Source organism: Mesorhizobium sp. B2-5-7, from assembly GCF_006440875.1.
Taxonomy (GTDB): Bacteria; Pseudomonadota; Alphaproteobacteria; order Rhizobiales; family Rhizobiaceae; genus Mesorhizobium; species Mesorhizobium australicum.
Map to the genome: position 1 here is coordinate 1,014,147 of NZ_VFUO01000001.1, position 109,086 is coordinate 1,123,232.

A 109,086-nucleotide genomic window follows, 5' to 3' on the forward strand; every position below is an offset into this window, starting at 1 on the left:
CCTGGTTCAGGATGCGCTGGGCTTCGGCCTCGGTGATCGGCACCGGCTTGGAGTCGCCGAGAAAACCTGTGACCTTCGGCGTGTTCTTGACCAGCGAGAACACGGCGTCGGTCAAGTTGGCCTTCAAGAGCACGTAGCCCGGGAAGAACTTGCGCTCGGCGTCGACCTTGCGGCCGCGACGAACCTCGACGACCTTCTCGGTCGGCACCACGATCTGCTCGATATCGGCGGACAGGCCCTTCTGCTTGGCCTTGTTCTCGATGTCCTCGGCGACCTTCTTCTCGAAGTTCGAATAGGCGTGGACGATGTACCAGCGCGTAGCCATTTTTTCGACTTCTCCTAATCGCCGGACTTAGCGTCCAATGCCCAGAATCTGCTCGACCGCGAGGCCCATGAGCTGATCGGCGGTGAAGAAGAAGATCATCGCAATCACAGCAAAGGCCAGGACCATGACCGTCGAGATCATCGTCTCGCGGCGCGACGGCCAAGTCACCTTGGCTGTCTCCGCGCGCACCTGCTGGAGAAAGACGAAAGGATTTGTGGTTTTCGAAGCCATATGCCGCCTGTCTTCAAGACCCGTTGGCCGGGTCCCCTGGATGATCCCGCTGGCCGGGACGTGCCGCCTGAGCCCAATCTCGCGCCGAATCAGCGCAATCATTTCGCCCATGCAAATCAGACGCGTAAAGCCGGCTTCCCAGCTCCACGCGTCGCGTGTCTGTTTCGTCTACATAAAACCGATTCTTGATCCACGCAAGTGGCAAGTGCCCGCTTTATGACCAAACGCCGCCTCGGAACCATCCAGTCGTTCCGTCCCGGCTATGGCGCCCTTATGCCCCAATCGGGCTAATATGGCAAGCGGCTCGCCGATTTTCAAAGGCAGCCCGCGAAATATCGTTTTGATGCCATCTTAGGAAATGGCACGGGCAGCAGGGCTCGAACCTACGACCTGCGGTTTTGGAGACCGCCGCTCTACCAACTGAGCTATGCCCGTACACGCGCGCTTCGGCGCAGGCGCTTCCTAAAAGCTTCCGCGCGCTCTGTAAAGAGCGGTTTGCAGGCAAACGTGCTTAACCCCTGCGCCAGAAATCGAGATGGTCGGCGACCAGCCCCTCGGCATCGATCTCCAGCTCCCGCCTGAAGTCGCTGGCGCGCGATTCATAGAGGTATCGCCGGCAGCCGAAGCTATTTTGCGTCCGGCACCCGGTACGGACCGCCAGTCACGCCCCAGCCCCAGGCCGGCATCGGTTCGGTCTCGGGATCGCAGGTCTCGCCGAGATTGGAATTCATCTTGGCCAGCCGCGATCCCCATTCGACGTAGCCCATGAATGCTGAACGGAATTCCGGATCGTCCGGCAGACCGACCTCATCCGCCGCGTCGGCGAGAAGATTGATCCAGCGGCGGCGCTGCTCCTCGGTCAAATGCTTGCCCAGATGATGCATGACCATTTCGCGGTGGCCGCCAAAGGTTTCGCTGTAGGTTTTCGGTCCGCCGAAGACCTCGCCGATGAAGGCCGCGACATGGGCGGGGTGGTCCGGCGACATGTGCTTGAACACCGGGCCAACGACCGGATCTCGTGCCACCTTGTCGTAGAAGGTTTGCGTCAGCCGGTTCAGCGCCTCGCTGCCTCCGGCCCACTCGTAGAGTGTCGGAACGTCCTGGCTCATTCTCGATCCTTCGCCGGCCCCGCCGCCGCGACGATAGCGGAAATCGGATATGGCTCAACCTGCCTCGATGGGCAGTTCCCCTGACATCACCGTGCTCTACAGCCTGGCGGGCGCGTCGGCCTGTGCATTGGCGGCTGGCAGGCCCAGGCAATTGTCGGGCTTGGCAACAGCCTTGCAAATCGTGGAGCCGGTCAGCGCGTCGACCGATTGCGGTCCCGTTGTCAGTCCAAGCTTGAGCATGGTGTCTGGGTCAAGTTGCCCCTCGGTCGAGCGTCGTTCGATTGTTGCGAACAGAGCGGGACTGATCGCCATCTCGTCGAGGTAGGCCTTGACCACCAGCTTCTGTCCCATCGGATACAGGCTGAGCCGAGCCCGGGGACCGACAAGCCGTCTGGCACCGCCGGCGACCACTAACGCACAGGCGGAATCACACTCCACCCCCGCATCGATGCTCAATCCGGCATAGGCTCCTTCCGTAGCCAGGCAGTTCCACGCGTCGGGGTCACAGTCGACGAAATCGGTGCGGGCAACGGCGATGTCGAGCTTTCTTTCATGGATAAGCCGCCCCATTGCGAGAGCGCTGGGCAGGTCGCCTCCGCGTGAGCTGATGACGACAGGCAGCCGCCGATCGCCAAGCGTGGCCAGCAACTGCCGCAGCTTCCGCGGCGCCTGGTTCGTGATCGCGCCTTCGGCCGATATCCATTCCGGACAATCGGGATCGCACAGCGGATTGCTGCCGCGAACGACGACAAACCGCATGTCCCCGCCGGCCTTCGCGGTGTCCGGTTGAACGGCAGCCATGGGCCTGGCTGCGGCCAATGGCGTCGTCTTGCTTGCGGGTCCAGCTATTTGCCGGCAGTTCGTGGCCGGCTGGGCCAGGCCGCAGAGGCTTGCCGTGGTCAACAGATCCACTGCGTCCCGGCTGGTGACCAACTTCATCCTCACCATGTCGTCGAGGGGAATCTGACGAATCTCACTGGCCGGCGTGGCCTTCATGATTTCCAGTACGCCGTCTGCTATCCCCATTTCCTTCAGGTACGCCGAAAGCGTCTTCTCGACGGTCCTGCTCATTTCGTAGGTTTTGTAGCTGCCAGCGTTTTTGCGGCTGACCACCTTGGTGCTGATGATCTTCTTCCTGCCGTTCACGATCCGGTACGTGGTCCGGTAGAGCAGCTTCTCCCGCTGGTATGTGGTGGTGATCTGGTGGACGCCGAGATAGCCGAAATCTCCGACGAAGCGGCGAACACCGCCGGAAAACATTAGCGGACAGGCCGAATTGCACATGGCTCCGTCGTCATAGGCCGTACCGAAATAATCGGCACTTTTGCCCTTGTTGTCCCCGCAGTTTTTTGTTTCCGGTTGGCAATCGGAAAAAACCGTCACGCCGACGGCGATATCGAGCTTGTTCTTGCGGATCATACGGCCGAGTGCCAACGCGGCCTCGACGTTACCGCCGGGCGAATTGACGACGACCGGCAATTGCCTTCCCTTGAGCGCCTTGAGCGTGCGCTTGAAGAGAGACGGCGTGCCCGCGTCGATGGTGCCGTCCGCCGATATCCATTCAGGACAGTTGGGTTCGCATCCCGGAGCGTTGCTGCGCACGACGACGAAGCGCATGGGCGGGATGTCGAGAGGCCCATCCTCCGCTCGCGCTGTCAAAACGGGCAGAGCCATGGCGACGGCGAGGCAAACCAGTGCCCATAACCGCCATGCCTTCCCATCGAAACGGTGCCTTGGAACCACGGTCGGCAAAGCTCCCCTCAGCGCAACCTATACTAGTTGCAGCCATGGCGCTTGCAACAGCTTTGAAACAAACGCGCAATGCTTGCGTTGCGAGGCGTCTGAAACGAAAAAAGGCGGCCCGAAGACCGCCCTTTCGTTTTCGAGACCGGCAGCAGCCGGATCGATTACTCTTTGATGGTGACGACGATGCCGGCACCGACGGTGCGGCCGCCTTCACGGATGGCGAAGCGCAGCTTCTCTTCCATGGCGATCGGCACGATCAGCTCGACATCGACCGTGATGTTGTCGCCGGGCATCACCATCTCGGTGCCTTCCGGCAGCGACACGATGCCGGTCACGTCGGTCGTGCGGAAGTAGAACTGCGGACGGTAGTTGGTGAAGAACGGCGTGTGACGGCCACCTTCGTCCTTGGTCAGGATGTAGGCTTCGGCCACGAACTTCTTGTGCGGCTTCACCGTGCCCGGCTTGGCCAGAACCTGGCCGCGCTCGACACCTTCACGATCAACGCCGCGCAGCAGCGCGCCGATGTTGTCGCCAGCCTGGCCCTGGTCGAGCAGCTTGCGGAACATTTCCACGCCCGTGCAGGTCGTCTTGGTCGTCGGACGGATGCCGATGATCTCCAGTTCCTCGCCGACCTTGACCACGCCGCGCTCGACGCGGCCGGTGACGACCGTGCCGCGGCCCGAGATCGAGAACACGTCCTCGATCGGCATCAGGAACGGCTTGTCCAGCGGACGAACCGGCGTCGGGATGTAGGCGTCGACCGCAGCCATCAGCTCGCGGATCGCGTCCTCGCCGATCTTCTTGTCCGAATCTTCGAGTGCAGCCAGCGCCGAACCCTTGACGATCGGAATGTCGTCGCCGGGGAATTCGTTCTTCGACAGCAGTTCGCGAACCTCGAGCTCGACCAGTTCGAGCAGCTCGGCGTCGTCGACCTGGTCGACCTTGTTCAGGAACACAACGATCGACGGCACGCCGACCTGACGGGCAAGCAGGATATGCTCGCGGGTCTGCGGCATCGGGCCGTCGGCGGCCGACACGACCAGGATCGCGCCGTCCATCTGCGCGGCACCGGTGATCATGTTCTTCACATAGTCGGCGTGGCCGGGGCAGTCGACGTGGGCATAGTGGCGGTTGGCGGTCTCGTATTCGACGTGAGCCGTCGAGATCGTGATGCCGCGCGCCTTCTCTTCAGGCGCCGCGTCGATCTGGTCGTAGCGCTTGTATTCGCCAAAATACTTGGTGATCGCCGCCGTCAGCGACGTCTTGCCATGGTCGACGTGACCAATCGTGCCGATGTTCACATGAGGCTTGGTGCGCTCGAATTTACCTTTTGCCATAGTCTCTTTCCTTGGACGGCCTGGACCTTCAGTTCAGTCGAATGCGGGGCGATTAGCGATAAAGGCCAAAAAACACAAGCGTCTTTTGCCGGGGCGCCATCTCACTCGGCCAGAACCCTTGATCCGATTGCGGGGATGTGGCGCTGATATGGGGATCCGTCGTTGAAAATGGAATGGGCGAAAACCGAGGGAGCAAAGCGAGGATTGCTCGGGTCTCCACGTCAGTCGCTGTCGGATTTATCGGCGGTTCATGGCCCATTGCGGCAGCGATCCGCGTCTGATTTCCTGCGCCGATGTATTTCATCCCGACTGCCGTTCGCGGCCCGCTGTTCATGATCGTCTCGACCGGGTCGTATCTGGTCAACGACACGATGATGAAGCTCGCCACGTCGGGTTTGCCCTCCTACGAAGTGCTCTTCCTGCGTGGTGCCGCGGCAACGCTGTGGGGCCTTCCGCTGTTGTTTGCGCTCGGCTACGGCAAGCAGATCCCGCTGATCTTCGACAGGCGGGTGCTGCGCAGGAACCTCCTCGAACTGGCGGCGATCCTCTGTTACGTCGTCGCGCTCGCCAACATGCAGATCGCCGATTCCACCGCGTTGGGGCAGATCACGCCGCTGCTGATGCTGGTCGGCTCCTCGATCCTGTTTGGCGAGCGTATCGGCGGCCAACGCATGGCGCTGATCGGGCTGGGCTTCATCGGCGCGCTGATGGTGGCGCAGCCGACCATGCAAGGCATTTCGGTCTATGCCTTGCTGGCGCTCGGCAACGCGACGTTCGCCGCCGCGCGCGATCTGGCCGGCCGCAAGATCGCCGCCGAAGTGCCAGGAATGATCGTGGCGATCTCGGCGGTCGTCGTGGTCCTGATCGGCGCAGGCGCCGCGCATCTGGTTTCCGAGCGCTGGGTGGCGCCGGAGGCGCACCACCTGATGCTGATGGCGGGAGCCGGTTTCTTCCTGATCTTCGGCCACTTCTTCATCTTCATGGCCTATCGCGTCGGGCCGACCGGCGCGGTGGCGCCGTTCTATTACTGCTTCACGGTCTGGGCCGTCATTTCGGGCCTGCTGGTGTTCGGGCAATTCCCCAATGCACTGGCGGTCTGCGGCATCCTGCTGGTTGTCGCCAGTGGGCTGACCATCGTGTCGCTGGACCAGCGCAAGCGTCGGCTGGCCGTGGTTGCCTGATCCGCGGCTACGCACCGGCATAATAGTTTCCGATACCGTGAGCGCGGTCAGCACCGACGGCGGGTTAGCGCAATTCAGAATTCGGCAGCCGATAATCCGCCGATTGCGTCTAGATGGTCCGCTTGCCCGCGAACTGATGATAGGCCCACAACACCACGACGGCACCCACGACGGCGACGATCAGGCTATAGATGTTGAGGCCGGTCACACCCGAAGCACCGAAGGCGCTGAAGATCAGCCCGCCGACTATGGCGCCGACAATGCCGAGCACGATATCCATGATCATGCCCTGACCGGTCTTGTTGACGATCTTACTGCCAATGAACCCGGCAATGACGCCGAGAATGATCCAGCTGATGATACCCATTTTTTTCCTCTCCATTCCTCCGCCAACCGGACATTTTCATATGATTGTCAAAAGCTCAAGCCAGCTTGAAATTCCCCCCGAATGCGCCATTGTTGAAGACGGGCTGGGCTTGGTTGAAATGGAGGATCCATTATGGGACTTTTTGACAACGCCGTTCCCGGCGGCAATATCACCAAACCGCTGATGATCGCGCTCGGTGCGCTGCTGGTTGGTAAGATGCTGAGCGGCAGAAGCGCCGAACAGCCGGACCAGGCTCAAGCGCCGGCGCCCACCGATCCCACGCCCGTCGGAACCGCGTCCGGTGACGGTGGGCTGCTCGGCGGACTGGGCGGGCTGCTCGACAAGCTCAAGAACGCCGGCCATGGCAATGTCGCCGACTCCTGGGTCGGCACCGGGCAGAACCAGTCAATCGGGGCCAATGAGTTGGGCAACGCGATCGGACCGCAGGTCATTCGCGAGATAGCCCAAAGGACGGGGCTCGACGAGCAGGAGCTGCTCAAGCAGCTATCGGCCGCCTTGCCCGGCATCGTCGACAAGCTGACCCCGAACGGCCAGGTACCGCAACAGCACCAGGTCGCCTCCGCCTTCAACAGCTGACCCGGCGCACACCAATGCCTGAAGCGCTGCGCGCCTGCCGCGCAACGCTTCAGTTTGCCGGTTGTAAAGTTGAAGAATCTGGAGCGGGTAGCGGGAATCGAACCCGCATATTCAGCTTGGAAGGCTGCTGCTCTACCACTGAGCTATACCCGCGCCTTGCACTGAAGTATCGGATTTCCCGGAAAAGCGCCATGCGCTTTTCGCCTCCGATGCTTTCACGTTTCAGGGCTTCCGGCCGGCAGTGGTGGAGAGGGTTGGATTCGAACCAACGTAGGCTAAGCCAACGGATTTACAGTCCGTCCCCTTTAACCACTCGGGCACCTCTCCAGTCTGCCGCCGGAGCCATGCAACGAGGCATTCTTGCCGATCCGGACCCGAGATAGATGTCTTCTCCGAAACCAGCGAAGCGCCTTATGGCGGCAAGGCCATTGGGTGTCAACCGCGCGGCCACGGTTTTTCGCTGTTGTTCCCCGGCTGCGGCGACAGGGCATATCCTTGGCCGGAGGAGACGGCTATAGAAGCCGGCCATGAGCAACAATTCCAACACCCCCAAAGACACCCATTACGCCAAGCTGCGCCGCGCCTTTCGCGACGAGAAGAGCGGCGGCGCGCCGGCGTTCAAGCCACGGCAACCAGTGTCACCAGGCGAAAACGCAGCCGACGGGCTGGTGCGGCTCTATGGCCTGCATACGGTGCGCGCGGCACTCGACAATCCGCGCCGCCGGATCAAGAAAATGCTGGTGACGCGCAATGCGGCCGAGCGGCTCGAGATCACCGATCTCGCCGCCCTGCCCTTCAAGGCTGAACTGGTCGAACCCAGGGACATCGACAAGATTACCGGATCGGACGCTGTGCACCAGGGGGTGCTGATCGAGGCCGAGCCGCTGAAGCCCAAGCGCCTCGACGCACTTGGCGACACAAGGCTGGTGCTGGTGCTCGACCAGGTCACCGACCCGCACAATGTCGGCGCCATCCTGCGTTCGGCGGTCGCTTTCGGCGCTGGCGCGCTGATCACCACGGCGCGCCACAGCCCGCAGGAATCAGGCGTGCTGGCAAAATCCGCCTCCGGTGCGCTTGAGCATATCGACCAGGTCGAGGTGAAGAACCTCGCCGATGCGCTCGGCCAGTTGCACGAAGCGGGCTTCCAGACCATTGGGCTCGATTCGGACGGGCCGGCTGAGCTTGAAACCAGCTTTGCCGGCGACAGGATCGCTTTGGTGCTCGGCGCCGAGGGCAAGGGCCTGCGGCAGAAGACGCGCGAGACGGTGACGACGCTGGCCAGGCTCGACATGCCCGGCGCCATCCGCTCGCTCAATGTGTCGAACGCGGCGGCGGTGAGCCTTTATGCGGCGCGGGCATTTCTGAAGCGCGGCTGACTGGAAGCGGCAAGCCTCCCGCCAGAAATCAAAACGGGTCCCGGCGATGCTTGCCGGAACCCGTTGCTGGGTTAAGACGGAAGTTGACGGCCTGGGAACGTTACGCCGCCCTCTTCCGACCTATGCCGCTTTGATTTCCCTTGCCTCCTTGCCGATTTCGAAATTCGCCATCCGCTCCAGCGCCCTCACCAGCGCGGAATGATCTTCCTTCGCGCCGCCATTGGCGACGCAGGAATTGAACAGTTGCTGGGCGGTCGAGGTGTTGGGCAGCGACACACCAAGCGCCTTCGCACCCTCCAGCGCCAGGTTGAGATCCTTCTGGTGCAGTTCGATGCGAAAGCCCGGCGCGAAGGTGCGCTTGACCATGCGCTCGCCATGTACTTCGAGAATGCGCGAGGCGGCCAGCCCGCCCATCAGCGCCTGCCTGACCTTGGCTGGGTCGGCCCCAGCTTTTGAGGCAAAAACAAGCGCTTCGGCGACCGCTTCAATGGTCAGCGCGACGACGATCTGGTTGGCGACCTTGGTGGTCTGGCCGACACCATTGGGTCCGACCAAAGTGATGTTCTTGCCCATTTTCTCGAACACGGGTTTTGCGCGCTCGAAGGCCGGTTCCTCACCACCGACCATGATGGTGAGCGAAGCCGCCCTGGCGCCGACCTCGCCGCCGGAAACCGGCGCGTCGAGATAATCGCAACCGAGATCGTTGATCCTTTTCGCGAAGTCCTTTGTCTCGATCGGCGAGATCGAACTCATGTCGATCACCAGCTTGCCCTTGGCCAGGCCGGACGCGACTCCGTTGTCGCCGAACAGCACATCGGCCACCTGCGGTGTGTCGGGAACCATCAGGATGATGATCTCGGCGGCCCTCGCGACGGCGGCATGGCCGGCGACCGACTTCAGACCCTTGGCGACGAGATCGGCCGGCGGTTTTGAGCGGTGGTCGCTGGCGATGACGCTGTAGCCGGCCGCCAGCAGATGCCCCGCCATCGGCGCACCCATGATGCCCAGCCCGACAAAGCCTATGGTTTCCATTGTTTTTCTCCAGAGAATCTCGGCTCGAATTGTCGGAAGGTGGCGCTGCCCCTCATCTGCCTGCCAGCACCTTCTCCCCGTATAGAGACGGGGAGAAGGAAGCTCCTAGGCCGCCGCGCTCCCCTGCCCGGTCAGTTCCCTGAACCAGCCCAGACCGGCTTCCGTCCCTGCCTTCGGCTTGTACTCCGCGCCAATCCAGCCGGCGTAACCAATCCGGTCGATATGTTCGTAGAGGAAGGGATAGTTGATCTCGCCCGTCCCCGGCTCGTGACGGCCGGGATTGTCCGCAAGCTGGATATGCGCGATGCGGCCGAGGTTTGCCTCGATCTTACGGGCGAGATCCCCCTCCATGATCTGCATGTGGTAGATGTCATATTGCAGGAACAGGTTCTTCGAGCCGACGCGGTCGATCAGCGTCAGCGCCTGGTCGGAGTAGTTGAGGAAGAAGCCCGGGATATCGCGGGTGTTGATCGGCTCGATCAGCAGCTTGATGCCGGCTTGGTCGAGTTTCTCCGCCGCGAAAGCCAGGTTCTCGGCAAAGACATCCTCGAGCACCTTGCGGTCGACATTGGCTGGCGCGATGCCGGCCAGGCAGTTGACCTGCCCGCAGCCAAGTGCCTGCGCGTAGGCGATCGCCCTGGCAATGCCCTGGCGGAATTCCGGCACGCGGTCCGGCAGCACGGCGATGCCACGCTCGCCCTTGGCCCAGTCGCCCGCCGGCAGGTTGAACAGGACCTGCGTCAGGCCGTTCTTCTTCAGTCGGGCGGCGACCACCTCGGGCGCATGATCGTAAGGGCCGATATATTCGACCCCCTTGAAGCCGGCGCGGGCGGCGGCATCGAAACGGTCGAGGAAATCATGCTCGCCAAAGAGCATCGACAGATTGGCTGAAAAACGCGGCATTCTTTTTTCTCCTTTTCTTGCCTGGAACCAAAGCCGTGTTGAGATTCAGGTCAGGCCGAGTCGAAAATGGTGGTTTCCGAGAACCGGAGCGGAGCGTACTTTTCGTACGTAAGCACCGGAAGCGCAGGAAGCCGCCGTTTGCAGGCCGGCCTCACCTGAATATCAGCATGGCTTAGTCCAGCATCACGATCGCGGTGGGCGCGTCTTCCTGATGTTCGGCAAGGTCTTCGAATTCGGTGATCTTGTCGATCTCGGTCCCCATCGAGATGTTGGTGACCCGTTCGAGAATGAATTCGAGCACGACCGGAACCTGGTGTTCCTTCAGCAACCGCCGCGCTTGCTTGAAGGCGCCGGCGAATTCCTCCGGCTTGCGCACCCTGACTGCCTTGCAGCCCATTGCCTCGGCGACGGCGACATGGTCGACGCCATAGCCCGCCTCCGGATCGTCGGCCCGGTTGATGTTCTCGAAGGCAAGGCTGACTTCATAGTCCATAGAAAAGCCGCGCTGCGCCTGGCGGATGAGGCCGAGATAGGCATTGTTCACGACGACGTGGATATAGGGCAGCTTGTGCTGCGCACCGACCGCCAGTTCCTCGATCATGAACTGGAAGTCGTAGTCGCCCGACAGCGCCACGATGGTGCGCTCGGGATCGGCGGCGCGCACGCCGAGTGCGGCCGGCAAGGTCCAACCGAGCGGGCCGGCCTGGCCGCAATTGATCCAGTTGCGCGGCTTGTAGACATGCAGGAACTGCGCGCCGGCGATTTGCGACAGGCCGATGGTGGTGACATAGGTGACGTCACGGCCGAACGCCTTGTTCATCTCCTCGTAGACACGCTGCGGCTTCAGCGGCACCTGTTCGAAGTGGGTTTTGCGCTTCATCGTCTTCTTGCGGCCCTGGCATTCCCTGGCCCAGCCCGACCAATCGCGCAGCCTGCCCGCCGTCTTCCACTCGGTGGCGACGTCGAGCAGCATCTTCAGTGCAGCGCCGGCATCCGAAACGACGCCGAGATCGGGGGCGAAGACACGGCCGATCTGTGTGGGCTCGATGTCGACATGGATGAATTTCTTGCCCTTGGTGTAGACGTCCACCGAACCGGTGTGACGGTTGGCCCAGCGGTTGCCGATGCCGAAGACGAAATCGGCTTCCAGCATGGTGGCGTTGCCGTAGCGGTGCGAGGTCTGCAGCCCGCACATGCCGGCCATCAGCCGGTGATCGTCAGGAATCGCGCCCCAGCCCATCAGCGTCGGAATGACCGGAACGCCAGTGATCTCGGCAAACTCGATCAACAGGTCGGATGCGTCGGCATTGATGATGCCGCCGCCGGCAACGATCAGCGGCTTCTCGGCCGCGTTGAGCATCGCCAGCGCCTTTTCAGCCTGGGCGCGCGTCATCGCCGGCTTGAATGGCGTCAGCGGCTCATACGCATCGATGTCGAACTCGATCTCGGCCAGTTGGACGTCGACCGGCAGGTCGATCAGCACCGGACCCGGCCGCGACGAGCGCATCAAATGGAACGCTTTTTGCAGCGCCATCGGCACCAGATAGGGCTCCATCACCGTCACCGCCCATTTGGCGACGGGCGCAGCGATCGCGGCGATGTCGACAGCCTGGAAATCCTCCTTGTTCAGCCGCGCGCGCGGCGCCTGGCCGGTGATGCACAGGATCGGAATGGAATCGGCCGCGGCCGAATAGAGCCCGGTTATCATATCGGTGCCGGCCGGCCCCGACGTGCCGATGCAGAGGCCGATATTGCCCGCCTTGGCGCGGGTATAGCCTTCGGCCATATGCGAGGCGCCCTCGACGTGGCGGGCAAGGACATGGCGGATCGTGCCCCTCGCCTTCAATGCCGAGTACAGCGGATTGATCGCCGCACCCGGCACGCCGAAAGCACAGGACATGCCTTCCTTTTCGAGAACGAGAACAGCGGCATCGACAGCGCGCATCCTGGCCATTTCTAGCCTCCACGAGATGATGTTGGATGGCTAAGGATGACATCGGGCGGGCACTTTTTCAATTTTTTCAGAATATTTTTTCATTTATAGAAAATGGCTCTTACCAGCTGATTTTGTTCCCTTTTCCCTTTTCCAGGATTTGCACCGAGAATTTCATGAAAAACTTTTTCGTTGCATGTTGGGAGAAACGGGCGAGAATGCCAGCCCATGGAAACGAGCGAAAAACGTCAGCGTGGCCGCCCGCGCGCCTTCAATGGTCCGGCCGAAGCTGCCTCGGTGCAGTCGCTCGACCGGGCATTGCGTATCCTGGCCATTGTCGCGGAAGGCAGCGGCCTGTCGCTGAGCGAGATATCGGCGCAGAGCGGGCTTGCCGCCTCCACCGCCTACCGCATGCTGACGACACTCGAAAACCACGGCATGGTCGAGTTCGATACATCGGACCAGCTCTGGTCGATCGGCGTCGAGACCTACCGCATGGGCGCGGCGTTCCTGCGCCGCCGCAAGCTGGTCGACCGCGCCCGTATCGTCATGCAGGAACTGATGGAGAAGACCGGCGAGACCGCCAATCTCGGCGTCGCGGAAGACGATTGCGTGGTCTTCGTCAACCAGGTCGAGACGCACCAGGCGATCCGCGCCTTCTTCCGGCCGGGTACGCGCAGCCCTTTCCATGCCTCGGGAATCGGCAAGGCGGTGCTGGCGCATCTCGAACCGGAGCGCGTCGGAACCATCCTGCGCAAGGCGGGCCTGCAGCGCTATACGGACAAGACCCTTTCCGACATCTCCGCCCTCGCGCACGATCTGGCCGTCATCAAGCATCGCGGCTGGTCGGTCGACGACGAGGAGCGCCATCCCGGCATGCGATGCGTGGCCGCCGCCATCTTCAACGAGTATGGCGAGCCGATCGGCGGCGTTTCCGTGTCCGGGCCGACGGTGCGGGTCACGCCCGAGCGGCTGGCCGAGATCGGCCCGCTGGTGCGCGACGCGGCGGCCGAAGTGACGAAAATGATCGGCGGCTCGAAGGCAGGCTGATCAAGGGATAGACCAGACGCGCCGAAAATCGCTGCATGCCGCCGGCTGCATGGGATTTGACCGTCTTGCCGTCGCGTTCGAATGCATGCGAAAGGGCGCGCATGAGGAAAGTGGTTCAGCTTCTGCTTGCCGTTTCGCTGTGCGGATGCGTGGCGGCGGCACCACGACCCGATACCGGCGACCAGCGGGTCAATCCCATCCCGATCTCGCTCGCGCTGGAGGAGATCATCACGGCCGGTATCCGCCAGCGGCTGCCGGATTCAGCCTCCGCCAGGTTCGGAACCATGTTAGCAGGCGAGCGAATGCTTGATGGCCGCGAGGAGATCGTGGTTTGCGGCACCGTCAAGGCCTCGTCCGGCGTCGGCGACAAGCCATTCATCGCCAAGGTCTACCCGGACGCCGCAAGCCACTTCGAACTGGTCGCGATGGGCGACGAGACCGAGGCTGCCCGGCTTCAGATTGGCGGCACCTGCCGCGCGGCCGGTCTGCCGATCCTCGACCCGAAGATGCACCTCTAGAAAGACGGTCTTCAAACGACGAAGAGGGGCTGCCTCGCAACCCCTCTTTCCAGTCGCCCGCCGCCACTCAGAGCCGGCAGTAATGGCTGTAGCCGTCACGGCCGATATAGGTGTCGGAGTCCGGATCGTAGCTGGAGTAGCGATCGAAGCAGCGGCGGACGTGCCAGGAACCGCCATCTTCATCGACATAGACGGTGCGCGGCTGCTGCTGGGCAAGCAGGCTGCCGAGAACGAAACCGCCGACGCCGGCGGCGATGCCGATGCCGAGGCCGTGGTGATGCGAGTGGGCAGCAGAGGGCTGGACGGTGCCGACCAAAGCGGTGGCGGCGACGGTGGTGGCGATGAGGCCGGAAACGAGTGTGCGCTTGAACATGATGATCTCCTTGCTTCGTTTGGAGAGGCGAGCCATCCGCCTCTTGATGATCTGTCGTTGCGGCAAGGAAAAAGGTTCGACGGGGTTTTGATTTTTTTCGAAGAGCAGGAATTCGCTGGCTGAAAAGGCGTGGCGACCCTCGCCGGCGTTGATCATCCATTCCGGCACTTCAGGCACCTTGCGCCGATCGGTCATCGTCCGTGACGGCGACTGGAAGCGCCGCGTTCGATGAGAAAAGGGCGGCCGAAGCCGCCCTTTGCTGGATTGGTTTCAATCAAGCCGCCAGGCTGCGCTCAGTAGAGGATGATGTGGCGGTGGTGGTGATGACGATGATGGTGATGGCCATAGACCCACCAGTAATCCGGATAGTCCGGGTAATCCTGGTAGTACAGGTAGTCGTCGAAATGACGATGATGATGATGCATGCCGTGAGCCGACGAAGACTGAACGGTGCCGGCGAGCGCGCCGGTTGCAACGACGATGGCGACGATGCTGGAAACGAAACTGCGCTTGAACATGATGATCTCCTGGATCTCTGATCGAGGCGACCATTCGCCTCTGAGGATCAGTCGGCGCGCCGCGGCGAAAGGTTCGACAGATCTGGAGATTTTTTTGGCGCACTGTTGGCGAAACTGAGTAGGCAGCACCGGCTCGCGCCATGACCGGCAGCAATTGCTCACTACTCACTACTCACTACTCACTACTCCCCCACTCAGCCCATGCCGGTGACATGCCGAAGCCAGAAGGCGAGCGCGATAAAACCGATGATGGTGGTGACGCCTGTCCAGTCGACATTGGCCTTCTTCAAATCGCTGAAGAGCTTCACCAGCAGCATCCACGCCACGACGACGATAGGGAGAATGATGACAAGCCTGATCATGCGACACTCCGTTCAGCGCATTGCACTTACCCTGATGTAGGAAGCGCGTTCGCGGATTTCAGCATGCGGGCACGTGGGCATCCTCCACCACGGCTGATGCCCAAAAACGGAGTTTTGTCTTTACTGGCGCAACAAATATGCTAACCGGAGCGCCGTGCCCTTGTAGCTCAGCTGGTAGAGCAGCGGTTTTGTAAACCGAAGGTCGGCGGTTCGATTCCGTCCGGGGGCACCACCCTACGCTCTTCGAGCTCCGGGTGGCAGGCCACCCCAACCCCGTAGAGACGCAGGAGTGTCCTCCGAAAACCCCCTTGAAGGGCGATTACGTCGCCACCCCCCTTTACGAAGCGCTCGCGATTTGGGCCGACACGTTCGTCCTGGTGAACGTATTCCTCACCCTCACAGACTTATAGACATAAGCGGCCCAGATGCCGGTCACCACAAACGAAGCCATGGGTGCCGCCAGCGCGTCGCCTGCGAGCACCTTGTTTACCGGAACGCCCAGGATTGACGAAATCCAGATCGTATCCAGGATAAACACAACAGGAATCGCAAACCATTGGCAGAGAAACAATTGCGGGAATCGACGGCTTCGCCGCAGCATTGAAACCAGCACCACCAGCTGAAGCGCCAGAAATGCCAGATTGAGGGCAACCTCGCCATACACAGCCAGAGAGCCGTTTGGGAGGGTCATGAGTTGCTGGTAGCCGTCGGCGGAATTGCCGAAATCGGCGAGCGTGCGCAGCGGTGACAATGTCTGACCGATAGCCAGCAGCATCAGCCAGCCACCGAAGCCCACAAGTGACTCAGGATTCTGCGACGGCTTCGCGGCTGACCGGACAGCAAAGAAAACAGGCACGCCGATCAGCAGCAGCACGATCGCCCAATGCCAGATGGAAAACGTCCCCATTTACCCTTCCCCCTTTTTATACCCCTATAAGTTGTAGCAGATTTAAAACTCAACTCAAGAGCCAATCATCGCGTAAGACGCCGTCCGATGCCGAAGCGACAACTTCTCCTGCCTGCTCCTGACGCCCTCACACTCCGATCGCCGCCACCAATATCCGGTTCTGCCGCCGTATCGCGGCCCTCAACTCCGGTATCCTGGCTTCATCCCGCTTCACGAATTCGATGAACATCATGTTCATGTTGTTGAAGATCAATTCGCCGAGTGCCGTGCCGTCGATATCCTGCCGCACTAGGCCGATCTCCTGAAGGCGGGCGATCAGCGCGCGGATCTGTTCGGTGAGCGAGCGGTCGAGGCCAGTATAAGCCTGGCCGAACGGGCTGTCGGGCAGTTGCGTCGAGATCGCCATCGCCTGCCGCCACATCTCCTTGCTGAGATAGTGCAGCGAGTGCTCGATATAGATGCCGATCAGCGTGTCCAAGGCGTCGCCGACATTGGCGGGCGGCCGGGCGACCACGCCGCGCCCGGCATTGAGCACCTCGTCGACTTCCATCGAGACGATGGCGCCGAGAATATCGCCTTTGTTCTGGTAGTAATTGTAGATGGTGCCGATCGAGACTTCGGCTTGCGCGGCGATCGTCTCGATCTTGGCGCCCTCATACCCGGCCTCGCGAAAAAGCGCCGCCGCCGCCTCGATGATACGCCGGTGGCGATCCGCCTTTTGCCTTGCCCGCAATCCGCTCATATCAGCCTCTTGTCACAAAAACAGAATTGACTCAATTTTAGAATTGGTTCAGTTTTTTGCAAGAAGCCACAAAGGCAAGGGAGAACACTCGATGTCCGTCAAATCCGGCAATCCGCTTTCCGTCCTGAAGCGCCAGATGCACGCTGCATGTGCCGCCACGGCATTGCTGCTTGCGGCGGGCAGCCTCGCCGAAGCCGCCGATCTCAACGCGCTGATCTGGTGCGACCATTCCGATCCGGCGCTGCTGCAGCCTTTCGAGGAGGCCAACAACGTCAAGGTCAACGTCAAGGAATTCGAAGGCACCGGGGCTGGGCTGGCCATCGTCGAGCAGTCGCAGCCCGGCGACTGGGATGTGATGGTGATCGATAGCATCGACGTGCCGCGCGGCGTCGAGAAAGGCCTGTTCGAGCCGCTGCCGGAAGACAAGCTGCCGTTCGCCGATCTCTTCCCGCAGGTGAAGATGGACGGCGCGACCATTGTCGGCGGCAAGCGCTACGGCATCACCGAAAAGTTCGGTTACAACACGATCGGCTTCAACAAGACAAAGGTCGATCCGGCGGACATGCAATCCTTGGCGTCGCTGACATCAGACAAGTACAAGGGCAAGGTCGCCATCTACGATTATTATCTCCCCGTCATCGGCATGGCGGCATTGGCCATCGGCAAGAAGACGGCCGATATCACGGAAGCCGACCTGCCCGCGCTCAAGGAAGAGCTGCTCAAGATGAAGGCCAATGCCAAGCTGGTCGGTGAAGTCACCGCCAGCCAGACGGCGCTGGCGACCGGCGAGGTCGACATATTGGTCGGCGGCGGCGAATGGGTGACGGCAGGGCTGGCCAAGGAAAACCCGGCGCTGGACTTTTCCATTCCAAAAGAAGGTGCGGTGCTGTGGTCGCAGTCGCTCGCCATGTTCAAGGATTCCAGGAACAAGGACATGGCGCTGAAATTCATCCAGTACATACTGAGCCCCGAGGGCCAGGCACGGCTCGCCACCTCGTCCTGTTACTGGGGCATGCCGTCCAACACCAAGGCCGCATTGACCGACGACCAGAAAAAGGTCCTGCGCTTCGACGAGCAGCCCGGCTTCCTCGCCCGTGCGCAGGCCTATCCGGCGCCGAGCGCCGACCTCGACAAGAAGATGCAGGATATGTGGACCGAAATGCTGCAGGCCAAGTGAGCCGATACGCTGATGAGCGCCGCGGGAAACAGTGAGGGCGCGCGGACAGGCCGTGCCCTTCCCTGGGCGCTGGTCACACCGGCACTTGGCTGGACGCTTCTCTTCTTCGTGCTGCCCTTCGTCGCCATGGGACTTTCGAGCTTCACCGCGCAGGAGGGCGGCGGGGGCACCCTGTCCAACTACAGCCAATTCTTCACCAACCCCGCCTACTGGCAGGCGATGGTGAACTCGCTGCAGGTCACCGCCATCGTCACCGTGGTTTCCGTGCTGCTTGCCTATCCCTTCGCCTGGATTCTGGCCCAACAGATTCCTGAACGCTGGCAGCGGCTGGCGCTGATGCTGGCCGTGCTGCCGTTCTGGACCTCCTATGTCGTGCGCTCCTACTCCTGGCTGCTGGTGCTGGCGCAGAACGGCGTCATCAACCGGGCACTGACTGGCATTGGCGTGGTCTCCGAACCGCTGCAGCTCGCCAATACGCGCCTGGCCACCGTCACAGGCTTCGTGCATTTCTTCGTCATGCTTTTGACCCTGACCATCTTCGCCAATCTGAAGCAGCTCAGCCCCAGTTACCGCAAGGCCGCCGCCGATCTCGGCGCCGGACCGGTGCGCACCTTCCTGCATGTCATCCTGCCATTGACCTTGCCCGGCATCATGGTCGGCGCTTTTCTCACTTTCGTGCTGTGCATCGGCGACTACATCACGCCGCAGATCCTCGGCGGGAACAACGAGCTTCTGATGCCGCAGTTGGTGATGATGCAGATCGGCCGGCGCGGCGATTTTCCATTGGCCTCGGCGCTGTCGATCATCCTGATGGCGGTCGTGACCATCGCCTATCTCGCCTGCGCCCGCTGGCTAAAGATCGAGCGGACCTGATCATGCGCAGCATTGGCCGCATCGCTTCCTGGATTTACGCGCTTGCCGTCTACGGCTTCATCTTCCTGCCGGTCGTCGTGCTGGTGCTGTTCTCGCTGCAGTCGACGTCCTTCCCCATTCCCCCGTTCACAGGCCCATCGCTGCGCTGGTACGAGGCGGTACTTTCCGATAACCGGCTGACTTCGGCGCTGGCCAATTCGCTGCTGGTCGCGGTGCTTTCCTCGGCCGCAGCCGTCATGCTCGGCTTCCTGTCGGCCTGGGGGTTCGCGCGCTTCGTCCTGCCAGGCTCGGGCCTGCTGCGCGGTTTGATCACCTTGCCGCTCACCGTCAGCTATCTCATCATCGGCATGGGGCTGCTGGTGCTGTTCAACTGGGCCGGCGTGCCGAAATCTCTGCTTGCCGCCGGGATCGGCCATGTGGTTATCAACCTGCCGCTGTGCTTCGCCATCATCTACAGCCAGTTGGGCGACCACCAGATCAACATCGAGCGCGCAGCGCGCGACCTCGGCGCGCCGGAATGGAAGGTGCTGCTGTTGATCACGGTGCCAGTCATGGCGCCGGCCATTTTCGCCGGCTTCTTCCTGTCGATGACCTTCTCCTGGGACGAGTTCGTGATCTCCTTCCTGCTGACGCGCTTCGAGACCACGCTGCCGGTGGAAATCTGGAACCTGCTGCGCTCCGGCCTTAATCCCAAGACCAATGCGGTCGGTTCGCTGGTCTTTGCCGTCTCGATCGTGCTGGTGGTGTTCTTCGAACTGACCTTGCTGCGAAGGAAATCGGCATGAACGCGCCCCTGGTCGATATCCGCGACATCTCGCACCGCTTCGGGCAGCATCCCGTGCTGAAGAACGTCTCGCTGACGATAGCGGCCGGCAGCTATACGATCCTGCTTGGACCATCCGGTTCCGGCAAGACGACGCTGCTCTCCATTCTCGGCGGTTTCGTCAATCCGAGCGAAGGCAAGGTTCTCATCCGCGGCCAGGACTGCACCTCGGTGCCGCCGGCCAAACGCCCGACGACGACGGTGTTCCAGGACTATGCGCTATTCCCGCATATGAGCGTCGGCGGCAATGTCGGCTTCGGCCTGCGCATGCAAGGTGTCGACGGCGCGAAGCGGGCGGCAAAAGCGCGCGATGCATTGGCCCTGGTGGGTCTCGCCGCCGCCTTCGACAAGAAGCCGCACCAGCTTTCCGGCGGCCAGCGCCAACGCGTGGCGCTGGCGCGCGCCCTGGTGATCGAGCCGGCGGTGCTTCTGCTCGACGAGCCGCTCGGGGCGCTCGACCTGAAACTGCGCCGCCAGATGCAGGACGAACTGAAGGCGATCCAGAAGCGGGTCGGCACCGCCTTCATCCATGTCACTCACGACCAGGAAGAAGCGATGGCGCTGGCCGACCATTGCGTGGTGATGAATGACGGCCGCATCGAGGACGAGGGGCCGCCCGAGCGCGTCTATGCGAGGCCGGCGACGCGTTTTTCCGCGACCTTCATGGGCGAGAGCACGATCCTTGCCGGCACTGTCATCGAGACCGGGGACAGGACGAGCACCGTCACGACACCGGTCGGACCGGTTTCCTTATCCAGTGCCTTGCCGTTGGGGTCTACCGCCACACTGGCGATACGCCCTGAGCACCTTGTGCTTGGCGTTGCGTCGGCTGGCACGAAGCTCGGCGAGGCTGATGTGAGCGACGTCGTTTTCCAGGGCAGTTTCAAGCGCGTGCTGGCGACCTCCGTCGAAGAGCCTTCCCTGCGGTTCATCGCCAAGCTGCCGGCGACCGCCATCGTCCATGCGGGCGACAGGGTCGCGATTTCCTGTGATACCGACCAGATCATCCTGCTGACGGATTGAACATGAGCACGCTTGCGGTCATCGACGCACCGGACTGGTACGAAACAATCCGCATGGCCGACGGCATCACGCTGATTCACGAGCCATGGATAAAACCGTTCTTCCGCTGCAATATGTGGCATGCGCGCGGACGCGACCGCGATCTCCTGTTCGACACCGGCCTCGGTCATTTCAGCCTGCGCACCCATGTGTCCCTGGTGAGCGAGCGCAAGCTGACCTGCGTTGCCAGCCACACGCATTTCGACCATATCGGCTGCCACCATGAGTTTTCCGATCGCTGCGTGCATTCGGCCGAAGCGGCAATCCTGGCCGATCCGCGCAACGAATGGACCGCTGCCGGCACCTATGCGACAGAAGAGATGTTCGATGGCATGCCGCGGGGCTGGGACACGGCGCGCTATCGCATCCAGCCCGCGCCGGCCGACCGTATGCTCGCGCATGGCGACATCATCGATCTGGGCGACCGGGCCTTCGAGGTCGTCCACACGCCAGGCCATTCGCCGGGCGGCATTGCACTCTACGAGAAGAAGACCGGCATCCTGCTGTCCGGCGACATCATCTATGATGGCCCGCTGATCGATGATGTCTACCACTCGGACATACCAGATTACATGGCGACGCTGCTCGCCATGCGCGATCTCGACGTCTCGGTCGTCCATGGCGGCCATTTCTCGAGCTTCGGCAAGGTGCGCTACCGCCAGTTGATCGACGAATATCTCGAACAGAAACGTCAGGCCGGCTGCCATCTGCGGCAGCGCCCTTGAGGGCTGAGTTACGGCATCAAGTCGAAATGGCGTGGGAAGGCCTGGGCGGCACGAGCCCGTCACCACCCCTCGCAGTGCGCTGATGGTGACACAGTGGGCGACCGGCTCGCGACACGAACGGCCGGAGCCAGTGCGTCACTCGGGAATGGGTGCCGGAAGCGAGATTGTATAGCGCGGTGGCACCGATCCCCTGCGGCGTCTCCTCCATTGCCTCAGCTGCTCCCTCCAGCCGACTGGCGGTTTTTCGTAGACAGGGGGAGCCAGGCCGGCGAGCTCATAATAACCTTCGAGAATGTTGGTGCGCAGTAACTGGCGTTCCTGTGTATAGAAGCTGAAATGCGCGACGAGCAGGTCACCGAAAATCTTGCCCGGCCGGTCCAGCTTGGCCGGAAGCGTCGCCGACAACCACTCTTCCTCGTCGCCGCGCGGTTGAAAGTGCTCTCCGAGATCGACAATGTCCGATCCGAAAAAACCGATTGCGTTGATCGAAAAGCGTGACAGCCTGATCTCCCGGTCCGGCACGCGAAAATCCTGGAGCCGATTGGAGCGCACAGCTTCAATGAACACCGGGTGTAGGGCCTGCGGAAAGGTCGCATGCGCCCAGGAGAATTCGCATGACGCCTGACAGGTAAGCGGGCCATCCACCCGCACCCTGGAAAGCTGCTTGATCAGCGAATTGCAGATTGCGTTGTTGACGATCAACGGAGCGTACCAGATGGCCGATCCCCTTTCGGCCATGACCCTTGCCATGAATTTTCGAAAGAAGCCGTCCTCGACAAAAACTACATCGTCGTCGAGGCGTAGGTAGAAAGCACCGGGATCGTCGCAAAAGCGATAGAAATCGCCGATGACGTTGATCCCGCCATCGGCATGTGGAAGCCGCTTGATCTTGCAACGCGGATCGGAGGCCGCCAATCTTTGTAGATAGGCCCGGTCAGCCTCGTTGCGACAGTTGTCCCAGAGGTGCCACTCATGCACATCGAGGTTTTTCAAAACATGATGGCCAAGCAGACGCAGATATTTCTCACGACCGGCCGGGGTGACAACGATCAGTTTCATAGAATTCCTGGTTCCTGTAAAATCAGAGTCCCGTACATCAGCGAATCTTGATTATCAGAACGCTCGTTCGGGCAATAGCTGTTGACATGACAGGCCCCTGCCCCATTGGATTCGCCTCAAAACACGACGAATCGTCATGACGTTTAAATACACCCGCTATGCCGGCAAGACATCGTGCTCAGGTAACGCCAGGAGATCTTCCTCATGCCCTTCGCATTCAACTTGCTTTCGTGTAGGGCTCGCCGAGGACCCGGATTGAGGGTATGAGTGTCGGAAGCAGGACTTTGACGAACACCACACACCGCAATCTCGTGATAGTCAGGGCAGGCGACAAATCTCTCCATCGTGGATGGGGGGCGGACGATCCCAATTGTGAATTTGATTTGATCGTCAGCTACTTCGGAAGTGATCCATCTGCGTTTCGGCTGCCGCTTGAAAACCGAGTCGACTACAAGGGCGGCAAATGGGATGGCATCCATGCTCTGCTGAGCCAACAGCCCGAACTTCTTGACCGCTACCAGTATGTCTGGCTGCCGGACGACGATCTGGAAGCAGACCGGGCGACCATCGAGGCGATGTTCGCCAACATGCGCCGGCTTGGCCTCCATATCGGCCAGCCGTCACTGACGCTGGACAGCTATTATTCCCACCTCCCGTTCCTCCGCTGCAAGAGCTTCGAGTTTCGCCTGGTAGACACGATCGAGATCATGGCCCCCTGCCTGAGAGCCGATGTAGCGGCCAAGATGCTGCCTCTGTTCAAACACTCCATGAGCGGTTTTGGTCTGGACTTGTTGTGGACCAGGCTTGCCGAAGAAAACCGTGGAACATCTGCCGTGTTCGACGCCTTGCCGGTCCGCCACACCCGGCCGGTGGGAGCTCACCTGAAAACAGCGATGCTCGAGTCAGGAAGAACGCCCGACAAGGAATATCGCCAATTGGCGTCGCAATATGGATTTGGCGAGCTTTTTCCATTGTCCTATGAGGCCGTCGATCGAAAAGGCCGGCGCTGGCGGTCGAAGTCCATGATCGGCCTGCGCATGGTGGCCGACTATCTCTTGGACAGGAAAGCCTTTCGCCAGGCGAATCGATTGATTGAATTGTTATGGCGCCTTCTGCGCAGGCAGTATTCCAAGTCCGTCGACCTGTCCCAAATAATTCTCAAGCCCTAAGGTTCGGATACGCGAATGGACAGGACCCTGCTGGGCAAGGCCGAAATCCTCATTGTCGGCGCTGGTTTTTACGGTGCAACGCTTGCCGAGCGCATCGCCACGCAACTCGGGCGACGCGTGCTGGTAATCGACCGGCGCCGGCACATCGGCGGCAATGCCTACACCGAACAAGATCCTGTCACCGGTGTGGAGATCCATCGCTACGGGCCGCATCTGTTCCATACATCCAACGAGGAGGTCTGGAATTACCTGCGTGCCTTCACCGGTTTTACCGCCTATCGCCATCGTGCATTCTCGACATATCGCGACAAGGTCTATCCGCTGCCGATCAACCTTGCCACGATGTCCCAGTTCTTCGGCAGGCGGCTAAGTCCGGACGAGGCACGCGACATGATTGCCGAGCAGGCGACGGAAGTTGGCGACCGTCCGCCGGCCAATCTTGAGGAGAAGGCGATCTCCCTGGTCGGCCGCCCTCTCTACGAGGCCTTGATCAAGGGTTACACCGCCAAGCAATGGCAGACGGATCCGCGCGAACTGCCGGCGCAGATCATCGCGCGCCTGCCGGTTCGCTACACATTCGAGGACGGCTATTTCAACGACCGGTTCCAGGGCCAGCCTGTGGACGGCTACACGGCGATCTTCGAAAAGATGCTGGCGCAGGAGCTTATCGAAACACGGCTTGGCATCGACTTCTTCGACATCAAGTCCTTGCTGCCGAAGGACCTGCCGGTCGTCTACACCGGGCCGATCGACCGCTACTTCGACTATAGCGAAGGCGAACTCGGCTGGCGAACCATTGATATCGATCTGGAGGTCATGGACACGCCGGACCATCAGGGCACGGCGATCATGAACTACGCGGACGAGGCCGTGCCTTATACCCGCGTGGTCGAATTCCGGCATTTCAACCCGGAGCGCCAGCACGGGAGCGCCAAGACGCTCATCGGCCGTGAGTATTCCCGTTTCGCAGGCCGCGCCGACGAGCCTTATTATCCGATCGACACGCGCAAGGATCAGGCGGTCTATCGCCGCTATCTCGACCGGGCGGGTGCGGAGAAAAACCTGCACCTCGGGGGACGGTTGGGAACCTACCGCTATCTCGATATGCATCAGGCGATCGGCGCCGCCCTTAAGGTCTTCGAAACCGTGCTCGAGCCCTATTTCGCCGGTCGGCTCGATTCCGTCTCGCGTTCGACATGACGGGCCAGGTTCTGAAGCCGCAAATCTCCGGTTTTCAGGTCGTCGCCGCCGATTTGCCATCGGCGGCTATCCGCTTCCTGAACCATTCGAAAGTACGCCGGATCCCCTGGTGCGGATCGATGCGGTGTTTGACCTATAGCGCCCTTTGCGGGCAAGGCATGCCGGCGGCATCGCCGCAACGCGACGCCGTGGGGATCGGCCTAGCGCTCGTTTCTTCCGACTGGCGCACCAGTTCTGCGAAGACAAGCGCGAAACTTCCCAACATGAGAAAGACGATGATCAGGCGTGCTACCGGCAATATGTCGGCCTCGTCTGGCTGGCGCATATCCCCTGGCATCGAGAACCGCGGGTTCATGCACGCATATCTGAACTGCCGCAGCGTCCTTTGCGTCCCGAAGTGGCAAGGTAGTGCTGCGGGCGCCCCACGCCACCCCATGCCGGCTAACATGATCGACCCGGCTTTACGAGAGCTTAAGCCCTGCCTTAACCATCACATTCGCTCGCGCCGTGACATCAACCGCGACCGGCTGGTGCGGCGGCACTGCCGCACCCTCGTCTCATGGGCTGACAGAGGCTCTCTTTGCAGACCTGCCTGCCCCATGCTACCCCGGCGCTGGCGCGCCAGAACCTGCCGGCGCCAATCGGTCGCGATCGGGGAGCCATGAGCACAGCCACCAACAGCATCGCCTTCGTCTCGTCCGACACAGCAGACGCCAAGGCGGCGCTGGATAGCCTGTCGGCGCGCTATGGCCAATGTTCGGTCGCCGAGGCGACCGTCGTGGTGGCGCTGGGCGGCGACGGCTTTCTGCTGCAAACATTGCGCGACACGATGGGTACGGGAAAAAAGGTCTACGGCATGAACCGTGGCACCATCGGCTTCCTGATGAACGAATACCGGTCCGGGGGGCTCACCGAGCGCATCGCGGCGGCGGTCGCCGAAACGATCCGCCCGCTGGAGATGCTGGCAACCACCTCGGATGGCGAACACGTCACGGCACTGGCGATCAACGAAGTGGCGCTGTGGCGCCAATCCTACCAGACGGCCAAGATCCGCATCAGCATCGATGACCAAATACGGCTCGAGGAACTGAACTGCGACGGCGTCATGATCGCGACGCCGGCCGGATCGACCGCGTATAATCTTTCCGCGCACGGCCCGATCCTGCCTCTCGACGCGCCGCTTTTGGCGCTCACGCCGGTCAGCCCGTTTCGTCCGCGACGCTGGCGCGGCGCATTGCTTTCCAACAAGGCGACCGTGCGCTTCGACATTCTGGAGTCGGAAAAGCGGCCGGTGAACGCGGCCGCCGACCACACGGAGGTCAAGGCGGTGACCTCGGTCACGGTGCGGGAATCGCCAACGGCCACCGCGACTTTGCTGTTCGATCCCAACCACTCCTGGAACGAACGCATCCTGGCCGAACAGTTCCGTTACTGAGCCGGCACAGTGACAGGAGGCCGGATTAAGCATCGCGATTAAGGTTACAACTTCACAATCGCGCCAATCCTACCCGTTTCTGTTGACAAATCGCGGGCTTGCGCCTAATCGCAATACCAATCTTGCAGGCGCGTGGCGCTTGCCGCGACGAATGACGTTGCGCTTCCCCGAACCAGCCAAAGACAGCAACACTTGTCCTCAGACACGACGATCGCTCAAGAAGCGTTGACCTTTTCAGACCTCGGCCTGTCGCCGAAGGTGCTTTCCGCAGTCACCGATGCCGGCTATCTCCAGCCGACGCCGATCCAGGCTGGTGCGATCCCGCACGCCTTGCTCGGCAAGGACGTGCTGGGCATTGCCCAGACCGGCACCGGCAAGACCGCGTCCTTCGTGCTGCCGATGCTGACCCGGCTGGAAAAGGGCCGTGCCCGCGCCCGCATGCCGCGCACGCTGATCCTGGAGCCGACGCGTGAGCTTGCCGCGCAGGTCGAGGAAAACTTCGTCAAATACGGCAAGAACCACAAGCTCAACATCGCGCTGCTGATCGGCGGGGTGTCGTTCGACGAACAGGACAAAAAGCTGGAGCGCGGCGCCGATGTGCTGATCGCTACGCCTGGCCGTCTTCTCGACCATCGCGAGCGCGGCAAGCTGCTGCTCAACGGCGTCGAGATCCTCGTCATCGACGAGGCGGACCGTATGCTCGACATGGGTTTCATTCCCGATATCGAGCGTATCTGCGAGATGATCCCGTTCACCCGGCAGACGCTGTTCTTCTCGGCGACCATGCCGCCAGAGATCACCAAGCTGACGGAAAAATTCCTGCATGCGCCGGTGCGTGTCGAGGTCTCCAAGGCTGCTTCGGCGGCCACCAACATCATTCAGCGGTTGGTCAAATCGGGCTCGAAGCCTTGGGACAAGCGTGAAACGCTGCGCAACCTGATCAAGGCCGAGGATGCGGAGCTGAAGAACGCGATCATCTTCTGCAACCGCAAGATCGAGGTTTCGGAGCTGTTCCGCTCGCTGCTGAAATATGATTTCGATGCCGGTGCGCTGCATGGCGACATGGACCAGCGCGCGCGCATGCAGATGCTGGCCAATTTCCGTGACGGCAAGCTGCGCTATCTCGTCGCCTCGGATGTCGCCGCGCGCGGCCTCGACATTCCCGATGTCAGCCATGTCTTCAACTACGACGTGCCGATCCATGCCGAGGACTATGTCCACCGCATCGGCCGCACCGGCCGTGCCGGACGCTCCGGCAAGTCCTTCACCATCGCGACCAAGTCCGACACCAAATATATCGACGCCATCGAACGGCTGATCGGGACCAAGATCGAGTGGCATGACGGCGACCTGTCGACGGTGGTTGCCAGCGAAGGCGAGGACGATGCTCCGCGCCGCGGCAAAGGCGCTCCGCGCCGCGCCGGCCGCAAGGACGAGGACCGCAACGACAGGGGCGGGCGCAAGAAGGGCGGCGAGCGTCGCGGCAGACACAGCGATGAAGATGCCTCGGCCGTGGTTGCTCAGCCGCAGGAGCAGCCCGATGTGGCCGAGACGGCCGATATTGTCGAACGGCGCGCCCGCAAGGATGCAATCCGCTCGGAAAACACCGAGCGCAAATCGTCCGACCGCAATGAGCCGCGCGCCCCTGAGCGCGGCGACACCAGGCCGCAGCGCAGCAACAACCGCCCTGCCCGCCACCATCAGGAAGACAACGACGCCACAGTCGGCTTCGGCGACGACATGCCGGCCTTCATGCGCATCGTCGCCAAGGTCTGATTCCAGCGAGCAAGCCGCCTAGGGCCGGCTTGCCTTCTTTTTTGCCCTGCAGCCGACAGCAATTCGAGGAAAAGCCGCGTAGCGCTCTTCCGTCGCGAATTGCGTGGAAACAAACAGGTGGCGCGATTAAGGCGAACGCTGGTCCGCTCCAGTTCACATCGGCCCGGGCATCATCTTGGTCGGTTTTTCCAGCATCGGAAACTCGGCCTTGTTGCATTTCACCCTTGGGTTCGTCGGACTGAACATGCCGTTCGGATTGTCATCGAGCCAGGCGTGAAGATCGTAGTGGACGAACTCCTTCGGGATGAGCGGATAGTGTCCCTCCATCGGGCCCATGAAGGTTTGACCGAACAGCTTCGGCGGCGCCTTGATGTCCGGGGTTAGCGGCACCAGCCATTCCACGCCGACCAACTTCAGGCCTTTCTTAGTCGGCTCGTAGATCAGGACGTTTGGCTTCATCGGGTCGAGTTTCTGGCCGACGCTTGGAACATTGACGAAATGGATGCCCATGGCGCCTTTCGGATAGTCCATGGAGCCGGGTATCTTTTCTCCGCTGTAGTAGACGCAGCCGACCGTCGAGAGATAGAGATCGCGGACGGCGGCGGTGTAGTCCTGATATTTGACGAGCGATTTTTTCAACGCGTCCATGTCGGCCTTGTTGGCGTCCTCGGCATGAGCCGTGGCGAGGCCCAACCATGCACCTACAATACCTGTCAAAGCGAGGACGCCGCAGCGCCCAAGGCTGGCTGTTCTTGTCATGCATTCCTCCCAGATTTCATGATCTGGCCGTGCAAGACCGAGGCGGCGGCAAAGTCGTTGATTGCGCGGCCGATTAAACCGCCCCATCCCCTTTGGAACGCGGCAATGCTAATCCTTTCCACGGCTGCGGAAAAGAACTTATTAGATATTGCTAATTTTATTTGACTGCTGTCACGAAACTGGCACCGCCAGTATACGCCTGGATGAAAACGGCCCCCATTGGGGGCCGTTTAGCGTGACAAACACGGCCCTGCTCAGGTGAGCGGCGAAAGCTGAATCTCGACGCGTCGGTTCTGGGCCCGGCCCTCGGCCGTGGCGTTGGAGGCGACGGGCCTCGTCTTGCCAAATCCGGTGACGGCGAAGCGGCGCTGGTCAACGCCCTGGCCGGACAGATAATTGGCGACCGCCAGGGCACGGCGCTGCGACAGGTCGAAATTGTGCTGGTCGCCACCGGTCGAATCGGTGTGGCCGAAAACGTCGACCGTGGTCTGCTTGAACTTCTTCAGCACCAGCGCCACCGAATTCAGCACCTGGTAGAAGCCGGGCTTCACCGCGTCCTGGTCGGTGTTGAAGGTGATGTCGGACGGCATGTTGAGGATGATCTGGTCGCCGCTGCGGGTGACGCTGACGCCGGTGCCCTCGAGCTGCCGGCGCAGTTCCGCCTCGTTCTGGTCCATAGTGGCGCCAATGGCGCCGCCGGCCAGCGCGCCGATGCCGGCGCCGATCAGCGCATTGCGACGATCATTGCCGCCGGCAAGCAGACCAAGGCTGGCACCGGCCAGAGCGCCAAGGCCCGCGCCCGCCGCCGTGTTCGAAATCTTCTGGTCGCCCGTATACGGATCGGTGGTGGTGCACGCGGTCACGAGCAGAGCCGTCGCCATAACGACGAGCACGGTCTTCTTCATAGGATGGTCCCTCTCCAAGTCACGCCTTACGATGGCGCCAAATCAGCCCTTGCCGCGACTTGTAGCATGAAATGCGGCGAAAAACGGAACGGGAAAAGCGCCTGCCGATTATCCAGTTGGCCGCCCGGTGTGGCTACCAGAGATTCTTGCCGTCAATGACCACCACTTCGACCTTATCGAGATCGAAATCATCGAACAGCCGCGCGTTCACGCTGATCTTCGGATTGTCGAAATCCGGCTCGCCGGTCGACCAGTCCGGCGTTTCGGTGAAGGTGCCGCAGCCGCAGGTTGCGCAAAAACCATGCTTTACGGTTTTTGAGCCCCACTGATAAAAGGAAACATTCTTCAGCGGCGTGACGAGCTTGAACTGCGATGGGGTATAGTAGGCCCAAAGCGAGCCGCGTTTCGAGCAGAACGAACAGGTGCATTGCGTCACCGTCTGCGGCGCTTCCGACACCTCGAACATCGTCGCCTTGCAGTGGCAGCTTCCCTTAATGGCCATGAATATCACCTCTCCATTGTCCGCCGCCCAAGCGGCAAGGCACCATAAAGAAGCGATCCTGACAACTGGCCGTCAGCAGCCTTTGCGCCAATGCACTTCAACTGTCGGCGCGTCTCAAAATGAGCGCGGCGGCACGAACAGGCATATAGTCTTGCCGGCATCGAGACCGGCCTGATGCGCGCACCAGTGAAATTCGCCGTCAGGGCTGTCCTTGACGCGCTTGTCCGTCATCGGAACGACTTCGCCGGTACCGGCAATCACGTAGCCTTCGGGCTTTTCCAGCACTTCGCCGGTGTGCGTGGCACGACAGTCATAGTTGGCGCAGCAGGCGAACGGATAGCTCCAACCCTGCGGCTTTGCTGCCGTGGGCTTGGCATCATGAGCAAAGGCCGCAGGCGCGAACATCGCGACGGCAAACAGAGAAAAAATAAGTCGGCCGACCGGTTGAACGGCTCGGGCCGATCTGGGCGTGGCAGCAGACATGGGACGTTCCTTTCGAGCGTCAAGCATTTCGCCTGCCCGTTCCCGGAACGTGTCTTCCCAGTGGCCGGATCATCAGTCGCAGATATGCCGCGTCCGGCCATAAATGCTTTTTGTCTCCCAGCATTTGGATGCTGGGCTGATTCCTTGGTCGGCGCAAGAAGCCGCTGCGCCCAGATATGGGCGCACGCCATAACACACTGCTACCGCTGACGAGATTCAAGCCAGGTAAGTTCCCGGCAGGCGGGGCATGCAAACAACGGGATTGGCCCGGAGTGGTTCCAGCCGCTCAAATCCAATCACATGCTCTTGATTGCCGGTGATAGTGCCGACGATCGTCCGCAAAGGAGAATCAGCCACCCTGCAGCCGACGGAGGTATGAGCAGCCGGCCGAACGGCGAACATGCGCCGCGCCCGCTTTGGGAGGAAGAAAAGCCCCTTCCCGCACCAGAGCGATATGCCGAGTCGGTACCCCTGCAATCACCGCGAACTTGTCGCGCCGCACCGGCGAACACTTGAGACCAACACCGGGCGCCGCACGACAATACGTCCGCTTTTGCGACCGGCTCGCGATCATTGCCCGCGCAAGCAGCCTAATCCAGATCCGCCACCGCTTCGCCCGCGCCACCCTCGATGCGTTGCGAGAGCGAAGCTTCCATGAAGTCGTCGAGGTCGCCGTCGAGCACGCTCGAGGGGCTGGTGCTTTCGACACCGGTGCGCAGATCCTTGACCAGCTGATAGGGCTGCAACACGTAGGAACGTATCTGGTGACCCCAGCCGATGTCGCTCTTCGATGCCTCGGTGGCATTGGCCACCGCTTCGCGCTTCTTCAGCTCTTCCTCGTAGAGGCGCGAGCGCAGCATTTCCCAGGCCTTGGCCTTGTTCTTGTGCTGCGAGCGTTCTGCCTGACAGGCGACCGCGATGCCGGTGGCGATATGGGTGATGCGCACAGCCGAATCGGTGGTGTTGACGTGCTGGCCGCCCGAACCCGATGAACGATAGGTGTCGATGCGCACGTCGGATTCAGAGACGTCGATCTCTATCCTGTCGTCGACGACAGGATAGACCCAGACGCTGGAGAAGGACGTATGACGGCGCGCATTGCTGTCATAGGGTGAGATGCGCACCAGGCGGTGGACGCCGGATTCGGTCTTCATCCAGCCATAGGCATTGTGGCCCTTGATCAGCAAGGTCGCGGACTTGATGCCCGCCTCTTCGCCGTCATGCACTTCCAGCACCTCGACCTTGAAGCGGCGGCGCTCGGCCCAGCGCGTGTACATGCGCAACAGCATCGAGGCCCAATCCTGGCTCTCGGTGCCGCCGGCGCCGGCATGGATTTCGAGATAGGTGTCGTTGGCGTCCGCTTCGCCCGAGAGCAGCGTTTCCACCTGTCGGGCCTTGGCCTCGCCCTGCATCGAACGGATCGCGGCTTCGGCTTCGGCGACGACGCCTTCGTCGCCCTCTTCCTCGCCGAGCTCGATGAGACCGATATTGTCTTCCAGCGCCTGGGTCAGGCCCTTGACCGCCGCGATACCTTCCTCGAGGCCCTGGCGCTCGCGCATCAGCTTCTGCGCTTCCAGCGGTTCGTTCCAGAGACTGGCGTCCTCGGCCCGCACGTTCAGGTATTCAAGCCGCTTTATGGCCTGATCCCAGTCAAAGATGCCTCCTCAGCAGGGTTATCGCCTGCCTGATCTCGTCGACGATATTCTGCGTTTCCGCGCGCATGGCCTGATGTTTTGTCCTGTTGCTGAAATGACGCTTCGGTCGGCGCGATACATAGGGATGGTGCCGCCATGTGTAAAGCGAAATGGGCCAGCCGGAGGCAGGCCCAACTGGACGCGTGAATTCGTCAGTAAAGGCCGCCGCCGCCGTCCTGGATGGCCTGGTTGGCCTGCGGCGACAGCGCGCCGCCCGAGGCGTTGGAGCCATCGGCACCCATGCCGATCACCCAGTAGCTGTCGGCGGGGCCGGTGCCCGGCTTGAAAGCCTCGATGATGGTGCCCGCATCGCCCGAGGAGGAGCGCATGCCGGTCTTGCGGTTGATGGCGATCAGGTTCATGCCGTCAGGCACCTTGAAGTCGACATTGGGCGTGCCGTCCAGCGCCACACGCATGAAGTCCTTGAAGATCGGGGCGGCAAGACCGCCGCCGGTGGCGCCGTGGCCGAGGCCGCGCGGCGTGTCGTAGCCCATATAGAGCCCAACCACGAGATTCGGCGTATAGCCGATGAACCATGCGTCCTTCTCGTCGTTGGTGGTGCCGGTCTTGCCGGCGATGTGGCGGCCAAGTTCCCCGATTGTGGCGCCGGTGCCGCGCTGGACGACGCCTTCCATCATCGAGGTGATCTGGTAGGCGGTCATCGGATCGAGCACCTGCTCGGAATTGTCGACCAGTTCCGGCTCGGGCTGGTTTTTCCATTCAGGAGCGTTGCAGCCTTCGCAGCCACGCTCGTCCTGCTTGAACACGGTCTTGCCGTAGCGGTCCTGGATACGATCGATCAGCGACGGCTTGATCGACTTGCCGCCATTGGCCATGATCGAATAGGCCGAAACCATGCGCATGACGGTCGTCTCGCCCGAACCCAGCGCCATCGGCAAATATGGCGCCAGATGATCATAGACGCCGAAGCGCTCGGCATATTCGACGACCAGCTTCATGCCCATGTCGTTGGCAAGCCGCACCGTCATCAGGTTGCGCGACTTCTCGATGCCGGAGCGGAGCGTTGCCGGCCCGGCGACGGTGCCGTCATAGTTCTTCGGCGTCCAGGTGGTGTTGCCGCTCTGGATGGTGATCGGTCCGTCCATGATCACCGAGGCCGGGGTATAGCCATTGTCGAGCGCGGCCGAATAGACGATGGGCTTGAATGACGAACCCGGCTGGCGCATTGCCTGGGTGGCGCGGTTGAATTCGGACTGCGAATAGGAGAAGCCGCCGACCATGGCCAGCACGCGGCCGGTGTGCGGATCCATCGCGATCAGTCCGCCTTCCACCTCGGGAACCTGGCGCAAGCTGTAGGCATTGTCGGAGCCGTCGTTCTTCTGGACGAAGATGACATCGCCCGGCTTCAGCACGTCGGTCGGCGACTTGGCCTTGACCGTCTTGCCATCGACCACATGGCGCATGGCAAAGCCCATGTCTTCCTTGCTGACGGTGCCTTCGACGCGTTCCTTCACGATATCGCCCGACGCCTGGCGTGCGGGCTGCAGGCCGATCGACAGCCCGGACGCCGAACTGTCGAGCACGACGGCCAGCGACCACTCGGGAACGTCTTCCAGCCCCTTGACTGCGCCCAACGGCACACCCCAATCGCCGGAGACGTCGATCGTCTTCAACGGCCCGCGATAGCCACGCAAAGTATCGTATTTCATCAATCCATTCTGCATCGCCTTGCGGGCGATGAGCTGGACCTTCGGGTCAAGGGTGGTGCGAATCGACAGCCCGCCCTCATAGAGCGCGTTCTCGCCATAGCGGGCGATGATCTGCCGACGGACCTCTTCCGTGAAATACTCGCCGGCGAAAAGGTAGGAGCCGCTGCGGCGCGGAGCAACGCCAAGCGGCTCGGCCTTCGCCTTTGCGCCCTCTTCAGGCGTCACGTAACCGTTCTCGACCATCTGGCCGATGACCCAGTTTCGCCGTTCAATTGCCCGGTCGGCGTGCTTGAAGGGATTGTAGTTGGCCGGACCTTTCGGGAGCGATGCCAGATAGGCGGCCTCGGCCACGGTCAGCTCGTTCACCGATTTATCGAAGTAGGTCAGTGCCGCACCGGCAACGCCATAGGCGTTGAAGCCAAAGAAAATCTCGTTGAGATAGAGCTCGAGGATTCGATCCTTGGAATAGGCCTGTTCGATGCGGAACGAGAGGATGGCCTCCTTGACCTTGCGTTCCAGGGAACGCTCGTTGGTGAGCAGGAAGTTCTTGGCAACCTGCTGGGTGATCGTCGAGCCGCCCTGCATGGGGCCACCCGAAACGTAAGTGATAACCGCTCTGCCCAATCCCGTTATATCGACACCGGGGTGGCTGTAGAAGTTCTTGTCCTCAGCCGACAGGAAGGCAGCCTTGACGCGATCCGGGATAGCCTGGATCGGCAAATACAGGCGCCGTTCCCGCGCGTACTCGGCCATCAGCGCGCCATCCGAGGCATGGATGCGGGTGGTCACCGGAGGCTCGTACTTTGCAAGCACTTCGTAGTCAGGCAGATCCTTCGCTACATGGCCGATGTAGAGGGCAACGCCCGCCGCGGCCAGGAGGGCCAGCGTCGTGCCTATGCCGAAGAAATAGCCAATGAGACGAATCATACCCGCTCCAGTCCTTGGTTCGGGAATTTCCTAAACGAAGCCGCCTTTCACGCAAGCTTTCGAGCCGGTCCCAACCCGTAATCGAAAACCCATGTCGCCACCATGTGGACAAAATACGGCAAGGCCTGATTTCGCAGCCGCAAGCCCGAAATAAAAGCGCAGGGTGTTGTCATCGCGCAACGCCGCCTCTGGTTGCAGGCGCCGCCGGGCATTGTCAACCTCCGGTTCCAGCCCCGGCACGCGCGGAAGCGAACAATGCCACGGCATTGGTGATGCTTTGCGCTGCCTTGCCGCGCCACTCGGCGTCAAGCAGTTGCGCCTCGTCCTTGGCATTGGAGAGATAGCCGAGCTCGACCAGCACGGACGGCACGTCGGGGGCCTTCAGCACCTTGAACCCGGCCGAACGCTGCGGATTGTTGATAAGACCGACGCTGGTCGACAGCTGACCGACCAATGTGTGGGCAAAACTCATCGAGAAGGTGTGCGTCTCGCGCCGGATCAGGTCGATCAGGATGTCGGTCACTTCCTTGCTGTCGTTCTTGATGACCATGCCGGCGAACTGGTCGGACAGGTTTTCACGGTCGGCCAGCGCCTGCGCTTCCGGATCGGAGGCCTTGTCGGAAACGGTATAGACGGTGGCGCCGCGGATTCCCTTGACGCTGATCGTGTCGGCATGAATCGAAATCAGCAGATCGGCTTCATGCTGGCGGGCGATGCGGACGCGGTCGTCGAGGCGCAGATATTCGTCGGTATCTCGGGTCATGAAGACATCGTATCTGCCGGCGGCCGCGAGTTTGTCGCGCAGCTCCGTGGCAAAGGCCAGCGTGACGTTCTTCTCGATGGTGCCGTTCAAACCTTCGGCACCGCCGTCTATGCCGCCGTGGCCGGGGTCGATGACGATGGTGAATCGGTGGCCCGGATTGGAGACAGGTCCGGTTCCGACCCGGCCGCCCTTGTCGGTCGAAACCGTGGAACCGGTGGTCAGCGCCTGATTGGCAAGAGCGGCGTCGAACTCACGTTCGGAGGCCGCCGACATGTCGACGGCAAGGCGGTAGCCGGTTCCGTCCTCGTCCTTGAGCACATCGAGCTTGTCGACGGCGAACGGCCCCTTGCCGGTGAGGATCAGTCGCGAGACGCCCTCGCCGAGCTCGCCGAGCCGCACGCCCTTGACCAGGCCACGCGGCTTCAGATCCTTGGCATCGATGGCAAATCGGGTGTTCGCAAGATCGATGACAAGGCGATTGGGTCCGCGCAGCAGGAACCATTTGATGTCAGGCTCGCGATCGAAATCCATGACGATGCGCATCTTGGTGGCATCGCCGGCCATTTTGTAACCCTTGGCCATGAGCGGAGTGTCGGCGGCATTGGCAACCATGGAAAAGGCTACAGGGGAAAAGACTTGGGAAATCGCCACCAGCAGCAGGAGACAGAAGGCACGGAGAACCTGGCCGCCAACACGACATCCCTTGTCTGTGAAGTCCGCCAGTCCCATCTTTCTCCCAGTCGCTCCCGGTTTGGCGCCAGGCGCCGGTTCGTTTCGTCAACATGCCGGTTAGGCCGCGAGCTCGATTAACGATTGGTATCCAGAGAAGGTTAACCAAGCCTTTTCACGCAAGGACGGGGCCAGGCTTACGCTACGGAACTGCTTTTTGCCGGCATCGGAAATCGGGGTTGCCTTCCAACCCGCCAAATCATAAAAGCGATGGTGGATCACTGCAATCCTGGAACCGCCCTCCTCCGCAGCTTCCTGCTACAGGGTCAGATGAAAGGCGGCTCCTTTCGCTTCACGCGAAAAGGCTTCAGGTGATTGCGACGAATTTCGCAGGTGTGCTCCCGTGGCGGGGGAATCGCCTGCGTGAGGAAAACGGCCGGGTTTGTTCCCGCGCCGGCTCTGTATGAGCAAACAAGCTGGTCCGGTTTCCGGGCTTTGGTTCAAAAGGTTCTGCTGGTGACGATGGCTTCAAGCGCAATCATGGAAAGGTCCGCATCAAACCGCGCCAATATGGCTGCGGGCGGCACCGCCATGACACGCAGGCAGCGTCCGGCGGACATTCAGACATCCGGCACCCACACACCAGAAACGCAGCAGCGGGCTTTGCCTTGCAAGCTGCGGCTGACGGCTGCCGGGAGGAAACGAAATAATGCCCAACAAAATGCTGATAGACGCATCCCACCCGGAGGAAACACGCGTAGTCGTCGTACGCGGTAACCGTATCGAAGAATTCGACTTTGAATCCCAGGACAAGAAGCAGCTCAAAGGAAATATCTATCTCGCCCGTGTAACGCGCGTCGAACCCTCCCTTCAGGCAGCTTTTGTCGAATATGGCGGCAACCGTCACGGTTTTCTCGCCTTCAGTGAAATACACCCCGATTACTATCAGATTCCGGTCGCCGACCGTCAGGCACTGCTGCGCGCGGAAGCGCAGGAGGCCGAGGACGAAGAGAACGAGGACGGCGAAGGCGACGATCGCCAGAGCCGGGATCGTGGACGGCGCGGTCGCCGGCGCGGCGGCAAGCCCCGCGACCGTGGTGAAAACAGGCGCGATGCCGGCACGGCCGAATCCGGCGAGGCAAGCGAAGCCGCCGGCGAGGCAGACGAAAACAACGACAATGGCCCGGATGACAATAGCCCGGATGTTGTCGCCGAGAACATGGCCGACATTTCCGGGACCACGGAACACGCATCCGACGCCTCGGAATACGCCGACGCATCCGAACAGGACGAGGTTTCTTCCGAACAGGATAAAGGCGAGACCAACGACGGCCCTCCCAAGTCGATCGCCGCCTCCGTCGAAGGCGATGTGATTTCCGAGCCCATCCCGCATGCCGAACAGGGCAGCGAAGCCACCTCCACCGACAATGATCGCGGCATGCTGGAGGAAGTATCCTCTTCCCATCCGGACGATCATGAGATCGAATCGGTCGGCGCCGAGGACGCGCTCGAGGAAGTGCGCAATCGCCGCAAGCCGGTGCGCCGCCAGTACAAGATCCAGGAAGTGATCAAGCGCCGGCAGATCCTGCTGGTGCAGGTCGTCAAGGAAGAGCGCGGCAACAAGGGCGCGGCGCTCACCACCTATCTGTCGCTCGCCGGCCGCTATTCCGTTCTGATGCCGAACACTGCGCGCGGCGGCGGTATTTCGCGCAAGATCACCAGCGCGGTCGACCGCAAGCGCCTCAAGGAGGTCGTCGCCGATCTCGAAGTGCCGCAAGGCATGGGAGTCATCCTGCGCACCGCAGGCGAGAGCCGCACCAAGGCCGAGATCAAGCGCGACTACGAATATCTGATGCGGCTGTGGGAGAACGTGCGCAATCTCACGCTCCAGTCCACGGCCCCTGCCCTTGTCTATGAGGAAGGCAGCCTGATCAAGCGCTCGGTGCGCGACCTCTACAACAAGGACATCGACGAGATTCTCGTCTCCGGCGAAGAGGGCTATCGCGAGGCCAAGGATTTCATGCGCATGCTGATGCCGAGCCACGCCAAGGTGGTTCAGCCGTTCCGCGACACGACGCCGATCTTCGTGCGCAACGGCATCGAGGCGCAGCTCGACCGCATGCTGCAGCCGCAAGTGACGCTGAAGAGCGGCGGCTACATCATCATCAACCAGACCGAAGCGCTGGTCGCCATCGACGTCAATTCGGGCCGTTCCACCAAGGAGCACTCGATCGAGGACACCGCGCTCCACACCAATCTGGAAGCGGCCGAGGAAGTCGCCCGCCAGCTCAGGCTGCGCGACCTTGCCGGCCTGATCGTCATCGACTTCATCGACATGGAGGAGAACCGCAACAACCGCTCCGTCGAGAAGCGGCTGAAGGATCACCTCAAGAACGATCGTGCTCGCATCCAGGTCGGCCGCATCTCGCATTTCGGCCTGATGGAGATGTCGCGTCAGCGCATCCGCGCCAGCGTGCTGGAATCGACCATGAAGCCGTGCCCGCATTGCGGCGGCACCGGCCATGTCAGGTCCGATTCGTCGGTGGCGCTGATGGTGGTACGGGCGATCGAGGAGTTCCTGCTCAAGGATTCGCGAAGCCACATCACGGTGCGCACGCCGGCCGCGACCGCGCTCTACGTGCTCAACCACAAGCGCGGCACGCTGGTGGAACTGGAAAGCCGCTTCGGCCTGACGATCACCATCGAGGCAGACGATGCGGTGGGTGCCCAGCATTACGCGATCTTCCGCGGCGCGCTGGCCGAAAAGCCGGAAGGTTTCGTCGAGGTGCGCAGCCTGCCGGCCTATGTCGAGCCGGAAGAGCCCGAGGACGAGATCGTCGTCGCCGAGGAGGAGGACGAGGCGCCGGCCCAGGCCGAACAGCCGCGCCACGCCCAACAGCCGCAGCATCAGCAGCCCAAATCCGGCGAGGACGGCGAAGGCCGCGATCGCAAACGCCGCAAGCGCCGCAGGCGGCGTGGCGGCAAGGACCGCGACCGCGAGCATGGCGCCCCGGCCGACGGCGCTTCCCTCGCCACGTCCGATGACGGTTTCTCCGCGCCGGAAGGCGCTGCGGACCATGGCGATGCCGAGGCAGACGACGAGGCTGCGGTCGCCGCAACCGGGACCGTCGAAACGGCGGAAGCGCCCGACGATGGCCAGGGCAAGAAGCGTCGGCGCGGCAAGCGCGGCGGCAAGCGCAACCGTCGCGAAGACGGTGAAGGCGAGACCGAGGCGGAAGCCGGCGAAACGACCGAGCCCGCCGAAGCGGACGCTTCGCTAAGCGAGCCTGTGTCGATCGAGCCGGTGGCTGCCACCGCCGTCGAACAACCCGCGGCTACCGTGAGCGACGAGGTGCCAAGCACCGAGAAACCCAAGAAACCGCGTCGCGCAGCCAAGCCGAAGAAGGCGGCCGCCGAAGCCGTCGCCGATGAGCCGACCGCGGACCTGGCCGTGCAGGCACCCGCCGAAACGCCAGCCACGGCATCGGACGAGGCAGCGGCCGCCGAGGAGACGCCGAAGGCTCGGCCATCCCGCCGCAAGGCGGCAGCCGCTGATACGCCTGTCGTACCGGTGGTCTCCTCGACCGTCGCCGATGAGCCTGAAGTCAAGACCGAAGAAAAGCCGAAGCGTGCCGGCTGGTGGCAGCGGAAAGGCTTTTTCTAAGCTTTTCAAATCGTTGAATTGAATCTTCGACAAAAAAATCCCGCGCCGATCGAAATGAACGGCGCGGGATTTTTCTTATCGGCAGGTCACGTTTCTAAGGCGCGAAGATCGACCAGTTCATCATCCTGGCGAGTTTTTCCAGCGCGATCGAACCCAGCTTGGAATTGCCGTTGGCGTTGAGGCCGGGCGACCAGACGGCGAGCGAGGCGACACCCGGCACGATGCCCAGTATGCCGCCGCCAACGCCGCTCTTGCCGGGGATGCCGACGCGGAAAGCGAAATCGCCAGAGCCATCATAGTGGCCGCAGGTCAGCATCATGGCGCCGATGCGCCGCGCCCGCTCCGCCGACACCACGGAATGCCCGGTCGCCGGGTTCTTGCCGCCATTGGCGAGGAAGCGGCCGGCCATTGCCAATTGCCGGCAGCTCATGGCAATGGCGCAATGGTGGAAGTAGACGCCCAGCGCCAGTTCCGGTGCATGATGGAGATTGCCGAAGGATTTCATGTAATTGGCGAGCGCGAAGTTGCGGTAGCCAGTGGCACGTTCGGAAGCCGCGACCTCGCGGTCGATGATGATCGTCTCGTCGTCGGCGAGGAACTGGATGAAGCGCAGTATCTCGCCGATCGCCTCGCGCGGCTGGTGACCGGCAAGCAGGATGTCGGAAATGACGATGGCACCGGCATTGATGAACGGATTGCGCGGAATGCCGTTCTCATGCTCGAGCTGGACAATCGAGTTGAACGGGTTGCCGGAGGGCTCGCGCCCCACCCGCTTCCACAGCGCATCGCCGACATTGCCGAGCGCCAGCGTCAGCGTGAACACCTTCGAGATGCTCTGGATCGAAAACGCCTGGTCGGCATCGCCGGCCACGAGCGTGCGGCCATCATTGGTAACGGCCGCGATGCCGAATTTCTTCGGGTCGACCTTGCCCAGTTGGGGAATATAGGTCGCCACATCGCCGCGATCGGTGCGTTCCGCCATTTCCGCCGCGACTTCCGCCAATGCTTGATCAAGTTTGGGGGCCTGTTCGACTTCCGGCATGACGCTACCTCAACCAGCGTTCGATGCGCGCCATCGCCTCGACCATGTCGTCGTGGCTGCCAGCATAGGAAAACCGCATCGTGAGATGCCCCGCCCTGGTGTCGAAATCGCGGCCGGGTGTCGCTGCAACATGCGCCTCGGCCAGCATCCTGCGGGCGAAGACCATGCTGTCATTGCTGTGCCGGGTGACATCGCAAAAGGCATAGAAGGCGCCATCCATGGGCGCCGCCAGGGGAAAACCCAGCTCCGGCAAACGCTTCATCAAGAGCTCGCGATTCCAGGCATAGCGTCCCTTCACCGCCTCCAGTTCCTCGGTTGCGGCAAAAGCCTCGATCGCCGCAATCTGCGACAGCTCCGGCGGCGAGATGTAGAGGCTCTGGGCGATGCGCTCGACCGGCCGCACGAGTTCTTCCGGCAAAACCATCCAGCCGATGCGCCAGCCGGTCATGCAGTAGTATTTCGAGAAGGAGTTGATCACCGTCACGCTGCCGCTGAAGGCGAGTGCCGTGGTGTCGGGGGCGCCATAGGCCAGCCGATGGTAGATCTCATCGGAAATGACGGCGATGCCGAGCGATTCCGCCGTGGCGACCAGCGTCGCCAGTTCGTCGACTGGGATGACGGCGCCCGTCGGATTGGCCGGACTTGCAAACAGCACGCCCTTCAGCGGCGCCTCGCGATGCGCGGCTTCCAGATGGCTAGCATGCAGATAAGCCGCGTCGCCGAGCTCGATTTCGACCACGTCGATGCCAAGGGCTGCCATGATGTTGCGATAGGCGGGGTAGCCGGGCGCGGCGATGGCGACCCGGTCGCCCGGGTCGAACATCGCCAGGAAGGCGAGATTGAAGGCCGCCGACGATCCGGTGGTCACCGCGATCCGGCCGGGGTCGACATCGAGGCCATAATGATCCGCGTAATGCCCGGCGATCGCCTTGCGCAGCGGGGCCAGACCCAAGGTGTCGGTATAGCCTATGCGTCCAACCTCCAGCGCCTTGGCGGCGGCGGCGCGAACCCGTACGGGCGCTGGATCGGATGGCTGGCCGACCGCCATGGAAATCACCGGCACGCCCTGAGCCCTCAGCCGGTTCGCTTCGGCCAGCACATCCATGGCGTGGAACGGCTCGACATTGCCGCGATGGGAGAGCGAAACGACCATTTTTACCCCTGTCCCCAGGATTGAGCGCGCCAGGTCCTGACGCATGCGCCGCACAAATGCCCGATTGATGTGAGGATCACAAGTTGAGGAAGTTTTTCAGGCGCCGACTTTTCATCTTTCGCCCGCTCGTCTACCAGTGGACACATTATGTTGAGCCGACCCAGATCGACGATTGCCCGGGCAGCGCGTGTCTTCGCGACGGTTTCGCTTGCCGCCGCAGTTGCGGTTGCCGGTTCGCAGACCGCCTTCGCCCAAGGCGTGCCAGTGGTCCGCGACGCCGAGATCGAAGCCCTGGTGCGCGATTATGCACGGCCGATCTTCAGGGCCGCCGGGCTGGCGAATGACGGCATCGACATCGTGCTGGTCAACGATTCCAGCTTCAACGCCTTCGTCACCGGGCGCCGGTTGTTCATCAACACCGGCGCGTTGATGACGGCTGAGACGCCGAACGAAATCATCGGCGTCATCGCACACGAAGCCGGGCATATCGCCGGCGGCCACCAGCAGAAGCTGCGCGACCAGCTCGAACGCGCCAAGACCATGGCCATCATCGCCACCTTGCTCGGTGCCGGCGCGATCGTTGCCGGTGCGACCACGAACAGCCGCGGCCTTGCCGGCGCCGGCATGGGCGTGGCGGCCGGCGGCGGCGAGATGGCGCAGCGCAGCATCCTCGCTTACCAGCGCACCGAGGAAATCACGGCCGACCGCTCGGCCATCACCTATCTCAATGCCACCGGCCAGTCCGGCATGGGCATGCTGAAGACCTTCCACCGCTTCCAGACCGCGCTGTCGCTGTCGGGCGCGCAGGTCGATCCCTACCGGATCAGCCACCCGATGCCGCAGGACCGCATCGCCAACCTCGAGGTGCTGGTCAAACAGAGCCCCAATGTCGACAAGATCGACGCGCCGGCACTGCAGCAGCGCCACGACATGATGCGGGTGAAGATTGCCGTCTACATGGAAGGCCAGGCCGCCGCGACGCGGCTGATGCAAAAGATGCGGGGCAGCATGGCGGCGCTGTATGGCGATGCCCAGTCGGCCTATCTCTACGGCAACATCGCCGCGGCGCTCACCAAGACCAACGCCCTGATCAAGGCGCAGCCCAAGAATGCCTACTTCCAGGAGCTGCTCGGCGATATTCTGATGAAAGCCAACAAGCCCGCGGATGCTGCCGACGCTTATTCCAAAGCGGTCAGCCTCGACCCGGCACGGTCCGGCCTGCTGCCTGTCTCGCTTGGCCAGGCGCTGATGGCGGTCGGCACGCCAGACTCGCTGAAGAAAGCTGTCGTGCAGATCAACAATGGCCTGGGCCGCGACAAGGAAAACTCCACCGGATATCGTTATCTGGCGCAGGCTTACGGGGAGCTGGGAGACATACCGGGCGCGGAGCTTGCCACCGCCGAAGGCCATTTCTATTCCGGCAACTACAAGGATGCCAAGATCTTCGCCATGCGGGCGCAACAGCAGATGAAGCGCGGCGAGCCGCGCTGGATACGCGCCCAGGACATCATAAACTACAAATCGTCAGGCAAGAGCCAGTAATCTCATGAACCTTCCGGCCGCGTGCTGCGACACAGCTAGACCGGAAAACAGGCAGAAGGAACGACAACGATGAAAAAGGCACTGCTGCTGGGCACCACGGGGGTTGCGGTCGCCCTTGCCATGCTGGCTTTCGGTTTTGTGGCCGGCAGTCCGCAGGTTGCGAAGGCCGGAACGGCACAGGCTGTCCAGACGGCTCAGCCTGTCCAGACGGCGGCCGATACCAAAATCGACCGCACCGAGGTCGAGGGAATCATCCGCGACTATCTCCTGAAGAATCCGGAAGTGCTGCTGGAAGTGCAGGACGCGCTCGAGGCCAAGCAGAAGGAGGAACAGCGGCTCGCGGCACTGGGCGTCATCAAGAACGCCAAGGACCAGATCTTCAATTCCACCTTCGACGGCGTCGTCGGCAACCCGAACGGCAAGGTCACGATCGTCGAGTTCTACGACTACAATTGCGGCTTCTGCAAACGCGCCATCGAGGACATGCGGGCGCTTACCAAGTCCGATCCGGACCTGCGTTTCGTGCTCAAGGAATTCCCGATCCTCGGCCCGGATTCGCAGAAGGCGAGCGTCGTCTCGATGGCGTTTCACCTGATGATGCCGGAGAAATACGGCGAGTTCCACAATGCGCTGCTCGGCGGCCAGGGGCGCGCCACCGAGGCAACCGCGATCAAGATCGCGCTTTCGCTCGGCGCCGACGAGGCGACATTGCACGAGAAGATGAAGGACCCATCGATCACCGAGGCCTTCACCAAAACTTACGATCTTGCCAACAAACTGCAGATCACCGGAACCCCGTCCTACGTCGTCGGCAACGAGGTCGTGTTCGGGGCGCTCGGGCAGGAAGTGCTTGCCGAAAAGATCGAGGCGGCGAAAGCCGCGCTTTGAGCGGCAAGCGGTTTTCTTCACGGGCGCATTTCGGCCTGTTGTGGACAGTGAAAGAACGCACTTGCGCTCTTTCCGCGGGCGACTATGCCCGGTATAGAGGCCCAGCGCGCCGGCTTGATGCCGGCGCCGGAAAAGGTCGGTTTTTTTGAAAACGGTTTTTGTCCTGAACGGTCCCAATCTCAACGCACTCGGCAAGCGCGAGCCGGGCATCTATGGCGGCAAGACGCTTGCCGCCATCGCTGACGACTGCAAGCAGGCAGGTGCGTCGCTTGGGATCGAGATCGATTTCCGTCAGTCGAACCATGAGGGCGATCTCGTCGACTGGATCCAGGAGGCCGGCGACAAAGCCGCCGGCATCGTCATCAACCCAGGCGCCTATAGCCATACCTCGATCGCAATCCACGACGCCATCCGTTCGATCGCGCCATTGCCGGTTGCCGAAGTTCACCTTTCCAACATTCACGCGCGGGAACCGTTCCGCCACGTCTCCATGGTCGCGCCGGTCGCTGTCGGCATGATCTGTGGCTTTGGGCCGCTCGGCTACACGCTGGCGCTGCAAGCGCTCGCCGCACGCCTATGACCGGCCAACAAACAGAAGGCTCGAAAATGTCGATAAAGAAGACCGGTGTTGACCAGCAACTGATCCGCGATCTGGCGGGCATACTGAACGACACCAACCTGACAGAGATCGAGGTGGAACTCGGCGACCTGAAGGTACGGGTGTCGCGGCAGGCGCCCGCCGTTCACGCGATTGCGGCCCCGCAGCCCACCTATGCACCAACGGCAACCCAGCCCGCGGCCGCCCCGGCGGCGGTCGACGTGTCGAAAAACGCGGTGACCTCGCCCATGGTCGGCACCGCCTATCTGGCGCCGTCGCCGGACGCAAAGCCGTTCATCGAGGTCGGCCAGAAGATCAAGGAAGGCCAGACGCTGCTGATCATCGAGGCGATGAAGACGATGAACCAGATCCCCTCGCCGCGCGCGGGCACGGTGACGGCGATCCTGTTCGAGGACGCGACGCCGGTGGAATACGGCATGCCGCTCGTCGTGATCGAGTAGAGCGGACCTGATGTTCCAGAAGATCCTCATCGCCAATCGCGGCGAAATCGCGCTCCGGGTGCTGCGCGCCTGCAAGGAACTTGGCATCCAGACGGTGGTGGTGCATTCGACCGCCGACGCTGACGCCATGCATGTCAGGCTCGCCGACGAAAGCGTGTGCATCGGTCCGCCGCCGTCGCGCGACAGCTATCTCAACATCCACCAGATCGTCGCGGCCTGTGAGATCACCGGCGCCGACGCCGTGCATCCGGGCTATGGCTTCCTGTCGGAGAACGCCAAGTTCGCCGACATTTTGGCGGCGCACAACATCACCTTCATCGGCCCGTCCGGCGACCACATCCGCATCATGGGCGACAAGATCGAGGCCAAGCGCACGGCAAAACGCCTCGGCATTCCGGTTGTGCCCGGTTCCGACGGTGCGGTGACCGAGGAGAAGGAAGCCAGGCGCATCGCCGCCGAGATCGGCTATCCCGTCATCATCAAGGCGTCAGCCGGCGGCGGCGGACGCGGCATGAAAGTAGCGCATACCGAGGCAGACCTCGAAATCGCACTGCAGACGGCACGCTCGGAAGCGGGCGCGGCCTTCGGCGACGACGCGGTCTACATCGAGAAATACCTGGAGAAACCGCGCCACATCGAGGTGCAGGTGTTTGGCGACGGCTTCGGCGGCGGCGTGCATTTCGGCGAGCGCGACTGCTCGCTGCAGCGGCGCCACCAGAAAGTCTGGGAAGAGGCCAATTCGCCGGCGCTCAACGCCGAGGAGCGGTCCCGCATCGGCGATATCTGCGCCAAGGCGATCGCCGATCTCGGCTATTCGGGCGCCGGCACCATCGAGTTCCTGTACGAGAACGGCGAGTTCTATTTCATCGAGATGAATACGCGCCTGCAGGTCGAGCATCCGGTGACGGAGGCGATCACCGGCATCGATCTGGTCCACGAGCAGATCCGCGTCGCATCCGGCGGCGGCCTTTCGGTCAAGCAGGAAGACATCAAGTTCAACGGCCACGCCATCGAATGCCGTATCAACGCCGAGGATCCCCGCACTTTCACCCCCTCGCCCGGCACGATCACGCATTTTCACACGCCAGGCGGCCTCGGCATCCGCGTCGATTCCGGCGTCTATTCGGGCTACAAGATCCCACCCTACTATGACAGCCTGATCGGCAAGCTGATCGTGCATGGCCGCAACCGCGTCGAATGCATGATGCGGCTGCGGCGGGCACTCGACGAATTCGTCGTCGACGGGATCAAGACGACGTTGCCGCTGTTTCGCGATCTCGTCGGCAATGCCGACATCGCCAATGGCGACTACGACATCCACTGGCTGGAAAAATATCTGGCCAAGGGCGAATAGCCTCAACTTGCCGCTATAATGACGCGATGACCCGTCCCTACGCGCCAGGCTATCGCATCCCAACCGACCTTCTGCTCAAGGCATACGCCTCGGGCGTCTTCCCCATGGCCGAAAGTGCTGGTGACCCAGAAGTCTTCTGGGTGCGGCCGGAGACGCGCGGCATCATCCCGCTCGATGATTTTCACACACCCAAAAGCCTGAAGAAGACGATCCGCAGGCACCTGTTCGAAATCCGTTTCGATTTCGATTTCGAGGCGACGATCGATGGCTGCGCCGAAAAGCGCGAGGAGCGCCGCTCTACCTGGATCAATGCGCCGATCCGCGAAGCCTATGTGCAACTGCACCGCATGGGTCATTGCCACTCGGTCGAGGCCTGGCGCGAGGGGCGTATGGTCGGCGGCCTCTATGGCGTCTCGCTCGGGCGGGTGTTCTTCGGCGAAAGCATGTTTTCCAAAGAGACGGACGCGTCGAAGACCTGCCTGGTGCATCTCGTCGAGCGCCTGAAGGCACGCGGCTTCGCGCTGCTCGATACGCAGTTCACGACAGAGCACCTCAAGCGTTTCGGCGCGGTCGACGTGCCGCGCGGCAAATATGAAAAGATGCTGGCAGACGCGCTGAAAGGCGAAGCGATCTTTTTTCCGTAGGATCAGGCCCTACTTGGGCGGCGCCTCGATCGGCGTCTGTGCATGGAACATCATCTTCCAGCCGTTGACGCGATGGACGTAGCCGGTGCTGACCAGCGCCGCATAGGGCTCGCCATTTTCGCGCGTCGCACGCGCTTCATAGGTCAGCATGACGATATCGCTGCCGGGTTCGATTATTCCCTTGAGTTCGATGTCGAGGTCGCGCCAGCGGTTGGGTTTGGCTGCGGTCTTGGCCAGATCGGCATTGTCCATGGCCTGTGCCATCTGCGGAAATGCCACAAGGCATTCGGTGTCGACATTGGCAGCGTAGTAGGCAGTGTCGCCCGTCCAGAATCCCTTTTCCAGCTCCAGCAACTCGGCCTTGTTGGCCATGATCCGCTTGCTGTCCGACATTGGCATATCCTCAACGCGTGGTGATGGTCCAACGCGCGCCAGCCATGGCGGTTCCAAGAGATCAGTTGGTGTCCGTCGTAGCCGGTTCCACGGCGTCGTCGGGCTGTGCCGCGTCCGGAGCGACCGAGGGCGTTGGCTTGGTCGCGGCTGGCTTCGACGCAGCGGCTTTCGCCCCATCGGCCTTGGTCGCGCCACTCTTGCCAGCATCGGGCGCCGGCACATCCGACTTCTGCTTGCATTCCTTCAGCCAGACGTCATAGACGGCATGTTCGACGGCGTTGAGCCCCGGACTTTCCGCAAACATCCAACCGGTGAAGATACGGCGGATCTTACGGTCGAGCGTGATCTCGTCGACCTCGACGAAAGAATCGGTTTTCGGCTGTTCGTTCTGCGGCCGGGAATAGCAGACGCGCGGCGTGACCTGCAGGGCGCCGAACTGCACCGTCTCGTCGATATAAACATCGAAGGTGATGATGCGGCCGGTGATCTTGTCGATGCCGGCGAACTCGGCGACCGGGTTGGTGATGCGATCCGATCCCGCGGGCGCCGCCGGCGCCGGGGCGGCGGGAGCGGGTGCGGGTGAAGCCGCAAAGGCGATGGTGCTGACGGCGAGGCTGGCTGCTAACGTCAGGCCGCCCGTCAATATCGGGTTGAAAAAGCTCATGCAGGGGTACCGGTGGTTCGCGCCCAGGTGATTCCGTCGATCGCCAAGGCTAGTCGCCGTTTTCTGATCAGCAAGCAGCTAAACACCAATTGTGGCGATAAAGGACCGGCCTGCACCTTACCTTTGCAACTCGCGCCGTTACGAGCCCGGCGTCCAGGCGTCGTAGTCGCCGGTGACCTGCGGGCGGTGTTGATTGGTCAGCACCGAGCCCTTCGGACGATAGGCCGATGGCGTGCCGGTCAGATTGGGTAAATGCGGCTTTTGCCAGTCGCGCGGCCGGTAGTCATCGCTGGGGGGAGCGATATCGACACGATGGTGAATCCAGCCGTGCCAGCCCGGCGGAATGGCCGAAGCTTCCGAATAGTTGCGGTAGATGACCCAGCGACGCGTGCGGCCTTCCGAATCGATACCGCCTTCGTAATAGACATTGCCGGCCTCGTCCTGGCCGACCCTCTTGCCGTAGCGCCATGTGTGCAGGCGCGTTCCCAGCGTCTGGCTGTTCCACCAGGTGAAAAACTGCGTCAGGAAAGTCTTCATCTCAGAACCCTCGCGCTGGCGGCGCCCGTTTCCTGCTTATGGCGTCAGGCCTTCGGGAAGGCAAGGGTTTTGCCACGGGGAGCGCGCAAATGGCGCGCCAGGGACCGACACCAGCCTGTGATCCCCCCGGGGTGACCGGATGCGCGCTTGCCAAGCCTTGCCGCTCTTTCTAAAGCTCTGCGCGCCGATGCTAAAATCCTGTCCCGCTGGGGCCGAAGGAGGCGACGATTGGCCACGCAATTGCCGACCACCGACATTCGCATCGGCGCCGACCTGATTCGCCGCCGCAAGGGCGGCACGCCGATCGTCTGCCTCACCGCCTACACCTACCCGATCGCTCGCCTGCTCGATCCCCATGTCGACCTGCTCCTGGTCGGCGACAGCGTCGCCATGGTTCTGCATGGCCACGAGACGACGCTGGGCGCCTCTCTGGAGATGATGATCGCGCACGGCCAAGCCGTGATGAGGGGCGCGGCCAGGGCCTGCGTGGTCGTCGACATGCCGGCCGGCAGCTATGAGGGGTCTGCCGTGCAAGCCCTGGCCTCGGCACGGCGCATCGTCGGCGAGACCGGCTGCCAGGCGGTGAAGCTCGAAGGCGGCGTCGACATGGCTCGTCAGATTGCCGCGATCGTGGCCGCCGATATCCCGGTCATGGGCCATATCGGCCTGCAGCCGCAATCGGTGGAAAAGGATGGCGGCTACAAGATCAAGGGCCGCACGGACGAGACTGTAGCCGCCCTGATCGCCGACGCGCTGGCGGTCGAGAAGGCCGGCGCGTTCTCGGTGGTCATCGAAGGCACGATCGAGACGGTCGCCGCCGACATTACCCGCCGCATAGCCATTCCAACCATCGGCATCGGCGCCAGCGGCGATTGCGACGGCCAGATCCTGGTCGTCGACGACATGGTCGGGCTGACGGTCGACCGCGTGCCGAAATTCGTCAAGCAATACGCCGACCTGCGCAGCGTGATCACGCATGCCGCGGAGCGCTACGCATCGGAGGTGCGGGATCGCGTTTTCCCCGGGCCCGCCCACGTCTTTTCAAAAACCAACGGCGGGGATGACGCGTGAGCCGGCCCCACGTCGTCGATAGCGTTGCCGCGCTTCGCGCGCGAATCCGCGACTGGCGACGCGACGGACAACGCATCGCCATGGTGCCGACCATGGGCGCCTTGCATGACGGGCATCTTTCGCTGGTCAAGATCGCCCTCGAAAGGGCTGATCGTTGCGTGGTGTCGATCTTCGTCAACCCGACGCAGTTCGCACCGACCGAGGATCTCGACAAGTACCCGCGCCAGTTGGCCCGCGACCTCGACATGCTGGCCGCGGCCAAAGCCGACCTTGCCTTCACGCCCGGTGTCAGCGAGATGTATCGCGCAGGCTTTGCCACGAAGATCTCGGTAGGCGGCCCGTCAGCCGGGCTCGAAACGGACTTTCGCCCCACCTTTTTCGACGGCGTCGCCACAGTGGTGGCCAAGCTTCTCCTGCAGGCCGCACCCGACTTCGCCATCTTTGGCGAAAAGGATTACCAGCAGCTTTGCGTCGTCAGGCAGCTTTGCCGCGACCTCGACCTGCCCGTCGAGATCATCGGCGCGCCGACCATACGCGACGCGCATGGCCTCGCCATGTCGTCACGCAACGCCTATCTCGATGAAGCCGACCTCCAGATCGCTCGCCAATTCAACGTCATTCTGCGCAAGGCAGCTGCCGCGCTGGCGGCGGGCGCAGGACAGGAGGAAACGATCGCCGAAGCAAGCCGCGTCTTGGTCGCGACCGGCTTCCAGAAGGTGGATTATGTCGAGGCCCGCGAAAGCCTGACACTCACGCCATGGCGGCGCGACCGCGCGGGCCGCGTTCTCGCCGCCGCCTGGCTGGGAAAAACCAGGCTGATCGACAATGTGGAAGTTCCCGCCGCCTGATCGGCGTTGGCATTCTCAATCAAGGTCGAAGGCTCGCCCTGCCGATGCCATGGCACGGGGAGCCTATCCGCTGATAAGTCACCGCCGCGTTCGCGCTGGCCAGGCTTTCATCCGTCTGGCTTCTGGCTCCCAGCCTATTCCTCGGTCGGCATATGCAGGTACATCGACTGGATGCCGACCCTGCCCGGCCCGGTGAAGCGGTTGACGATGAAATTCAAGTTGGCACCGAAGAAGCCGCTCGACAGCCGGTCGATCTTGGTCTCCATCCTGACCGAGGCATCCTTGAACAGCCAGCCGCCGGGCTCGATGTCTATGATCTCGCCCGGAGCGAGCGTCTTTTCAAAAACGTTGCCATAGCCGTGCAGCCAGACGATGCCGTCACCGGTATCGCCGCGAAACCGGTCGATGAAGAAGCCGCTCTGGCCGAACAGCATCGTCGCCAGGCCGCGTACACGCTCGAACGTGTAGTCGACATTGCTGGTGGCGGCTAGAAACTGGTGCTCGCGGACCTGGATCTCCTCGCCTCGCCGCAGGTGAATCGGCACGATGTGACCCGGCCCATCACGGCTGAAGGCGATGATGCCCGCCCCCGACGCCTCGGTGACGAAGATCTGCATGCCGGCCATCATGCGCTTCAGCGCGCCCTTCAGCGATTTCAGGCCGATGGTGATTGTGGAATTCTTCCACAGCAGGATGTGGTGCTCGAAATAGACAGGCATCCGCGTCACATCGACGGAAAGCACGGGCACCAGTTCGCCCGCTATGTGATAGGTGACGCCACCAAAGGTTTCATCCGACACCTCGGTCGGCATCAGTTCCGGCAGACTTGGCATGGTTCCCCCCAAAGCCATCCTTGTGTCGGTTTATTCCGGCTTCACACGGGTCGGCCTAGGCAGCTTTGGTGCCGGACACCAGGGCCGTCAAACGAAAACAGATCCCGCGACGCGCGCTCGCGCGAAGGTGATCACGCCGCCACGGTGCTCAGGCGGCAAGTACCCGTTCATAGATCAGCGCCGGGATGGCAGAGCTGGCGGAGCCGCAATTCTCGGTGCGGCCGATCTGGACGAAGCCGTTGGCCTGATAAAAGGCAACGGCGCGGGTGTTCTTCTCTTCCACTTCGAGCCGAATGCGGTGAGCTTCCGGAAAACTCTCGATGATCTCGTCGAGGAGCATGCCGCCGATACCGCGGCCCTGCAGCGAGGGAAGCACGTAGATCTGCCTGAGCATGACCACGCCGCCGCCATCGACGGCTTCGGCAAACGCCATGCCGCCAATGCGCTTGCCGTCATCGGCAACGAGGAACTCGCTGTTCGGCTTTGCCAGCCTGGCCTTCAACGAGGCGATGGAGTGCCATTCATTGGTGATTTCGGTGACCCGCTCAGCGCCATAGATGGCGTCATACGTCGCATGCCAGGTCTCGACGAGCAACGCCCGGACGGCTGCGAGGTCGCGATCCCCGGCGGTGCGAACGAACATGCTTTTACTCGATACCGAGCTTGCCCTTGACGAGGTCGTTGACGGCCTGCGGATTGGCCTTGCCGCCAGTCGCCTTCATCACCTGGCCGACGAACCAGCCGGCCATGGTGGGCTTGGCGCGAGCCTGCTCGACCTTGTCGGGATTGGCCGCGATCACCTCGTCGACCGCCTTCTCGATGGCCCCGGTATCGGTGACCTGCTTCATGCCACGGCTTTCGACCAGCTGGCGCGGATCCCCACCCTCGTTCCAGACGATCTCGAACAGGTCCTTGGCGATCTTGCCGGAGATGGTGCCTTCCTTGATCAGATCGATGACAGCGCCAAGCTGGTCTGGCGAAACCGGAGCGGATTCAATGTCCTTGCCGGCCTTGTTGAGAGCACCCAGCAGATCGTTGATGACCCAGTTGGCGGCGAGCTTGCCGTCGCGACCGGCCGCCACCTTCTCGAAATAATCGGCGATCGGCTTTTCCGACACCAGGATCGCGGCGTCGTAGGTCGAGAGGCCGAGCGAGGAGATCAGCCGCAGCTTCTTGTCATCGGGCAGTTCCGGCAATTCCTTGGCCAGCCTATCGACATAGGCCTGGTCGAATTCCAGCGGCAGAAGGTCGGGATCGGGGAAGTAGCGATAGTCGTGCGCCTCTTCCTTGGAGCGCATCGAGCGCGTCTCGCCCTTGACGGCGTCGAACAGCCGCGTTTCCTGGTCGATCCTGCCGCCGTCCTCGATGATGGCGATCTGCCGGCGCGCCTCGTAGTCGATGGCCTGGCCGATGAAGCGGATCGAGTTCATGTTCTTGATTTCGCAGCGCGTGCCGAATTCGCCACCTGGCCGGCGTACCGAGACATTGACGTCGGCGCGCAACGAGCCTTCGTCCATGTTGCCGTCGCAGGTGCCGAGATAGCGCATGATGGTCCGCAGCTTGGTCACATAGGCCTTGGCCTCATCGCCGGAGCGCATGTCGGGTTTCGACACGATCTCCATCAGCGCCACGCCGGAGCGGTTGAGGTCGACATAAGACATGGTCGGGTGCTGGTCGTGGATCGACTTGCCGGCATCCTGCTCCAGGTGCAGGCGCTCGATGCCAACCTCGATGTCCTCGAACTCGCCCTGGCGGTCGGGGCCGACCGAGACGATGACCGTGCCCTCGCCGACGATCGGCTGCTTGAACTGCGAGATCTGGTAGCCCTGCGGCAGGTCCGGATAGAAATAATTCTTCCGGTCGAAGACCGACTTGTGGTTGATCTGCGCCTTCAACCCCAGGCCGGTGCGGATCGCCTGCTTGACGCATTCCTCGTTGATGACGGGCAGCATGCCTGGCATTGCCGCATCGACAAGGCTGACATTGGCATTGGGCGCGGCACCGAAAGCGGTCGAAGCGCCGGAGAACAGCTTTGCTTCCGAGATGACCTGTGCGTGCACCTCGAGACCGATGATGATCTCCCAGTCGCCGGTGGCGCCGGATATCAGGCGTTTTGCGTCAGGGGTGCGAGTGTCGATGATGCTCATTGTGGCCTACGGACTGAAGTGCATTAATGCAACTTCGCTAGTGCAAACCGCCAAAAGAGACAAGCGCAAAGCCGTGGGCGCAAAGCCGTGGGCTGGCCTCTTCGACCGCTTTCGCCTGTATCCGTTCGTCTCAATGGAGAGTGGATGTCCACTTAGGAGAGTGGATGTCCACTTACGCTCAGTCCCGGTGAGGCCCTGACCTCGTAGCGAGGCAGGGCAGAAAACCTGAAACCCCGTGCCGCGAAGCTTCGCGGCGGCGGTATTTCTCGTTTTCCGGGAACTCTTCACATGGATATTTCGCGCATTGAACAGCGCATCCTGCACCTGCTCGCGCAGGGTGGACGCATTGAAATCGAAAAGAACGACAAGAAACGGATCGCCTCGGTCAAATGCCTGACCCGCGACGGCTGGCATTACCCCGGCGTCGATCCCGACCTGTTTCGAAAATTGAAACGCAAGAAGGCGGTTTCGTCGTCCGGCGGCGGGCCCTACCGCATCACGAAGCGCGGGCTCGAACTCGTTCGCTCCGAACTCGACAACAGGTAGCCTTGGTGCCGCCGGCCGGCACCCGGCCGGTAGTTGCCGGCCGCTCAGGCGGTAGCGATGTAGGCCCGGATTTCCTCGGCCTCGCGCTCGACGTCCTCGATGCGGCGCTTGACCACGTCGCCGATGGATACGATGCCATCGAGCAGGCCGTCCTTTTCCACCGGGAGATGGCGGAAGCGGCCCCTGGTCATGATCTCCATCACCTCGTTGACGGTGTGGTTTTCGTTGCAGATCTTCACCTTCGGCGTCATCGCCGAGCGCACTGCTATATCGAGGGCGGCACCGCCTTCCCTGGCTACCACGCGCACGATGTCGCGCTCCGAAAGGATGCCGACGATCTTGCGATCGCCATTGGTGATGACCAGCGCGCCGATCCTGTGCTCGGCAAGGATGCGGATGGCTTCGCTCAGTTTTTCGTTCGGCCCGAGCGTCAACACGTCATGGCCTTTTTGCTCGAGAATGGCCTTAACCGTCATGGCGTCCTCCTCTACTTTGCCAACCGGTTCCTGCCTGACCGGCTTTCACATAAGAGTGAACATCGTGCGCCGTGATCGGTTGCATTTCAAGCCCGGTCGGAGGTCTCCCATTCGGGCGCTTGCCATATCCCGTCGAACCAGCGCAGGCCGAAGAAGCCCGCGACAAAGCCGCCGATATGGGCCTCCCAGGCGACCTGGCCATCCACGCCGGGCGCGAAGCCGAGAAGGCCGGTGGCCAGATTGATGATCATCCACATGGCCAGGAAGATGACGACGCCGCGCGAGCGCAGCACGACCCCGACCGGCAGCACCGGGCCGGCGAAAGCAGCCTTGCCGGCCGAGCGGTCGGTGCGGAAGCCAAAGCGCGCCGCAGCCCCCATCATGCCCGATATGGCGCCCGATGCGCCGACCAGCGGCGCTTCTCCATACGGATGCATCGCCCAGAAGAGCGCCACCGAAGCCAACCCGGTGGCGGCAAAGAACAACGCGAACCGAAGCGCGCCGAGCCGATTGGCCAGCGGCGAACCGAAGGCGGCAAGCCAGACCATGTTGATGGCGATATGGGCAAAGCCGCCATGCATGAAGGCATAGGTGAAAGGCCGCGTGAAGAGAAACCAGTCGAACCCGTACCGGCCGGTATAGAGGACCGGAATGAAAGCTCCGTCATAGAGCAGCGTCATCTGCTGGGCGTCGTTCAGCGCATATTGCTGCAGCAGGTAGACGACCGCGCAGATGCCGATCACCGCCAGCACGATCGGCGGCAGATTGAACACCGGCTCACGCACCGGTGGCGGCATGGTCTCGGCCGGTTCGGGCTCGGACGGATTTTGCTGTTCGCTCATCTGCAATCGCACTCGATGCTGGTTCGACGGGGCTGGTTCGACTGGGCTGGTTCGGTCTGGCGAGCATCTAGATCACCGCCGATGGAACCGCAAACGGCGAATCGTCCCGCTCCGAATCAAAGGGGCGAATCAAAAAAGAAGCCGTCCAAGGTTTCCCCTGAACGGCCGGTCGAGCCCCTGCTCCCCTAAAACTCTTGACTGAAGTGCTGCCGATCGTCGCGAAACGACCGCTTCTGGAGTGGTTTTGGTGTGCCACGCGGCGGCCCCGGGCGCAACGTAAACCAGTTGTTAACCTTAACGGCCCCGACCCGTGAACAAGTGTTAACGACGCTGGCACGCTTCCTGCTCCCCAACGCATGTAGGTCATCGGAGGGCGCCCTTCTGTTCACCGATGGGACATCAGACGACAGAATGCGCGGAGCTTTGTAGTATGAACCAAAACGGATCGATCACGCTGTTCCACTATTGGAACCGCCTGCGTGACGGACGCCCCGCTCCGAAGCGATCGGAAGTCGAGCCGGCCGATATCAAGTCGCTGTTGGCCGATACGTTCATCCTCGAAAAGGACACGCGTGGGCAGCCTGTATTTCGCCTGGCCGGCACCAGGCTCTGCGCCTCCTACGGCCGCGAACTCAAGGGATTCTCCTTCCCGTCGCTGTGGCGGGAGAAGGACCAGAGGCTGGTTTCGCGGCTCATTCACGGGGTTTTCGAGCAGAAATCGGTCGTGCTGATCATTTTCGAGGGCTTCAGCCGCAACGGCCGCTCCAACAAGTTCGAATTGCTCGCCTTGCCGCTCGACGGCGGCATCGAAAATCCACGCTGCCTCGGCGTGATCAGCGCCGTGGAGAAGCCGTTCTGGCTGGGCGCGGATCCGATCACCGACGCCTTGATCGATTCCATCCGCGTCATCGACCCGGAGAAGGAACTGCTGAACAGCCGTCCGGCGATCAACGTTCCCTCGCTCGTTCCCGACGAGATCGAGGCGCCCGAAACGATCTCCGCGCTCGGCCGTGCCCGCCGCATCCGCCATCTCGTCGTTTTCGATGGCGGGAGGGACGAATAGTTGACGATCGCATGGTCTTGCAGGCTCGTTTTTCCCCTTTGTTAACCCGATTTGTTGTAGTTCTCTGCTGAAGTTCCTCGCATCCACGCGCGGGAATGCCAAACGGGGTGTAGGCAGTCATGAGGTCAGCGGCGGTCGACTACGCGCCGTCCCAAGCTGAAAGGCGTAACTTTCAGCGCGTCCGGGTCAAAATCTACGGACGTTTCATGCTGGAGGACCGCACCGAGCACCCATGCCAGGTGGTGGACATGTCGCCCGGCAACGTGGCGCTTCGCACCGACCGCATCGGCATGCCCGGCGAGAAAGTCATCGCCTATATCGACCATATCGGCCGCATCGAGGGTGTGCTGACACGCACGCTGCCGGATGGCTTCGCAATGACGGTGATCGCGTCCGACCGCAAGAAGGACAAACTCGCCGCGCAGTTGACATGGCTTGCCAACAAGCACGAACTCGACCTGCCGGAAGACCGCCGCCACGAGCGCGTCTCGCCCCGCAACCCGACGAGCGTGCTGCAGCTCACCGACGGCCGTCAGTATCAATGCCGGATCATCGATCTGTCGCTGTCGGGCGCCGCGATCGAGATCGACGTGAAACCGGCGATCGGCGTCCAGGTCATGCTCGGCACGATGCGGGGTCAGATCGTCCGGCATTTCGAAGATGGCGTCGCCATCGAATTCGCCGTCATCCAGCGCCCCGAAACGCTCGATTCCGAATTCAACACGCCGCGCGCCTAATCGGGTCGCAAAGCATGCCCGTCAAGCCGGCCTCGGGGCCGGCTTTTTCGATTTCGGGTGCGGCGATCGATAGGTCCTGGATGGCAGGTCGCCATAGTCGGAAATGGTCCGCGCGAGGCCGAATTTGCCGAAAAACCAGCGCAGCAATCCGACCAATTCAATACTAAAATGATTCAAATTTTATGTTTATTCTATAGGCGTTTTACTTAAAATCTACTCCGAGCCTTTGCGTCGAATAAATCCAGATGTGGCACTGTCTCCTTCGAACGGGGAGACTGAACAATGAAAAAAACGAGGGGCAAGCTGTTGCTGATGGCAATGGCGATGCAGCTTTCCGCCTGGGGATCAGCATATGCCGCGGGACCGGCCTATATGCATACCGGCGGACGCACGACGCAGCCTGTTGGCCACTATGAATTCTGCCAACGCATCCCCGGCGAATGCAACGAGAAGACCGCCAAGGGGGCGCCGGTCGACCTGAGCCGCAAGCTCTGGGCGACGATCGTCAGCATCAACAATTCGGTCAACACCCGCATCAAGCCGCGCACCGACATGGAAAACTACGGTGCCGAGGAATACTGGGCCTACCCGGACAATGGCTATGGCGATTGCGAGGACTACGCGCTGGAAAAGCGCCGCGAGTTGATGGATGCGGGCGTGCCGGCCGGCGACCTCTTGATGACGGTTGCGCGCCAGCCGAATGGCGACGGCCACGCGGTGCTGACCGTGCGCACCAGCCTCGGCGAGTTCATCCTCGACAATCTTGAAACCAAGGTGCTGTCCTGGACGGATACCGACTACACCTATCTCAAGCGTCAATCGACGGAGAATTCCGGCGTTTGGGTGACGATCAACGACGGCCGTTCAGATGCGGTCGCCAGCGTCCGCTGAGGACGCCAATGAGATCAGGCGCGTTGCATGACGCGCTTAACGGGAAACCCGGTCGAGTCCCCACCCTCCCCGTCCCCAACGACCGGGTCAAAGGAGCCGGCCCCGTCCCCGGGCCGGCTCCGCCATTTCTGGGAAGACATCAGTACATTGTGATATAAATTTCCACAGGCGGAAGATCGAGATATTATCAGTCGGCAACTCCGCCTTCTGGACCGCAGCCATGCAGGAAATTCCGGAAGATCGATGCGAACGCCATCGTCTGTTCAAGGCGATAGACGATGCCTTCAAGGCTGGCGACTTCGAGGCCCTCGGCACCGCCCTGGGCCGTTCGCCCCGCTGGTTTGACGAGCGCATGCCGTTTGAGCTCGGCCTTGGCCATCCGCTCGAATACGCGATCTACTGGAGCCCGCTTGCCTTCGTCGCGGCGCTGCTAGACGCCGGATCGAGCCCGAACTACGACGATCATGCCGGATTTCCATCGATCATCGCGGCGCTGTCCACCGAACGCGCGGACAAGCTCGACATCATCCGCATCCTCATCGATCACGGCGCCAGTGCAGACATGCGAGGTGTCAACGACTGGACGCCGCTCCATTACGCCGTGGCCATGCGAGACGCCGAGGCGATCCGCCTGCTTCTTGCCGCCGGCGCGGATCCCTCTTTGAGGACTCGCATCGACGACCACACGACAGCGCTGGAAGAAGCAGACATCGCAGGGTTCGAGGTGGGCGCGTCGCTGCTGCGGACAGCCCTTGCGGAGCGCGCAACCGGCAACCGGGATTGATAGGCGCCGATGGCCGACGGCATGCCCTGCCGAGACCTCAGACCTTCTTCAGCCCCGCCTTGAAGCGCCTGGCGTTGGCGACATAGTGCGCGGCCGAGGCCCGCAGCCGCTCGACCGCCGCGTCGTCCAGCACCCGGATCGCCTTGGCTGGCGATCCGACGATCAGCGAATTGTCCGGAAATTCCTTGCCTTCGGTGACCAGAGCACCGGCGCCGACGAGTGAATTCTTGCCGATCCTGGCGCCGTTGAGCACGATGGCGCCCATGCCGATCAGGCTGTTGTCACCAATCGTGCAGCCATGCAGCATGGCGCGATGGCCGATCGTACAACCCTCTCCGACGGTCAGCGGAAAGCCGGGATCGGTGTGCATGACGGTATGTTCCTGCACATTGGTATCGGCGCCGATGACGATGGGCTCGTTGTCACCCCTGATGACGGCGCCGAACCAGAAGCCGGCATTGCGGCCGATCCTGATGTCGCCGATCAGCGTCGCATCGGGCGCGATCCAGTTCGAGTCCGCGTCGGCGAAGCTCGGCTCCGTTCCATCGATCGCATAAAGCGGCATTGTCGGTCTCCGATTCGCCTCAGGCTGGAAACCCTAGGAGACCGACGGCCCAGGAAGCAATGGCAAGCACGACGATGCCCAGCGCCAGCGACCAGGCAATAGCGGTGCAGCCGCATGACAGGAGCGCCACTGTCGAGATGCGGTTCGCGCGCCTGGCGTCAAGGGCATCGTTGACCAGCATGAACGGCCCGGCGCCCGCGGTCACAGCCAGCGAGCGCAGCACATGGGCGGGCGACACATAGGGTTCGGTGAAGGCGACCTTGCGACCCGATACCAGCTCCATTGTCGAGCCCGCCAGACCGCAAACCGTCAAGCCGACGACAAAAGCGAACAGCAAGAGTTCCATCTGGGCCACATTAACCCTCCATTTACCACGAAATCGCACAGTCGTTTCAGGAAGTCTGCAAGGGCCGTGCCGTGCGAAGTGTGCCGTCAAGGGACACTTGGACCGCGGACACCCGGATGGCCGTTTGGCGGTGGAACGAGGACGGAGATGAAGCAGGCAGCGATCGCCGACGGCCCGAAACTGACCGTGGTCGATTCCATGCTGATGAAGCGGGTATTCTACGCGTTCGCGGCTCTGGCCTTGCTGTCGATAGCCATCAGCCTTGGCGGCAAATGGTTCGGCCGTTCCATTGCCATGGCCGGCTACACCGACGACGCGACCGTGCGCGAAGTGGTGATCGGCAACAACGTCATCACCGTGCCGGCCAATTTCATCCGGTTCGAGCAGGCCCGGCGCGACGGCGTCGCCACGCGCCTCGACCTTTATATGCGCTATCCCCAGATGGACGGCTACAGCGAGGCGTCGCGCGATGATTTCAATCACGCCGGAGCCAACAGGAACGTCATTTTCCTGTCCTTCGAGCAGCAGATGATGTCGCGCGACATGAGCGGCCGGTTCGGGCCGATCTACAGCGCGCTCATCGTCCAGCCCGGCATTCCAGGGCCCGGCGGCACGACGGTCTACGGGTTCAATGAGAAATCAGGCTACCTGAACGAGGTGCTGGTCGTCGGCAAGCGCGCGGGCACCGACCCTTTCGTGGCCCGCTGCCTCAGCGGGCCGAGCGCCGGCGAATCGCTGGCCCCTTGCGAGCGGGACATCCATGTCGGGGACGATCTCAGCCTTACCTATCGCTTCCCAAGGGAATTCCTTGACGATTGGCAGACGCTAGACGCGGCAATCACGGCCAAGGCGGGGCGAATCCTAAAGACCGGACATTGACAGGCAGAAGAGGCCGGCCGCGCTCGATGCGGCCTGCCGTGGCATTGCGGGCTCAGGCTAGGTCGATGTCCAGGATTGCCATCGAGAAATTGTAGTCGCCGTCGTCCTCGTCCTTGAAGACGATGCCGAGGAATTCGTCACCGACATAGACCTCGGCCGAGTCTTCCTTGCGCGGCCGTGCCTTGACCTCAAGCTTGGGGTTCTGGAAGACGCGCTTGAAATAGGCGTCCAGCTTTCTGATTTCGTCCGGCTTCAACAGTCTTCTCCGATCATCGGCTTGCTCGTTTGAACGGCGCTTCTGGCACGTCGACAATGGCGATGTAAAGGCAAGCCGGCCTTATTGCACCGGAAGCGGCAGCGCTGCCGGGCAATCATCCGGGGCAACTGCCGGCAAATCAGATATCGAAACTGATGACGTGGTCCATCTTCTGCGACGGCAGAAGCTGGTCCATCTGGCGCGAAGGCTGGTCGCAGCCGGTCTCGCCAACCACGCGGGCCGGCACGCCGGCTACCGTCTTGTTGTGCGGCACAGGCGACAGCACCACCGATCCGGCGGCAATCTTTGAGCAATGGCCGATCTCGATGTTACCGAGAATCTTGGCGCCGGCGCCAATCAGCACGCCGTGGCGGATCTTGGGATGGCGGTCGCCGCCGGCCTTGCCGGTGCCGCCCAGCGTCACGCCATGCAGGATCGAAACGTCGTCCTCGATAACCGCCGTCTCGCCGACGACGAGGCCGGTGGCGTGATCGATGAAGATGCCCTTGCCGATGCGCGCGGCCGGATTGATGTCGGTCTGGAAGACCGCGGACGAACGGCTCTGCAGGTAAAGCGCGAAATCCTTGCGGCCGTGGTTCCACAGCCAATGCGCCAGCCGGTGGGTCTGGATGGCATGAAAGCCCTTGAAATAGAGCACCGGCATGATGAACCGGTCGCAAGCCGGGTCGCGGTCATAGTAAGCCTGTATGTCGACGCGCACCGTGGTCGGCCAGTCCTTGTCGTCGGCGAGCATCGACTTGAAGGTTTGGCGGATGAGATCGGAGCCGATATCCTGATGAGCAAGCCGCTCCGCGATCCTATGGATGACAGCCTCTTCCAGACTCTCCTGGTTAAGGATCGTGGAATAGAGGAACGCGGCCAGCAAGGGGTCGCGGTTGACCGCTTCCATCGCTTCGTCGCGGATCGAACGCCAGATCGGATCGACCGGCTGCAACGCGCTTTGGCGGGAAATGCTGATGCTGTTCATCGACGTCTCGTCCTGCGTCCTGCTAGTCTGCCTGCCATCTGGCCGCACATATAAGCCAGTTCATAGCATGATTGAACTCAATTTTCCTTAGTGCTGTGTCAAATGGATTTGGTTCGCGGGAATTCAAGCCGCCATGGAAAACGAACCCTTGATCGACGATGCCCTGAAAACCGAGCTTTCGGTCCTCTACAAGGCCGGCGATCGCCACTATCACAACCTCACCCATATCGAAGCGATGCTGGAGCTGGCCGATGACTATCGAACGCTTCTGGACGACCCCGAGGCCGTCGAAGCGGCGATCTGGTTCCATGACGCCGTGTATGACAGCAGGGCCAAGGACAACGAAGCGCAAAGTGCCGCCCTTGCCGAGCAAAAGCTCGCCGGCCGCATCGATGCCGGGCGCCTGAGCCGCGTCAGCGCAATGATACTCGCCACCGCCACGCACCAGTTGCCGCTGTTCGACGACGTTGCGGCGACGCGCGACGCCAGCTTGTTCCTCGACATGGATCTTTCGATCCTGGGTGCCGCGCCGGATGCATTCGACGCCTATGAACGCGCGGTTCGCCACGAATATGGCTGGGTGGAAGAGCCGATGTGGCGTGCCGGCCGCGGCGCGGTGCTGAAAAGCTTCCTTGCCCGCCCGCATATTTTTCACACGCAGGAGTTCCGGCAGCGCTTCGAGCCGCAGGCAAGGCGGAACATAGCGCGGTCGCTGCAGGCCTTGACCTGATTTAGATCATTTCGCGACCCGAGATGCTCGTCCCCAAACTCCGGAGCCTCAGAGCGGATTTTCGGCGTAAAACTCCAGCACGCGCTGCTTGAAGGTCTTGTCCCCGACGGCCAGCATATGGTCCCTGCCCTCGATGTGGAAGGCCCTGGCGTTCGGCATCAGCGCCGCAAGCTCGTCCGGCGATCCGCCAATGTCGTCGGTGGTACCGACCGCGATCAGCGTCGGCTGGGCGATGCGGGCAATATCCTGCTCATCAAGCAGTTCCCGTGAGGTCACGATGCAGGCGGCAAGCGCCCGGCGGTCGCTGCGGGTCTGGTCGGCGAAGGCGCGAAAAGAGCGACCGCGCGGATGGGTGGTCGCGGCCGGATCCTCGGCCAGAAGGGCGGCCGCGATCGGATCCCAATCGCCTACTCCATCGATCATGCCGATGCCGAGGCCACCAAAAACCAGCGTCGCCACTTTGTCCGGGTCGGACAGTGCCAGGAAGGCCGCGATGCGCGCGCCCATCGAATAACCCATGACATGGGCGCGCTCGATGCCGAGATGACCGAGCAGGGCTGCCGCGTCCGAAGCCATTTTCGCCGGTGTATAGTCGGCCTCCTCATAGCTCTTGGATGACGAGCCGTGGCCGCGATTGTCGAAGGCAATGGCGCGGTAGCCGGCATCGTTGAGCGTCTTGAACCAGCCGGGCGACACCCAGTTGACATAATGGCTCGATGCAAAGCCGTGGATCATGAGCACCGGATCGCCCTCGCCCGATGCCGGCTGATGGTCGAGGAAAGCCAGATCGAACCCGTCATGAGAGAAAAACTGCATCGGCTACACCACCATCGGCACTCAGCCGCCGCCATTTGGCGCATCGCCGTCGTCCGCCGGCGGCGCGCTCGGACCGGAGACCGTGCCGATGGCCGGATGGCTCAACAGATTGCCATATTCGATGCCGTTCCTGGCGGCCGTGCCGGCCTTGAGTTCAAGTACGAAACGCACGGGTACGCCAGGTGAAATGACGGCCTCGGACTGCGGTACGCCCTGTTTGACAGCCCGGATCTTGCCGTCCTGACCAATAAAGATCAGGTCAAGCGGCATCGACGTGTTCTTCATCCAGAAGCCGACCTGTTGCTGGATCGGAAAAACGAACAGCATGCCATGGTCGTCCGCCATCTCCTGGCGATACATCAGCCCGGCCTCCCGCTCCGCGTCGGTGTCAGCGACTTCAATGGAAAACGAGCGATCTCCGTTTTTCGTCGCCACAACCAGCGGCGCGGGATCGACGGGAAGGACCATGGCCCGGCCATCGGCCGCGCTGGGTACCTGGAAATAGAAGAATGCGGCGGCGGCGACCATGACGGCAGCCACAGCGCACATCACGCCCGCCGTCAGCCCGTTCCTGTGTGTCATATGAAATCCTCGGCCGGATCGCCCTAGTGCGAAACCGGCAAAGTGCCCATATCGGGGTGAATTTCGGCGGCCATAAGGCCTTTGTCACCGCGGCCGAAACGGACAAGCACGACCTGCCCTGGCCGAAGCTCGGTGATGCCGTAGCGCCGCAAGGTCTCCATATGGACGAAAATGTCCTCGGTGCCCTCGCCGCGCGTCAGAAAACCAAACCCCTTGGTGCGGTTGAACCATTTGACCAAAGCGCGTTCGAGCCCGCTCTCCGGAGTCACCGAGACGTGGGTGCGCTGCTCCTGCATTTCCGCGGGATGGACGGCGGTGGTGACATCCATGGAAAGCACACGGAACGCCTGCAGCCCGCGCTCACCCTGCTTGACAAGGCAGACCACGCGCGCGCCTTCCAGGGCAGTCTGGAAGCCGTCCCGTCGAAGGCAAGTCACATGGAGGAGGATATCGCCCGAAACACCGTCATCGGGAAGGATAAAGCCATAGCCCTTGGCCACATCGAACCATTTGATGGCGCCGGCAATCTCGGCCAGGTCGGCATCGCCGCCTTCATCGTGAGACAAAGCGTCGCCAAGGGTATTGGCCCGCCCCGTCAAAGAGGCCTTTTCCCCCATAAGAATGCCCCCTTTATTCAAGAACACCGCAACTGATTCTTGACACCAGATTAACACCGCGGCTTCCGGTGTGTGCAAGACCTGACGTGCCTTTTTTCACGGTTCATTGCGGGAATACCGGATTTGTTCTTTGCCGGCACCGCTTGCCGCCTCACGATTGCCCTTTGACCGGGCCGACCCTATGTTGCGCCGCAACCCAACAGATCGAGGAAAACACATGCGCTATCTGCACACCATGGTCCGCGTCGCCGATGTCGATGCCTCACTCGATTTCTACTGCAACAAGCTCGGCCTGAAGGAAGTTCGCCGCTATGAAAACGAGCAGGGCCGCTTCACGCTGATCTTCCTGGCCGCTTCGGAAGACGAGCAGAGCGGCATCAACGAGAAGGCGCCGCTGGTCGAACTCACCTACAATTGGGATCCGGAAGACTACAAGGGCGGGCGCAATTTCGGTCACCTCGCCTATGAGGTCGACGATATCTACGCCACTTGCCAGCATCTGATGGACAATGGCGTCACCATCAACCGGCCGCCGCGCGACGGCAACATGGCTTTCATCAAGTCGCCTGACGGCATCTCCATCGAGCTTCTGCAAAAAGGCCCAGCGAAGGCCAAGGCCGAGCCGTGGGCATCGATGGCGAATACCGGAAGCTGGTAATCGATCACCTTTTCGAGTGGCCGGCGGCCACTCGATGGTGTTTGGCGAGGTTGTGCCTATCTATGCAGCCATGGCGCCTGCCCGGAAGAGCGGCGCCTCGTATGAGATTGAGCTTCGGAGAACCTTCATGCCGACAAGCCATGCCAATGTCGCCACGGCCCATGCAAGCCGCTATCTGCAACAGCTGTGCAAGCATTGGGCGCACAAGTTTCCCGTCGAGTTCGACCCCAACCACGGCATCATCGACCTTTCACTCGGCCGTACGGTCATGGACGCCGACGGGGCAGCGCTGCACATCACGGTATCGACCGACGAGCCCGCTTCGATCGAGCGCCTCGAAAGCGTCGTTGCCGACCACATCAAGCGCTTTGCGTTCCGCGAAGAACTGGCCTTCGACTGGAAACGCGCCGAGGCGGCATAGTTCGTTCATGCGTGTCGCCGCCGCGCATTTCCGGCGAGACGCATGGATCAATCGCTGCCGGACTTGCCCGCCATCTCCAGCAGCGCCAGCACCGAACGCCAATTGCGTGCCGTGCCCGGCACTTTCAACGTGCGCGGAATGAGGTTGGCGAACACCGATTTGCCGAGCCCGTCCGGCGCGCTGAGGTAGAGCACGTCGCCCTTGACCTCGAAACGCTCGGGACGAGTGCACTTTTCCGCCAACCGCGCCACCTCGTCGGCGGTCGGCTCACGCTCCAGCGCATAGGCGTGGAGCTTTGTGTGGTCGGCGGCCGCTTCCGGATATGGATTTTCGCGCACCAGCCTTTCGAACCATTTGAAATCGCGCACCATGATGCGCGAATGGAAATCCCATTTTGTCTCGAAGGCCGCCTCGATCCGTTTGGTCAGCGCGGCCGCATCACCCTTGTCGGCCCGGAACACGACATTGCCGCTCTGCACATAGGTGGCGACATCGGAAAAGCCGAGATCCTCGAAGAAGGCCCGCAACTCCGCCATCTTGACGATGCGGTTGCCGCCGACATTGATGCCGGAAAACAGGGCGATGAAGATCTTTCCGCTCATATGATGAACCCGGCCAATGTCTCGTTTTCGGTGATGTCCTGATACTGGACGCCCTCGGCCTCGAAATTTGCCTCAAGGAGATCGAAATTGCGCCGATCCTTGGTTTCGATGCCGATCAGCACCGAGCCGAAATTGCGCGCCGACTTCTTCAGATATTCGAAGCGGGCGATGTCGTCGTCGGGACCCAGCATGTCGAGGAAGTCGCGCAGCGCGCCCGGCCGCTGCGGAAAACGGATGATGAAGTATTTCTTCAGGCCCTCGAAGCGCAGCGCCCTTTCCTTGACGTCCGGCAGCCGCTCGAAATCGAAATTGCCCCCAGACACCACGGCGACGATGGTCTTGCCCCTGATCTCCTTCCTGGAAAAATCCTTCAGCGCGTCGATCGCCAGCGCGCCGGCGGGCTCCAGGACCACGCCTTCGATGTTGAGCATCTCGATCATGGTCGCGCAGAGCCGGTTTTCCGGGATGAGCCGCACGCTGTCGGCGGCAAACTCCTTGAGATAGCGCAAAGGTTCGCGGCCGATCTCGGCGACCGCCGCGCCGTCGACGAAGTTGTCGACCTTGGCGAGCTTCAGCCGTTTTCCCGCGGCGAGGCTCTCGCGCAGGCTCGGCGCGCCGGCCGGCTCGCAGAAGACGAAACGCGCCTCGCGGCCCTGATCGGCGAAATAGTGCGTCACCCCGGCGGCGAGCCCGCCGCCACCCACCGGCAGCATGACGATGTCGGGCATGCGCCCGCCCGGCATCTGGTCCGCGATCTCGTAGGCGACCGTCGCCTGACCCTCGATGATATCCTTGTGATCGAAGGGCGGCACCATGTGGGCACCGGATCTTTCGGTGAATTCGAAGGCGGCGCGGTAGCAGTCGTCGAAGAAATCGCCGACCAGCCTGATCTCGACGAAATCGCCGCCAAACAGCCTGGTCTTGTCGATCTTCTGCTGCGGCGTCGTCACCGGCATGAACACCACGCCCTTCTTGCCGAAATGGCGGCAGACGAAGGCGAAGCCCTGCGCGTGGTTGCCGGCGGACGCACAGACAAACAGCTCGGCCTGGTTGCCTTCGCCAAGCGCCTTGCGGAAGAAGTTGAAGGCGCCACGGATCTTGTAGGAGCGCACGGGGCTCAAATCCTCGCGCTTCAGCAGCACCCGCGCGCCGGTCTTCTTCGACAGATAGTCATTTTCCTGCAGCGGCGTTTCCGGGAAGATCTGGCGGATCGCGGAGGCGGCGGTGGCGACGCGCGAGGAAAAGCTGGTCATGGCAAGATCATCCCGGGATCGCCCGCGGGCGAGTTAGAGGAGAACCCTATTACACATCCGGCCCCGCAAGACCATTGCCCGGTCGAGCCCGTGCCCGCAACGGCGCCTTCCCGAAATGCTAGCAAGCACTTGGGGACGTTTGTTCATGCCTCTTCGTCGCGCTGAGCCGCGCATTGGTGGACGCGGAAGTTCGACATCCGGCCAGTTGCAGGTGCCTGACTTGTGCGACGTTGCGGCCTTGCCACCCGCTTTGGCTTTCGCGCAACACTGCGCCCGCGGTCGCGAGGCGCCGACCGCATTTTGGCTGGACACGACTTACTTCCGCCGCACTTCGCCTGCTGGGGAGATATCGCGGAGGGTGGATTGGCCCTTTTTGGGCTCGAGTGGATTTTTGACGTGCATTTGAAGACGATTTGCATTCTTGCGCTTGCGCTGCTGGTGGCGGGCTGCGGCGGCCGCAAAACCGAGGAACTGCTCGGCAGCGCGGTCATGTCCGCGCCGGTGACGGAAATCGCAGGCAACCACTCGATCTTCATTGCCACGACCCGTAAGGCCTCCGACGATCCAAACAAGGTTTTCGACGGCGAACGCTCGGCGACGCTGAACTACGCCCGCGTCAACGTCACCGTTCCCGGTCTCCACCAGACCGGGCAGATCGAGCGGCGCTCACGCGGCAAATCGAACGATCCGGCCAAGTATTTCATGGCTTCCGAAGTCGTCGGCTACGACACGCAGCCGAAATTCGCCAGCGCGCTCAGCGCCGACATAGCGGCACGCGGCGGCCGCGTCATGGTCTTCGTCCACGGCTACAACACCGGCTTCGACGACGCCGTCTACCGCTTGACCCAGATCGTCCACGATTCCGGTTATCCGGGAACGCCGGTGCTGTTCTCGTGGGCCTCGGGAGCCAAGACCACCGACTATGTCTATGACAAGGAAAGTGCCAGTGCCGCCCGCGACCAGCTCGAAGTGACGTTGCGCATGCTGGCGCAGAGCGGCGCGCGGCGCATCGACATCGTCGCCCATTCGATGGGAACCTGGGTGACGATGGAGACACTACGCCAGCTCGCCATCACCGGTGACCGCGACCTCGGCGGCAAGCTCGGCGACGTGGTGCTCGCCTCTCCCGACATCGACGTCGATGTGTTCAAGAGCCAGATGCGCCGCTATGGCAAGCCCGACAAGCCGTTCATCCTGCTGTTGTCTGATGACGATCGCGCGCTGAGATTGTCCGGCCTGATCGCCGGCTCGCGCCCACGCGTCGGCGACTACAAGGATGCCGCGGACCTTGCCTCCTATGGCGTGACGGTCGTCGATCTCTCCAAGGTCAAGGGCAGCGACAGCTTCAACCACACGAAATTCGCCGACAATCCGGCACTGGTGAAGATGATCGGCCAGCGGCTGCGCGAGGACGATGGTTTCGCCAGCGACCGGGACGTGACCGACCGCATCAGCCTGCTTGGGCAGTAGATGCGGCGCAGCGGATTTCGCCGTGCCTGTCCGGCATCGCCGAACGATCGGCTCACTTTGAACTGGACCGCGCCCGCCTCTGGCCTTATCGGAGTATCGAGCGACGTCATGCGTTTGACGTCCCCCTATGCGGGAGCCGACGCGTGGCCTTGGGCTTGAAGAGTTTCGGTGTCGTCGCGTTCGCGCTGCTGGTCGCTGGCTGCGCCGGAAATACGCATGATCTGCTCAACAAGACGACGGTCACCGTACCGGCATCCGATATTGCGGCCACCCATGAGATATTTGTCGCCACCACCCGCCAGAGAGCGGTGAAGGACCCGCGACAGGTCTTCGACGGCGACCGTTCCCTGACCACCAGTTTCGCGCGGGTCGACGTCACGGTTCCGAAGAGCCATCAGGTCGGCAACATCGAGCGCGCCAAGGGTTCCGCCAACAGCAATCCGGCCAAGGATTTTGCGGCCACGGACGTCACCCTCTACGAAGGCGCGCCGCAATTCGCCAAGGCGGTCGGCTCCGACATCGCCATGCGCGGCGACCGGGCGCTGGTTTTCGTGCATGGCTTCAACAATGGTTTCGACGATGGCATCTACCGGCTGACGCAGATCGCCCACGACACCAAATATCCGGGCACTCCGGTGCTGTTCTCATGGGCATCGAGCGCCAAGACGACGGGCTACATCTACGACAAGGACAGTTCCACCGCCGCCCGTGACGATCTCGAGGCAACGCTCAGGATGCTCGCCAAGACGCGCGTCAAGAGCATCGACATCATCGCCCATTCGATGGGAACCTGGCTGACGATGGAGGCGCTGCGCCAACTTGCCATCACCGGCGACCGCGATCTCGGCGGCAAACTGGGTTATGTCATCCTTGCCTCACCGGACATCGATGTCGACGTGTTCAAGAAGCAGATGATCCGTTATGGCAAACCCAACAAGCCGTTCGCCGTGCTGCTTTCGGGCGACGACCGGGCGCTCAAATTGTCCTCGTTCATCTCCGGCGACAAACCGCGCGTCGGCGACTATGGCGATGCCGCCGATCTCGCCTCCTATGGCGTGTCGGTGGTCGATCTGACCAAAACGAAAGGCGGTGACGGCGGCCTCAACCACGCGAAATTCGCCGACAACCCGTTCCTGGTGCAATTGCTGGGCGACCGGCTGCGCACGCCGGCCGGGCTCGCCGCGGACGAGAACCCGGCACAGCTCGCCAATATCGGTCAGGGCCTGGGAAAGGTCGTCGGCTCCGCCGCAGAAGTCATCATCACGACGCCGTTCAAGGTGCTGACCATCGCCACCGGCGGGTGAGCAGCCACGAGCGGACGGCTGGTCTCAGACGAACAGATCGACCTTCTGGAACGTCGTCACGTCGATCAGGCCGACGTCGGAAATCCTGAGCTCGGGAATGACCACCAGCGCCAGCAGCGAGTGCTGCATGTAGGCATTGTTCAGGGAACAACCCATCTTGCGCATCGCCTCGGTCAGTTTCTCGGCCTTGGCGGCGACGATCTCGGCCCGCTCGTCCGACATCAGTCCGGCGATCGGCATTTCGACCAGCGCCAGTTCCTTGCCCCTGGAGAACAGCACGACCCCGCCGCCGACTTCGCCCAGTCGGTTCACGGCCAGCGCCATGTCCTGCTTGTTGGTGCCAACGCAGATGATGTGATGGGCGTCATGGGCGACGCTGGAGGCCATGGCGCAGTCGGCCATGTAACCGAAACCGGAGACGAAGGCATTGGTGACGCCACCCGTGCCCCTGTGCCGTTCGACCAACGCGATCTGACAGACGTCGTTGCGGCGGTCCATCGCGACCAGCCCGTCCTCGACCGGCAGATCGGCCTCCAGGGCCCGCGTCGGTGCCTGGTTCTCGATGACGCCGATCACCCGCACCCGCACCTCGTTGGCGCCCTTGGGTGCCGCGATATCGAAATCGCCGGCCTTCAGTTTCTTGCCCAACTTGACGGTGTTCTTCGCCGTCTTCGGATAATCATAGGCCGGGATATCGATGTCCAGCTTGCCGCCCTTGGCCAGCCTGACGCCGCGCGCATAGACCTCGTCGATGCTCATTGCGGCGAGATCGGAGACGACCAGCAGGTCGGCCAACCGCCCCGGCGCGATCGAACCGATCTCGCGTTCCAGTTTGAAATGCTGAGCGGTGTTGAGCGTTGCCATCTGGATCGCGGTCACCGGCTTCAGCCCCTGCTGGATGGCGTGGCGCACCACCCGGTCCATGTGGCCGTCCTGGACAAGAGTGCCGGAGTGGCTGTCGTCGGTGCAGAGGATGAAATTGCGCGGATCAATGCCGCTCTCCGTCACCGCCTTGATCTGAGAGGCAACGTCGTACCAGGCCGAGCCCAGCCGCAGCATCGCCTTCATGCCCTGGCGCACGCGCGCGATGGCATCCTCGGCCCGCGTGCCTTCGTGGTCGTCCTCTGGGCCGCCGGCGACGTAGCCATGGAACGGCAAGCCAAGGTCACGCGAGGCATAGTGGCCGCCAACCGTCTTGCCAGCCTGAACCGTGGCGGCGATCTCGCCCGACATGACGGGATCGTTGGCGGCGACGCCGGGGAAATTCATCACTTCGCCGAGCCCGATGATGTTTTCCCAGGTCATTGCTTCCGCGACATCGGCGACCGTCAGCTCGGCGCCGGCATGCTCCAGCCCCGGTGCCGACGGCACGCAGGACGGCATCTGCACATGCACGTTGATGGGCATCGCCACCGCCTCGTCATGCATCAGCCGCACGCCCGGCAGGCCCAGCACATTGGCGATCTCATGCGGATCGATGAACATCGAGGTGGTGCCGTGCGGGATGACGGCGCGGCAGAATTCGGTGACTGTGACCATGCTGCTCTCGACATGCATGTGGGCATCACAAAGGCCGGGCACGAGGTAGCGGCCGCCGGCGTCGGCCACCTTGGTGCCCTGCCCGATCGTGTGGCTGGCATTCGGCCCGCAATAGGCGAAGCGGCCGCCCGATATGGCGATGTCGGTGCCGGCGATGATCTCGCCCGAATGGACGTTCACCCAGCGCCCGTTGCGGATGACCAGATCGGCGGGTTTGCGGCCCATCGCGACATCGACCAGATCGGTCGCCATTTCGGTCCACGGTTTGGGTTTTGTCGCGCGGACGGGCGGCTTCCTGATCATCAAAGACTCCTGTTTGTCCGACTGTGCCAAGCCGACGGCGTTTTGGCCAGCGAGGAAGAATGGATTTGCCTGGAGATTGCCGGATTACTCCGGTTTCACGTCAACTTCGACCTTGGCGTCGCCGGCTGAAATCCGCTCGGCGATACGCTCGACCTCGCCGCCCTTGAACGTGCCGCTGACCATGATTTCGCCGCCGCGTATCGGCTCCACGACGCGCGGCGACATCACCACGGCGCCGTCGATGCTGAGATCGACAATCTTGCCGACATTTGCCCCCGTAAACCTGGCAAAGGCTTTGCCGCTGTCGGGAGTGAGCTTCAGGCTGAGCATGGCCTGCCCCGAAACAGAATCGGGAACGGCCACGGCCTTGGCAATGATGAGCGTCAGCGGTTCGGCCACGGCGGCCTGACCGACCAGCACCACCGCCGCGACGGCCGCGACCAAGCGGAACAAGATGCGCATGAAGGATCCTCTCACGATGGCGGTGTTTCGCACGAGGCGCGCGCCACCGCAATCGCGGCAGCACGCTACCCGCCAACTCCTCGAGACCCGCGAGGACGCTAACCGCGTTTGCAGAAATCCGATTCCGTTTTGCCGAAAATCAGGTTAGGCTCCGACCTGGGGTCTATGACTCTTCTCGGGGAGTTCGATGCATCGCCTGATGGTCGCAAGTGCCGGTCTTCTTGCCCTGTCCTTGCCGGCATTTGCTGCCGACGCGACAGTCGATGTGCCGATGACCGCGCCTGGCTTCGACTGGACCGGCTACTATGCGGGCCTGCAGGCAGGATATGGCTGGGGCCGCTCCGAGATCACCACGACGGAAGGCGCGCCGTTTTCCATCACGCCGGACGTCGGCGGTGGGTTCGTCGGCGGCCATGTCGCCGGCCTCTGGCAGTTTGATCAGGCAGTGCTGGGCGCCGAGGCGGACCTCAACTATTCCTCGGTCGACGGCATGGCGCAATCGGGCCTGGGAGATACATTCGGCGCCGACATCAAGTGGTTCGGGTCGGTCAACGCCAAGGCCGGCTTCGCAATGGACCGCCTGCTGGTCTATGGCATCGGCGGCATTGCCTTTGCCGGCATCGAGACGTCGCAGACCTCGGGGCCAGGGTTCGACAACACGGGCACAAATGTCGGCTGGACCGTGGGCGCAGGCGTCGACTACGCGCTGACCGACAAGTTCGTCGTCGGCGCGCAATATCGCTACTACGACTTCGGCTCAGAGAACCACGAGGCACCAGCCCCCTTCAACGACCGCGATCAGAGCGTGAAACTGAACACGGTCGGCATCAATCTCAGCTACAAATTCTGAACGTAGTCCACAGGTGACGTTTTCGGCCCTGGCTTACAACGGCCGCGGCTACTCGCTGGAAAGGGGGCGGCCGGCGCCCCCAAGTGGGCGGGGGGATGGGTTGGCCTGAGAGGCGCCGGCCCAGGCGGATCAGATCCGCCACGCAGATATTTACCGATGCGCGCGGCGCGCATAATTCCGCGATCGCGCCAGTATCGTTATGCCACCTCCTCTGGGTGCGCGTTCGGCCACCGCAGAACACGACTTGACGGGCTGTGTCTGGCATCTGAAAAGGACGTGCCTGCGGACGTGGCGGAATTGGTAGACGCAAGGGACTTAAAATCCCTCGATCTCTGATCGTACGGGTTCGATTCCCGTCGTCCGCACCAGAAAAAGTCTTCAGATTTGTTTTGATTTTCTCTGTTGAACCGCCGCAGCATCATTTAGCCGGCGTGCCACTGCTGCGGATCACTGCTGTAACTCGGACAGCGCCCTCTCCATCGGGGCCATTGAAATCTGGATCGGGCCGGAAAAAGCCACGTCCATGTCGAAGATCAGGTAGATCGCCCCGGCAACCAAAGCCGCCGATGCCGCGTAGGTCGAAACGGTGATCGTATTGCGTGGCGCCCTGAAGCCGAAGCTGGCGAAGATCAGCACCAGCCAGGTAACCAGGAGCGTGATCAGAGGCACCGGGATCGTGCCCTCCGACTGCTCGATCAGCACCCAGCGCAATTCCAGCACTTTCTGCAAATGCTGGCGGGCGTCCTGCACAATGAAGCCATGCGCATCGTCGGTCGGCGCCAGCGCACTCAGCCGGGTGCCGATTTCCGCCAGCAACTGCTCAGAGAGCCGGTTGGCGGCGACCAGCGTCTCGCTCGTGGGCGAAGAATCACCCGCCACACGCTGCACATAGACGACCAGCGGCTGGCGTACCGTGTCGGTTTGCGGGCCATATTGGCGCAAGGTCCTGTCGAGAAGGATCAATTCGGTCGCATAGGCGTGCACGTTGCGGTCGATCGATTCGAAGGTGTTCCTGGCCGAGTTGATCATCAGGCCGAGCATCAGCGAGGTCATGACCCCGAACAGGTTCGCGGCGTGCCGAACCACGGTGTTCGTGTCGTCATCACGATGTTTGGCTGGCAATTTTGGCCATATCGCCGTGCTGGCGAGCGCGGCCACCGTCAGGCATAGGAAGATTACCATTGCGATGAAAGCTTCGCGCATGCCGCTCATTCCGATTGGCAATGGCAAGGCGTCAGTTGATGACCGCCATCACTACTCCGGCGCGTCCTTGCGCCCTGCCGAACGCCTGCTGCGGCCCTTGTGGCCGATATTGCGGCCGTCACCGCCCCGGAAGGCAAGCGAAGCCAGACCCCGACGCACCGAGGTCCCCAGAGCCTTCGATCTTGATGACGGGTGTGTCATTCGATGTAAGTCACCGCACCCGTTTGCAAGTCATAGATTGCCGCGACTATCTTCAGCTTCCCCGCCTTGATCAGGCCGGCTAGGACCTTGCTCGAGGCGGCCAGTCGCCTCGCGGTCCTCCGCGCGCTTTCCTTGGCGGTGTTGTCGACGAAATCACCCGCTTCGCTCCGCGCGGCTATCGCCGCGGGCAGGATCGGTTCGATCATCGGACCGATCGCGCCAGGATAGGTCGCGTTCTTGGTCACTACGTCGCACGCCGCCTTGACGGCGCCGCAGTTTGTGTGCGCGAGAACGACGATCAAGGGTGAGCCGAGCACCGCTGCCCCGTATTCGACCGTACCGAGCGTGGCGGTGTCGACGAGGTTGCCAGCATTCCGGGCGACGAACAGTTCTCCAACGCCGTGACCGCCGAAAATCAGTTCAGGCGGAACGCGACTGTCGGCGCAACTGATGATCGTGGCCCAGGGCGCCTGGTGTGCGGCAACAGCATTCCGCTGCGCGGCAAGGTCTATCGAGCAGAGTTCCGGGTGACCGACGTAGCGTTCGTTGCCGGATTTCAGTGCGGCGAGCGCGTCATCGAGGCTCAGCGCGGTCACCGCACCTTGGGCCGCGCGCGCCCATGTGGCCCCACCAACGCCGAACGCAACGAGCCCCGCGCCGACTTTGAGGAAATCCCTCCGGTCGACCGCTTTGCCATCACAGGTGTAGCACATTCTCAATTCCCCGCCCTGGTCCCCAAGGCATAATATGCGCTTGCTCTAATATATAGCAAGCGATAGGCGACAACGTCAGGATTGATGAGATGGCGGCGGGATGCGAGACGACTAAAGCCACCGGCAACGCAGTGCTGGGTGCCCTCGTATCAACCGGCTTACCGCCTTTAGGTGACCTTCAGCGAGAAATTGCCGTGGATCTGGATGCCCAGTCGCTCGCCCTTTCTCCAGCGCACTTCCGCTCGATAAGTCGCACCGTCCAACGGCACGCGCAGCCGGAAGGTATTTGGCACTTCAACCCCCGCAGCGACACGCAACTCGGCGCCATGCTCATGCTGGTTTCTGACGGCGCAGCCTATTTCGCCATCCTGCGTGATTATGAACGCCTCCTTCAAAACCACCTCGCGTAAGTGCGTTCGACGCTCTACTGGAGGTTCAGAAGGTTTATCGGTCATGGCAAGCCGCCTCCGACGAGCGAAATGCTACCAGACCAAGGTCTGCAGCTCAGGACGCAAAGGTCTGACGTTTTCGCTTAATTCGTGTATCTGACCCTTTGTACGCTCGGCACATTAGTAAATCGTGAAATATATACTCTATGGTCGTCGCCAAAATTGTCACCTGACGCTGAGACACAGACGGCGAAAATGGCATGGGGAAGCCAGGTATGTTCATCGACTTCTACGAAATGCTGGAAATCAGTCCGAATGCCAATTCGGAAACGATAGAACGCATTTTTCGGCATTTTGCCATGCGCTACCACCCCGACAACCAAGTGACTGGGAACGAGTCACGCTTCAGCGATATTCTTGAGGCTCACAACACGCTCAAGGATCCGGTCAAGCGTGCGCAATACGACATTCAGTACAAGGCGCATTTGAACCACCGGGCCGAGCTGACCGATGAGGCGAGCAACACAAAGGGCTTCGATCGAGATTCCGTCATTCAAGCCAAAGTGCTGTCACTGTTGTATGTAAAACGCCGGCAGGACGTCAATCATCCCGGGATAGGCGATGAAGAACTCGAACGAATGTCAGGCTGTCCGCAAGAGCACCTCGAGTTTCACCTCTGGTATCTGAAAGCGAAGGGCTGGATAGCCAGGACGGAAAACGGCACGTTCGCCATAACCGTCGAAGGCGTCGATCGCGTTAATTCCGAACATCATCGTGACGCGGCCACCACCCGACTGTTGGGTCACGCGGGCTGAATTGAGATCGCTCGGTCTCTGATCAAGCCGTCACCGGATTCAGCTTCAGGTGCTGGATCAGGATGATGGTCTTGGCATCGACAATGCGGCCATCGGCGATGCCGGCCAGCGCTTCGTCGAGCGGCATTTCCAGGACCTCGATGTCCTCGCCCTCCTCCGCAGCGCCGCCGCCGGCCGAGATGCGGTCGGCGGGCGAGTAGCGCGCGACGAAGAACCAGAGCCGCTCGGTGACGCTGCCCGGGCTCATATAAGGCGAAAACAGCCGCTCGATGTCCTTCAACCGGTAACCCAGTTCTTCCTCGGCTTCCTTGCGGATGGCGGTTTCCGGATCGTTTTCGTCCAGCAAGCCGGCGCAGGCCTCGATCAGCGGCTCGCGGTGGCCGGTGACATAGGCGGGATAACGGAACTGGCGCACCAGAAGCACAGTCGAACGCTGGGGGTCATAGGGCAGGATCACCGCGCCGTCGCCGCGATCATAGGTCTGGCGGACCTGCGTCTCCCATTGACCGTCACGCCGGCGATAGTCGAGCACGGTCTTTTTCAGGACCGCCCAGTCGTCGGAGAGAACCTCTTCTGAGCGGATACGAACGCGGTCTTCCATATGACACCTCGATGCTGGCTGGCGGACGCAGGCGTAGCCGCGAAGCGGAACAGGCGCAATCCGGCGATTGGTCCAGCGCGCGCTTCACCGTCTCGTGTGTGGTATGGACGGGTGCCGTCGCCTAGATAGCGCATTCCCCTTCCCGGAGTTTTTCCATGACGACATCGCTTTTCCAGCCGATCACCCTCGATGGGCTCACCTTCCCCAACCGCATCGCCGTGGCGCCGATGTGCCAGTATTCCGCCGAGGACGGCTCGGCCAGCGACTGGCATCTTTACCACTGGATGAACCTTGCCATGTCCGGTGCCGGCATGGTCACGGTGGAGATGACCGACGTCGAGCGGCGCGGGCGCATCAGCCATGGCTGTCTCGGCCTCTATTCCGAAGACAATGAAGCCGCCGCGCGGCGCGCGCTGGATGCGGCCAAGCGCGTGGCCGCACCCGGCACTAAGTTCGGCACGCAGCTGGCGCATGCCGGCCGCAAGGCCTCGAACCGCAAGCCCTGGGAAGGCGGCGGCCCATTGCAGCCAAACGAGGATCCCTGGCAGACCGTCTCGGCTTCGGCCATCGCCTACGACGCCGGCTGGAACGTGCCGCGCGCCCTGGACGACGAGGAAATCCTGCAGCTCGTCGAGCGGTTCGCGGACGCCGCAAGGCGGGCCGACCGTGCCGGCTTCGACTTCATCGAACTGCATGCGGCGCATGGCTACCTCATCTTCCAGTTCCTGTCGCCGCTGTCCAACCAGCGCACGGATCGCTGGGGTGGCTCGCTGGAAAACCGGATGCGTCTCGTCGTCGAGATCGCCAGGGCGGTGAAGAAAGCCGCGCCGAAACTGATGCTCGGCGCACGGCTGTCGGTGAAGGATTGGGTCGATGGCGGCTTTGACGTCGCGGACGCGGTGGAGGTGGCGAAAGCGCTGAAGGCCGAAGGCGTCGCCTATCTCTGCTGCTCGAGCGGCGGCAATTCGCCATTGCAGAAATTACCCACCGGCCCCGGCTATCAGGTGCATCTGGCCGAAGCCGTGCGCAAGGGCGCGGGCATCCCGACCCGGGCGGTCGGCCTGATCGACGACCCGAAACAGGCCGAGGCTGTTATCGCCGAGGGTCGCGCCGACATGGTGGCGCTGGCGCGAGCCTTCCTCGCCGATCCGCGCTGGGGATGGCGTGCGGCCGCCACGTTCAGCGAAAAGATTCATCCGGCGCCGCAGCTCGCCCGCTCGGTGACGACGATGGAACATTGGATGAAGGCCACCGGCTGATCCCCCTTTCTCCCGACGCCGGCGCGCTTGCGCAACGGCGTCGCGACCTTTGGGCGCAGGCCGAAGGCCACTTTTGCAACCAAATTGGCTGCTTTGCGTTGCGGCCATGATGATGGACAACAAACCCTTTGAAACGCCGGTCGTGGTCGAGCTTGGCCATGTCGGCAAATATCGCCATATCCGCTCGACCCAGGAGGCGGCCGAGTGCTTGATGACGGTGTGGCCGCTCAATCGCGGGCCTCGTCATCGTGATGCCCTCGACACTTGCCTCAAAGTGCTGGAAGGTTATCGTTCGACAGCGGAAGCGCGCCGGGCACTGATCGAGGCGGCCAGGGAATCGGAAGTGCTGGTGCCCGACGACAAGCTGCCCGACGACCGGCTGCCCGACGACCGGCTGCATTGAGCAGGCGGACCTTTTAACTGGAGGTTTTGATGGCGAAGCTGACTTACAAGATCGTCGAGCATGACGGTGGCTGGGCCTACAAGGTCGGTGCGACCTTCTCGGAGACATTTCCCACCCATCAGGATGCATTGCGTGCCGCCGAGATCGCTTCGGCCGAACAGCAGGTGGCGGGTTCCACCGATGGTATCCAGTATGAGGACGCCGAGGGCAAATGGCACGAGGAACTGGCCGACGGCCGCGATCGGCCCCAGACTGAAATCTCGGATTGATCCAGCCCTGCGCCAGCCGCGGACGCCAGGAGAGACGGCGTCCCGCGGCAGGCAATACACGGCTGGCCTATTTACTTGCCGCAATACTGATCGTTGACGTTGCCCTGGGCGTTCGCATCGGGGCCTGGCGTGCTTGAGGCACAAGGCCCGGCCGGGCCGGGGTTGCCAAGGGTGCTCAATCCAGAGCCGTCGGCGTTGATGCTGCCAGTGGTGCTCTGGTCGATGGCCGACGAATCCTCATTGCCGAACAGCCACCAATTGTGATGGTTGGAATAGGTAGCGTCCGACGATTGGGCCATCGCCGATGTGGCGAGACCGATCGTCAGGACGGATGCTGCGAAAAGTTTCCTGTACATTGATTTTACTCCGTATCTTGATCTTGGCCGCCTTGGGATGCGACACGGGGTAAACCTGACCGTCAGCCGAATGGTTCCCTGAAATTCTCGTGAAGTGGCGGTGATGTCGGGTGACAAAAGCGCGTGCCGCCATGCGCTCGAAGGCTGTGACCTGTTCGGGCGCGACGGATTGCGGCACCACCTCGGCCCTGGTCGCCCTCCGCGACCGAGGACAATCCGGAAGGGCTTGTTCCCATCCTGGTCAAGCCGCGCTTGGTACTGCAATGCAGGTGTGGTGGACGTGTCGGATCGTTCGCCTTTGGACGGCATTGCCGCCGCCCATCCGCCGCGCTATTTCAGGCGACCCGTCCTGCCGGAGCGTTCCATGCCTGAAATCGTCACTGCCGCCATGCTCGTCATCGGCGATGAGATTCTGTCCGGCCGCACCAAGGACAAGAACATCGGCCATCTCGCCGATATCATGACGGCGATCGGCATCGACCTGAAGGAGGTGCGCATTGTTCCCGACGAGGAAGACGAGATCGTCGCGGCGGTGAATGCCGTGCGCGCACGCTATACCTATGTCTTCACCACTGGCGGCATCGGCCCGACGCATGACGACATCACAGCCGATTCGATCGCCAAGGCGTTCGGCGTGCCTTGCGAATACGATGCCAAGGCCTATGCCCTGCTGGAGGCGAGCTATGCCGCGCGCGGCATCGAATACACCGAGGCGCGCAAGCGCATGGCGCGGATGCCGCGCGGCGCCGGCCATATCGACAACCCCGTCTCCGTGGCGCCCGGGTTCCGCATCGGCAACGTCCATGTCATGGCCGGCGTGCCCTCGATCTTCCAGGCCATGCTCGACAATGTCGTGCCGACCTTGAGAGCCGGCACCAAAATGCTGTCGGCCACGGTGCACTGTCCGTTCGGCGAGGGCCTTGTCGGCGGGCCATTGGGCGAGATCCAGAAAGCCCATCCGGATACGATCATCGGCTCCTACCCCAAGTATGGCGACGGCAAGTTCTGGACCGAACTGGTCGTTCGTGCCCGCAGCGCGGAGGCGCTTGAAGCCGCGCGCGCCGACGTCGAGGCCATGGTGGCAGGCTTCGCGGCTGAGGCGAGCTGATCCGCTGCAAACCGGAACCAAGAACGACGCTACGACGTTTCCATGGCGCGGGGCTCGTCGCTCGCACGATCGAGGGGTCATCATGCGTTTCAAGACCATCGTTGCCATTCTGCAGAACGAGCAGGACGCCGAGCGGGTGCTCGACTGCGCCATTCCGCTTGCCAGCCGCTTCGAGAGCCATCTGATCGGCATCCATGCCGAGGCGCTCCCGGTGCCCTACACGTCGGCGACGGGCTTTCCCGATACGGAATTCCTGCAGGTTTCTGCCGACATGAACCGGGAGCGGGCCGACAAACTCCAGGCTGTCTTCCTGAAGCGGATCGAGGATTCCGGCCTTTCCTTCGAATGGCGCAGCCTGGAGAGCTTCTCCGGCGACAGCGCACTGACCGGCATCTCAAGCGTGCGCGCCGCCGATCTCATCATCGCCGCCCAACGCGAGACCGGCGGCGATCCGAGTGCCGACGTCGATACGCTTGTCTACGACGCCGGCCGGCCGGTGCTGGTGGTGCCGAGTGGGGGTCCGCTGGTCACCACCTTCAAACGCGTGCTGCTTGCCTGGAACGGCAGCAAGGAGGCCGCGCGCGCCGCGTTCGATGCCTTGCCTTTCATCATCGAGGCCGAGAAAACCGACATACTGGTCATCGATCCGCCCGATACGCTCGACGAGCGCCCGGAGGCCGCGGGCGCCGAAATCGCGTCGGCCCTGTCGCGCCACGGCGCCACCGTTAGCGTCTCGGTGCAGAAATCGGGCGGCACCTCGGTCGACGACATGATCCAGAACAGGATCACCGAGACCGGCGCCGATCTGCTGGTGCTTGGCGCCTACAGCCACTCCTGGCTGCGCCAGCTGCTGTTCGGCGGGGTAACACGCACGGTGCTGCGCTCGTCGCAGGTCGCGGCCTTCCTGTCGCGATAAGTCCACAGCGATTGCTGCCGGCCACCCTTGCCAAGTCCGGGGGTTTCCAGTTAATTCCGCGCGCATTCCCCTGTTTCTTGCACGCGGCCGCCGCGTGCCGTGGAGTGCGCGAGACATGTCCCTTCCCGAAAAAGCCTTCCCGGTCTCCTGGGACCAGTTCCATCGCGACGCGCGCGCACTTGCCTGGCGGCTTGCCGGCACCAGCAAAGGTCAGTGGAAGGCTATCGTCTGCATCACGCGTGGCGGCCTGGTCCCGGCGGCGATCATTTCGCGCGAACTCGGCATCCGCGTGATCGAGACGGTCTGTGTCGCCTCTTATCACGACTACACCAGCCAAGGGCAGTTGCAGGTGCTGAAGGAGATCACGCCGGCCTTGCTGGCCGACGATGGCGCCGGCGTGCTGATCGTCGACGACCTAACCGACACCGGCAAGACCGCCGGCATCGTGCGGGCAATGATGCCGAAGGCCCATTTCGCGACAGTCTACGCCAAGCCGAAAGGCCGGCCGCTGGTCGATACGTTCGTCACCGAGGTCAGCCAGGATACCTGGATCTATTTCCCTTGGGACATGGGTTTCACCTATCAGAAGCCGATCGCCGACGATCACGCCGGCTGATTCGCGGCAAGCTGCTTTTTTCCAATCAAGCCAGCGCCGACGGCAATATTTGCTTGCGCGAAGGCATCCGCCGCCAAGATATCCTGTGAAATCGACCCTTGTTGGCGGAAATCAGCCAGCGTGACCGAAGTTTTTACTTTTATTGGTCACAATTAGCCGTAAGATTCATGAGACGGCAAACGATTCTGGAGGCTGGGGCTAGCTTCTCCGATGTTGACACGGCCAACGACGCACAACCACCTTGCTGAAAGGGTCAGGCGACTCTTTGGCACGGCGCCGTGCCGTCTGCAGGTTGCCGCCCTGCCCTGGCGCGATGTCGGGAACGGCGTCGAGGTCATGTTGATCACCAGCCGTGATACTGGCCGCTGGGTGCTTCCAAAAGGCTGGCCGGAAGCCAGGGAGCCGCTCTGCGAAGCGGCCGCCCGCGAGGCCGCCGAGGAAGCCGGTTTGCGCGGAAACATCTCTCATCTCGAAGCCGGCCGCTATTTCTATGCCAAGGTGCTGGCTTCGGGCGAAGAAGTGCCTTGCGAGGTTCTGGTGTTCCCACTGCACGTCGACAAGATCGCGGACCGCTGGAAGGAAAAGCACTCCCGCACCCGCAAATGGGTCAGCTCCAGCGAAGCGGTGCGCATGGTCAATGAACCCGACCTTTGCCAGATCATCGCCTATTTCTGTGCCGACCCACGCAGGTTCTCCTGATCGACGCCTTTCGCGGCAGACGCACAACCTTGTGCCGCAAGGGTTTGCTAATTTTTGGTGGTTAGGATCGATCGTTCCTGGCGTTTGATCGATGGCGAATCCCGCAGACCCACTTCAGCACGACCCCGGCGAGCCGCAGCGCGAGCATCGTCCGCGCGTGCTCAAAGGTGGAACAGTCATCACGGGGATCCAGAATTCCGAAGTCGCCTGTACGGTGCGCAACCAGCATGCGGGCGGCGCCGAACTGAAGTTACCGGCCGAAGCCAGGGTTCCCGATCATTTCCTTCTCTACATACCGCTCGACGGCGTCGCCTATCGCTGCGAGGTCCGCTGGCGCCGCAGCGACCGGATCGGCGTACAGTTCAACGGGACCGAACCCAAGCCGAAGCTACACTACGGCTGAGGCCCGGCTCACCGGCACGGCTGGCTTTTTGCGGCATCCCAGCAAATGTTTCGCAGCGCCCGTGCCGCTGGCCAACGATCGCACCGGCTTACCGCCGGGCAGATGGCCGACGGGTCGATTCTATCCCCGTTATCCACATGTGTGACACACAAGATGTTGGGGTCACAAAAGCTACGCAAACGAATCCTTGACGGCTCGAAACGAGTCGCCTTTTATAGGCCATGCGCTCCTGTTGAGAGCGCGACCGGAAAGTTCTGAGCCCGGTCTTTTTCCCGGATTATGTGCGTTTTGCCCGCATTTCCGCCTGTTTACGAGGCCGGCGGAAGCGTTGGGATCGTGGGTTGGGTGGGCGACGAAAGGGAGAATTGTCGGACTGGAATAAATTGTCTGTTAATACTATATTTAGTGTTTGCAGCTAAGTTCGACGCTAGATAGTGTGAATTTCCCTCGAGTGAGGGAATCGAAAAATTCAGTTTTGAGGGGCCCGCGGGCCGGTTGGCAGCCTCGGCAGATGCCTGGCAAGGCGTATTGTCGTGTGCGTGGCCGAGCCTGCGAAGAGGAGATGCCGCATTGTTCGCAATGCCGGCAAACGGCGGACTGCGCGTTTCGTCTTTTGGGGCAGAAATCCCCTGATGAAAGCGCTATATGTAGACAAAAGGGACCGGACCAATGCGCATCGAGCGTCGTTTCACCAAGCCAGGACATGCAGGCCAAGAAGGGGCCGCTTATGCGGAGATCGAATTCCGCAAGGCGCTTTCCGAGATCAAGAATCCCGATGGCTCGGTGGTGTTCCGCTTGGACAACATCGATGTGCCTGCGCAGTTTTCCCAGGTCGCCGCCGACATCCTGGCTCAGAAATATTTCCGCAAGGCCGGCGTTCCCGCGCGCCTGAAGAAGGTCGAGGAGAACGACGTCCCCTCTTTCCTGTGGCGTTCCGTCGCCGACGAAGCCGAACTCGCCAAGCTTCCCGAGGCCGAGCGCTACGGCTCCGAGATCGACGCCCGCCAGGTCTTCGACCGGCTGGCCGGCACCTGGACCTATTGGGGCTGGAAGGGCGGCTACTTCAAGGCGTCGGAGGAAGACGCGCGCGCCTTCCGTGACGAGCTTGCCTATATGCTGGCGACCCAGCGCGTCGCGCCGAACTCGCCGCAATGGTTCAACACCGGCCTGCACTGGGCCTATGGCATAGACGGTCCGAGCCAGGGTCACTTCTATGTCGATCCGTTCACCGGCAAGCTGACCAAGTCGAAATCCTCCTACGAGCATCCGCAGCCGCATGCCTGCTTCATCCAGGGCGTGCAGGACGACCTCGTCAACGAGGGCGGCATCATGGATCTGTGGGTGCGCGAGGCGCGCCTGTTCAAATATGGCTCCGGCACCGGCTCGAACTTCTCGCTGCTGCGCGGCGAAGGCGAAAAGCTGTCCGGCGGCGGCCGCTCGTCCGGCCTGATGAGCTTCCTCAAGATCGGCGACCGCGCCGCCGGCGCCATCAAGTCGGGCGGCACGACGCGCCGAGCGGCGAAAATGGTCATCGTCGACGCCGACCACCCCGATATCGAGGAATTCATCGACTGGAAGGTCAATGAAGAGCAGAAGGTCGCCTCGCTGGTGACCGGCTCCAAGATCGTCAAGAAGCATCTCGAAGCGATCATGAAGGCCTGCGTGAACTGCGAAGGCCATGACGACGACTGCTTCGATCCGGCCATCAACACGGCGCTGAAGCGCGAAATCAAGTTGGCCAAGAAATCGGCTGTGCCGGAAAACTACATCTACCGCGTCATCCAGTTCGCCAAGCAGGGCTACACCTCGATGGCGTTCAAGACCTACGACACCGACTGGGATTCTGACGCTTATCTCACCGTTTCGGGCCAGAACTCCAACAATTCGGTGTCGCTGAAGGACAATTTCCTGCGCGCCGTTGAAGAGGACGCAGACTGGCATCTGACCGCCCGTAAGGACGGCAAGGTCTTGAAGACACTGAAGGCGCGGGACCTCTGGGAAAAGATCGGCTACGCCGCCTGGGCGTCGGCTGATCCCGGCCTGCACTTCAACACCACGATGAACGACTGGCACACCTGCGCTTCGGCCGGTGCGATCCGGGCCTCCAACCCGTGCTCGGAATACATGTTCCTCGACGACACGGCCTGCAATCTCGCCTCGATCAACCTGCTGCCCTACCGCAACACCGACGGCACCATCGATATCGCAGCCTACGAGCACACCGTGCGGCTGTGGACCATGGTGCTGGAAATTTCGGTCATGATGGCGCAGTTCCCGTCGAAGGAGATCGCCAAGCTCTCCTACGACTACCGCACGCTGGGCCTCGGCTATGCCAATATTGGCGGCCTGCTGATGACGTCGGGCATTCCCTACGATTCCGACGAGGGCCGCGCCATCTGTGCCGCGCTGACCGCCATCATGACCGGCGTCGCCTACTCCACCTCGGCCGAGATGGCCTCCGAACTCGGCGCCTTTCCCGACTATGACCGCAACGCCCAGAACATGCTGCGCGTCATGCGCAATCATCGCCGCGCCGCCTATGGCGACAAGGACGGCTACGAGAAGCTGGCCGTCAATCCTGTGCCTCTCGTCGCATCGGACCTGAAGCAGCAGGATCTGGCCATCCATGCCAAGGCCGCCTGGGACCGCGCCATCGAACTCGGCGAGGAGCATGGCTACCGCAACGCACAGGCAACCGTGATCGCGCCGACCGGCACGATCGGCCTGGTCATGGATTGCGACACCACCGGTATCGAGCCCGATTTCGCCCTGGTGAAGTTCAAGAAGCTCGCCGGCGGCGGCTATTTCAAGATCATCAACCGCGCCGTGCCGGAAGCGCTTCGCACGCTGGGCTATTCCGAGAGCCAGATCGCCGAGATCGAGGCCTATGCCGTCGGCCACGGCAATCTCAACCAGGCGCCGGCCGTCAACCCCGGCTCGCTCAAGGCCAAGGGCTTCACCGACGACAAGATCGCGGCGCTCAACGCGGCGCTGAAGTCGGCCTTCGACATCAAGTTCGTCTTCAACCAGTGGACGCTCGGCGCCGACTGGGTGAAGGAGACCTTCGGTTTCACCGACGAGCAGCTCAACGACTTCTCGTTCGAAATGCTGCCGGCGCTGGGGTTCTCCAGGAAGGACATCGAGGCCGCCAACATCCATGTCTGCGGTGCGATGACGCTGGAGGGCGCGCCCTTCCTCAAGGCCGAACACCTCCCCGTGTTCGACTGCGCCAGCCCCTGCGGCAAGATCGGCAAGCGCTCGCTGTCGATCAACAGCCACATCCAGATGATGGCGGCGGCACAGCCCTTCATTTCCGGCGCCATCTCCAAGACCATCAACATGCCGAACGACGCGACGGTGGAGGATGCCAAGAGCGCCTACATGCTGTCGTGGAAGCTGGCGCTGAAGGCCAACGCGCTCTACCGCGACGGCTCGAAGCTGTCGCAGCCGCTCAATGCCTCGCTGCTCGCCGATGGCGAGGAAGACGAGGACGAGGCGATCGAACAGCTGGTCGCGGCACCGGCGGCGGCGCGCGCGGCGCAGATCACCGAGCGCATCGTCGAACGCATCATCGAGCGCGTGTCGCGCGAGCAGGAAAAGCTGCCCGGCCGCCGCAAGGGTTATACGCAGAAGGCCAAGATCGGCGGCAACACCATCTTCCTTCGCACCGGCGAATATGACGATGGGCGTCTCGGCGAGATCTTCATCGACATGAACAAGGAGGGTGCCACCCTGCGTGGCCTTCTCAACAACTTCGCCATCGCGATCTCGCTTGGCCTGCAGTATGGCGTGCCGCTCGACGAATATGTGCACGCCTTCACCTTCACCAAGTTCGAGCCGGCCGGCATGGTCATCGGCAACGATGCCATCAAGAGCGCGACGTCGATCCTCGACTACGTGTTCCGTGAGCTGGCCATCTCCTATCTCGGCCGCAACGATCTCGCCCATGTCGACCAGTCGGATTTCTCCAACACCGCACTGGGCCGTGGCATCAGCGAAGGCAAGACCGACGCCGTTTCCAAGGGCCTGACCCGCGGTTCGCCAGTGAAGCTGGTGTCGAGGGCAAGCGGCAGTGAGCCGAAGGGCTTTGCCGGCTCCGGCACCCCTGCCCGCTCGGCGCCGACAGCCTTCTCCGGCTCCAACGTGCTGGCGCTGAAGCCCGCAACCGACGAGGCGGTCGCCTACAAGCGCGACTACGAGGAGCGGGCTAGGGAATTGGCGGAAGACATCGCCTTCGAGGAAGCGGCCTCCGATGCCTCGACCGATACCACCGCGGCGCTGTTCACCGACACGGCGGCCCATGAAGCGGCCGAAGCGAAGAAACTCGCCGCCGACCGCCGCGCTAAGTCGCTGCTGCAGGGCTACACCGGCAATTCCTGCTCCGAGTGCCAGAACTTCACGATGGTGCGGAACGGGACGTGTGAAAAGTGCGACACTTGCGGTGCTACGAGCGGGTGCAGCTGAGGGCTGAAGGCGTATCGAGGGCTGCCGCGATGAGTCGAATTGCCAAATTTTGCAGAGATTGCCGAGCTGAAGCAGGGCTCAGGCTTTATGAGGCAGCATACAAGCTTCAAATGTCGCCATCCGAACTCTGCAGTGTGGAAAACGGGGAGAGTGTTGCTACAATTCCCCAGATCGAGGCCATGGCACAGTTTTTCGGTGGCAACCTCGACTTCCTCATGCATTGGTATGAGCAGGATGAGCGGGACAGACGCAAACGAGTCGAGCCGCCTGCTTCGGGCTCGGTATCGAACCCATTGGCGGTCGATTTGACGAATGTCGTCTTTCTCATGCGATACAAGGATCGCAGATGGCTGACGAATTCTACGTCGGAAGAGCCCTAAGTGCCTCAGCTTTGGCCCGCATCGCAGATGCGGTGCGGGCCAAATTTGGAGTAGCAGATGAAACATGGGTCGACGTAATAGATATCGTTGAACTTGAGCTGCCTAAAATCATAAAAGATTATAGCTTTGTTGTAAAATCAGACAAAGAGATGACCACACCGGCTTACACGGATTATAATCCTGTAAGTATAGTCGTGTCAGAAAGCGTGTATATCGCAGCGTGCGAAGGCGATGACCGCTCCCGCATGACGATAGCGCACGAGCTTGGCCACGTTTTACTTCATTCAGATTTCTTCAATTCTAAGTTCAATATGCACAGATCCGAACATTCCGAAAAGCGAATTGCCCAAGCCACAGGAATGCACAGCTCGGAATATCAAGCAAAAAGATTTGCTGCGTATATTTTAGCTCCGCAGTCTATATCAAAAAAATACTCTGACCCAAAGAAACTAGCCTCCGACGCTGGAATTTCCATAGCTGCAGCAAGGATAGCCATAAAAGACGCCAACAAATATTATATATAGTTTCTTTGAAATTAATCGGGCTCCCAGCGCCTACCGCTACGGCAACACCCGCAGCGTCTGCTCATCAAACAACGGCTCATCCTGGCCCACGCGGACGAACAGCAGCTTGTGTCCCTCACCTGCCGGCACCTCGAAATACTGGATGCTATCCGGCATTTCGCCCCAGTCGCCGCAGGGCGGTTCGGGGACCTCGTCAGGGTCGGCCTGCGCCTTCAGCTCTTTCGCATAGGCGGCGTCGGGACTGAATGTGTAGCGTTTGACGCCGGCGGGCACGGTGCCCTCCGTGTAAGGCGCGAGCACGCAGCGGGCGTTGACGGCCTTGTCGGTCTTTTCCAGGAACAGGCGCCGCATGGCAGCCTCCGCGGTTTCGCCAGGCTGGATGTCGAACATCTCGACAAGCGGATCTGGCGCACCGCCATCGCTGTATTTGATGGCGAGCGCATTGCCGACAAACTCGAAATGGATCTGGCGAAAGCCGAAATCGCAGCGCTGCGCCCAAGCGGCCAGACCGATCGCCTTGTCGGCCAGTTTTTCCCAGACGCATTTGTCGATCGGCGGCCGCGATGGTACCGGCTCCTCCGCACGCGCCCCGGCAGATATCGTCACGGACGCGAACAGGGCGTAGGTCCAGACGATCGATCTCATGGTGCTATTCATTGCTGCATCCTGTCAAAGTGAAGGCATCCCAGGCCGAGCCATCCGGATTAGCATTGGCGAAATCGGGCCATTCGCTGAACGTCGCACCGAAATCCGGCAGCAACAGCCCTTTCGGCGCCGGTGTCGCATCGCGAGAGTTCAACTGCTCGGCGCCGCCTCCGGTCAGGGCATAAACCTGCCCGTCCCATATCCGGCAAAGCCCGCTGTCGTCTTGCAGACCCGCTTCGCGGTCGTCGTCCGTGCAGGGGTGGCGGATGGTACCGAGCGGAAACGAATTCTTGCCGTTGGTCCAGGTAATATCGGCCGGCAGGCTTATGCCGGTATGAGGCACGGCCAGCGAGAACACCTGCGTCGTCAGTGCCGCCGGTTCGTTGCCCAGCGGCCGGAATTGCATGACCGCGCCCGAGCGTGGCTCCTGGTAGGTGGCGTGGCTCAGGAGGCATTCCTTGGCGCCCGCCGCTTGCATGAGCCCGAGCGAACCCAGGGCAACGAAGGCCAGTTTGCGAATGATCATCGAAATCTCGGGCAATCTGTTGTGAAGCAAGGCCGGCTGCGTGCCGGGCCGCACAGTCGCATCATCGGTACAAAACCATAAGCGAAATCCGGAACCGTTGCGTTTATCGCGCCTCGATCGAAAACTTGCGCCACACAAACCCGCAATCTGTATGATCGAACGCAGCGGCCCAGGAGACAAAAGATGCAGCGTTTGGCACTGATCATAGCGACCTCCGCAACTGCGATTGTGCCGGCCGTAGCGGCAGCGCCCTATGTCGGGACGTGGTCCAGCGATAGGTTGAACTGCCATGCGACCGCCGACGTCCAGCGCCAGACTGTCTTCACTGTGGATCAGTCGGCCCTGTCGTTTCCCAACCTCGGCTGCGAGCACGCGATCTTTCGCAAAACCGCCATCGGCTGGGTGGTTCGCGCCAGCCAGTGCTACGGCGCGGCCCCATCGCTCGACGAGCCATTTTCTCGCACCATCCATATCAAAATCGACGGCGCGACGGTGCGGTTGAGCTGGCGCGGATTCGACAGCGGACCTCTCGTGCGCTGCTCAAGGCGGTGACACTCAGACCAACCCGACCAGCAAGGCCGCGCCGCCGAGAAAGCCTGCCGAGCAGACCCACAGCAGCCATAGCCCACGCACCCGGCATTCGAGCACCGCCGAGGCGGGGTTGGCGGGGTCATAGCGAACGTCGACCTCGCTGCCCTCGACATAGCGCCGCGCCTGACCGCCGACGAGGCCGGGCAGCGAGGCCGTCACGCTGGCGCCGAAAGCGACGCGATCGGCGCTGTAGCGCTGTCCGGCGACACCATAGCTGTAGACGATGCGGGATTTGAACACCGTGCGCCAGGGCCGGTACCCACCGCCCTCAAACCGGTCGCGGGTCTTGATTGCCTGCAGGCCGGACGCATCGATACGGCCGGCAGCGGTCGGCCATGTTGCCGCTTGTCCGGCCATCGATCTTTGGGCAAAGCCCATGCGCAGCACAAAAAGCCCCATGAACAGCAGGAATGCCGCCGCACCGAGGTTCCGCGGCTTGGGCAGATGCGGCCCGATAGCCTCCAGCACGCCACCGACCGAAAACACCAACACCAACGCACCGACCACGAGCCCCGCCGAAAGCTGGACCATGAACTTGAAGGCGCCGTCCGGCATGGTGCGCTCGATCACGGCCTTGCCCGGGCTGGACGGGTCATAGAACACGGTTACCGCCGCGCCACGCGGAAACCGCGCAAGAGTTTCCGCGACTTCGAAATTTCCGAGGTTCTCCTGCACGCTGTAGTGCGAGCTTTGAAATGTCTTGCCGCCCACCTTGTACTCATAGGTGATGGCCGGAAAATTGCGGATTTCGGTCGAGGTGCTGCTCTCCGAGCCGGTACCCGAGCTTGTCACCTCGCGCGCCTCGACGCGCGACGAGACGATCTTTCCAGGCGTCGGCAACCAGCGGCTGGCCGCCTTGACCTCGAGCCATTTCAGGAAGGTGACGATCGACAGCATGCCAGCGACCGCGCAGGCAAAGCCGACCAACAGAAACTTGAGCTCCAACTCGTCCCCCCGACGACTAGAGTACAGCAGCACGCATATAGACAGCATGGCGAGGGCAATGTCTCGTCTATTCGCAAGATCAGGAAATGACCGCCGGCAAGGTTCAATGCTGTCGCGTGGCCATGGGAGCGGCGACCAGCCGCTATTCGGCATCCTCTATTGCCATGACACGAACATAGCCCTCCAGCTGAAGGGCGCGATCCCGGATGATGTTGGTGGCGTCGGCTGCCTGCATGGGCACGTACATCGTGCCTTGCCTTGTTTCATAGAGAGCGCCCCGGGTCTTCGCCTCGCTGTCGCGGAAGGCCAGCCAGGCGCGTTGTGACAGGCGAAGATTTTGCGCTGCCTGGCGCGGTAATTTGCGCAGGAGTGTCGCATAGGCGGCATTCATGCGGCGATCGTAGTCGCTTGATGCCGTGGCCTCGCAGTCGGTTTGGCCTGCTGTAGAGCCATTGGCTGGCTTATTCAGGCAGCGGTCGAGCGTATCGGCGGTGGGGTCTTTCAGACCCGCGGCCATCGGGCTCGCGGGCAACAGCAATGTCAGCAAGCAGACCAGTGCCCCACCGAGCCGAAGCCTCACACCGATGTTCTCCATCTTGCCTCCGAGGACGTATCCGAAGCACGGTGGGGACCGCGCCAGGAACTGGTGGCCAATGCGGCGGGCCATCCGCACGATGACGTGATAAAAGGACGATCGATCCGATCGGACGAAGATCCAGGAGACAACAGCCGGGACGATGCGCATGAGCGAACAAACCGAAGATGACACCGATATACTGAACCAGCTCGCCTATGTCAGGGCCGATCCGACCCAGCACGACACGTTGACCCTTCTCGCCATGATCGATGCCGCGATCGCCGAGATCATGGGCTTGAGGGCGCGGCTGCGGTTGAGCGAGGAAAAGAACGGCGGGAGCAACCAGTTCCAATAGGTGGACGGGACGAGCGCCGACGCGAAAGCATCGGTTCTAATCCGCGTCGGCCATCATGGCCCGACCTCCGCCGCCGGCCCAGGCGCGCCATTGCCGCTCATCGCCATGGAAGACGTTGAGATCGATGCGGCCTGTTACGCCATGCGACAGGCCAGAGCCGGAATACTGCCAGAACAGCCATTTGCGATCGGGATAGACCTTTGACGGATGCCGGGCCACGGCGCGCAGCCAGAACGGGTAATCCGGGAATGCGCCCTGAAGGTTGTCGCGATAGAAATCGGGCGCCGTGTAGATGATCGGCCGCTGGCCGTAATGGCGCTCCAGCTTGTCCATGAACACCTGCATCTTCTCCAGGACCTTTTCGCGCGACGGGCGCCGCTGGCAGCTGGAGTCGCCGTTCCACTCGACGTCGATCACCGGCGGCAGCGCGCCGTCGACCTTCGGCACGTTGCGGATGAACCAGTCGGCCTGCTCGCCGGCGGTGCGGCACCAGTAGAAGAAATGATAGGCACCGCGCTTCAGGCCCGCCGCGTCGGCATCACGCCAGTTCTTCATAAACAGGGGGTCGAGGTGGTCGCCGCCGTCGGTCGCCTTGATGTAGGCGAAGTTGGCGCCCTGGGCGCGCAGCTTCTCCCAGTTGACGTTGCCTTGCCAGCGCGACACGTCCACCCCGTGCACGGCAAGGTGACGGGGCGACGAGCGGCCGAAATTGATCGGCTTGGCATCGCGGAAGCCATAACGCGTGACCGGGCCGGCCAGCATGGACGGTGCCGCCCGCGACAACAGCTTCGGCGGCGACACCAGGGCTGCCTCCTCGATCGGCGGCTCGACGCTGTCGGGCAGTTCGGGTGCGGGAAACGCCACCGTCTCTTCCTCGGCAAGGCCATAAGGCCGAGCGGTGGTATCCTCTGCCGCAGCCTCAATCCGCCTGCGCGCCGCGTTTGCCCTGGCCACCGGAACGGACGCGATCGGCGCGCTTGGACGCACCACCGAACTGGTGACTTCATTGGACGGCTTCTGCATGTCGAGCGCATCCATGCCCGATGTCGACGAACAGCCGGCAAGGCAGAGCGATGCGATCACGAAACTCACGACGCCTGGTAACCGCATCTGGACCTGTACTCGAACACAACAGACCGAAGGCGACGGCCGACGGACAACCAGACGAGTTATGAACGAGAAATTACCAATAAAGTTTGAATCAAGTTTTTTACCATAGCTGTGGCCGCGTTCTGACAGTCGTCGGCAGCGGCCCGGCCAAGCCTTGACAGGGCCATGATGTGGCTGTTGAGAACGGGGTGCGGCGCGGCGGCCCTGCCCGCGCCAAGGGCCGCAAGCTGCCGGTCGAGAATTATTACGGCTGGCTCGTCGACGGCAAGCTCGACGAACTCAGGATCTTGCTCGACAGGGCAGCTGAGGAACACTTTCAACACGGAGCTTGCGTGCAGTCGTTCATCGACCAGAGCGTATGTTTCATCGAGAACCATCAGGCCTGGGCGGGTCTCGTGGTCGGGTTGCTGGCCTTCGGCGAGTCGCTGGTGCTGGTCGGCATCCTGTTGCCTGGCACCACGGTGCTGATCATCGTCGGCGGACTGGTGGGCGCCGGTATCGTCCAGCCTCTGCCCGTTCTCCTCGCCGCGATGTTCGGCGCGGCGCTTGGCGACACCATCTCCTATTTCCTCGGCAAATGGCTGGGGCGTGGCGTCGTCCACAAATGGCCGCTCAACCGCTATCGCCGCGAGACTGCCAGGGCGCGCCTGTTCTTCCACCGCTACGGTGTCGCCGCCGTTTTCGTCGGCCGCTTCTTCGGTCCGGTGCGTGCCACCGTGCCGCTGGTCGCCGGCATGATGGGCATGAACAGGCGGCGCTTCCAGGTCGCCAACATCCTGTCGGCGATCATCTGGGCGCCGGTCGTGCTGTCGCCTGGATGGCTGGTGGCGAAAGGAGCCGACAATCTGCCCGAACTCGACGCGACCAGCCTGTTCGGCCTGGCGGTGATCGCGGCCATGGTGGTGGCGATCATCGTCGCCGTGCTGGTCGTCAGACTGCGCGGCAGGCATGATGCACGGATTTAGCGCGTCTCGCGATTGAGGGCGCCGTGCATCAGCCGCGCTTCCTGAAGACGCCGATCATCGGCCCCAGATTCCAGTAGTCGTCGTTGCGACCGATGGCCGGAGCGAGCAGGCTCGATATCGTGCCGTCGAGAAAGAGCGCGTTGTCGCAGCCGAGCGCGTCGCGAAACAGGCGGGCGAAGGCATGGAACGTCACCGTGCCGTTCGAGATGGCAAAGACGGCAACACCGTCCTTTCGCACTCCGACGCCGTCGCGGCTCTTGCGCGAGGTGCCGTCGGCCTGGAATTTCGGGTGAAGCTGGCCGTCGATCACCAGCATTGGCCCTGATTGTGTCGCATAGTCGGTGGCTGGCCGCTGCCTGACGAAGTCCTTGGTCGCCCGCACCTCGGCCTTGCCGCGGCTGATATAGAAAATGCCATTCGGCTGCAGCGAAAAATTGCCGCTTCCCGATCCCGTTTTCACACCGGCCATTTCCTGGCCGCGTTCGACGTAAAGGCCGACCGGCCTGAGATCGGGGTGGTACATGCCGGCATTGATGGCAAACAGCATGGTCCGGCCCGCCATGCGCTGGGCGTTGTCGAGATTGTGCAGCGACTGAAAAGGCTTGCCTGCCGGGTCTTTCCAGAACAGTTCGATCGAATAGAGCTTCGGATCGACCTCGCAGACGAGGAAGCTCGTAGCCTCGAAGGAGACGTCGCGGCACGGCGGCACCGAAGCGAACCACTGGCCGAATGCCGCTGTCGTGGCGACCGCGTACGGCAACGCGGCCTTGAACAAGCTCAGCAGCAAGGGCGCCGAATAAAGGACGGTCAAAAAATCCATGCGCGTTCCGGATTGCCATTCCAACGAACTGTCGTGGATAGCACCGCTTGCCGGCACGATGAAGGATTTGCTGAAAGAAGTATGGTTATCGCCCGGACGTCGGCAGCGACTATTTGACGGCGCTGACCAGCTTCTCCTCGCCGGCAAGAATAGAGACCCAGCGCCCGGCATTGTCGCTCGCCTGTCTTTTGAGATAGCGATACGGGGTCTGGTTCCAGAGGCGAACCTTGTCGACGAGATTGTCGAGGATGAAGTCGCCCTTGTCGGTGCGCACCGTCAGCACGGCATGGCCTTCGCCGTCCGGCTTGCGAACCACCGTCATCAGGAGATTGGCTATGGCGATGCCCAGGCTGTTGAGCTCACGCCGCTTTTCCAGCGCGTAATCCTCGCAATCGCCGAAGCCATTGTCCGGATAGGCCCACCATTCCTCCTTGCCGTAATTGTCCATGTCGCTCATCGGCTTGACGCGCGCGTTGACCGAGAGGTTTACGGCGCTGATCTCCCGCAACAGCTTGCCAGTCATCTGTTCCGGCTCGCTGTCGGATGAACGGATCGAGCACTCGGCGGCATGAATCTTGCAAAAATCATAGTGGCCAATCGGCTGGGACGTCGAGCCGCCGATAGCCATGGAAACGGGAGCCGTGTAAGCGGAATTCGCCGCCGAACAGAAAGCAATCAGGGCAATCGCAAGCCCCAGCCCCTTCGCCTTCCGGCGCCAACCCATCGAGGATGCCATCCGGCCCCGCCCATCTGTTTTGTTAACAGAACGTTAAGGGCGGTTGTATCCCGAAGTCAACCAAACCGGCCGATCACATCTTGGAGGGACGCCGCACGCCCCTTCGAGGGTTGCAGCAGCGCAACACCGAGGTTCGGGCTAGGGAGCTAGACGAGCCATCCCATCGCCACCCCCAGCAGCAGGACGACGCCAAGCAGGCCACGGTAGATGACAAAGGGCCAGGCGGAGAAGCGTTCCAGCACACGCATCAGGCCCCAAATGGCGAAGAAGGCCGAAATCGAGGCGACGAGCAGCCCCAGGCCAAGAACCGACCATCCATGGGCATCGAGATGCACCTTGTGCAGTTCCCACAATTCCTTGAGGCCGGCGAGCGCGATGGCCGGCAGCCCGAGCAGGAACGAGAAGCGTGCCGCCTCGGCCCGCTTGAAGCCGAGCCCCAGTGCCGCCGTCAGCGTCGAACCGGAGCGAGAGACGCCCGGGATCAGCGCGCCGACCTGGGCGACACCGACAAGAAGCGCGTCGGCGAGCGACGCTTCGCCGATGGTGCGCTTGTGGCGGGCGAAAATCTCGGCCAGGGCCAGCAGGATAGCCATGCCTATGCAGGCCCAGCCAATCACGCTCAAGCTGCGCAACGGCGAATTGCAGGTGTTGAGAACACCCGAAAGTACCACGCCGGCGATCACAATCGGGATTGTCGCCAGCACGATCCAGGAAGCCAGTTGGAAATGCCGATCGGCGAAATCGCGCCGTGTGAGAGCGTCGATCGAACCGAACAGGAGATCCCTGACATCGCCCCAGAAATAGCTGACCACGGCGGCAAGGGCGGCAAGCTGCATGGCGGCGGAGAAGGCGGAACCCGGATCCTGCCAGCCAAGCACCGCCGGCACGATGCGCATATGGGCGGTCGAGGAAATCGGCAGCAGTTCGGTTATGCCTTGCACCAGGCCGAGGAATGCGACCTTGGCAAATCCAAGGCCGACAAAGCCCGTGTCGACGCCTTGCGTGCAGATATCGGCCATGTCGGGTTCCATCCGGGAGAGATCGGAGTTGCGAAGGCACCATCGGAGGAGATCGGTGCCCGGCAAGGCATACCGTCATGCGGCGGATAATCAATTTACGGATTTGTAAGCTGGCACCGCCGCGTCGGACGCGCACGGTTCAAACCGGCCCGAAGGGCCGGCGATGCTCCCATGGCTGGAGGTTGGCAAGACGATTATGGGCAGAGCCAAAGTTTCTGGCAGGTCCTGGCAATAACATGGGCGGGCGGCACGACAGGCTCCTCCGTGGAGGGCCGGCGAGCCCGCTCGAGCAGCATGCGCACCTGTTCCGGGCGCACACGGTCACGTTCCATCACGAGCAGGACCATAGGATCGCTCAAAAGCTCGTCCAGGGTGCTGATGCTGTCGTTCATCCGTCGTCTCCTCGAATGCCGGGCCCGCGACGCTTAGATAGGGAGACAAAGATGGCCCGCCAATGACGCTTTGCCGGCTATCACGTGTCTCTTTGGATTAATTTTTGGTCATCCTGGGGCACGTCCTTTCCCTTCACGGGGAAGAAGGAAGCTAGGCCGGCGGAGCGCCTTCAAATTGCGGCAGGCCGTCATCCAGCATCACCCAGGGCTGTTTCGAGACGGTCCAGATGTGCATCTGGGGCCTGAACAGCGACGGGTCGTCAAGCGAACCGGTCGTCACGCCGATGATGCCGGCGGAATCGCGCCGCGAAAACAGGGTCGTGCCGCAGGCCGGACAAAACCCGCGCTTGAGGTCCGGCGAGGTGTTGACCGTGGCCAACGGGCCCTCGACCGTCACATCGTCGATGCGGAAAAGAACACGCGGATTGAACGCCGCGCCGATCGCCTTCTGGCAAAGCCGGCAATGGCAGATGCGCTCGTTGATGGAGGCGGCATCGGTGCGATAGCGCACGGCCCTGCACAGGCATCCGCCCTCGTATTTTGCCATCGCCTGGATCCATTGGTGGAGTGAACAGGCGGCAAAAGTAACGGCGAGGTCGATTGGGTCAATTGAAAAGCTTTGATACAAGGTCATCGATTATCGTGATGCAGCAGGATTGTCATGACACCCGACATCGAAACGATCGGCATCGCGGCCCTGTTCGGGTCGCCCTCGCCCGCGCGCGACCGCGCCGACGCCGGGATCATGGCCGCGGCGGCCGGCATCGGCTTCCTGGCGGTCCGGGATTTTCCCGGCGATGACTGGCTGACGCCCGACAAGCGCGCGCAATTGCTGCGCATCTTCGCGCTTCCTGACGCCGAGAAACAGGAATTGCTGCGCTGGAATTTCGATCACACCAAGAAAAATTTCTACCGCGGCTGGTTTCCGCTGCAGCCGCAAGCCGTTTCCTACAAGGAAGGCATCGACATGGGGCCAGACCTTGCCGATGCGGCGCGAGGCACGGCTTCCGACGATCCTTTGTGCGAGCCCACACCGTTGCCGGACGAGAATGCCCTGCCCGGCTGGCGCGCTGCGGCAGCCGACTACTATCGCGTGATGGGAACGGTCGGCACCATGCTGATGCGGTCGATCGCCCGCGGGCTTGGTCTGCCCGAGATGACCTTCGATGCCTATTTCGACGGTGGCATCTCGACGCTGCGCCTGATCCGCTATCCGCTGCGCGACGCCAGTGCGGGCGTCGATACCAGTGGGCCCGAGTTTTCGGTGACCCACAAAGGCGAGACGCGCACCATCATAGGCCGCGAACATGCCGATTCAGGCTTCGTCACCTTGCTGGCGCAGGACGGCGTCGAGGGCTTGCAGGCGAAGAACCTCGCCGGCGAATGGATCGACGTGCCTCCAGCCGATGGCACGCTGGCGGTCAATTTCGGCCAATTGCTGGAACGCTGGACCGGCGGCCGCGTGCGGGCGACACGGCACCGGGTCATTGCGCCAAAAACGGTGCGGTTCTCGATCCCGTTCTTCCACGAGCCACGCGTCGACGCGGAAATCTCGCCTTTGCCGCTGGACGGCGCCGAACCCTTCGCGCCGTTTCTTTACGGCGACTATCTCTGGGAGTCGGCGACGAACTTCGTCGAAATGAGCGGCATCAAGCATCTGAGGCAGCCGCGCCGGGCCAAGGCTTCCTAAACAGCACGCCGGCTGTCTCGCAGGAGACGGCCGGCGGAGAAGGCAGGGGTCATTCGGCTTCGCCGACCACCTCGTCCCAGCTCTTCACCCTGGTCTTGCCGTCGAGGAACGGCAATGCGGCGGCCGTCAGTTCCGGAGCGAAGAAGACATCGTAGTGGGTGCGGTTGGGCAGGATGGCCAGCCGGTTCCGCGACAGGTTCTCGCGCATCCAGCCGGCATCTTTCAGGCCGCCGCCGAGCATCTGGTAAAACTTGATCTCGTGCTCGGGCTTATACATGTCGCTGTCGCCATAGGCGAGCATCACGGGCATCTTCAGCTTGGGAACGTCGGCCGAGAAGTCGTAGTTCTGGCGCATGAAATTGCCGAGCGCGTCGAGCAGTTTCGGGAAGTCCTCCGGATGCGGGGCGACGGCGACGTAGGATTTGTACATCGGCGTGTCTTTCATGTACGTCGCGGCGGCGGCACTCACCTGTGCCTGCTGCGGACGCATCTCGTCGTAGAAGCCGTCGGCGGCATAACCGGTCGAAACAAGGACCAGCCGGCGCACGGCCTCGGGATGCTGGACCGCCATGCGGAAGGCAACCCCGCCGCCCAGCGAATAGCCCATGACGTCGACCTTGTCGTAGCCGAGTGTCTTGACGATACCAGCCATGTCGTCGCCGATCGCCTGCAGGCTGAATGGCCGGTCGCCAAGGGCGGTGCGGCCATGCCCCTGCAGGTCGACCCCGATGACGGTGCGGTTTTCGGCTAGCTTGGGCAGGATCGGCGCGAACATGTCGGTGGAACCGAGGCCGCCATGCAGCAGAAGCAGCGGCTCACCCTTGCCATAGACGGCGTAATAGTAATTCACGCCATTGATCGGCAGCAGGCCGGACTTTTGCGGCTTCGGCAGTGTTTTCGTTTCGGTCGTCATGGCAGGCTTTGTCTCCTCTGCATTGATGGTGCCCAGGCAAGCGAGAAACGCAGCGGCCGAGGCAAAAATGGCAAAAAACAGAACTTTGGACATATCGAACTCCTCCGGTGTGGCTCTGTCAGAGCGTCCTGGCGAGATCTTCGAGCTGATCGGTGCACTGGCCCCAACCGGCGTGAAAGCCCATGGCCTCGTGCTGCTCGCGGTCGGCGACGCTCCAGTGCCGGACGCGCGCGATGTAGCGGGTCTTGCCCTCGCCCTCGTCCTCGAAGGTCAGTACGACTGTCATGAACGGTTTTTCCGATGGCACCCATGACTGGGTATAAGCATCGGTCAAGACGATCTTCTCGCCGGGAACGACCTCGAGGAAGACGCCGGGGTTGGGGAACTCGTTGCCGTCGGGCCCTGCCATGACGACCAGGCTGTTGCCACCGGTGCGCACATCCATCTCGGCACGCGGCGTCGTCCACGGCTTTGGCGCGAACCATTGCGTGATCAATTTCGGTTCGGTCCAGCAGCGATAGACGTCCCCGCGCGGTGCATCGACGATGCGGGCGAGAACCAGTTCGCGGTCGTCGGCGGGGGCGATGTCGAGCTTGGTGGCCACGGTGGTCTCCTCGGTTTGATCTGGCTTCCGTCCCAAGGACGAGCCGACGCAAAGCAAACCGACATCGCCCGCGAAAAATTCTGGAAACGCAGGCTGAAAACCGCGAGCGGCGCGCGTGTCAGTGGCGCTTGGCTTGCACCAGGTAGGCGTCGATTACGGTCTCGCCCAGCCATTTGGCGGCTTCGAGCCGGTGCAGGCCTTCGACAAGTATGTGCCGCTTGCCATCGTGGCGGACCTGGATCGGCGTCTTCATGCCGTTCTCGAGTATGTCCTCGGCCAGATGCCGGACGGTCTCGGGGTGCAGCGTCTTCTTCCGCGCCGTGGGCACGTAGATGTCGTCGACCTTGACCTGTTGAACCCTGAGCATGCCCTGTCCCCATGGCGGAACTGCCGCCGTCTTCCTGAGATAGTCGGTTTGGCGAAGGCGGCCAAGGGTGCGGCTAACGAATGCTGGCATGATCGTTTCCATTTGACGCCTGGCGGGCGGATCGCCGAAATGGCGCCTCAGATGGGCCAGGGCTTCATGATCAATCCGCCGACCGAATTCCCTGATTTCGGGCTGACAGCCGAGCAGCGCCGCCACGCGGTGCGCGGCCACTATTACGAGTGGCCGGGCATGGATGGCGAGCGCGGCGAAATCTGGTGCTACAGCGACCGGTTTTCCTATCGCGCCGGCGAGACAGTTACGCTGCATGTCAGCTCGACCGCTCCGTCCTTCGGCATGAGGATCATCCGCGATGGCGGCACCGAAACGAGAGTATTCGAGAAATCGGACATTGCGGCGCGCTGGCAGGAGAGTCCGGAGCAATGCTCGGTCGAAGGCTGCGGCTGGGAAGGCTCCTTCGAATTTCGCGTGGAGAGCGACTGGCCCTCCGGCGCCTACCTGATAACGCTGACCGCCGACGGACGTGACGGCAAGCCGATCCAAAGTCACCACATTTTCATCGTCTCTCCCCAGCCCGGCAAGAAACCTGGCCGTGTGCTGCAGGTGGCGGCGACGGGCACCTGGCTTGCCTACAACACCTGGGGCGGCTCCAACCATTATCAGGGCATCACCGGGCCCGACCGCGACCAGTACTCGCCCATCGTGTCAACGCAGCGCCCCTGGTGCCGCGGCTTCGTCGTGTTGCCCGGGGATGCCCCGCGCGTGCCGTTGGAGGTGGCGGTGCCGCCGAAGACCGTGCCGCGTTATCCGCACATGGAATGGGCGCTCGCCACCGGCCATTCGAAGAAATATGCCTCGTCCGGCTGGGCCAGCTACGACAGTCATTTTTTTCGCTTCGCCGAACGATCAGGCTACGGCGTCGACCTCGCCAGTCAGCATGACCTTCACTTCTCGCCCGAGATTCTCGACGGTTATGACTGCGCGGTCTTCGTCGGCCATGACGAATACTGGACTTGGGAGATGCGCGACGCGGTCGACTTCTATGTCGAACGCGGCGGCCATGCGGCGCGTTTTGCCGGCAATTTCATGTGGCAGACGCGGCTGAAAGATGAGGGCCGCCGGCAGGTCTGCTACAAATATCGCGCCCGCACCGAGGACCCGGCCTATCGCGGCGGCGACGTGACCCGCGCCACCAATTCCTGGGAAGCACCGGAAATCGGCCGGCCGGGTTCGGCGACCTTCGGGCTCAATGCGACACGGGGCGTCTATGCCGGCTGGGGTGGCTGCGCGCCACGTGGCGTACGCGGCTTTCCGGTCTATCGGCCGGAGCACTGGGCCTTTGCCGGCACCGGCATCTACTATGGCGACCTGCTGGGCGCCGACAGCCACGTCTATGGCTATGAGGTCGACGGGCTCGATTTCGAGATCCGCGGTGGGCTGCCCTACCCCACGCCAGACAGCGGCGCGCCCGACGGCCTGCAAGTGCTGGCCGTCGGCATGGCCAGCCAGGTCGAGGAAAGCGCCGACATTCCGATCGAGGACCAGTTCCTCACCGACGAGGATGGCCGCTTCACCGCCGAAACCTTGTTTGGCGAGGCAAGCGACGCCAATCTCGAAAAGGTCAAACGCGGCAATGGCATGATCGTCAATTTTCCACGCGGCAAGGGCGAGGTGTTCCATGCCGGAAGCTGCGAATGGGTCGCCGGCCTGCTAAGACAAGACCCGATGGTCGAACGGGTCACCCAGAATGTCCTCGACCGCTATATCGGAAAGTCCTGACATGTCGAAAGCCCAGACCGCCGTTCAAGACACTGATGCCCGGCGCCAATCGCATTTGTTCTACCTCTCCAGCCTGCGCCGGCCGCTGATCGACCGCACCGAAGGCATTTACATGTGGACGCAGGACGGTCGCCGTTTCATCGACGGATCGAGCGGCCCAATGGTCGCCAATATCGGCCACTCCAACCGCAATGTGCTCGATGCGATGAAGCGGCAGATGGACCGCGCCACCTTCGCCTACCGGCTGCATTTCGAGAACGAGCCGGCGGAAGAATTGGCGCGCGAACTGGCTGGAAAGTTGCCGGAAGGCATGGACCGCATCTTTTTCGTGTCCGGCGGCTCGGAAGCGACGGAATCCTGCATCAAGCTGGCGCGGCAATGGGCCGTGGCCACCGGCCAGGCCAGCCGCTGGAAGGTGATCACGCGGTTTCCTTCCTACCACGGCGGCACGCTCGGTTCGCTTTCGATCACCGGCGACGACGCGCTGGCCGAAACTTTTACGCCGATGATGCGGGTGATGCCGACCGTGCCGGCACCGACCGCCTGGCGCGACCGCGACAATCTCTCGATGGAGCAGCGCGGCGTCCGCTACGCCGACATGCTGGAGGAGAAGATCCTCGCCGAAGGTCCCGAAAGCGTCGTCGCCTTCATCATGGAGCCGATCGGGGGTGCTGCGACCGCGGCCCTGGTGGCACCCGACAGCTATTATGCGCGCATTCGCGAGATCTGCGATCGCTACGGCATTCTGCTCATCCACGACGAGGTGATGAGCGGTGCCGGCCGCACCGGCAAATTCCTCGGCGGCGACCACTGGAACTGCAAGCCTGATATCGTCGCGCTGTCGAAGGGGCTCGGCTCGGGCTATGCGCCGCTCGGCGCGCTGGCCGCACCGATGCGACTGGTCGAGCCGCTGCTCGCTTCCGGCGGCTTCCAGCATGGCCACACCTATGCCGGCAATCCGCTCGCCTGCGCCGCCGGGCTTGCAGTGCTGGGCGAAATGGACCGGCTCGACCTGATTGCCAATGCGGCTGCCATGGGCAACGTGCTGATGGACGGATTGAAGGAACTTGCGAAGCGGTTCCCCTTCATTGCCGATGTGCGTGGCAAGGGGCTGCTTACGGGCGCCGAAATGGTCGCCGATCCCGATACGTTGAAACCGATCGAGCAGGGCAAAAAAGCCACGCAGCGCCTGCTTGATCTCGCCTATGAGCGCGGGCTGATCATCTATGGCCGCAGGGTCAAGGGCGGCGTTGACGGCGACAATTTCATGGTCGCGCCGCCGATGATCGTCACCGGCGAGCAGGTCGGCGAGATCATCTCCATCATCGGCGACTCGCTTGAGGCTCTGGCGGGCGAATTCGACCTGCCGGTCGAAGGCCGGGGGTAGCGGAAATGGCGCCGCGAAAAGTCATCATCACCTGCGCCGTTACAGGCTCGGTACACACGCCGTCGATGTCGCCCTATCTGCCGGTGACGCCGGACCAGATCGCCGCGGACGCTATCGCCGCGGCCGAGGCCGGCGCCTCGATCCTGCATCTGCACGCCCGCGATCCCAAAGATGGCCGCCCGACCGCCGATCCCGAAGTGTTCATGCAGTTCCTGCCGCGCATCAAGCAGGCGACCGATGCGGTGATCAACATCACGACAGGCGGCTCCTCGCTGATGACGCTGGACCAGCGGCTGGCGGCGCCGCTTCGGGCCCAGCCCGAAATGTGCTCGCTCAATATGGGCTCGATGAATTTCGCGCTGTTCCCGATGCTCGACAAGCCAAGGGACTGGCAGCACGAGTGGGAACCGAAGCTGCTCGAAGCCACCCGCGACACTATCTTCAAGAACACCTTCGCCGACATGGAAGGCGTGATCGAGCGGCTGGGCAAGGGCTGCGGCACCCGCTTCGAGTTCGAGTGCTACGATGTCGGCCACCTCTATTCGCTGGCGCATTTCCGCGATCGGGGGCTGGTTTCGGGGCCGCTGTTCATCCAATTCGTGCTGGGCATCCTGGGCGGCATCGGCGCCGACCCGGACAACCTCATCCATATGAAGCGCATCGCCGACAAATTGTTCGGCGACAGCTACCAGTTTTCGGTGCTGGCCGCCGGCCGCAACCAGATGCCGCTGATCTCGATCGCCGCAGCCATGGGCGGCAATGTCCGGGTCGGACTGGAGGACAGCCTCTATGATGGCCGCCAGCTGGCGAAGTCCAACGCCGACCAGGTGCGGCGCATCCGTGGCATTCTCGATGGACTGTCGCTGGAGGTCGCCACGCCGGCCGAAGCGCGCGACATGCTGGCGCTCAAGGGCGGCGACAGGGTGGCTTTTTGACGAGATGACAGCGCCCGGTCCTGCCACTGTACCTGTCACGCGTGCGGTTATCCTTCGCCCCGGCACCATCGATGACGTCGAAACCATTCACGCGGCGATCCTGAAGCTTGGCACTCATATCGGGGCGCCCGAGGAAATCATCTCGACAGCGGACGATCTCAGAAGCTGGGGCTTTGGCGAAAAACCCGCCTTCTCGACCCTGATCGCAGAAGTCGACGGTGAATTCGCCGGGCTGTGCCTGCATTTCCCGATCTTCTCGACCTGGATGGGACGGCCTGGCGTCTATGTGCAGGACCTCTATGTCGAGGACCGGTTTCGCGGCCGCAAGATCGGCGAACGCCTGTTGCGACGCGTGGCTGCCGAGTGCCGCAAAGAGGGCGGCGTGTATCTGAGGCTGTCGGTCGACACCGACAATGAGGGTGCCAAGTCCTTTTACGAACGGCTGGGCATTGCCTGGTCGAGCTACGAGCAGACGCAGAAAATCATCGGTGAGGCCTTTTTCGCCTTCGCCGACGCGCCGGAAAATGGGGAGCAGCAATGAAGGCCTTCTATGCGCAGGAGCAGAAGCGCCACGATCCCAAGGCCTTTCTTTCCAGTGGCGCGGCACAGCCCAACCCTGAACAGCCGGAGCGCGTCGAAAGATTGTTAGCCGGCGCAAAGTCCGCTGGTTGCACGATCGAGCGACCGCGCGATCGCGGCCTCGGTCCGATCTCGGCGGTGCACACACCCGAGTATCTCGACTTCCTCGAACATATTTTCGAACGCTGGCAGCGGATCGAAGGGGCGTCGGCCGAGGTCATTCCCAACATCCACCCGATCGTCCGCAACGGCTCCTATCCGGCCTCCGCCGTCGGCCAGGCCGGCTACCACATGGCCGACACCGCCTGCCCGATCTCGGGCGAGACATGGCAGAGCGCGCTGTGGAGCGCCTGGAGCGCGGTGGAGGCCGCCGAAACCGTCATGGCCGGAGCGCCGGCCGCCTATGCGCTGTGCCGCCCGCCTGGCCACCACGCCTTCGCCGATGTCGCCGGCGGATTCTGCTTCATCAACAACTCAGCCGTGGCGGCGCAAGTGCTGCGCAGGCAGGCGGCCCGCGTCGCGATCCTCGATGTCGACCTGCATCACGGCAACGGGACGCAAGGCATTTTCTATGCGCGACCTGACGTGCTGACGGTGTCGCTGCATGCCGATCCGGTGCGGTTCTACCCGTTCTTCTGGGGCCATGCCGACGAGCGCGGTGAAGGTCCCGGGCTTGGCTATAATTTCAACCTGCCGCTGCCACGCAAATCCGCGGATGCGGCGTTTCTGGAAGGGATCGGCGTGGCGTTCCAGCGTATCCGCGCCTTCGCCCCCGATGCGCTGGTCGTGGCGCTCGGCCTCGACGCGTTCGAGGGCGATCCGTTCGGCGGGCTTTCGGTGACGACGCCGGGCTTCTCGCGCATCGGCGAGGCCATCGCCGGGCTCGGCCTGCCGGCGGTCATCGTCCAGGAAGGCGGCTATCTCTGCGACGAACTCGGCGACAATCTCACCGCCTTCCTCACCGGCTTTGGCGGCAAGGCGCGGTGAGAGTTCAAGCCCAAGTCAGGAGCGTTGCTGCCTGAGCATGGCAATCACCCGGTGCACGCTCTCCAGTGTCTCGTCGATTTCGGACGCGGTGTTGTACTGCGCGATGCCGATGCGCACGACGCCTTGCTCGGCCGGAATGCCGAGCTGATGGACGATCTCCCAGGCATAGTTGTGGCCCGACCACACGAAGATGTTCTCGGCGTTCATCTGCCGCACGATCGTTTCGGGGACAATGCCATCGACGGTGAAGGAGACGGTCGGCACACGATCGCCGAGCCGTTTCGAATCGGTGATGCCTCGGACCGTCAGCCCGGAAATGTCGGACAGGCCATCGATCAGCCTTTGCGCCAGCGGGTTTTCATGGGCAATGGAGACCTGGAACGCCTTGGCGATCTTCTGCCTTCTTGAACCACCCTCACCTGCCGCCGCGCCGAGCTCGGCGAAATAATCGACCGCGGCGGTCAAGCCGGCCATCAGTTCGATCTGCGGCGTGCCGAGTTCGAACCGCTCCGGCAAGCCGTTCGAGGAGCAACGGCACTTATAGGCTTGCAGACCGTCGATGACGTCGCGCCGGCCCCACAAGATACCCATATGCGGACCGAAGAATTTATAGGCCGAGCAGATCAGGAAATCGCAGCCGAGTTCCTGCACATCGATCAGCCCATGCGGTGCGAATTGCACCGCATCGACATAAACCAGCGCGCCGGCCCGTTTTGCAAGTTGGGTCAAGGACCTGACCCGGTTGATCGAGCCGGTGAGATTGCTGGCGTAGTTCAATGCCACCAGCCTTGTCTTCCCGGACAGCAGACCGGCGAGCGTCGCCTCCTCGATCTGCCAGGTCTTTTCGTCGAACGGCAGCCAGCGCACGACGAGGCCGAGGTCCTCGGCCAGTTGCAGCCAGGGCGACACATTGCCCTCATGATCCATGCGGGTGAGGATGATCTCGTCGCCTGATTTCATCGTGCGGCCGAGCGTGCGTGACATATGATAGGTCAGCGTCGTCATGTTGGCGCCGATGACGATCTCCCGCGGGCTCGCCGCGCCGAGGAAGTCGGCCATCGCCAGATGCGCGTCGTCAACGACCTGCTGTGCCGCGATCGTCGTTTCAAAATAACCGCCCAGATTGGCGTTGGTCGTAAGCAGGCAGCGCGACACCGCGTCGGCCACGGCCTGCGGCACCTGCGTGCCGGCAGGATTGTCGAGATAGATGCGCCGCCGGCCCTTGTCGGTCAGCGAGAGAGCGGGGAACTTTCCACGCACGGCCTCGATCGAAAAATCCACCATCGTCTCCATCCCTTTGCTGCTACACGACAATTCCTGGCTCGGTCACGGGCAGGGATTGCCGACCCTCTGGTGAACGGCATCCACCGCCTTCTGCATTTCTTCAGTCCAGACGACATCCACCGAAGACAGCGCCATCTCCAGTTGGGAAATGGTTGTCGCGCCGATGATGCTGGAGGTCACGAAGGGCCGGCTCGAGACATAGGCATTGGCAAACAGCGCCGGCTCAAGGCCGAAAGAGCGCGCCAGCTCATTGTATTCGAGCTGCGCTTCGGCGGCATTGGGCGTCTCGTAACGCTGGCCGCGGTTGAACAGCTGCGAGCGCGAGCCCTGCGGGCGGGCGCCATGATCGTATTTGCCGGTCAAATAACCCTGGGCAAGCGGCGAATAGGCAAGCAGCGACACCCCTTCGCGCTCGCAGACTTCGGCGAGGTTCACCTCAAAAGTAC

Annotated in this window: 119 protein-coding genes and 5 tRNA genes (2 of these 124 running past the window's edge); 57 read left to right on the forward strand and 67 right to left on the reverse strand. The window is 62.2% G+C overall.

The window, feature by feature from the left end:
• The 6 genes from nusG to tuf all read right to left on the reverse strand — a co-directional run.
• Positions 1-325 carry the 5' portion of a transcription termination/antitermination protein NusG gene (nusG, locus tag FJ543_RS04985; RefSeq protein ID WP_015317996.1) on the reverse strand. It extends 203 nt beyond the left edge of the window, so the window shows 325 of its 528 coding nt (coding positions 1-325); it begins with the start codon at positions 323-325; its stop codon lies beyond the left edge, outside the window.
• Between the two features lie 27 nt (positions 326-352).
• Positions 353-556: a preprotein translocase subunit SecE gene (gene secE, locus FJ543_RS04990; RefSeq protein ID WP_013531408.1), complete on the reverse strand. Its 204-nt coding sequence runs from the start codon at positions 554-556 to the stop codon at positions 353-355.
• Between the two features lie 359 nt (positions 557-915).
• A tRNA-Trp gene (locus tag FJ543_RS04995) sits at positions 916-991 on the reverse strand.
• Between the two features lie 191 nt (positions 992-1,182).
• Positions 1,183-1,665, reverse strand: a complete 483-nt coding sequence (locus tag FJ543_RS05000; protein ID WP_140874003.1) for a group II truncated hemoglobin — start codon at positions 1,663-1,665, stop codon at positions 1,183-1,185.
• Between the two features lie 96 nt (positions 1,666-1,761).
• On the reverse strand, positions 1,762-3,408 hold the full coding sequence (locus FJ543_RS05005) for a hypothetical protein (protein WP_041163843.1): 1,647 nt from the start codon (positions 3,406-3,408) through the stop codon (positions 1,762-1,764).
• Positions 3,409-3,572: 164 nt separating this feature from the next.
• Positions 3,573-4,748, reverse strand: coding sequence for an elongation factor Tu (tuf, locus tag FJ543_RS05010; RefSeq protein ID WP_015317986.1), 1,176 nt, complete (start codon positions 4,746-4,748; stop codon positions 3,573-3,575).
• 293 nt (positions 4,749-5,041) lie between these two features.
• Between tuf and FJ543_RS05015 the strand changes: the two genes are divergently transcribed.
• Positions 5,042-5,929: a DMT family transporter gene (locus FJ543_RS05015; RefSeq protein ID WP_140874004.1), complete on the forward strand. Its 888-nt coding sequence runs from the start codon at positions 5,042-5,044 to the stop codon at positions 5,927-5,929.
• 109 nt (positions 5,930-6,038) lie between these two features.
• Here the strand turns inward: FJ543_RS05015 and FJ543_RS05020 are convergent, their stop codons facing one another.
• Entirely contained in the window at positions 6,039-6,296 is a 258-nt protein-coding gene (locus tag FJ543_RS05020; RefSeq protein ID WP_015318000.1) for a GlsB/YeaQ/YmgE family stress response membrane protein, read from the reverse strand.
• 132 nt (positions 6,297-6,428) lie between these two features.
• On the opposite strand from FJ543_RS05020, the gene FJ543_RS05025 reads away from it, so the two are divergent.
• Positions 6,429-6,893 carry a YidB family protein gene (locus FJ543_RS05025; protein ID WP_140874006.1) on the forward strand — a complete coding sequence of 155 codons (465 nt, stop codon included), beginning with the start codon at positions 6,429-6,431 and terminating at the stop codon, positions 6,891-6,893.
• Between the two features lie 79 nt (positions 6,894-6,972).
• On the opposite strand, the gene FJ543_RS05030 is transcribed toward FJ543_RS05025, so the two are convergent.
• Together FJ543_RS05030 and FJ543_RS05035 are read right to left on the reverse strand one after the other, a co-directional pair.
• Positions 6,973-7,046, reverse strand: a tRNA-Gly gene (locus FJ543_RS05030).
• An 89-nt stretch (positions 7,047-7,135) separates the two neighbouring features.
• Positions 7,136-7,220 (reverse strand) — tRNA-Tyr (locus tag FJ543_RS05035).
• A gap of 200 nt (positions 7,221-7,420) precedes the next feature.
• Between FJ543_RS05035 and FJ543_RS05040 the strand changes: the two genes are divergently transcribed.
• The gene (locus FJ543_RS05040) at positions 7,421-8,269 is read left to right on the forward strand and encodes an RNA methyltransferase (protein WP_140874008.1); all 849 of its coding nucleotides are present in this window, start codon (positions 7,421-7,423) and stop codon (positions 8,267-8,269) included.
• Positions 8,270-8,389: 120 nt separating this feature from the next.
• On the opposite strand, the gene FJ543_RS05045 is transcribed toward FJ543_RS05040, so the two are convergent.
• From FJ543_RS05045 to gcl, 3 genes are all read right to left on the reverse strand, one after another.
• Positions 8,390-9,301, reverse strand: a complete 912-nt coding sequence (locus FJ543_RS05045) for a 2-hydroxy-3-oxopropionate reductase (RefSeq protein WP_140874010.1) — start codon at positions 9,299-9,301, stop codon at positions 8,390-8,392.
• 105 nt (positions 9,302-9,406) lie between these two features.
• Entirely contained in the window at positions 9,407-10,204 is a 798-nt protein-coding gene (gene otnI / locus FJ543_RS05050) for a 2-oxo-tetronate isomerase (protein WP_140665433.1), read from the reverse strand.
• Positions 10,205-10,376: 172 nt separating this feature from the next.
• Complete coding sequence (gene gcl / locus FJ543_RS05055) at positions 10,377-12,158, reverse strand: glyoxylate carboligase (RefSeq protein WP_140874012.1); 1,782 nt, start codon at positions 12,156-12,158, stop codon at positions 10,377-10,379.
• Between the two features lie 207 nt (positions 12,159-12,365).
• On the opposite strand from gcl, the gene bhcR reads away from it, so the two are divergent.
• Entirely contained in the window at positions 12,366-13,187 is an 822-nt protein-coding gene (bhcR, locus tag FJ543_RS05060) for an HTH-type transcriptional regulator BhcR (RefSeq protein WP_023773060.1), read from the forward strand.
• Between the two features lie 101 nt (positions 13,188-13,288).
• Positions 13,289-13,705: a hypothetical protein gene (locus FJ543_RS05065; protein ID WP_140874014.1), complete on the forward strand. Its 417-nt coding sequence runs from the start codon at positions 13,289-13,291 to the stop codon at positions 13,703-13,705.
• Positions 13,706-13,772: 67 nt separating this feature from the next.
• On the opposite strand, the gene FJ543_RS05070 is transcribed toward FJ543_RS05065, so the two are convergent.
• From FJ543_RS05070 to FJ543_RS05080, 3 genes are all read right to left on the reverse strand, one after another.
• A complete protein-coding gene (locus FJ543_RS05070) occupies positions 13,773-14,078 on the reverse strand; it encodes a BA14K family protein (RefSeq protein WP_041163844.1) in 306 nt (101 codons plus the stop codon).
• Positions 14,079-14,371: 293 nt separating this feature from the next.
• On the reverse strand, positions 14,372-14,596 hold the full coding sequence (locus FJ543_RS05075) for a hypothetical protein (RefSeq protein WP_015318009.1): 225 nt from the start codon (positions 14,594-14,596) through the stop codon (positions 14,372-14,374).
• Positions 14,597-14,790: 194 nt separating this feature from the next.
• Positions 14,791-14,958: a hypothetical protein gene (locus tag FJ543_RS05080; RefSeq protein ID WP_140874016.1), complete on the reverse strand. Its 168-nt coding sequence runs from the start codon at positions 14,956-14,958 to the stop codon at positions 14,791-14,793.
• A 156-nt stretch (positions 14,959-15,114) separates the two neighbouring features.
• On the opposite strand from FJ543_RS05080, the gene FJ543_RS05085 reads away from it, so the two are divergent.
• Positions 15,115-15,190: transfer RNA gene (locus FJ543_RS05085), tRNA-Thr, on the forward strand.
• A 105-nt stretch (positions 15,191-15,295) separates the two neighbouring features.
• Here FJ543_RS05085 and FJ543_RS05090 read toward each other — a convergent pair.
• Both FJ543_RS05090 and FJ543_RS05095 read right to left on the reverse strand, forming a co-directional pair.
• Complete coding sequence (locus tag FJ543_RS05090) at positions 15,296-15,865, reverse strand: DUF2569 family protein (protein ID WP_140792561.1); 570 nt, start codon at positions 15,863-15,865, stop codon at positions 15,296-15,298.
• A 127-nt stretch (positions 15,866-15,992) separates the two neighbouring features.
• Positions 15,993-16,607 (reverse strand): TetR/AcrR family transcriptional regulator, encoded by a 615-nt coding sequence (locus FJ543_RS05095; protein WP_140616911.1) that lies wholly within the window; start codon positions 16,605-16,607, stop codon positions 15,993-15,995.
• A gap of 91 nt (positions 16,608-16,698) precedes the next feature.
• Here FJ543_RS05095 and FJ543_RS05100 point away from each other — a divergent pair, with 91 nt between their 5' ends.
• The 5 genes from FJ543_RS05100 to FJ543_RS05120 are packed head-to-tail and all read left to right on the forward strand — an operon-like array spanning position 16,699 to position 21,267.
• Positions 16,699-17,784, forward strand: coding sequence for a spermidine/putrescine ABC transporter substrate-binding protein (locus FJ543_RS05100; RefSeq protein WP_140874018.1), 1,086 nt, complete (start codon positions 16,699-16,701; stop codon positions 17,782-17,784).
• A gap of 12 nt (positions 17,785-17,796) precedes the next feature.
• Complete coding sequence (locus FJ543_RS05105; protein ID WP_015318014.1) at positions 17,797-18,657, forward strand: ABC transporter permease; 861 nt, start codon at positions 17,797-17,799, stop codon at positions 18,655-18,657.
• A 2-nt stretch (positions 18,658-18,659) separates the two neighbouring features.
• Positions 18,660-19,442, forward strand: a complete 783-nt coding sequence (locus FJ543_RS05110) for an ABC transporter permease (RefSeq protein WP_140874020.1) — start codon at positions 18,660-18,662, stop codon at positions 19,440-19,442.
• Positions 19,439-20,503, forward strand: a complete 1,065-nt coding sequence (locus tag FJ543_RS05115; RefSeq protein WP_140874022.1) for an ABC transporter ATP-binding protein — start codon at positions 19,439-19,441, stop codon at positions 20,501-20,503. The genes FJ543_RS05110 and FJ543_RS05115 overlap by 4 nt, the downstream gene beginning before the upstream one ends.
• 2 nt (positions 20,504-20,505) lie before the next feature.
• Entirely contained in the window at positions 20,506-21,267 is a 762-nt protein-coding gene (locus FJ543_RS05120; protein WP_140792551.1) for an MBL fold metallo-hydrolase, read from the forward strand.
• Positions 21,268-21,402: 135 nt separating this feature from the next.
• Here FJ543_RS05120 and FJ543_RS05125 read toward each other — a convergent pair whose 3' ends face one another.
• The gene (locus FJ543_RS05125; protein WP_140874024.1) at positions 21,403-22,326 is read right to left on the reverse strand and encodes a hypothetical protein; all 924 of its coding nucleotides are present in this window, start codon (positions 22,324-22,326) and stop codon (positions 21,403-21,405) included.
• 284 nt (positions 22,327-22,610) lie between these two features.
• Between FJ543_RS05125 and FJ543_RS05130 the strand changes: the two genes are divergently transcribed.
• Entirely contained in the window at positions 22,611-23,495 is an 885-nt protein-coding gene (locus FJ543_RS05130; RefSeq protein WP_140874026.1) for a hypothetical protein, read from the forward strand.
• A 15-nt stretch (positions 23,496-23,510) separates the two neighbouring features.
• Positions 23,511-24,695: a UDP-galactopyranose mutase gene (glf, locus tag FJ543_RS05135; RefSeq protein WP_015318020.1), complete on the forward strand. Its 1,185-nt coding sequence runs from the start codon at positions 23,511-23,513 to the stop codon at positions 24,693-24,695.
• A 133-nt stretch (positions 24,696-24,828) separates the two neighbouring features.
• On the opposite strand, the gene FJ543_RS05140 is transcribed toward glf, so the two are convergent.
• Positions 24,829-25,050 carry a hypothetical protein gene (locus FJ543_RS05140; RefSeq protein WP_083883050.1) on the reverse strand — a complete coding sequence of 74 codons (222 nt, stop codon included), beginning with the start codon at positions 25,048-25,050 and terminating at the stop codon, positions 24,829-24,831.
• A 306-nt stretch (positions 25,051-25,356) separates the two neighbouring features.
• Here FJ543_RS05140 and FJ543_RS05145 point away from each other — a divergent pair, with 306 nt between their 5' ends.
• A complete protein-coding gene (locus FJ543_RS05145; protein ID WP_041163462.1) occupies positions 25,357-26,130 on the forward strand; it encodes an NAD kinase in 774 nt (257 codons plus the stop codon).
• Positions 26,131-26,322: 192 nt separating this feature from the next.
• Positions 26,323-27,906 (forward strand): DEAD/DEAH box helicase, encoded by a 1,584-nt coding sequence (locus FJ543_RS05150; protein WP_181173906.1) that lies wholly within the window; start codon positions 26,323-26,325, stop codon positions 27,904-27,906.
• Between the two features lie 153 nt (positions 27,907-28,059).
• On the opposite strand, the gene FJ543_RS05155 is transcribed toward FJ543_RS05150, so the two are convergent.
• The 7 genes from FJ543_RS05155 to FJ543_RS05185 all read right to left on the reverse strand — a co-directional run bounded on the left by FJ543_RS05155 (position 28,060) and on the right by FJ543_RS05185 (position 36,338).
• Complete coding sequence (locus tag FJ543_RS05155) at positions 28,060-28,665, reverse strand: hypothetical protein (protein WP_140874030.1); 606 nt, start codon at positions 28,663-28,665, stop codon at positions 28,060-28,062.
• Between the two features lie 254 nt (positions 28,666-28,919).
• Complete coding sequence (locus tag FJ543_RS05160) at positions 28,920-29,570, reverse strand: OmpA family protein (protein ID WP_015318025.1); 651 nt, start codon at positions 29,568-29,570, stop codon at positions 28,920-28,922.
• A 133-nt stretch (positions 29,571-29,703) separates the two neighbouring features.
• The gene (locus FJ543_RS05165; RefSeq protein ID WP_015318026.1) at positions 29,704-30,072 is read right to left on the reverse strand and encodes a GFA family protein; all 369 of its coding nucleotides are present in this window, start codon (positions 30,070-30,072) and stop codon (positions 29,704-29,706) included.
• A gap of 114 nt (positions 30,073-30,186) precedes the next feature.
• Positions 30,187-30,555, reverse strand: a complete 369-nt coding sequence (locus FJ543_RS05170; protein ID WP_140874032.1) for a hypothetical protein — start codon at positions 30,553-30,555, stop codon at positions 30,187-30,189.
• 590 nt (positions 30,556-31,145) lie between these two features.
• Positions 31,146-32,277 (reverse strand): peptide chain release factor 2 gene (prfB, locus tag FJ543_RS05175; RefSeq protein ID WP_015318029.1). Its coding sequence is split into 2 segments (ribosomal slippage): positions 31,146-32,210 and positions 32,212-32,277, totalling 1,131 coding nucleotides; the frame shifts between segments, so codons are not numbered across the junction.
• Between the two features lie 124 nt (positions 32,278-32,401).
• A complete protein-coding gene (locus FJ543_RS05180) occupies positions 32,402-34,846 on the reverse strand; it encodes a penicillin-binding protein 1A (protein ID WP_140874034.1) in 2,445 nt (814 codons plus the stop codon).
• 214 nt (positions 34,847-35,060) lie between these two features.
• Positions 35,061-36,338 (reverse strand): N-acetylmuramoyl-L-alanine amidase, encoded by a 1,278-nt coding sequence (locus tag FJ543_RS05185; protein WP_140874035.1) that lies wholly within the window; start codon positions 36,336-36,338, stop codon positions 35,061-35,063.
• Positions 36,339-36,987: 649 nt separating this feature from the next.
• Here FJ543_RS05185 and FJ543_RS05190 point away from each other — a divergent pair.
• Positions 36,988-39,942: a ribonuclease E/G gene (locus tag FJ543_RS05190; RefSeq protein WP_140874037.1), complete on the forward strand. Its 2,955-nt coding sequence runs from the start codon at positions 36,988-36,990 to the stop codon at positions 39,940-39,942.
• A gap of 94 nt (positions 39,943-40,036) precedes the next feature.
• Here FJ543_RS05190 and FJ543_RS05195 read toward each other — a convergent pair whose 3' ends face one another.
• On the reverse strand, positions 40,037-40,984 hold the full coding sequence (locus FJ543_RS05195; RefSeq protein WP_015318033.1) for a glutaminase: 948 nt from the start codon (positions 40,982-40,984) through the stop codon (positions 40,037-40,039).
• Between the two features lie 4 nt (positions 40,985-40,988).
• The gene (locus tag FJ543_RS05200) at positions 40,989-42,137 is read right to left on the reverse strand and encodes an aminotransferase class I/II-fold pyridoxal phosphate-dependent enzyme (RefSeq protein ID WP_140874039.1); all 1,149 of its coding nucleotides are present in this window, start codon (positions 42,135-42,137) and stop codon (positions 40,989-40,991) included.
• 147 nt (positions 42,138-42,284) lie between these two features.
• Between FJ543_RS05200 and FJ543_RS05205 the strand changes: the two genes are divergently transcribed.
• The 6 genes from FJ543_RS05205 to aat all read left to right on the forward strand — a co-directional run bounded on the left by FJ543_RS05205 (position 42,285) and on the right by aat (position 47,624).
• On the forward strand, positions 42,285-43,679 hold the full coding sequence (locus FJ543_RS05205) for a M48 family metalloprotease (protein WP_015318035.1): 1,395 nt from the start codon (positions 42,285-42,287) through the stop codon (positions 43,677-43,679).
• A gap of 69 nt (positions 43,680-43,748) precedes the next feature.
• Positions 43,749-44,567, forward strand: a complete 819-nt coding sequence (locus tag FJ543_RS05210; RefSeq protein WP_140792535.1) for a DsbA family protein — start codon at positions 43,749-43,751, stop codon at positions 44,565-44,567.
• A 145-nt stretch (positions 44,568-44,712) separates the two neighbouring features.
• The gene (aroQ, locus tag FJ543_RS05215; RefSeq protein WP_015318037.1) at positions 44,713-45,147 is read left to right on the forward strand and encodes a type II 3-dehydroquinate dehydratase; all 435 of its coding nucleotides are present in this window, start codon (positions 44,713-44,715) and stop codon (positions 45,145-45,147) included.
• Positions 45,148-45,173: 26 nt separating this feature from the next.
• Positions 45,174-45,626: an acetyl-CoA carboxylase biotin carboxyl carrier protein gene (accB, locus tag FJ543_RS05220; RefSeq protein ID WP_015318038.1), complete on the forward strand. Its 453-nt coding sequence runs from the start codon at positions 45,174-45,176 to the stop codon at positions 45,624-45,626.
• A 10-nt stretch (positions 45,627-45,636) separates the two neighbouring features.
• Positions 45,637-46,980 (forward strand): acetyl-CoA carboxylase biotin carboxylase subunit, encoded by a 1,344-nt coding sequence (accC, locus tag FJ543_RS05225; RefSeq protein ID WP_140874041.1) that lies wholly within the window; start codon positions 45,637-45,639, stop codon positions 46,978-46,980.
• 26 nt (positions 46,981-47,006) lie between these two features.
• A complete protein-coding gene (gene aat, locus FJ543_RS05230) occupies positions 47,007-47,624 on the forward strand; it encodes a leucyl/phenylalanyl-tRNA--protein transferase (protein WP_140874042.1) in 618 nt (205 codons plus the stop codon).
• Between the two features lie 9 nt (positions 47,625-47,633).
• Here the strand turns inward: aat and FJ543_RS05235 are convergent, their stop codons facing one another.
• The 3 genes from FJ543_RS05235 to FJ543_RS05245 all read right to left on the reverse strand — a co-directional run bounded on the left by FJ543_RS05235 (position 47,634) and on the right by FJ543_RS05245 (position 49,218).
• The gene (locus tag FJ543_RS05235; RefSeq protein ID WP_015318041.1) at positions 47,634-48,017 is read right to left on the reverse strand and encodes a hypothetical protein; all 384 of its coding nucleotides are present in this window, start codon (positions 48,015-48,017) and stop codon (positions 47,634-47,636) included.
• A gap of 61 nt (positions 48,018-48,078) precedes the next feature.
• Positions 48,079-48,681 (reverse strand): DUF2155 domain-containing protein, encoded by a 603-nt coding sequence (locus tag FJ543_RS05240; protein WP_140874044.1) that lies wholly within the window; start codon positions 48,679-48,681, stop codon positions 48,079-48,081.
• 138 nt (positions 48,682-48,819) lie between these two features.
• The gene (locus FJ543_RS05245; protein WP_015318043.1) at positions 48,820-49,218 is read right to left on the reverse strand and encodes an NADH:ubiquinone oxidoreductase subunit NDUFA12; all 399 of its coding nucleotides are present in this window, start codon (positions 49,216-49,218) and stop codon (positions 48,820-48,822) included.
• Between the two features lie 228 nt (positions 49,219-49,446).
• On the opposite strand from FJ543_RS05245, the gene panB reads away from it, so the two are divergent.
• The gene (gene panB, locus FJ543_RS05250) at positions 49,447-50,289 is read left to right on the forward strand and encodes a 3-methyl-2-oxobutanoate hydroxymethyltransferase (RefSeq protein WP_140874046.1); all 843 of its coding nucleotides are present in this window, start codon (positions 49,447-49,449) and stop codon (positions 50,287-50,289) included.
• A complete protein-coding gene (gene panC, locus FJ543_RS05255) occupies positions 50,286-51,137 on the forward strand; it encodes a pantoate--beta-alanine ligase (protein WP_140792531.1) in 852 nt (283 codons plus the stop codon). Before panB ends, panC begins: the two co-directional genes overlap by 4 nt.
• Positions 51,138-51,271: 134 nt before the next feature.
• On the opposite strand, the gene FJ543_RS05260 is transcribed toward panC, so the two are convergent.
• The 3 genes from FJ543_RS05260 to gatB form a co-directional block, all read right to left on the reverse strand.
• Complete coding sequence (locus FJ543_RS05260) at positions 51,272-51,970, reverse strand: AIM24 family protein (protein ID WP_015318046.1); 699 nt, start codon at positions 51,968-51,970, stop codon at positions 51,272-51,274.
• 148 nt (positions 51,971-52,118) lie between these two features.
• Complete coding sequence (locus tag FJ543_RS05265; RefSeq protein ID WP_140792530.1) at positions 52,119-52,613, reverse strand: GNAT family N-acetyltransferase; 495 nt, start codon at positions 52,611-52,613, stop codon at positions 52,119-52,121.
• 4 nt (positions 52,614-52,617) lie between these two features.
• Positions 52,618-54,117: an Asp-tRNA(Asn)/Glu-tRNA(Gln) amidotransferase subunit GatB gene (gatB, locus tag FJ543_RS05270; RefSeq protein ID WP_140792528.1), complete on the reverse strand. Its 1,500-nt coding sequence runs from the start codon at positions 54,115-54,117 to the stop codon at positions 52,618-52,620.
• A 288-nt stretch (positions 54,118-54,405) separates the two neighbouring features.
• On the opposite strand from gatB, the gene FJ543_RS05275 reads away from it, so the two are divergent.
• Positions 54,406-54,663 carry a YjhX family toxin gene (locus tag FJ543_RS05275; protein ID WP_015318049.1) on the forward strand — a complete coding sequence of 86 codons (258 nt, stop codon included), beginning with the start codon at positions 54,406-54,408 and terminating at the stop codon, positions 54,661-54,663.
• Between the two features lie 44 nt (positions 54,664-54,707).
• Here the strand turns inward: FJ543_RS05275 and FJ543_RS05280 are convergent, their stop codons facing one another.
• Positions 54,708-55,139 carry a CBS domain-containing protein gene (locus FJ543_RS05280; RefSeq protein ID WP_015318050.1) on the reverse strand — a complete coding sequence of 144 codons (432 nt, stop codon included), beginning with the start codon at positions 55,137-55,139 and terminating at the stop codon, positions 54,708-54,710.
• Between the two features lie 86 nt (positions 55,140-55,225).
• Positions 55,226-55,981 (reverse strand): rhomboid family intramembrane serine protease, encoded by a 756-nt coding sequence (locus FJ543_RS05285; RefSeq protein ID WP_140665519.1) that lies wholly within the window; start codon positions 55,979-55,981, stop codon positions 55,226-55,228.
• Positions 55,982-56,411: 430 nt separating this feature from the next.
• Between FJ543_RS05285 and FJ543_RS05290 the strand changes: the two genes are divergently transcribed.
• The 4 genes from FJ543_RS05290 to FJ543_RS05305 all read left to right on the forward strand — a co-directional run bounded on the left by FJ543_RS05290 (position 56,412) and on the right by FJ543_RS05305 (position 59,456).
• Complete coding sequence (locus FJ543_RS05290) at positions 56,412-57,044, forward strand: PAS domain-containing protein (protein ID WP_015318052.1); 633 nt, start codon at positions 56,412-56,414, stop codon at positions 57,042-57,044.
• 119 nt (positions 57,045-57,163) lie between these two features.
• The gene (locus FJ543_RS05295; protein ID WP_015318053.1) at positions 57,164-57,781 is read left to right on the forward strand and encodes a PilZ domain-containing protein; all 618 of its coding nucleotides are present in this window, start codon (positions 57,164-57,166) and stop codon (positions 57,779-57,781) included.
• Positions 57,782-58,063: 282 nt separating this feature from the next.
• A complete protein-coding gene (locus FJ543_RS05300; RefSeq protein ID WP_140720580.1) occupies positions 58,064-58,672 on the forward strand; it encodes a transglutaminase-like cysteine peptidase in 609 nt (202 codons plus the stop codon).
• Positions 58,673-58,892: 220 nt separating this feature from the next.
• Positions 58,893-59,456, forward strand: a complete 564-nt coding sequence (locus FJ543_RS05305; protein WP_140874048.1) for an ankyrin repeat domain-containing protein — start codon at positions 58,893-58,895, stop codon at positions 59,454-59,456.
• A 37-nt stretch (positions 59,457-59,493) separates the two neighbouring features.
• Here the strand turns inward: FJ543_RS05305 and FJ543_RS05310 are convergent, their stop codons facing one another.
• Both FJ543_RS05310 and FJ543_RS05315 read right to left on the reverse strand, forming a co-directional pair.
• Positions 59,494-60,021 carry a gamma carbonic anhydrase family protein gene (locus FJ543_RS05310; RefSeq protein ID WP_140616937.1) on the reverse strand — a complete coding sequence of 176 codons (528 nt, stop codon included), beginning with the start codon at positions 60,019-60,021 and terminating at the stop codon, positions 59,494-59,496.
• 19 nt (positions 60,022-60,040) lie between these two features.
• Positions 60,041-60,376, reverse strand: coding sequence for a hypothetical protein (locus tag FJ543_RS05315; protein ID WP_140616938.1), 336 nt, complete (start codon positions 60,374-60,376; stop codon positions 60,041-60,043).
• A gap of 138 nt (positions 60,377-60,514) precedes the next feature.
• On the opposite strand from FJ543_RS05315, the gene FJ543_RS05320 reads away from it, so the two are divergent.
• Positions 60,515-61,246, forward strand: a complete 732-nt coding sequence (locus FJ543_RS05320) for a hypothetical protein (protein WP_140874049.1) — start codon at positions 60,515-60,517, stop codon at positions 61,244-61,246.
• 52 nt (positions 61,247-61,298) lie between these two features.
• Here the strand turns inward: FJ543_RS05320 and FJ543_RS05325 are convergent, their stop codons facing one another.
• A complete protein-coding gene (locus FJ543_RS05325; RefSeq protein WP_006200852.1) occupies positions 61,299-61,502 on the reverse strand; it encodes a DUF3126 family protein in 204 nt (67 codons plus the stop codon).
• A 139-nt stretch (positions 61,503-61,641) separates the two neighbouring features.
• A complete protein-coding gene (cysE, locus tag FJ543_RS05330) occupies positions 61,642-62,490 on the reverse strand; it encodes a serine O-acetyltransferase (protein WP_015318060.1) in 849 nt (282 codons plus the stop codon).
• A gap of 133 nt (positions 62,491-62,623) precedes the next feature.
• On the opposite strand from cysE, the gene FJ543_RS05335 reads away from it, so the two are divergent.
• Entirely contained in the window at positions 62,624-63,220 is a 597-nt protein-coding gene (locus FJ543_RS05335) for a hypothetical protein (RefSeq protein ID WP_140720586.1), read from the forward strand.
• Positions 63,221-63,268: 48 nt separating this feature from the next.
• Here FJ543_RS05335 and FJ543_RS05340 read toward each other — a convergent pair whose 3' ends face one another.
• The 3 genes from FJ543_RS05340 to FJ543_RS05350 are packed head-to-tail and all read right to left on the reverse strand — an operon-like array spanning position 63,269 to position 65,235.
• A complete protein-coding gene (locus tag FJ543_RS05340) occupies positions 63,269-64,036 on the reverse strand; it encodes an alpha/beta hydrolase (protein WP_140874051.1) in 768 nt (255 codons plus the stop codon).
• Between the two features lie 21 nt (positions 64,037-64,057).
• Positions 64,058-64,618 (reverse strand): DUF192 domain-containing protein, encoded by a 561-nt coding sequence (locus FJ543_RS05345; protein WP_140874053.1) that lies wholly within the window; start codon positions 64,616-64,618, stop codon positions 64,058-64,060.
• A 23-nt stretch (positions 64,619-64,641) separates the two neighbouring features.
• On the reverse strand, positions 64,642-65,235 hold the full coding sequence (locus tag FJ543_RS05350) for a cold-shock protein (RefSeq protein ID WP_015318064.1): 594 nt from the start codon (positions 65,233-65,235) through the stop codon (positions 64,642-64,644).
• Positions 65,236-65,452: 217 nt separating this feature from the next.
• On the opposite strand from FJ543_RS05350, the gene gloA reads away from it, so the two are divergent.
• Entirely contained in the window at positions 65,453-65,893 is a 441-nt protein-coding gene (gene gloA / locus FJ543_RS05355) for a lactoylglutathione lyase (RefSeq protein WP_015318065.1), read from the forward strand.
• Between the two features lie 127 nt (positions 65,894-66,020).
• Entirely contained in the window at positions 66,021-66,314 is a 294-nt protein-coding gene (locus FJ543_RS05360; RefSeq protein ID WP_041163846.1) for a DUF2218 domain-containing protein, read from the forward strand.
• 47 nt (positions 66,315-66,361) lie between these two features.
• Here FJ543_RS05360 and FJ543_RS05365 read toward each other — a convergent pair whose 3' ends face one another.
• Together FJ543_RS05365 and ilvA are read right to left on the reverse strand one after the other, a co-directional pair.
• Complete coding sequence (locus tag FJ543_RS05365) at positions 66,362-66,916, reverse strand: DUF1697 domain-containing protein (protein WP_140874055.1); 555 nt, start codon at positions 66,914-66,916, stop codon at positions 66,362-66,364.
• On the reverse strand, positions 66,913-68,169 hold the full coding sequence (gene ilvA / locus FJ543_RS05370) for a threonine ammonia-lyase IlvA (RefSeq protein ID WP_140665554.1): 1,257 nt from the start codon (positions 68,167-68,169) through the stop codon (positions 66,913-66,915). Before ilvA ends, FJ543_RS05365 begins: the two co-directional genes overlap by 4 nt.
• 396 nt (positions 68,170-68,565) lie before the next feature.
• Here ilvA and FJ543_RS05375 point away from each other — a divergent pair, with 396 nt between their 5' ends.
• The gene (locus FJ543_RS05375) at positions 68,566-69,639 is read left to right on the forward strand and encodes an alpha/beta hydrolase (RefSeq protein WP_083883249.1); all 1,074 of its coding nucleotides are present in this window, start codon (positions 68,566-68,568) and stop codon (positions 69,637-69,639) included.
• A gap of 143 nt (positions 69,640-69,782) precedes the next feature.
• Entirely contained in the window at positions 69,783-70,943 is a 1,161-nt protein-coding gene (locus tag FJ543_RS05380; RefSeq protein WP_140874057.1) for an alpha/beta hydrolase, read from the forward strand.
• Positions 70,944-70,967: 24 nt separating this feature from the next.
• Here the strand turns inward: FJ543_RS05380 and ade are convergent, their stop codons facing one another.
• Together ade and FJ543_RS05390 are read right to left on the reverse strand one after the other, a co-directional pair.
• On the reverse strand, positions 70,968-72,785 hold the full coding sequence (gene ade, locus FJ543_RS05385; RefSeq protein ID WP_015318071.1) for an adenine deaminase: 1,818 nt from the start codon (positions 72,783-72,785) through the stop codon (positions 70,968-70,970).
• Between the two features lie 84 nt (positions 72,786-72,869).
• Positions 72,870-73,247 (reverse strand): hypothetical protein, encoded by a 378-nt coding sequence (locus FJ543_RS05390; protein ID WP_041163464.1) that lies wholly within the window; start codon positions 73,245-73,247, stop codon positions 72,870-72,872.
• A 187-nt stretch (positions 73,248-73,434) separates the two neighbouring features.
• Between FJ543_RS05390 and FJ543_RS05395 the strand changes: the two genes are divergently transcribed.
• Complete coding sequence (locus FJ543_RS05395; RefSeq protein ID WP_015318072.1) at positions 73,435-74,097, forward strand: outer membrane protein; 663 nt, start codon at positions 73,435-73,437, stop codon at positions 74,095-74,097.
• Positions 74,098-74,379: 282 nt separating this feature from the next.
• Positions 74,380-74,465: transfer RNA gene (locus FJ543_RS05400), tRNA-Leu, on the forward strand.
• Between the two features lie 79 nt (positions 74,466-74,544).
• On the opposite strand, the gene FJ543_RS05405 is transcribed toward FJ543_RS05400, so the two are convergent.
• The 3 genes from FJ543_RS05405 to FJ543_RS05415 form a co-directional block, all read right to left on the reverse strand.
• Positions 74,545-75,300 (reverse strand): DUF4239 domain-containing protein, encoded by a 756-nt coding sequence (locus FJ543_RS05405; RefSeq protein ID WP_015318073.1) that lies wholly within the window; start codon positions 75,298-75,300, stop codon positions 74,545-74,547.
• A 197-nt stretch (positions 75,301-75,497) separates the two neighbouring features.
• Positions 75,498-76,214, reverse strand: a complete 717-nt coding sequence (locus tag FJ543_RS05410) for a carbonic anhydrase (RefSeq protein WP_015318074.1) — start codon at positions 76,212-76,214, stop codon at positions 75,498-75,500.
• A gap of 167 nt (positions 76,215-76,381) precedes the next feature.
• A complete protein-coding gene (locus FJ543_RS05415) occupies positions 76,382-76,669 on the reverse strand; it encodes a hypothetical protein (protein WP_015318075.1) in 288 nt (95 codons plus the stop codon).
• A gap of 209 nt (positions 76,670-76,878) precedes the next feature.
• Between FJ543_RS05415 and FJ543_RS05420 the strand changes: the two genes are divergently transcribed.
• Positions 76,879-77,418: a J domain-containing protein gene (locus FJ543_RS05420; protein ID WP_015318076.1), complete on the forward strand. Its 540-nt coding sequence runs from the start codon at positions 76,879-76,881 to the stop codon at positions 77,416-77,418.
• Positions 77,419-77,440: 22 nt separating this feature from the next.
• Here the strand turns inward: FJ543_RS05420 and FJ543_RS05425 are convergent, their stop codons facing one another.
• Positions 77,441-78,019: an NUDIX domain-containing protein gene (locus FJ543_RS05425; protein WP_015318077.1), complete on the reverse strand. Its 579-nt coding sequence runs from the start codon at positions 78,017-78,019 to the stop codon at positions 77,441-77,443.
• A 155-nt stretch (positions 78,020-78,174) separates the two neighbouring features.
• On the opposite strand from FJ543_RS05425, the gene FJ543_RS05430 reads away from it, so the two are divergent.
• The 3 genes from FJ543_RS05430 to FJ543_RS05440 all read left to right on the forward strand — a co-directional run bounded on the left by FJ543_RS05430 (position 78,175) and on the right by FJ543_RS05440 (position 79,950).
• Positions 78,175-79,278 (forward strand): NADH:flavin oxidoreductase/NADH oxidase, encoded by a 1,104-nt coding sequence (locus tag FJ543_RS05430; protein ID WP_015318078.1) that lies wholly within the window; start codon positions 78,175-78,177, stop codon positions 79,276-79,278.
• Positions 79,279-79,387: 109 nt separating this feature from the next.
• Complete coding sequence (locus FJ543_RS05435; protein ID WP_032922516.1) at positions 79,388-79,681, forward strand: DUF982 domain-containing protein; 294 nt, start codon at positions 79,388-79,390, stop codon at positions 79,679-79,681.
• Between the two features lie 29 nt (positions 79,682-79,710).
• Positions 79,711-79,950 (forward strand): DUF2188 domain-containing protein, encoded by a 240-nt coding sequence (locus tag FJ543_RS05440; protein ID WP_015318080.1) that lies wholly within the window; start codon positions 79,711-79,713, stop codon positions 79,948-79,950.
• A 71-nt stretch (positions 79,951-80,021) separates the two neighbouring features.
• Here the strand turns inward: FJ543_RS05440 and FJ543_RS05445 are convergent, their stop codons facing one another.
• Positions 80,022-80,306 carry a hypothetical protein gene (locus FJ543_RS05445; protein ID WP_015318081.1) on the reverse strand — a complete coding sequence of 95 codons (285 nt, stop codon included), beginning with the start codon at positions 80,304-80,306 and terminating at the stop codon, positions 80,022-80,024.
• A gap of 364 nt (positions 80,307-80,670) precedes the next feature.
• Between FJ543_RS05445 and FJ543_RS05450 the strand changes: the two genes are divergently transcribed.
• The 7 genes from FJ543_RS05450 (at position 80,671) to FJ543_RS05485 (ending at position 89,416) form a co-directional block, all read left to right on the forward strand.
• Positions 80,671-81,414 (forward strand): competence/damage-inducible protein A, encoded by a 744-nt coding sequence (locus tag FJ543_RS05450; RefSeq protein ID WP_015318082.1) that lies wholly within the window; start codon positions 80,671-80,673, stop codon positions 81,412-81,414.
• 82 nt (positions 81,415-81,496) lie between these two features.
• On the forward strand, positions 81,497-82,330 hold the full coding sequence (locus FJ543_RS05455; protein ID WP_015318083.1) for a universal stress protein: 834 nt from the start codon (positions 81,497-81,499) through the stop codon (positions 82,328-82,330).
• Positions 82,331-82,445: 115 nt separating this feature from the next.
• On the forward strand, positions 82,446-82,946 hold the full coding sequence (gene gpt, locus FJ543_RS05460) for a xanthine phosphoribosyltransferase (protein WP_015318084.1): 501 nt from the start codon (positions 82,446-82,448) through the stop codon (positions 82,944-82,946).
• A 210-nt stretch (positions 82,947-83,156) separates the two neighbouring features.
• A complete protein-coding gene (locus FJ543_RS05465) occupies positions 83,157-83,645 on the forward strand; it encodes an NUDIX hydrolase (RefSeq protein ID WP_015318085.1) in 489 nt (162 codons plus the stop codon).
• A gap of 91 nt (positions 83,646-83,736) precedes the next feature.
• Positions 83,737-84,048 (forward strand): PilZ domain-containing protein, encoded by a 312-nt coding sequence (locus FJ543_RS05470; protein WP_015318086.1) that lies wholly within the window; start codon positions 83,737-83,739, stop codon positions 84,046-84,048.
• Positions 84,049-84,717: 669 nt separating this feature from the next.
• Positions 84,718-88,512, forward strand: a complete 3,795-nt coding sequence (locus tag FJ543_RS05475; protein WP_140874059.1) for a vitamin B12-dependent ribonucleotide reductase — start codon at positions 84,718-84,720, stop codon at positions 88,510-88,512.
• Positions 88,513-88,858: 346 nt separating this feature from the next.
• The gene (locus tag FJ543_RS05485; protein ID WP_140874061.1) at positions 88,859-89,416 is read left to right on the forward strand and encodes an ImmA/IrrE family metallo-endopeptidase; all 558 of its coding nucleotides are present in this window, start codon (positions 88,859-88,861) and stop codon (positions 89,414-89,416) included.
• A 36-nt stretch (positions 89,417-89,452) separates the two neighbouring features.
• Here the strand turns inward: FJ543_RS05485 and FJ543_RS05490 are convergent, their stop codons facing one another.
• Together FJ543_RS05490 and FJ543_RS05495 are read right to left on the reverse strand one after the other, a co-directional pair.
• Entirely contained in the window at positions 89,453-90,073 is a 621-nt protein-coding gene (locus FJ543_RS05490; RefSeq protein WP_140874063.1) for a hypothetical protein, read from the reverse strand.
• Entirely contained in the window at positions 90,066-90,587 is a 522-nt protein-coding gene (locus tag FJ543_RS05495) for a hypothetical protein (RefSeq protein ID WP_140717396.1), read from the reverse strand. The genes FJ543_RS05490 and FJ543_RS05495 overlap by 8 nt, the downstream gene beginning before the upstream one ends.
• Before the next feature lie 183 nt (positions 90,588-90,770).
• Here FJ543_RS05495 and FJ543_RS05500 point away from each other — a divergent pair, with 183 nt between their 5' ends.
• Positions 90,771-91,139, forward strand: a complete 369-nt coding sequence (locus FJ543_RS05500) for a hypothetical protein (protein ID WP_140874065.1) — start codon at positions 90,771-90,773, stop codon at positions 91,137-91,139.
• Between the two features lie 3 nt (positions 91,140-91,142).
• On the opposite strand, the gene FJ543_RS05505 is transcribed toward FJ543_RS05500, so the two are convergent.
• Together FJ543_RS05505 and FJ543_RS05510 are read right to left on the reverse strand one after the other, a co-directional pair.
• A complete protein-coding gene (locus FJ543_RS05505; protein ID WP_224622069.1) occupies positions 91,143-92,123 on the reverse strand; it encodes a DUF3592 domain-containing protein in 981 nt (326 codons plus the stop codon).
• A gap of 142 nt (positions 92,124-92,265) precedes the next feature.
• Positions 92,266-92,868: a lysozyme inhibitor LprI family protein gene (locus tag FJ543_RS05510; RefSeq protein WP_224622070.1), complete on the reverse strand. Its 603-nt coding sequence runs from the start codon at positions 92,866-92,868 to the stop codon at positions 92,266-92,268.
• Here FJ543_RS05510 and FJ543_RS05515 point away from each other — a divergent pair.
• Positions 92,867-93,055, forward strand: coding sequence for a hypothetical protein (locus FJ543_RS05515; RefSeq protein WP_140662059.1), 189 nt, complete (start codon positions 92,867-92,869; stop codon positions 93,053-93,055). The two genes, FJ543_RS05510 and FJ543_RS05515, sit on opposite strands and share 2 nt — an antisense overlap.
• A 36-nt stretch (positions 93,056-93,091) precedes the next feature.
• Here FJ543_RS05515 and FJ543_RS05520 read toward each other — a convergent pair whose 3' ends face one another.
• A complete protein-coding gene (locus tag FJ543_RS05520) occupies positions 93,092-94,165 on the reverse strand; it encodes a GH25 family lysozyme (protein ID WP_140874067.1) in 1,074 nt (357 codons plus the stop codon).
• Positions 94,166-94,497: 332 nt separating this feature from the next.
• On the opposite strand from FJ543_RS05520, the gene FJ543_RS05525 reads away from it, so the two are divergent.
• On the forward strand, positions 94,498-95,130 hold the full coding sequence (locus tag FJ543_RS05525; protein ID WP_318011564.1) for a DedA family protein: 633 nt from the start codon (positions 94,498-94,500) through the stop codon (positions 95,128-95,130).
• A gap of 28 nt (positions 95,131-95,158) precedes the next feature.
• On the opposite strand, the gene FJ543_RS05530 is transcribed toward FJ543_RS05525, so the two are convergent.
• From FJ543_RS05530 to FJ543_RS05550, 5 genes are all read right to left on the reverse strand, one after another.
• A complete protein-coding gene (locus tag FJ543_RS05530) occupies positions 95,159-95,950 on the reverse strand; it encodes a phosphodiester glycosidase family protein (protein WP_140874069.1) in 792 nt (263 codons plus the stop codon).
• A 109-nt stretch (positions 95,951-96,059) separates the two neighbouring features.
• Positions 96,060-96,686: a transglutaminase-like cysteine peptidase gene (locus tag FJ543_RS05535; protein ID WP_140616963.1), complete on the reverse strand. Its 627-nt coding sequence runs from the start codon at positions 96,684-96,686 to the stop codon at positions 96,060-96,062.
• Between the two features lie 146 nt (positions 96,687-96,832).
• A complete protein-coding gene (locus FJ543_RS05540) occupies positions 96,833-97,705 on the reverse strand; it encodes an undecaprenyl-diphosphate phosphatase (protein WP_015318099.1) in 873 nt (290 codons plus the stop codon).
• 194 nt (positions 97,706-97,899) lie between these two features.
• Positions 97,900-98,097: a hypothetical protein gene (locus FJ543_RS05545; protein WP_140616965.1), complete on the reverse strand. Its 198-nt coding sequence runs from the start codon at positions 98,095-98,097 to the stop codon at positions 97,900-97,902.
• A 151-nt stretch (positions 98,098-98,248) separates the two neighbouring features.
• Positions 98,249-98,644, reverse strand: a complete 396-nt coding sequence (locus FJ543_RS05550) for a GFA family protein (protein WP_140874071.1) — start codon at positions 98,642-98,644, stop codon at positions 98,249-98,251.
• A 114-nt stretch (positions 98,645-98,758) separates the two neighbouring features.
• Here FJ543_RS05550 and FJ543_RS05555 point away from each other — a divergent pair, with 114 nt between their 5' ends.
• Entirely contained in the window at positions 98,759-99,787 is a 1,029-nt protein-coding gene (locus tag FJ543_RS05555) for a 2OG-Fe(II) oxygenase family protein (RefSeq protein WP_140823601.1), read from the forward strand.
• A 49-nt stretch (positions 99,788-99,836) separates the two neighbouring features.
• On the opposite strand, the gene FJ543_RS05560 is transcribed toward FJ543_RS05555, so the two are convergent.
• From FJ543_RS05560 to FJ543_RS05570, 3 genes are all read right to left on the reverse strand, one after another.
• Complete coding sequence (locus FJ543_RS05560; RefSeq protein ID WP_140874073.1) at positions 99,837-100,793, reverse strand: alpha/beta hydrolase; 957 nt, start codon at positions 100,791-100,793, stop codon at positions 99,837-99,839.
• Positions 100,794-100,818: 25 nt separating this feature from the next.
• The gene (locus FJ543_RS05565) at positions 100,819-101,304 is read right to left on the reverse strand and encodes an SRPBCC family protein (protein WP_140874075.1); all 486 of its coding nucleotides are present in this window, start codon (positions 101,302-101,304) and stop codon (positions 100,819-100,821) included.
• Between the two features lie 118 nt (positions 101,305-101,422).
• Positions 101,423-101,671: a ParB N-terminal domain-containing protein gene (locus FJ543_RS05570; protein ID WP_140617245.1), complete on the reverse strand. Its 249-nt coding sequence runs from the start codon at positions 101,669-101,671 to the stop codon at positions 101,423-101,425.
• Positions 101,672-101,827: 156 nt separating this feature from the next.
• Here FJ543_RS05570 and FJ543_RS05575 point away from each other — a divergent pair, with 156 nt between their 5' ends.
• The 5 genes from FJ543_RS05575 to FJ543_RS05595 are packed head-to-tail and all read left to right on the forward strand — an operon-like array spanning position 101,828 to position 107,356.
• The gene (locus FJ543_RS05575; protein WP_140874475.1) at positions 101,828-103,468 is read left to right on the forward strand and encodes a N,N-dimethylformamidase beta subunit family domain-containing protein; all 1,641 of its coding nucleotides are present in this window, start codon (positions 101,828-101,830) and stop codon (positions 103,466-103,468) included.
• 1 nt (position 103,469) lies between these two features.
• The gene (locus tag FJ543_RS05580) at positions 103,470-104,855 is read left to right on the forward strand and encodes an aspartate aminotransferase family protein (protein WP_140874077.1); all 1,386 of its coding nucleotides are present in this window, start codon (positions 103,470-103,472) and stop codon (positions 104,853-104,855) included.
• 5 nt (positions 104,856-104,860) lie between these two features.
• Positions 104,861-105,790, forward strand: a complete 930-nt coding sequence (locus FJ543_RS05585) for a 3-keto-5-aminohexanoate cleavage protein (RefSeq protein ID WP_140717409.1) — start codon at positions 104,861-104,863, stop codon at positions 105,788-105,790.
• A 4-nt stretch (positions 105,791-105,794) separates the two neighbouring features.
• Complete coding sequence (locus FJ543_RS05590; protein ID WP_140874079.1) at positions 105,795-106,331, forward strand: GNAT family N-acetyltransferase; 537 nt, start codon at positions 105,795-105,797, stop codon at positions 106,329-106,331.
• Entirely contained in the window at positions 106,328-107,356 is a 1,029-nt protein-coding gene (locus FJ543_RS05595; RefSeq protein WP_140874081.1) for a histone deacetylase family protein, read from the forward strand. The genes FJ543_RS05590 and FJ543_RS05595 overlap by 4 nt, the downstream gene beginning before the upstream one ends.
• Positions 107,357-107,371: 15 nt before the next feature.
• On the opposite strand, the gene FJ543_RS05600 is transcribed toward FJ543_RS05595, so the two are convergent.
• Together FJ543_RS05600 and FJ543_RS05605 are read right to left on the reverse strand one after the other, a co-directional pair.
• On the reverse strand, positions 107,372-108,640 hold the full coding sequence (locus FJ543_RS05600) for a cysteine desulfurase-like protein (protein WP_181173908.1): 1,269 nt from the start codon (positions 108,638-108,640) through the stop codon (positions 107,372-107,374).
• Positions 108,641-108,682: 42 nt separating this feature from the next.
• A protein-coding gene (locus FJ543_RS05605; RefSeq protein WP_140874083.1) for an aldo/keto reductase crosses the window boundary here: on the reverse strand, positions 108,683-109,086 show its 3' end. The gene runs 664 nt beyond the window's last position; 404 of the gene's 1,068 nt are visible here — the last part of the coding sequence; its start codon lies beyond the right edge, outside the window; it ends in the stop codon at positions 108,683-108,685.

What these genes read in the sequence shown, in the direction of transcription:
- FJ543_RS05425 (WP_015318077.1), bottom strand. Translation starts at nt 78,019, where the DNA reads ATGGAAGACCGCGTTCGTATCCGCTCAGAAGAGGTTCTCTCCGACGAC.
- FJ543_RS05520 (WP_140874067.1), bottom strand. Translation starts at nt 94,165, where the DNA reads ATGCGGTTACCAGGCGTCGTGAGTTTCGTGATCGCATCGCTCTGCCTT.
- FJ543_RS05015 (WP_140874004.1), top strand. Translation starts at nt 5,042, where the DNA reads ATGTATTTCATCCCGACTGCCGTTCGCGGCCCGCTGTTCATGATCGTC.
- FJ543_RS05065 (WP_140874014.1), top strand. Translation starts at nt 13,289, where the DNA reads ATGAGGAAAGTGGTTCAGCTTCTGCTTGCCGTTTCGCTGTGCGGATGC.
- FJ543_RS05575 (WP_140874475.1), top strand. Translation starts at nt 101,828, where the DNA reads ATGATCAATCCGCCGACCGAATTCCCTGATTTCGGGCTGACAGCCGAG.
- FJ543_RS05555 (WP_140823601.1), top strand. Translation starts at nt 98,759, where the DNA reads ATGACACCCGACATCGAAACGATCGGCATCGCGGCCCTGTTCGGGTCG.
- FJ543_RS05110 (WP_140874020.1), top strand. Translation starts at nt 18,660, where the DNA reads ATGCGCAGCATTGGCCGCATCGCTTCCTGGATTTACGCGCTTGCCGTC.
- FJ543_RS05530 (WP_140874069.1), bottom strand. Translation starts at nt 95,950, where the DNA reads ATGGATTTTTTGACCGTCCTTTATTCGGCGCCCTTGCTGCTGAGCTTG.
- FJ543_RS05470 (WP_015318086.1), top strand. Translation starts at nt 83,737, where the DNA reads ATGGCGAATCCCGCAGACCCACTTCAGCACGACCCCGGCGAGCCGCAG.
- accB (WP_015318038.1), top strand. Translation starts at nt 45,174, where the DNA reads ATGTCGATAAAGAAGACCGGTGTTGACCAGCAACTGATCCGCGATCTG.
- FJ543_RS05165 (WP_015318026.1), bottom strand. Translation starts at nt 30,072, where the DNA reads ATGGCCATTAAGGGAAGCTGCCACTGCAAGGCGACGATGTTCGAGGTG.
- FJ543_RS05235 (WP_015318041.1), bottom strand. Translation starts at nt 48,017, where the DNA reads ATGTCGGACAGCAAGCGGATCATGGCCAACAAGGCCGAGTTGCTGGAG.
- gcl (WP_140874012.1), bottom strand. Translation starts at nt 12,158, where the DNA reads ATGGCCAGGATGCGCGCTGTCGATGCCGCTGTTCTCGTTCTCGAAAAG.
- FJ543_RS05430 (WP_015318078.1), top strand. Translation starts at nt 78,175, where the DNA reads ATGACGACATCGCTTTTCCAGCCGATCACCCTCGATGGGCTCACCTTC.
- ilvA (WP_140665554.1), bottom strand. Translation starts at nt 68,169, where the DNA reads ATGACCAGCTTTTCCTCGCGCGTCGCCACCGCCGCCTCCGCGATCCGC.
- FJ543_RS05075 (WP_015318009.1), bottom strand. Translation starts at nt 14,596, where the DNA reads ATGTTCAAGCGCAGTTTCGTTTCCAGCATCGTCGCCATCGTCGTTGCA.
- FJ543_RS05200 (WP_140874039.1), bottom strand. Translation starts at nt 42,137, where the DNA reads ATGGTCGTTTCGCTCTCCCATCGCGGCAATGTCGAGCCGTTCCACGCC.
- FJ543_RS05510 (WP_224622070.1), bottom strand. Translation starts at nt 92,868, where the DNA reads ATGCGCATCGTCCCGGCTGTTGTCTCCTGGATCTTCGTCCGATCGGAT.
- otnI (WP_140665433.1), bottom strand. Translation starts at nt 10,204, where the DNA reads ATGCCGCGTTTTTCAGCCAATCTGTCGATGCTCTTTGGCGAGCATGAT.
- FJ543_RS05390 (WP_041163464.1), bottom strand. Translation starts at nt 73,247, where the DNA reads ATGCGCATCTTGTTCCGCTTGGTCGCGGCCGTCGCGGCGGTGGTGCTG.
- FJ543_RS05260 (WP_015318046.1), bottom strand. Translation starts at nt 51,970, where the DNA reads ATGCCAAGTCTGCCGGAACTGATGCCGACCGAGGTGTCGGATGAAACC.
- FJ543_RS05490 (WP_140874063.1), bottom strand. Translation starts at nt 90,073, where the DNA reads ATGAATAGCACCATGAGATCGATCGTCTGGACCTACGCCCTGTTCGCG.
- FJ543_RS05180 (WP_140874034.1), bottom strand. Translation starts at nt 34,846, where the DNA reads ATGATTCGTCTCATTGGCTATTTCTTCGGCATAGGCACGACGCTGGCC.
- FJ543_RS05090 (WP_140792561.1), bottom strand. Translation starts at nt 15,865, where the DNA reads ATGGGGACGTTTTCCATCTGGCATTGGGCGATCGTGCTGCTGCTGATC.
- FJ543_RS05600 (WP_181173908.1), bottom strand. Translation starts at nt 108,640, where the DNA reads ATGGTGGATTTTTCGATCGAGGCCGTGCGTGGAAAGTTCCCCGCTCTC.
- bhcR (WP_023773060.1), top strand. Translation starts at nt 12,366, where the DNA reads ATGGAAACGAGCGAAAAACGTCAGCGTGGCCGCCCGCGCGCCTTCAAT.
- FJ543_RS05360 (WP_041163846.1), top strand. Translation starts at nt 66,021, where the DNA reads ATGCCGACAAGCCATGCCAATGTCGCCACGGCCCATGCAAGCCGCTAT.
- gloA (WP_015318065.1), top strand. Translation starts at nt 65,453, where the DNA reads ATGCGCTATCTGCACACCATGGTCCGCGTCGCCGATGTCGATGCCTCA.
- FJ543_RS05120 (WP_140792551.1), top strand. Translation starts at nt 20,506, where the DNA reads ATGAGCACGCTTGCGGTCATCGACGCACCGGACTGGTACGAAACAATC.
- FJ543_RS05405 (WP_015318073.1), bottom strand. Translation starts at nt 75,300, where the DNA reads ATGCGCGAAGCTTTCATCGCAATGGTAATCTTCCTATGCCTGACGGTG.
- FJ543_RS05190 (WP_140874037.1), top strand. Translation starts at nt 36,988, where the DNA reads ATGCCCAACAAAATGCTGATAGACGCATCCCACCCGGAGGAAACACGC.
- FJ543_RS05535 (WP_140616963.1), bottom strand. Translation starts at nt 96,686, where the DNA reads ATGGCATCCTCGATGGGTTGGCGCCGGAAGGCGAAGGGGCTGGGGCTT.
- FJ543_RS05115 (WP_140874022.1), top strand. Translation starts at nt 19,439, where the DNA reads ATGAACGCGCCCCTGGTCGATATCCGCGACATCTCGCACCGCTTCGGG.
- FJ543_RS05540 (WP_015318099.1), bottom strand. Translation starts at nt 97,705, where the DNA reads ATGGCCGATATCTGCACGCAAGGCGTCGACACGGGCTTTGTCGGCCTT.
- FJ543_RS05595 (WP_140874081.1), top strand. Translation starts at nt 106,328, where the DNA reads ATGAAGGCCTTCTATGCGCAGGAGCAGAAGCGCCACGATCCCAAGGCC.
- tuf (WP_015317986.1), bottom strand. Translation starts at nt 4,748, where the DNA reads ATGGCAAAAGGTAAATTCGAGCGCACCAAGCCTCATGTGAACATCGGC.
- FJ543_RS05280 (WP_015318050.1), bottom strand. Translation starts at nt 55,139, where the DNA reads ATGACGGTTAAGGCCATTCTCGAGCAAAAAGGCCATGACGTGTTGACG.
- secE (WP_013531408.1), bottom strand. Translation starts at nt 556, where the DNA reads ATGGCTTCGAAAACCACAAATCCTTTCGTCTTTCTCCAGCAGGTGCGC.
- FJ543_RS05320 (WP_140874049.1), top strand. Translation starts at nt 60,515, where the DNA reads ATGAAGCAGGCAGCGATCGCCGACGGCCCGAAACTGACCGTGGTCGAT.
- FJ543_RS05100 (WP_140874018.1), top strand. Translation starts at nt 16,699, where the DNA reads ATGTCCGTCAAATCCGGCAATCCGCTTTCCGTCCTGAAGCGCCAGATG.
- FJ543_RS05045 (WP_140874010.1), bottom strand. Translation starts at nt 9,301, where the DNA reads ATGGAAACCATAGGCTTTGTCGGGCTGGGCATCATGGGTGCGCCGATG.
- FJ543_RS05340 (WP_140874051.1), bottom strand. Translation starts at nt 64,036, where the DNA reads ATGCAGTTTTTCTCTCATGACGGGTTCGATCTGGCTTTCCTCGACCAT.
- FJ543_RS05155 (WP_140874030.1), bottom strand. Translation starts at nt 28,665, where the DNA reads ATGACAAGAACAGCCAGCCTTGGGCGCTGCGGCGTCCTCGCTTTGACA.
- ade (WP_015318071.1), bottom strand. Translation starts at nt 72,785, where the DNA reads ATGATCAGGAAGCCGCCCGTCCGCGCGACAAAACCCAAACCGTGGACC.
- gatB (WP_140792528.1), bottom strand. Translation starts at nt 54,117, where the DNA reads ATGAGCATCATCGACACTCGCACCCCTGACGCAAAACGCCTGATATCC.
- FJ543_RS05515 (WP_140662059.1), top strand. Translation starts at nt 92,867, where the DNA reads ATGAGCGAACAAACCGAAGATGACACCGATATACTGAACCAGCTCGCC.
- FJ543_RS05040 (WP_140874008.1), top strand. Translation starts at nt 7,421, where the DNA reads ATGAGCAACAATTCCAACACCCCCAAAGACACCCATTACGCCAAGCTG.
- FJ543_RS05415 (WP_015318075.1), bottom strand. Translation starts at nt 76,669, where the DNA reads ATGACCGATAAACCTTCTGAACCTCCAGTAGAGCGTCGAACGCACTTA.
- FJ543_RS05350 (WP_015318064.1), bottom strand. Translation starts at nt 65,235, where the DNA reads ATGGGGGAAAAGGCCTCTTTGACGGGGCGGGCCAATACCCTTGGCGAC.
- FJ543_RS05435 (WP_032922516.1), top strand. Translation starts at nt 79,388, where the DNA reads ATGATGGACAACAAACCCTTTGAAACGCCGGTCGTGGTCGAGCTTGGC.
- FJ543_RS05485 (WP_140874061.1), top strand. Translation starts at nt 88,859, where the DNA reads ATGGCTGACGAATTCTACGTCGGAAGAGCCCTAAGTGCCTCAGCTTTG.
- FJ543_RS05440 (WP_015318080.1), top strand. Translation starts at nt 79,711, where the DNA reads ATGGCGAAGCTGACTTACAAGATCGTCGAGCATGACGGTGGCTGGGCC.
- gpt (WP_015318084.1), top strand. Translation starts at nt 82,446, where the DNA reads ATGTCCCTTCCCGAAAAAGCCTTCCCGGTCTCCTGGGACCAGTTCCAT.
- accC (WP_140874041.1), top strand. Translation starts at nt 45,637, where the DNA reads ATGTTCCAGAAGATCCTCATCGCCAATCGCGGCGAAATCGCGCTCCGG.
- FJ543_RS05300 (WP_140720580.1), top strand. Translation starts at nt 58,064, where the DNA reads ATGAAAAAAACGAGGGGCAAGCTGTTGCTGATGGCAATGGCGATGCAG.
- FJ543_RS05465 (WP_015318085.1), top strand. Translation starts at nt 83,157, where the DNA reads ATGTTGACACGGCCAACGACGCACAACCACCTTGCTGAAAGGGTCAGG.
- FJ543_RS05070 (WP_041163844.1), bottom strand. Translation starts at nt 14,078, where the DNA reads ATGTTCAAGCGCACACTCGTTTCCGGCCTCATCGCCACCACCGTCGCC.
- FJ543_RS05585 (WP_140717409.1), top strand. Translation starts at nt 104,861, where the DNA reads ATGGCGCCGCGAAAAGTCATCATCACCTGCGCCGTTACAGGCTCGGTA.
- FJ543_RS05080 (WP_140874016.1), bottom strand. Translation starts at nt 14,958, where the DNA reads ATGATCAGGCTTGTCATCATTCTCCCTATCGTCGTCGTGGCGTGGATG.
- aat (WP_140874042.1), top strand. Translation starts at nt 47,007, where the DNA reads ATGACCCGTCCCTACGCGCCAGGCTATCGCATCCCAACCGACCTTCTG.
- FJ543_RS05450 (WP_015318082.1), top strand. Translation starts at nt 80,671, where the DNA reads ATGCCTGAAATCGTCACTGCCGCCATGCTCGTCATCGGCGATGAGATT.
- FJ543_RS05020 (WP_015318000.1), bottom strand. Translation starts at nt 6,296, where the DNA reads ATGGGTATCATCAGCTGGATCATTCTCGGCGTCATTGCCGGGTTCATT.
- FJ543_RS05295 (WP_015318053.1), top strand. Translation starts at nt 57,164, where the DNA reads ATGAGGTCAGCGGCGGTCGACTACGCGCCGTCCCAAGCTGAAAGGCGT.
- FJ543_RS05125 (WP_140874024.1), bottom strand. Translation starts at nt 22,326, where the DNA reads ATGAAACTGATCGTTGTCACCCCGGCCGGTCGTGAGAAATATCTGCGT.
- FJ543_RS05245 (WP_015318043.1), bottom strand. Translation starts at nt 49,218, where the DNA reads ATGAAGACTTTCCTGACGCAGTTTTTCACCTGGTGGAACAGCCAGACG.
- FJ543_RS05210 (WP_140792535.1), top strand. Translation starts at nt 43,749, where the DNA reads ATGAAAAAGGCACTGCTGCTGGGCACCACGGGGGTTGCGGTCGCCCTT.
- FJ543_RS05420 (WP_015318076.1), top strand. Translation starts at nt 76,879, where the DNA reads ATGTTCATCGACTTCTACGAAATGCTGGAAATCAGTCCGAATGCCAAT.
- FJ543_RS05335 (WP_140720586.1), top strand. Translation starts at nt 62,624, where the DNA reads ATGGAAAACGAACCCTTGATCGACGATGCCCTGAAAACCGAGCTTTCG.
- FJ543_RS05545 (WP_140616965.1), bottom strand. Translation starts at nt 98,097, where the DNA reads ATGAACGACAGCATCAGCACCCTGGACGAGCTTTTGAGCGATCCTATG.
- FJ543_RS05160 (WP_015318025.1), bottom strand. Translation starts at nt 29,570, where the DNA reads ATGAAGAAGACCGTGCTCGTCGTTATGGCGACGGCTCTGCTCGTGACC.
- FJ543_RS05000 (WP_140874003.1), bottom strand. Translation starts at nt 1,665, where the DNA reads ATGAGCCAGGACGTTCCGACACTCTACGAGTGGGCCGGAGGCAGCGAG.
- FJ543_RS05275 (WP_015318049.1), top strand. Translation starts at nt 54,406, where the DNA reads ATGGATATTTCGCGCATTGAACAGCGCATCCTGCACCTGCTCGCGCAG.
- FJ543_RS05550 (WP_140874071.1), bottom strand. Translation starts at nt 98,644, where the DNA reads ATGGCAAAATACGAGGGCGGATGCCTGTGCAGGGCCGTGCGCTATCGC.
- cysE (WP_015318060.1), bottom strand. Translation starts at nt 62,490, where the DNA reads ATGAACAGCATCAGCATTTCCCGCCAAAGCGCGTTGCAGCCGGTCGAT.
- FJ543_RS05475 (WP_140874059.1), top strand. Translation starts at nt 84,718, where the DNA reads ATGCGCATCGAGCGTCGTTTCACCAAGCCAGGACATGCAGGCCAAGAA.
- FJ543_RS05095 (WP_140616911.1), bottom strand. Translation starts at nt 16,607, where the DNA reads ATGAGCGGATTGCGGGCAAGGCAAAAGGCGGATCGCCACCGGCGTATC.
- FJ543_RS05025 (WP_140874006.1), top strand. Translation starts at nt 6,429, where the DNA reads ATGGGACTTTTTGACAACGCCGTTCCCGGCGGCAATATCACCAAACCG.
- FJ543_RS05195 (WP_015318033.1), bottom strand. Translation starts at nt 40,984, where the DNA reads ATGCCGGAAGTCGAACAGGCCCCCAAACTTGATCAAGCATTGGCGGAA.
- glf (WP_015318020.1), top strand. Translation starts at nt 23,511, where the DNA reads ATGGACAGGACCCTGCTGGGCAAGGCCGAAATCCTCATTGTCGGCGCT.
- FJ543_RS05455 (WP_015318083.1), top strand. Translation starts at nt 81,497, where the DNA reads ATGCGTTTCAAGACCATCGTTGCCATTCTGCAGAACGAGCAGGACGCC.
- FJ543_RS05590 (WP_140874079.1), top strand. Translation starts at nt 105,795, where the DNA reads ATGACAGCGCCCGGTCCTGCCACTGTACCTGTCACGCGTGCGGTTATC.
- FJ543_RS05570 (WP_140617245.1), bottom strand. Translation starts at nt 101,671, where the DNA reads ATGCTCAGGGTTCAACAGGTCAAGGTCGACGACATCTACGTGCCCACG.
- FJ543_RS05290 (WP_015318052.1), top strand. Translation starts at nt 56,412, where the DNA reads ATGAACCAAAACGGATCGATCACGCTGTTCCACTATTGGAACCGCCTG.
- FJ543_RS05445 (WP_015318081.1), bottom strand. Translation starts at nt 80,306, where the DNA reads ATGTACAGGAAACTTTTCGCAGCATCCGTCCTGACGATCGGTCTCGCC.
- FJ543_RS05560 (WP_140874073.1), bottom strand. Translation starts at nt 100,793, where the DNA reads ATGTCCAAAGTTCTGTTTTTTGCCATTTTTGCCTCGGCCGCTGCGTTT.
- FJ543_RS05265 (WP_140792530.1), bottom strand. Translation starts at nt 52,613, where the DNA reads ATGTTCGTTCGCACCGCCGGGGATCGCGACCTCGCAGCCGTCCGGGCG.
- FJ543_RS05170 (WP_140874032.1), bottom strand. Translation starts at nt 30,555, where the DNA reads ATGTCTGCTGCCACGCCCAGATCGGCCCGAGCCGTTCAACCGGTCGGC.
- FJ543_RS05105 (WP_015318014.1), top strand. Translation starts at nt 17,797, where the DNA reads ATGAGCGCCGCGGGAAACAGTGAGGGCGCGCGGACAGGCCGTGCCCTT.
- FJ543_RS05410 (WP_015318074.1), bottom strand. Translation starts at nt 76,214, where the DNA reads ATGTGCTACACCTGTGATGGCAAAGCGGTCGACCGGAGGGATTTCCTC.
- FJ543_RS05495 (WP_140717396.1), bottom strand. Translation starts at nt 90,587, where the DNA reads ATGATCATTCGCAAACTGGCCTTCGTTGCCCTGGGTTCGCTCGGGCTC.
- FJ543_RS05240 (WP_140874044.1), bottom strand. Translation starts at nt 48,681, where the DNA reads ATGAGCTTTTTCAACCCGATATTGACGGGCGGCCTGACGTTAGCAGCC.
- FJ543_RS05580 (WP_140874077.1), top strand. Translation starts at nt 103,470, where the DNA reads ATGTCGAAAGCCCAGACCGCCGTTCAAGACACTGATGCCCGGCGCCAA.
- FJ543_RS05500 (WP_140874065.1), top strand. Translation starts at nt 90,771, where the DNA reads ATGCAGCGTTTGGCACTGATCATAGCGACCTCCGCAACTGCGATTGTG.
- FJ543_RS05365 (WP_140874055.1), bottom strand. Translation starts at nt 66,916, where the DNA reads ATGAGCGGAAAGATCTTCATCGCCCTGTTTTCCGGCATCAATGTCGGC.
- FJ543_RS05145 (WP_041163462.1), top strand. Translation starts at nt 25,357, where the DNA reads ATGAGCACAGCCACCAACAGCATCGCCTTCGTCTCGTCCGACACAGCA.
- FJ543_RS05395 (WP_015318072.1), top strand. Translation starts at nt 73,435, where the DNA reads ATGCATCGCCTGATGGTCGCAAGTGCCGGTCTTCTTGCCCTGTCCTTG.
- FJ543_RS05305 (WP_140874048.1), top strand. Translation starts at nt 58,893, where the DNA reads ATGCAGGAAATTCCGGAAGATCGATGCGAACGCCATCGTCTGTTCAAG.
- FJ543_RS05310 (WP_140616937.1), bottom strand. Translation starts at nt 60,021, where the DNA reads ATGCCGCTTTATGCGATCGATGGAACGGAGCCGAGCTTCGCCGACGCG.
- FJ543_RS05185 (WP_140874035.1), bottom strand. Translation starts at nt 36,338, where the DNA reads ATGGGACTGGCGGACTTCACAGACAAGGGATGTCGTGTTGGCGGCCAG.
- FJ543_RS05285 (WP_140665519.1), bottom strand. Translation starts at nt 55,981, where the DNA reads ATGAGCGAACAGCAAAATCCGTCCGAGCCCGAACCGGCCGAGACCATG.
- FJ543_RS05205 (WP_015318035.1), top strand. Translation starts at nt 42,285, where the DNA reads ATGTTGAGCCGACCCAGATCGACGATTGCCCGGGCAGCGCGTGTCTTC.
- FJ543_RS05345 (WP_140874053.1), bottom strand. Translation starts at nt 64,618, where the DNA reads ATGACACACAGGAACGGGCTGACGGCGGGCGTGATGTGCGCTGTGGCT.
- FJ543_RS05140 (WP_083883050.1), bottom strand. Translation starts at nt 25,050, where the DNA reads ATGAACCCGCGGTTCTCGATGCCAGGGGATATGCGCCAGCCAGACGAG.